Below are 114,965 nucleotides of genomic sequence, written 5' to 3'. Positions count from 1 at the left end.
TGAGCCGATGGAGTAGAGCACCACGGCGCTGATCAGGGTGGTGAGGTTGGCATCGAAGATGGTGCTAAACGCCGAGCGGTAACCGAAGTCGATGGCCCCGGCCAGGCTGCCCCCCTCCCGCAACCTGTCTTTCACCCGCTCGAAGATGAGCACATGGGTATCCACCGCCATGCCGACGGTGAGCACCAGACCGGCGATGCCGGGCAGGGTCAGCACGGCGCCCGGCAGCACCGCCAGCATGCCCACCTGCATCAGCAGGTTGGCGAGCAGGGCCGAGATGGCCACCCAGCCAAACTTGCGATACCAGGCCATCATGAACAGCATCATGCCCGCCATGCCAAACGCCAGGGCGGTGAAGCCCGCCTCTATGTTCTGCATCCCCAGGGTGGGGCCTATGCTGCGCTCCTCCAGGATCTTGAGCGGCGCGGTCAGCGCGCCGGCCCGCAGCAACATGGCGAGCTCCTGGGCCTCTGGCATGCTGCCAATCCCGGTGATGCGAAACTGGTTGCCAAGGGCGGTCTGTATGGTGGCGACGTTGATCACCTCGCTATGGGCCCTAAGCTTGCCCTTGCCGTCTGTCTTGTATTCGGTGAACAGGGTCGCCATGGCGCTGCCCACGTGCTGGCGGCTGAACTGGCTCATCTTGCTCCCCCCCAGGGCATCGAGCACGATGGCGACCTGGGGTTGACCCATCTCCCCCATGCTGGCCCTGGCATCGACGATGTGCTCGCCGGTCAGCACGGGTTTGCGATCCAGCCCCACGCTGCGCCCCTCTCTGTCGGTCATGACGAAGTGGCTCTCGGGTCTGGCCTGATAGAAGGCCAGGGACGCCGTGGCCCCGATCACCTCCTTGGCCTGCCTGGGGTTGTGTACCCCGGGCAGCTCGATGCGAATGCCGTCCTGGCCCTGGCGCTGGACCGAGGCCTCGACGATGCCAAGCTCGTTGATCCGTTTTTTCAGGATTGACAGGTTCTGGGTCACGGCGTTGTTGATGAGCAGGCTGCGCTCGGCCTCGCTCAGGGTCAGGGTCACCTCATTGCCGCTGCGAGACAGCAACCACTGCCCCTGACGCACGCCGCCGCTCTCCTTGATGAGGGTGAGCCAGGGGGTCTGCTGTGCGTCCTGGGGCAGCAGGATGCGCACCTCCCCCGTCGCGACCCGGCTCACGGTGCCGCCCCGCAGGTGGGCCTCACGCAGGCCGCTGCGCAGGTTGTCCACCAGGTTGCGGGTCTGGCTCTCCAGCACGAAGTCCAGATCCACGCCGATCAGCAGCTGGGAGCCACCCCGCAAATCCAGCCCCAGCTTGATGGGGCTGGCCCCAAGCCGGCTTATCCAGCCAGGGGCATTGGCATGAAACTCCAGGGTCAGGGCGGCGCTGTCATGGCCCTGCCCTTCCAGCAGCTGCTTGGCTCGCTGTTGATCCGCCTGATTGGCAAACACCAGCTCCAGCTTGTCCGCCGAGGCGATGGTCTGCTGCACCGCGATGCCCTGCCGGGCCAGCAGCTCGGCATCGCCGGCGCTCAGACTGGTCTGGCCGTGCAGGCCGAGGGAGGGCTGCTCACCGAAGAAGGTGGGCAGGGAGTAGAAGCCGAAGGTCAATAACATCAGCAGCAACAGGGCGTACTGCCAGGCGCTCGTGCGATTGTGCACGAGGCGCGATCTCTTTCTCACGCTGTTCATAGGGAAGATCCGGTTCGAAGGATACGGGGCGAGCACCCGCACGGCGGGCGTCATCGCGAACAATCAGTCGATATCGGGCAGGGATTGCCCGGGGAGCGGCCAGCAGGGATTGACCCGGCGGCGGCTCGGGATCAGCGCGAAACGGCGCTCTGGGAGAAGCGGTATTGCAGGTGGCGGCGGCAGAGCCAGTGGCGATGAATGGCCCTGAACTGGTCCCGAAAACTGTGTCTCTGGTAGAGCAGGGCGCGGCAGAGCAGCAGACCGCCGAGCAGCAGCTGGCAGAAGGCGGCGGACCAGTCGGCGATCAGCTGGTAATCGAGCGGCGGACGTTCGTCTTCCCTCAGCTGGCCATGTTCCAGGCGCAGCAGATGGCTCTGATGGGTGCCGATGAACTTGACCGCCCCCCCTTCGGGGACGCTGGCGCCATGGAAGACGCTCTCCTGACTGTGCTGATGCTGGGGAACGACCACCGCAGATCGCGCCACGCCAAGAGTGGCGAACAGCAGCATGAAGGCCATGAGCACGCTCATCAGCATCCATTTCACTGTATCTGGACGATTGGTCGACATATTACCCCGATAAAAGCCGTGGGCGGGCGCCCACAGCTGGCAAGCTATCACAGCCAAGGTGACGGGGGCAAGACCGCGCCTGCCCCGAACACACTCATCGGCTGCGGGTCATGGTCTCGAAATCCTCGGCATACTCCTTGAGCAGGGTATAGAGGTGGGCGCGCTGGGAGAGATCCATCGACTGGCTCAAGGCGCTGAGCCACTGGATGGTGCGCTGGCGGGACTGGTCGGTATAGCCGGTGAAGCGGCCATCCATCAGGCCGTCCCCCTGCTGCAGCAGGCGGGTCAGCTCCTTGCCAAAGTCAGGGCTCTGGCGCTGCTTCATCAACCTGTCCAGCTCCCGGGTCCAGGCCCCCTGAAACTCGAGCCAGGGGGGCATCATCTCGTATTGCCACTCGGCCCACTGGGCGATGAGCGGCTCCTGGGCCGGCTTCACCTTGCCTATCCAGAACACCAGCCGCTCCCTCAACTTGTCCTGAAACTCCTGCTGCATCCCAATCTTCGACTCCGTGAGGAAGTCATGCTGGCGCTCCTGCTGACGCTTTACCCTGTCGGCCATGAAGCGCGCCACCTGGGCATCGGTCAGGGTACGGGCCAGGCGTACCGTGCGGGGGATGGCGTTCTCCAGGGTGCGGGCCAGGCTCGCCTGTGTCCTGTCCAGATGGAGAGTGACCTGGGCCGGGGTCATGGGGCTGGCCACCGCCTTGGCCAGGGCATCGAGATCCCGGGCGTAGATGGGCAGCTCGTGCTGGCGATGCCAGGCCATCAGCCCCTTCACCTCGGTATCCAGCAGGGTCTTCTGGTCGCGGTCCAGGGAGAAGTAGTCGTCCAGCTGCCAGACGATGGCCGAATCGAGCCAGTAGTAGATCACCCGGGTCGCACAGCCGACCAGCAGCAGGCAGGCCAGACCCGCCAGCCAGACTCGTGTTTTCTTGCGCCAAAGGTGTGTCATCAAGATGGTTACTCCAGTCGTTGGCGATGATGGGCTATCAGGGTGCCATAGGCCGGATCCGGCGCCTGTTCGGCCATGAGCAGGGCCCACAGCAGGGCGATGTAGTCGACCCAGGGCAGAAAGGCCGCCCCCTGAAACACGGGGATCGGGGTGGCACAGGCGAGCCGTGCATGTTCTTCAAGATAGCAGGCTTCAAGCGCCGCCATCTCATCCAGGTCCCAGCCATGGGTTCGCACGATACTGGCCAGTTCGAATCCCGGGTGACCGGCGGCACCATACTCCCAATCGATGACCCAGGGCCGCTCCCCCAACAAGTTAGCCGGATTGAGATCGTGATGGCAAGGGAGCCAGCAGCCGTCCGGCTCCCGGCTGGCGAGCAGGGGCGCCTCCAGGGCGGCCAGCCAGGGCGGGGGCGCCCGCAGCCGGCTGCGATAGCCTTCGGCATGGGCCCGCACCGCCATCCTGACGGTCGGCACCGGCAGGCGATGCAGCCGCACCAGCAGCCGCGCCAGGGCGGGCAGCGCCAGATGGCGGGGAGGAGGCGATTGTGCCCAGCTCGGCGCCTCGCACCAGTCCAGCAGCAAGATGCCGCGCTCGGGATCCCCGTAGTGGCAAGGCAGCGCCAGCCCGGCCGCCATGGCCCCGCGATAGAGCTGCCACTCGGTGGCCCGATCGATGCCAAGGCGCACCGGATCCGGATGACCCAGCCGCAGAAAGTAACTGCGCCCCGAAGGGAGGCGCAGTCGATAGTTGCGGTTGGTCAGGCCGAGCCCCAGGGGGGCGAGCCGTCCCGTCCGCCAGGGGGCAGGCAGGCTCGCCAGCAGGGCCTGGTTACCAGCCAAAGGTCGAGGTCTTGGCCTGCTTGCGGATCTCCTTCTGATCCGCCCACTCCAGCTCGCCGCTCTGCAAGTCCATCAGGTTCATGGTCATCTGGTAGTAGACGTCCTTCACCTTGCCGTTGTCCTTGACGATGCTGCTGAGGTTGCCATAGACCATGTAGCGGGCGCCGGTCTGCTTGCCCAGACGCACCATGGCTGCAGGGTCCACCATGCCGCTGCCCTGCTGGTATTCGAGCTGCTGCCTGACCGCCGCCACCTTGCTCATGTCGACGAAGCGGAACTTGCCCGAGCGCAGCAGCCTGGTGCGCAGGGTGTCTGTGATGGCCTCGGTGTCGATGTGCTCCGAGGTCTTGTTGCGGATGCTGTCCATGAACATCACGGGACGCCCCCCCGCGGTGATCTCGGAGGCCGCCGGCGAGGCGAGCAGGGAGTCGGCCATCTTGTCGGCGATGGCCTGCAGATCGCTCGAGCCATAATCCACGGTGACCGTCTCGGTGGCGGTGGCATCGCCATAGCTCACCGTGGTGCTGGAGCAGCCCCCCAGCAGCAGGGCACCGGCCAGGATGAGCAGGGCATGATTCATCTTCATCGGTTCTTTCCTCAATCGTTCAATACGCAGGGACAAAAGCCCCCTTGCCGCCGCGCCGGGCGGCGCTCCCATCATGGGATCAATTGGATTCGGCTATCACTTCGCGCACCACCAGGCGATACCCCAGCACCTCTCGGGTCGGCGCCAGGGCCGACAGGGTGCGGCGCTGCTGGCCGTGCATCACCAGCGGGGTCCAGCCGCGGCCATCGGGGGCCACCTCCTGGCCGCTGGCATCATACCAGTAGAAGAGGTATTGCAGATGACTGTCGCTGCGCCGCTGGTTGGTCAGCGCCACATTGACTTGCAACAGGCCATTTTGCTGGCGCCGACCCAGCTCTGCCAGCTGCAGATCCAGGCTGCCGTTGTCGACCCGAAACTCGGCCGGGCCGCCGCCTGGGGCCGACAGGGCGACCCCGCTGGTGTTGCTGGCACAGGCCGACAGCAACAGGGCGAGGCCGCAGGCCAGGGCTAATCGTTTCATGTGTGCTCCTCGAATGAATGGCGTGTCTCGCCCCTGGGCTAGAGGGTCAGCACCCGGGTGGTCAGGGCGGCGCCCAGGCGGTTGGCCCAGATCAGGGTCGTGCGCCCGGCCCGCACCTCGATGGGCAGGGTCTGGCTCGCGCTCCCTGCCCCCAGGATCAGGCTCTGGCGACCCGCCGGCAAGCTGGCCTCCCAGCTCGATGCCTGGGCCGGCAGGGTCAGCCAGCTGCGGGTATCGGCCCGCTCGGAGAAGGTATTGAACAGGCCGACCACCAGGTTGCCCACATCTCCCCCCTCCTTGGCGGCGGTGCGCCTCAGCTGCTCCTTGGCCAGCAGCCGCAGGGCCTGACGGCTCAACATGGCGGGCAGGCGCTCTTGCAGATCCCTGGCGGCCAGGGCCTCGAGCCGCACCAGGGGCGCCGTGGTGCCGGCCTGGCCGGCCACCTCGACCCTGAGGGGGCCCACGTCCGCGCCGCGATTATCGTAGTAGGGGATGGCGACGGTAAAGGTACGAAAATCCCCGGCCGAGGTGAACAGGGGCAGCGGCAGGAAGAGTTCGCGCCGGGCCGGGATCAGGCCGTCTTCGAACAGGATCACCACCCTGCCCTCCCCCCGCGCCAGGGGCGGCGCCTTGCGACCGAGGCGCCGCTCTGTCTGCTCCAGCTCCTCGGGGGAGCCCCGCAGGCGCGCCAGCCGCAGCAGGGCCCCTTGCAAAGCCGGGTTGTCCGGCGCTATCTCCAGGGCGCGGCCATAGTCGACCCAGGCATCGTTGAGATCCCCGCTCGCCTCATAGAGCACCCCGGACAGATAGAAGGTGTAGGCATTCTGGAAGCCATTTTTGACCTGACCGACCAGGCGATCGAGATCCGGCGCCCGCGACAGGGCCTGGCGCACCCCGGCCTGCGCCTTGGCCTTGGCGAGCTCGCCATCCCGTTCCCGCAGGGCCCGCTCCTGCACCTGGTTGGCGCGGCGCACCTCCACCAGGGCCCCCTCCCGATCCCCTCGCGCCAGGTAATCGAGGGCCAGGTAGTGGTGCAGCATGGTGCGCTCATAGTCCGGGGTCTGATAGCCCAGGGTCTGATCGTTGGTCAGCAGGCTGCCCGCCTGGGCCAGCCCCTGACTCACCCGAAAGCGTGCCTGCTCATCCTGTGCCGTCAGGGCCCGATCCGCCGCCACCCAGGCCTGGCGGCTCGCAGGATCCTGCCGGGCCAGCTGGGCGATGCGGCCCAATTCCAGGCGGCTGAGCACATAGCCGTCATCGCCGGGGGCCAGCTCGCGCACCTCGGCCATGGCGTCCAGGGCCCTGCCCTGGAGCAGGGCGCTGCGCACCGGGGCCATCTGCACCGAATAGGAAACGAACAAATCCTGCCAGCTGGCACAGCCCCCCAGCAGCAGACCGGCCAACAGCAGGCCGGTCGATGCAAGGAGACGCATCACAGGCTGAGCAAGGGGCCCAGGGGTTGACCGCCGACCAGGTGCAGGTGGATGTGATACACCTCCTGCCCGCCGTGGCGGTTGCAGTTCATGATGAGGCGATAGCCATCCTCGGCGATGCCCGCCTCGGCCGCCAGCTTGCGGGCCACGGTAAACATGCGGCCCAGGGCCAGCTCATGTTCGGCTTCGACGTCGTTGACCGTGGGGATCAGCACATTGGGGATGATGAGAATATGGGTTGGCGCCTTGGGGAAGATGTCGCGAAAGGCGGTGACCAGATCATCTTGATAGAGGATCTCGGCCGGGATTTCCTTGCGGATGATTTTGCTGAAAATGGTTTCATCGGCCATGGGTAACTCCTTGCGTTAAAAAGAAAAATCAAAATAAAGCCTCTAACGAGGCTATTCCATCGCCGCCGGGGCCGCCAAGTGTGACACAGGCCGGTTTTTGCGACAGCCGTTGTCACAATGTCTTCAGTTATTGTTAAAAATACCGATAGCCAGAACGAGGGATCTCCGGTGCCGGGCGCGACGTCCGTAGGGTAGCAAAGGGACGGGGGATTCAGGCAAGGGACTTTTGCATTCAAAGCGGGACAATAATGAAACTAAGTATGTCGGACCTCTCCATCTTGCAGCGGGTCTATCTCGGGTTTGCCATCCTGGTGGCCGTGATGATAGCGAGTTCTGCCTTCACCTTTCACAGCCAGCGCGCCCTCGGTCAGGCCCTGCATCAGGTCACCCAGCAGTCCATGCCGCTGGTCCAGGCCAGCAGCCAGACCCAGATAAGCTTGCTCAGCGCCAACAAGCGGCTCAACGACGTGCTGACCGAGCAGGATGCCAGGATGCTGCCCGAAGAGATAGCCGCCCTGGAGGAGGCCGAGGGCGAGGTCGAGCGCCGGCTGCAGGCCCTGACGGCCCAGGCCGGCGATCAACCCCAGCTGCAGACGCCGCTCACGGCGCTCAAGGAGCAGGTCGCCAGCTATCAGGCCCTGACCCAGACCCTGCCCGCCGAACACCAGGCCCTGCTCAGCCAGTTGCACAAGGTAAACCAGGCCAAGGGCCAGTTTCAGGTCACCCTGCCCCAGTTCAAGAAGAACCTGGTCGACATGATGGCCGGCCAGGAGGACAGCTTCATCAAGATGCTCTCCGAGAAGCTCACCACCCAGCTCTCCACCATAGAGCTCTCCACCATGGATGCCCTGAACCAGTCCGTCACCGGCCCCATCGAGTCAGCCCTCAAGCGCAACAAGATGCAGATCGGCGGCTTCAACGGCACCATCGCGGATCTGGAGCGGGAGCTGCCGGACTTTGACAACGACGTCGGCCACAACGTGCGCGCCTTCGTGCGCGACACCACGGCCGCCGACGGCCTGCTCGGCCAGTATCTGGCCCTGATGAAACAGCAGGCCACCCTGCACGAGAAGAGCAAGCAGGCGAGCCAGCTCATCATCGCCATCCAGGGCCAGCTCGAGGCCATCACGGACCAGAGCCAGCAGCTGATGAACGCCAGCATTCAGGTCTCCGAGCAGGTACAGCAGCGCAGCAGCCTCTCCCAGGGCATCAGCATAGTGCTGGCCATCCTGGTCGCCATCCTGGTGGCCATCACCCTGGGCCGCGCCATCCGTCGCCCCCTCAAGGAGCTGCTGCGGGTGCTGACCCAGGTGACCCAGGGGGACATGACCCTGCGCATCGGCTTCAAGAGCCGCAACGAATTCGGCCAGCTCGGCAGCCAGGTCAACCTGCTGATCGCCCAGATGAGCGAGGTGCTCTCCCAGCTCTCCCAGGCTTCGACCCAGCTCAATGACGCCGCTCACGACAACCGCCACACCACGGAATCGGTGCGGGCGGATCTGGAGAAGCAGCGCCAGGAGACCGCCTCGGTCGCCGCCGCCATGACCCAGATGGAAGCCTCGGTGCGGGAGGTGGCCCAGGCCGCCAACCAGACCCTGGAGCGGGTGATGGACGTGGAGAAGGCCTCCGAGACCGGACGCCAGGTGATGGCGGGCAACATCAGCACCACCCACCAGCTGGCGGGCAAGTTGCAACAGACCGGCAAGGTGATTGGCGATGTGAGCGCCATGAGCGATCAGATTGGCAATATCCTCGACGTCATTCGCGCCATCGCCGAGCAGACCAACCTGCTGGCGCTCAACGCCGCCATCGAGGCGGCCCGGGCAGGCGAGCAGGGCCGCGGCTTCGCCGTGGTGGCCGACGAGGTGCGCAACCTGGCCGGTCGCACCGCCCACTCCACCAACGAGATCCAGACCATGATAGAGAACCTGCAGCAGGGGGTCGCCCGGGCGGTCAGCGTCATGCAGGAGTGCTCCCGCGAGATGGACAGCTGCATGAGCCAGAGCTCCCACGCCAACAACGCCATGGAGGAGGTGCAGGGCATAGTGGTGCTCATCAGCGACATGTCGAGCCAGATAGCCTCCGCCGCCGAGCAGCAGCAGGCCACCAGCGCCGACATCGCCACCAACCTCAATCGCATCTCGGACATCTCGGACCTCAACTATCAGGGGATAGAGCGGGTCGCCGAGACCAGCCAGCAGCTCGATGCCCTGGCCGAGCAGCAGGAGAGCCTGGTCAGGCGTTTTCGCCTCAGCGCCTGACGGCTGCCCCAAAGAACAAGGCCCCGCATCTGCGGGGCCTTGTTCATGATTGGGCAAACCGGGCCATCAGGCGTAGGCGATGGCGCCCTTGCCCACCCCTTCATAGGCCACCACCTTGACCAGCTTGTCTCCCACCATCCCCTTCACTTCCCGGGCGATGTAGCAGGCCAGCAGCTCTATGGTGGTGTCCGTGTCTATCATCTCCACCTCGGCGACCGGCATGGCAAGCTGGAACAGGCCCTGGGGCGCCACGTACTTGAAGCCGATGTGGCCGCTCCCCAGCAGGGGGGCGGCAACGGCACTCAGGGCCAGCTCGGTCAGGGGCACCTCATCGTCGGCGGTGCCGAGGTAGATATCGGCCCAGCGCTCGGCCCAGTCAAGCTCCAGCTCCTGGTCGCGCGCCCCGTCCACCTCGATCTCGATGGGGGAGCGGTGGCCGTGGGCGATGCGCTGGCAGTTGCCGTCGTGCTTCTTGAGGCCGTGGCTGTAGTGATAGAAGGCGCCAGCAATGGCTTCGTGACGCAGGGTCAGCGACAGATCCTTGATGTTGCCGGGCAGCTCCCTGGCCAGCACCCCCAGCAGATAGCGGGTCACCGACTCCTTGTCCACCTGGGTGCCGGGGATGAAGGCGAACGCCTGCTCCGGACAGCGCAGGTGGATGGATTTGTCCTGGCGCAGCAGATCGACACAGGTCTCGTCGCCGGACAAGGACTCGATACGTACCATGGCATTGTCCGTCGGCACCAGCAGCTTGTGATCCACCTCGCGGTCGATGATCGCCTTGATGAGCTTCTTCACCCGGCCAAAGTCCAGCAGCATGCTCATCTCGTTGAGCTCGCCACTCATTTCCACGTCCACCAGCCAGCTCTCCCCCACCATGCCACGGCGTTCGCACAGATAGCTGGAGTCGATCACGGTCAAATCTCTTACAAATAACTTCATCACTCAGGCCTTGCTACAGAGTAGGGACAGATTGCGCTATTATGACCCGCGATCACAGACAAAGGAACTGGACCCGCCATGAACACACTGCTTATCAAGAACGCTACCCTGGTCAACGAAGGGCGCATCTACGCCTCCGATGTGCTGATCGAAGGGGAGCGGATCAAACGGATCGCCCCCCACATAGAGGCGCCGGACGCCATGGTGATCGATGGCACCGGTCGCCACCTGATCCCGGGCATGATCGACGATCAGGTCCATTTTCGTGAACCGGGCCTGACCCACAAGGGCACCATCGCCAGCGAATCCCGGGCCGCCGTGGCCGGTGGCACCACCAGCTTCATGGAGATGCCCAACGTCAATCCCCAGACCACCACCATCGACGCCCTCGAAGCCAAATACCAGATCGCCGCCAACTCCGCCGCCGCCAACTACAGCTTCTATCTGGGTGCCACCAACGACAACCTGGAAGAGATCAAGAAGCTCGATCCCAAGCAGTCCTGCGGCATCAAGATCTTCATGGGGGCCTCGACCGGCAACATGCTGGTGGACAACCAGGAGACACTGGCGGCCATCTTCCGCGAGAGCCCGGTGATGATAGTCACCCACTGCGAGGACACCCCCTCCATCAAGGTGCTCGAAGACGAGGCCCGCGCCAAGTGGGGCGAGGATGTGCCCATGCGCGAGCACGGCCGCATCCGCAGCGCCGACGCCTGCTACAAATCCTCCAGCATGGCGGTCTCCCTGGCCAAGCAGTACGGCGCCAAGCTGCACGTGCTGCACCTGACCACGGCGAAAGAGCTCTCCTTGTTCACCGCCACCCCGGATCTGAAGGATCTCAAGGACAAGAACATCACCGCCGAGGTGTGCGTCCACCATCTGTTCTTCAACGAGGCGGACTACGACACCCTGGGCAGCCAGATCAAGTGCAACCCGGCGGTGAAGAGCGCCGCCGACCAGCACGCCCTGCTGGATGCGGTGCGCAACGACGTGCTCGACATCATCGCCACCGACCACGCCCCCCACACCTGGGAAGAGAAGCAGAACAGCTACTTCAAGGCGCCGTCCGGCGTGCCCCTGGTGCAGCACTCCCTGCAGGCGCTGCTGGAGCTCTATCACAACGGCATCTTCAGCCTGGAAACCATCGTCAAGAAGACCTCCCATGCGGTGGCCGAGCGCTTCCAGGTGCAGGATCGCGGCTACATCCGGGAAGGCTACTTCGCCGACCTGGTGCTGCTTGATCTGGGCAAGCCCTATGTGGTCAACGACGACAATCTGCTCTACCTGTGCGGCTGGTCCCCGTTCAACGGTTACCGCTTCCAGAGCACCATAGAAATGACCCTGGTCAATGGCCAGATCGCCTGGCAGAACGGTCAGGTCACCGACCAGGTATTGGGCAAGCGACTGACCTTCAACCGCTGAGACGGGCAACCGCAGCCAGAGCGCCATGATTGAGATGACCCTGGTCAATGGCCAGATAGCTTGGCAGAACGGTCAGGTCACCGATCAGGTATTGGGCAAGCGGCTTACCTTCAACCGCTGAGACAGGCAACCGCAGCCAGAGCGCCATGATTGAGATGACCCTGGTCAATGGCCAGATAGCCTGGCAGAACGGTCAGGTCACCGATCAGGTATTGGGCAAGCGACTGACCTTCAACCGCTGATCCTGTCATCGCGGATACCAGACGGCCACCCACAGGGTGGCCGTTTTTTGGCCGCAAGGCCCGAAAAATAGCGCCAATACGGGCATTTGCTCGCACTTTGATCCGAAGTTGCCCACAAAGCAGGCAAACGATCTCACGGTGTGATTTCCCCTGTTGACAGGATAGGGGCATCTCCATAAACTCAGCCCCCGTCAGCCAAGCTGACGCAGTCGGCGTGTAGCGCAGCCAGGTAGCGCACTGTCATGGGGTGTCAGGGGTCGGAGGTTCGAATCCTCTCACGCCGACCATCATTCCCCGAGAAAAGGCCCAGTCAGTGACTGGGCCTTTTCTTTATCCGTATTCCTGCCTCGTCGGTGCGGGCCGACGGCTCTCTGCCCGCCCATTCCCGGGTCATTCCCACGCCAGCCCGGTTGACCGTCAGACCCTGACTTGCCCATGGTCCTTCCCTGTGTTTTGATCGGCCTATCTCACCGCCCCGAGGCCAGATCCATGTTCGTCAGACTCCTGCTGCTCTGCGCCCTGCTGCTGGCGGGCTGCGCCACCCCCTATGACAGCAAACCCTCCCTCTGGGGCGGCCAGACCGGTTTTTCACAGAGCCAGATAGGCCCGGATCGCTGGCAGATAGAGTTTGTTGGCAACGATCTGGTGAGCCGGGAGACGGCGCGCAAGTATGTGCTCAAGCGCGCCGGGGAGCTGGCCCTGGCCCAGGGTTATGGCTGGGTCGAGGTGATGAGTCTGGACATAGTGCGCGATGCGGTGCGCGCCACCCCCCGTCGCCCCCAATTCGGGTTCGACCGCTATGAGCCCGACACCTTCATGGAGCAACTTCACGTGGAGCACCGCATCTCGGCCCTGCTGATCCTGCGCCTCGCCCATCGCCAGCAGGGGGACGAGGCACTGTCAGCCGCCTATCTCGCCAGGATCGCGACCGACTAGCATAAATCACTACCATATTAATAAATGGCATATCGAATACACCTAAGACCAGCGATAAAAGTGTGATATGGCGCTAGATTTCACCCCGTCCTTTGGGCATGCTGCGCCCATGGCTCGCCCTATCTGGCGATCCGGCCCGGCTGTCGTGGCACGCGCCACCCCATCCCGACTCCTTGCGCTGCGCGGATCTCTCCCCATGAAACTGAACAAGCTGACTCTCGCCATCCTGACTGCCATGCTGCTTGGCATCGCCACCGGTCAGGGCTACCGCCTCTTTGCCCCGGATCAGGCCCCTGCCTTTGCAGGCAACATCACCCTGCTCACCGACATCTTCCTGCGTCTCATCAAGATGATCATCGCCCCCCTGGTGTTCACCACCCTGGTGGTCGGCATCGCCAAGATGGGCGACACCCGCACCGTGGGCCGGATCGGCGCCAAGACCCTGGGCTGGTTCATGCTCGCCTCCCTGATGTCCCTCTCCCTTGGGCTGCTCATGGTTACCCTGATGCAGCCGGGCAGCGGTCTCTCCCTGCCCCTGCCTCCCGAGTCCGCCAGCAGCGGCCTCGCCACCACCAGCCTGGGCCTGCGCGACTTCATCGCCCACGCCATCCCGAAAAGCGTGGTCGAGGCCATGGCCAACAACGAGATCCTGCAGATAGTGGTGTTTTCCCTCTTCTTCGGGCTGGCCGCCGCCGCCCTGGGGGATGCCGCCAAGCCGGTGGTGATGCTGCTGGCAAGCAGTGCCGAGATCATGCTCAAAGTCACCGGCTACGTGATGAACTTCGCCCCCTTCGCCGTGTTCGCGGCCATCGCCGCCATGGTCGCCAGGGAGGGGCTCGCCATCCTCGCCACCTATGGCAGTTTCATGGCCCAGTTCTACCTGGCCCTCGGTTGCCTCTGGCTGCTGCTCATCGCCATGGGCAGCCTCTTCATCCGCCGCCGCACCCTGGCCCTGCTGGCCCTGATCCGCGAGCCCGTGCTGCTCGCCTTCTCCACCGCCAGCTCAGAGGCGGCCTATCCCAAGACCCTGGATAGGCTGGAGAAGTTCGGCTGCGACAAACGCATCGCCAGCTTCGTGCTGCCCATGGGCTACTCCTTCAACCTGGATGGCTCCATGATGTACTGCACCTTCGCGGTGATGTTCATCGCCCAGGCCTACGGCATAGATCTCTCCTTCGCACAGCAGATCACCATGCTGCTGCTGCTCATGGTCACCTCCAAGGGGATGGCCGGGGTGCCGCGCGCCTCCCTGGTGGTGATCGCCGCCACCCTCAACCAGTTCCATATCCCGGAGGCCGGTGTCTTGCTGCTGCTCGGCATAGACCACTTCCTCGACATGGGCCGCTCCGCCACCAATGTGCTGGGCAACGCCATCGCCGCCTGTGTGGTGGCCAGGACCGAAGAGAGCCTGGGTGACAGCGCGCCGCTGGGCGAGGTGGATACCGCCAAGGCGTGAGCCCGATATCCTCCAGGCAGAAGACACCAACAGAGCGGGCCGTGTTATTGTCTGCGAGTGGGTGGCAGCCTCAGCACCAGCGGCGCACCCGCCTGCAGTAGTCCAGATATGGCTCGCCAAAGCGCGCCCGCAGGGCCCGCTCCTCGGGCACGATTTGAAAGCGGGTGAGCCAGCCCCACAGCAGCAGGGGTCCGATCCAGACCCAGGCGCCCCCGAGATAACAGGCCAGCGCCATCATCCAGCAGAGCAGCCCCAGGTACATGGGATTGCGACTGAGCCCATAGAGCCCTGTGGTCACCAGGGCCGTGGCCCGCTCCGGGCGCATCGGGCTGACGCTGGTGCCATGGCGACGAAAGCGCAGCAGAGCGCCAAACCCGAACACGCAGCCGAGCAGCGTCAGCAACAGGGCCGCCACCGGCCACCCTTCCCCGCCGCCGCTCCCCAGCACCATCCCCAGTGCCACCACACCAGACAGCAGCACGGGCGGCACGCGACACTCCAACGATCTCATCTCTCATCTCCCAAGAGACGTGCCACAAAGGGCACCATACGGTACACTCCCATTCGGGTCGAGTTACCCACTAACTAGATATAAATCAATAAGAAGGCATCGATGGCCAGGCCACTGATGCCAGGAACGGATCTCGGGGGAACCCGTTGTTCCCCCAGCCTTGCCTCAACATAACAGGACACCCCATGAATCAGAAAACCCTGCTCGCTACCCTGATCTTTGGCCTGCTGGCCGGTCAGGCCACTGCCGCTCCCTACCTGCCCCAGGCCAGCGACCTGCGCAGTGGCGAGGTACAGACCGCCGCCAACGCCTGGCTGGAGGTAGATCTGGGTGCGTTTGAGCACAACCTCCAGACCCTCAAGACCCGCCTCGGCGACAAGGGGCCGCAGATCTGCGCCATCATGAAGGCGGACGCCTATGGTCACGGCATCGATCTGCTGGTCCCCTCCGTGGTCAAGGCGGGCATCCCCTGCATCGGCATCGCCAGCAATGAAGAGGCCCGCGTGGCCCGCGAGAAGGGCTTCACCGGCCGCCTGATGCGGGTGCGCGCCGCCACCCCGGATGAAGTCGAGCAGGCCCTGCCCTACCGGCTGGAAGAGCTGGTGGGCAGCCTGGTGAGCGCCCAGGGGATCTCCGACATCGCAGTGCGTCACAACACCCGGATCCCGGTGCACATCGGCCTCAACTCCGCCGGCATGAGCCGCAACGGCATCGACCTGAGAGCCGAGGACGCCAAGGGCGAGGCCCTCTCCATGCTGGCCCTCAAGGGGATCACCCCGGTCGGCATCATGACCCACTTCCCGGTGGAGGAGAAAGAGGACGTCAAGCTGGGGCTGGCCCAGTTCAAGCTGGACACCCAGTGGCTCATCGAGGCAGGCAAGCTGGATCGCAACAAGTTGACCATTCACGCCGCCAACTCCTTCGCCACCCTGGAAGTGCCGGAAGCCTACTTTGACATGGTGCGCCCGGGCGGCATCATCTATGGCGATACCATCCCCTCCTACACCGAATACAAGAAGGTGATGGCGTTCAAGACCCAGGTCGCCTCGGTGAACCACTACCCGGCGGGCAACACAGTCGGTTATGACCGCACCTTCACTCTCAAGCGCGATTCCCTGCTCGCCAACCTGCCCCTGGGGTACTCCGACGGCTATCGCCGGGCGCTGAGCAACAAGGCCTATGTGCTGATCCAGGGCCAGAAGGTGCCCGTGGTGGGCAAGACCTCCATGAACACCGTCATGGTGGACGTGACCGACATCAAGGGGGTCAAGCCCGGTGACGAGGTGGTGCTGTTCGGTCGCCAGGGAGAGGCCGAGGTGAAGCAATCTGATCTGGAAGAGTACAACGGCGCCCTGCTGGCGGACATGTACACCATCTGGGGCTACACCAATCCCAAGAAGATCAAGCACTAAACAAATTTCTGCGATGAAAAAGGGCTCCCGAGGGAGCCCTTGTTGTCTGTGTCTACACCGTCTTCTGGTCGATTACCTTCTTGCGGGTCACCCAGAGGCTGAGCCCCATGGAGCTGACCAGGGTCAACACCACCACGCCGAGGGTGATATACCACGCGGGATCTTGCGCCAATCCAGCCAAACGACCTTACGCCAGCTTCTTGCGGGTCACCCAGAGGCTGAGTCCCATGGAGCTGACCAGGATCAGGGCCACCACGCCAAGAGCGATGCCGGTCGGTATCTTGAAGATATCCAGCAGCAGCATCTTGACCCCGATGAACATCAGGATGCAGGCCAGGCCGTATTTGAGCAGGGCGAAACGCTCGGCCACGCCGGCCAGCAGGAAATACATGGCCCTCAGCCCCATGATGGCGAAGATGTTGGAGGTGAGCACGATGAAGGGATCCGTGGTCACCGCGAAGATGGCCGGGATGCTGTCCACCGCGAAGATGAGATCGCTCACCTCCACCAGCACCAGGATAAGCAGCAAGGGGGTGGCGTAGCGCACCCCGTCACGCCAGACGAAGAACTTCTCCCCTTCCAGGGTCTCGGTCACCTTGAAACGGCGCCGCATCCAGCCCAGCAGGGCGTTGTTCTCCAGATCCGGCTCCTGGTCCGCCGCCCACAGCATCTTGGCGCCGGTCAGCAGCAGGAAGGCACCGAACAGGTAGAGGATCCAGTGGAACTGCTCGATGAGCCAGCTGCCCGCGAACACCATGCCGGCCCGCATCACGATGGCCCCCAGCACCCCGTACAGCAGCACCCTGCGCTGCAGCTCGGCCGGGATGGCAAAGTAGCCAAACAGCATCAGCCAGACGAAGACGTTGTCCACCGCCAGCGCCTTCTCGATGAGGTAACCCGAGAGAAACTCCAACCCCTTCTGGTTCGCCATCTCCCGCCCCAGGTGCAGGTCGGCCCAGTACCAGATGGCCAGATTGAACAGCAGGGCCACGCTGACCCAGACGAGGGACCAGGCCCCCGCCTCCTTGAGGGAGACCTTGTGGGATCTGCCACCTCCCACGAACCGCAAATCGACCCAGAGCAGGGTCAATACCAGGGCGAAGAACCCCGACCACATCCACCATTCACCCATCTTCAGCTCTCCTTGAAACGACAAAACCCACGACCGGGAGGCGTGGGTTTGCGTTTGGAGCAGATACACCTTGCCTCTCGGCAAGGTCTCACTTACAGCCGATTGCCATCGACTGCCCGGGTGCCGGGTGGCTTGCTGTGCAAACACACCGTAATGACGACAGACCGGCGAGAAGTTACTCCCCTTGTGGGGCGGATGGTAACAGCCTCGAACGGCGGCGCCAAGGCGCATCTTCACTCAGCCACAAAAAAGAGGGGCGCCCGACGGGCGCCCCCTGGCAGAGCCCTGGCCTCAGAGCGGATCCACTTTCAGGCAGGAGACGGCGTGATCGAAGTTGCCCTCGAGCACGGGCCGGGTCTTGGCACATTCGGGGCCCGCCACCGGGCAGCGGGTGCGAAACACGCAGCCGGACGGCGGATTCATGGGGGACGGCAGATCCCCCTCCAGGATCTGAATGACCTTGCTACGCTCGAGATCCGGATCCGGGATGGGCACCGCCGACATCAGGGCCCGGGTGTAGGGATGCAGGGGATTGGCGTAGATCTCCTTGCCCTTGCCAAGCTCCACCGCATTGCCCAGATACATCACCAGCACCCGATCCGAGATGTGCTTGACCACAGACAGGTCGTGGGCGATGAAGATGAGGGACAGCCCCATCTCCTTCTGGATGGACTTGAGCAGGTTGACCACCTGGGCCTGGATGGAGACATCCAGCGCCGAGACCGGCTCGTCGCAGATGATCATCTTGGGCTCGAGGATCAGCGCCCTGGCGATGCCGATACGCTGGCACTGACCGCCCGAGAACTCATGGGGATAGCGGTTCACCAGGTTGGGCAAGAGGCCCACCTTGGTCATCATGGCCCGCACCCGGTTCTCCACCTCCGCCTTGGGGAGCCTGGGGTAGAAGGTGATCAGGGGCTCGGCGATGATGTCGCCTATGGTCATGCGCGGATTCAAGGAGGCCAGCGGGTCCTGGAAGATCATCTGGATCTCCTTGCGCTTTTCGCGCAGGGCGTTCTGTTCGAGCTTGGTCAGATCCTGGCCCAGCCACACCACCTTGCCGTCGGTGGCCGGCACCAGGCCTATCAGGGCCCGGGCGAAGGTGGACTTGCCGCAGCCGGACTCCCCCACCACACCGAGGGTCTCCCCCTCGTACAGGCGCAGGGTCACCCCGTCCACCGCCTTGAGGGTGGAGGGCTTGGCCCAGGGCCAGGCCTTGTCGCTCTTGATGCTGAAGTGGACCTTGAGGTCGGACACTTCCAGCAGCAGTTTCTTGTCGGTACCCATTTAGTTCACTCCCTTGACCATGGCATCGGACACCCAGTGGCACGCACGGGTGCGGCCGTCGTTGAAGGGCAGCAGGCGCGGCGACTCCTGGCCGCAGCGCTCGTGCGCGCGGTGGCATCGCTCCTGGAAGGGGCAGCCTTTGGGCAGACGCAGCAGGTTGGGCGGGTTGCCCGGGATGGTGGGCAATATCTCCCCCTCGGTATCGAGACGGGGAATGGCTCGCAGCAAGCCTTCGGTATAGGGGTGGCTCGGGCGATAGAAGATGTCGTTCACCCGGCCGTACTCCATGGTGCGCCCGGCATACATCACCAGCACCTTGTCGCAGATACCGGCCACCACGCCCAGATCATGGGTGATCATGATGATGGAGGTATTGAACTCGCGCTTGAGCTCGTTCATCAGGGTCATTATCTGGGCCTGCACCGTCACGTCCAGCGCCGTGGTCGGCTCGTCGGCGATGAGCAGCTGGGGTCGGCACAGCAGTGCCATGGCGATCATCACCCGCTGGCGCATGCCGCCGGAGAACTCGTGGGGGTACATGTTCATGCGCTGGCGCGACTCTGGGATCTTCACCGCGTCCAGCATGCGCACCGACTCCTCGAACGCCGCCGCCTTGGTCACCCCCTTGTGCAGCATCAGCACTTCCATCAGCTGATCCTTCACCTTCATGTAGGGGTTGAGCGAGGTCATGGGGTCCTGGAAGATCATGGCGATCTTCTCGGAGCGGATCTTGTTGAGCTTGGCTTCCGGGAGATTGAGTATCTCCTCCCCCTGAAACCTGGCCGAGCCGGTGATGATGCCGTTCTTGGCCAGCAGCCCCATGATGGCGAACGCGGTCTGGGACTTGCCCGAACCGGACTCGCCGACGATGCCGAGGGTCTCGCCTGCCGCCAGGGAGAAGTTGAGGTCGTTCACGGCCACCACGTTGCCGTCCGGGGTCTTGAACTCGACCCGCAGATCTTTTACATCCAGTAAATTCATCTAAAAATTCCTTATCGATCGCTCGTGATGCTTGCCTGACCAGTCCGCTGGCGCCGCGCGCTCAGCGGATGGGTCTTGTGGCGCCCTGGGGTCTTGTCGGGCCCTTGGCGCCTTACCGATCCTTTGCCGTCTTATCGATCCTTTGGATCGAGGGCATCACGCAGACCGTCCCCGAGGAAGTTGAAGCAAAACAGGGTCACCACCATGAAACCGGCGGGGAAGAGGAGTTGCCAGATGGCCACTTCCATCGACTTGGAGCCTTCATCCAGCAGGGCCCCCCAGCTGGTCATGGGCTCTTGTACCCCCAGACCCAGGAAGCTCAGGAAGGATTCGAACATGATCATCCCGGGCACCAGCAGGGTGGCGTAGACCGCCACGATGCCCAGCACGTTGGGCACGATATGACGGGTGATGATTTTCCACTTGGAGACACCGCACACATGGGCCGCCTCGATGAACTCCTTGCTCTTGAGGCTCAGGGTCTGGCCGCGGACGATCCGCGCCATGTCGAGCCAGCTCACCGCGCCGATGGCGATGAAGATGAGCGCCAGATTGCGACCGAAGAAGGTCACCAGCATGATGACGAAGAACATGAAGGGGAAGGCGTTGAGGATCTCCAGCACCCGCATCATCAGGCTGTCGACGCGACCGCCGATAAAGCCGGAGGCGGCGCCGTACAGGGTACCTATGATGACGGCCACCAGGGCCCCCATGATGCCGACCATCAGGGAGATGCGCCCGCCCAGCAGGGTTCGCACGAACAGGTCGCGCCCCAGGCTGTCGGTACCGAACCAGTGGCCCGTCTCCATGTCTGGGGCTGCCTGCATGGCGCCCCAGTCCGGATCGTCGAAGGTGTATTGGGACAGGTGCGGCCCGACGATCACCGCCAGCCCAATGAAGGTGAGAATGATGAGACTCACCAGTGCGGCCCTGTTGCGCAGGAAACGGCGGCGGGCATCCTTCCACAGGGAACGCCCCTCCACCACTTCCACTTGTTGCGCGAACGCCTCGACGGCTTCGCGTTTCTCAGTTGTGACAACCATGATGTACTCCCGGCTTAGTAACGGATCTTGGGATCGATGAAGGCATAGAGAATATCGACCACGGCGTTAAAGGTGATGGTCAAGGCGCCGACCAGAATGGTCAGGCCGAGCACCATGGAGTAATCACGGTTCAGCGCTCCGTTGACGAACAGCTGGCCAATCCCCGGCAGGCCGAAGATGGTCTCGATCACCACGGAACCTGTGATGATGCCGACAAAGGCCGGTCCCAGATAGGAGACCACCGGCAGCATGGCCGGGCGCAGGGCGTGCTTGAGGATGATGTGGCGCAGGGGCAGGCCCTTGGCACGGGCGGTGCGGATGAAGTTGGAGTTCATGGTCTCTATCATGCTGCCACGCATGATGCGGGAGATGGCGGAGATGTAGTACATCATCATGCCGAACACCGGCAGCACCATGAACTGCACCCCGCCCCCCTGCCAGCCACCGGCCGGGAACCAGCCCAGATAGATGCTGAAGAAGAGCACCAGCAAGGGCGCCAGCACGAAGCCGGGTATCACCACCCCGGCCATGGCCGACGACATCAGCAGATAGTCGATGAGGGTGTTCTGTTTCAAGGCCGCTATGGTGCCGAAGGTGACCCCCAGCAGGACCGCAAACAGGAAGGCGAAGGCCCCTATCTTGGCGGAGACCGGCAGGGCCTGGCTCACCAGATCATTGACCGAGAAATCCTTGTATTTGAACGAAGGCCCCAAGTCACCTTGAACCAGGTTGCCCAGGTAGGTGAGGTATTGGGTGCCGATGGGTTTGTCCAGGCCGTACTTGGCCTCTATGTTCGCCAGCACTTCCGGCGGCAATGCCCGTTCGCTGGTAAAGGGGTTACCGGGGGCGAAGCGCATCATGAAGAAGGAGACGGTGATCAGGACCAGCAGGGTCGGGATCGCTTCCAACAGACGTTTGAGGATGAATTTCAACATAGACATTTCCTGTCCTGTACTGCTTCCAAAGGGTCGCGGTTTTAATTTAGGCCCGCGCCGTGGCGGGCCTGCTTGTTATGCGACTTGTTTCTTTACTCAGTGAGCAACGACATACATGTCTTTGCTGTAGAGGTTGTCGAGCGGGTTGGCCGGGTAGCCGCCCACGTAGGGCTTGACCATGCGGGCCGTCACGTACTGATAGATGGGGGCGATGGGCATGTCCTTGGCCAGGATCTCTTCGGCCTGGGCATAGAGCTTGTTGCGGGACGCATCGTCGACCTGATCCCGCGACTCGTCCATCAGCTTGTCGAACGTCGGATTGGAGTATTTGCCGTCGTTGTTGCCGTGGGTGGTCTGCATCAGATCCAGCATGGAAGAGGCTTCGTTGTAGTCCGCAATCCAGCCGCGGCGGGCCACATCGAACTGCCCCTGCTTGAGGGTCTCAAGGTAGGTCTTCCACTCCTGGTTCACCAGGCTCACCTGCACGCCGAGTTTCTTCCACATGGAGGCGACGGCCACGGCCACCTTCTTGTGGTTGTCGTCGGTGTTGTAGAGCAGCTCGAACTTGAGCGGGTTGCCCGGGCCATAACCGGCCTCGGCCAGCAGGGCCTTGGCCTTGGCATCAAGCTCGGCCTGGCTCAGCTTGGACCACTCGGGCGCCACCGGTTTGAAGCCGTCCACGAAGTCAGGCACCAGGGCATAGCTCGGAGTCTGGCCCTGCCCCATCACCTTGTCGGCGATCACGTTGCGATCGATGGCGTAGGTGAGGGCGGTACGCACCCGGGCGTCGTCATAGGGTTTGCGCTTGGTGTTGAAGGTGTAGTAGTAGGTGCCCACATAACCGGTCACCTTCAGCTCATCGGGCTTCTCTTTCTTCATCTGCTTGAAGCGTTCGATGGGCATCTGATAGGTCATGTCCACTTCACCGGCCAGATAGCGGTTCAGCTCGGCGTTGGTGGACTGGATCGGCAGATAGGTCACCTTGTTGATGACGGTCTTGGCGTTGTTCCAGTAGTGGGGGTTGCGCTCCACATCGACCCGCTCGTTGACCACCCAGTCTTTCAGCTGGTAGGCACCGTTGGAGACCATGTTGCCGGGCTGGGTCCACTTGTCACCAAACTGCTCGATCACCTTCTTCGGAACCGGATAGGTGGTGGTGTGGGAGAGCATGCTGACGAAGTAAGGGATCGCTTTTTCCAGCTGCACCTCGAAGGTGTGATCATCGACCGCCTTCACCCCTAGGGTGTCGGCCGGCTTCTTGCCCGCGATGATCTCGCTGGCGTTGACTATGGTCGGGATCTCCATGTACCAGGAGTAGGGAGAACCCGTCTTGGGATCCACCGCCCGCTGGAAGGCGAAGACGAAGTCATGGGCGGTGACGGGATCCCCGTTGGACCACTTGGCATCCTTGCGCAGGTGGAACACGAAGTGTTTGTTGTCCTTGGTCTCCCAGGATTCGGCGACGCCGGGCAGCACTTCACCCTTGGGGCCCGAGCTGACCAGACCTTCGAACAGGTCACGTTGAATATTGGATTCGACCGTTCCTTCGGTCTTGTGCGGGTCCAGGGTGGCGGGCTCGGAGCCATTGCCTTTGACCAGGACCTGCTCGGGGGCAAGCTTGGTACCGGCGGGAACATCGGCGGCGTGGGCCTGGGAGGCTCCGCCGAATAGCGCGGCCAACAAAAGGGTATTAATCATTGTTTTTTTATGAGTCATTTCCATTACTCCAACAAGAACATTCCATGCGTTCGTTCGTAATGCGAGCCGAGGCACGCAGTCAGCATAATTCCCTGTCATTTCTGATAATGCAATAGATAGCTTCAGGGCAGACACGCGAGTTTGGTCAAATAAACAACTTTCAGCGAATTATTCAGCATTTAAATAGGCTGTAACGGTGCTTTTATATACAAAAGCCGCTCGATTCTAGGAAATGGTTCCAGAAAAAGAAACAACAAAAAGCCGGTCACAGGGACCGGCTACGACAAAACAGACTCACTTCACATCAAACTGGGAAAGACCCCCTTGATCCCCGCCACCATGATCTCGATGCCAAGGGACATCATGATGAGGCCCATGATCCGGGTCACCACGTTGATGCCGGTATTGCCCATCAGCTTGAACAGCAAGGGGGCCGCTCGGAAGATGAGCCAGGAGCAGAAAGAGAAGACCACCACCACCAGAGACATGCCGAGCAGCTGCTGCCAGTGGCTCTGGCTGGCATAGACGATGACCGAGGAGATGGCCCCTGGCCCCGCCATCAGCGGCAGTGCCAGGGGCACCACGGCAATGGATTCACGGGCCGCCAGTTCACCCTTCTCCTGCTTGTTGTGTTTCACCTCCCCCAGCTTGCCCTGCAGCATGGACCAGGCGATCAGGGTGATGAGCGAGCCCCCTGCGATGCGAAATGACGCGAGCGAGATGCCGAAACCGTCGAGGATCAGCTGCCCCATGTACATGGCCACCAGCAAGATCACCATGACGGCGATATTGGCCGTGGTATTGGTCTTCATTCGCTCGGACGGAGTCTGGTGATTGGTCAGGCTGACGAAGACCGGCAGCAGACCAAGGGGGTTGATGATGGCGATAAGACCAATGAAGAACTTCAGATACAGCGAGAAATCGATGTCAGCCACGGATGTCATCCACACAGGAGCGGCCACAAGGCCGGGGTAATAAATTGTGCGTAAATTTACCCCATTGCGAGTAGGGTCACCAATCAAATAATTTCAGGCTGAAGGGGGCTCTCCAGTTAGTTCCTCTAATGTGTTATCGAATTTCGACACGATCGTTTGTTAAAAAAACATTGTGGTGAATTAACATTTTGATAAACTCCTTTCGAGCTTTATCTCGCCATGGATCCTGGCGGCAATATTTCATCTCATGAAAAGAGGAGTTTGCAATGATAGATACGGACATCACGCTGGATTGGCAACTCGATACCCTGCCGGCGGAGCAGGTTGCCACCCTGACGCGGTTTTTCGGACAGCTCCCGGTCGATCCCTATATCGACGGCGATTTTCGCCGCCGCCGCTATGGCCGCTTCGAGAAACAGGGCCAGGGCTTTCACCGCCTCGACAATGGCGTCTTCTTCCAGGCCGCCGCCATCAACAAGTTCCTCGGAGATGTGCCGCGCACCTATGCCGATCTGGTGCCCGCCTTCGCCGAGCATGACGCCTTCCAGGCCATGCTGGCCGCCTTCGTGCGCCACACCGCCCTGGCGGATGGCCGCGAGATAGGGGTACACCAGATGCGGATCTGCGCCGCCTCCGGCAGCGAGACCCCACCCGCCCCCGAGGGGGTGCATCAGGACGGCTTCGACTTCATCGGTGTCTTCTTCTGTGGCAGCCAGGGGGTCAGTGGCGGAGAACTTCAGCTCTATCATGGATTAAGGCAACCACCTTTTTTCCAACAAGCATTAACAACCGGCGAGTATCTGGTGCTCGACGATCGCCGTTTCTACCATAATGCGGCCCCCATCCTGCCTACCGAACAACAGGGACATTGGGATGTCGTCGTTTTAACTGCTTGATTTTAATGGCGTGAATGACCTTCACGCCCCCTTTTCTCCCGACATACCCCCTTCCCACAAGCCCGTAACATGCTCAAAACATGTATTGTGAAATAAAATTTCTTTTGTTCTTTTGTTACACATGATCCAGATCAAGCTTCGTCGGCGGGAGACGACCCATAATCGATACCGAAAGCAGTTCAGTAAGACGTGTAAATACCCCATAGGGGTCAAGTCGAACTTGACACGGCGACTATAATTGCCGGGCATTGCCAAGGTCTTACTAAACAGTTTTCAAAATCATCAGGAGATAAACATGGCAGTAACCAATTTGGCTGAACTGGATGCACTGGTCGCCCGCGTCAAGGAAGCCCAGCGTGAATTCGCCAGCTTCTCGCAAGAACAGGTAGACAAGATCTTCCGCGCCGCCGCCCTGGCCGCCAGCAATGCCCGTATCCCCCTGGCCCAGATGGCCGTGGAAGAGTCCGGTATGGGCATCATCGAAGACAAGGTCATCAAGAACCACTTCGCCTCCGAATACATCTACAACAAGTACAAAGAAGAGAAGACCTGCGGCATCCTCAGTGAAGATGACGAGATGGGTACCATCACCATCGCCGAGCCGGTAGGCATCATCTGCGGTATCGTACCGACCACCAACCCGACCTCCACTGCGATCTTCAAGTCCTTGATCTCCCTGAAGACCCGCAACGCCATCATCTTCTCCCCGCACCCCCGTGCCAAGAACTCCACCAATACCGCTGCCAAGCTGGTTCTGGATGCAGCCATTGCCGCCGGTGCGCCGAAAGACATCATCGGCTGGATCGATCAACCGACCGTTGAACTGTCCAACGCCCTGATGAAGCACAACGACATCAACCTGATCCTGGCCACCGGTGGCCCGGGCATGGTGAAAGCCGCCTACTCCTCCGGCAAGCCCGCCATCGGTGTGGGTGCCGGCAACGTTCCCGTCGTCATCGACGAAACCGCCGATGTGAAGCGCGCCGTCGCCTCCATCCTGATGTCCAAGACCTTCGACAACGGCGTGGTCTGTGCCTCCGAGCAGGCCGTCATCGTGGTCGATTCCATCTATGACCAGGTGAAAGAGCGTTTCGCGACCCACAACGGTTACGTGCTGACCAAGGAAGAAGCCGACAAGGTGCGCAAGGTCATCCTGATCAACGGTGCCATGAACGCCAACATAGTGGGCCAGCCTGCCACCAAGATCGCCGAAATGTCCGGCGTGACCGTGCCCCCCACCACCAAGATCCTCATAGGTGAAGGTCTGGAAGTGTGTGAAGAGGAAGAGTTCGCTCACGAGAAGCTCTCTCCGACGCTGGGTATGTTCCGTGCCAAGAACTTCGAAGAAGCCGTCGAGATGGCCTGCACCATGGTCAACCTGGGTGGTATCGGCCACACCTCCGGTCTGTATACCGACCAGGATCGCAACGCCGACCGCATCAAGTACTTCGGCGACAAGATGAAGACCGCCCGTATCCTGATCAACACCCCGACCACCCAGGGTGGTATCGGTGACCTGTACAACTTCGCCATCGCCCCGTCCCTGACCCTGGGTTGCGGTTCCTGGGGTGGTAACTCCATCTCCGAAAACGTGGGTCCCAAGCACCTGATCAACAAGAAGACAGTCGCAAAACGGGCAGAAAATATGCTGTGGCACAAACTTCCTAAATCCATCTACTTCCGTCGCGGCTCCCTGCCGATCGCCCTGGGCGACCTGGAAGGCAAGAAGCGCGCCCTGGTGGTCACCGACCGCTTCCTGTTCAACAACGGCTACGCCGACGAAGTGGTTCGCCTGCTCAAGGGCCTGTCGATGGAAGTGGAAGTCTTCTACGAAGTGGAAGCCGACCCGACCTTGTCCGTGGTGCGCAAAGGCGCCGAGATGGCCAACTCCTTCAAGCCGGACGTCATCGTCGCCCTGGGTGGTGGTTCCCCCATGGATGCCGCCAAGATCATGTGGGTCATGTACGAGCACCCGGACACCGCGTTCGAAGATCTCGCCATGCGCTTCATGGACATCCGCAAGCGTATCTACAAGTTCCCGAAAATGGGCGTCAAGGCCGAACTGGTTTGTATCACCACCACATCCGGTACCGGTTCTGAAGTGACCCCGTTTGCGGTCGTGACCGACGACGCCACCGGCATGAAGTACCCGCTGGCCGACTACGAGCTGACCCCGAACATGGCCATCGTCGATGCCAACCTGGTGATGGGCATGCCCAAGTCCCTGTGCGCCTTCGGCGGTATCGATGCCGTGACCCACGCCATGGAAGCCTATGTCTCCGTGCTGGCCAACGAGTACTCCGACGGTCAGGCGCTGCAAGCCCTGAAACTGCTCAAAGAGTACCTGCCCTCCAGCTATCAGAACGGTGCCAACGACCCGGTTGCCCGCGAGAAGGTGCACAACGCCGCCACCATCGCCGGCATCGCGTTCGCCAACGCCTTCCTGGGTGTGTGTCACTCCATGGCCCACAAGCTGGGTGCCGAGTTCCACATCCCGCACGGTCTGGCCAACGCCCTGCTGATCAGCAACGTCATCCGCTACAACGCGAACGACAACCCGACCAAGCAGACCGCGTTCTCCCAGTACGACCGTCCGCAGGCTCGCCGCCGTTACGCCGAAGTGGCCGACCATCTGGGTCTGACCGCCGCCGGTGACCGTACCGCCGCCAAGATAGAGAAGCTGCTGGTATGGCTGGACGAGCTGAAGGCCACCCTGGGGATCCCGGCCTCCATTCGCGAGGCGGGCGTGACCGAAGCCGACTTCCTGGCCAAGGTGGACCAGCTGGCCATCGAAGCCTTCGATGACCAGTGCACCGGCGCCAACCCGCGCTACCCGCTGATCAGCGAGCTCAAAGCCATCCTGATGGACACCTACTACGGCCGTCCCTTCAGCGAGGAGGCCCAGGTGGTCGCCAAGGTCGAGACCAAGGTTGAAGGTGGCAAGAAGAAAGCCAAGGCCTGATAAGCCGCCGCAGTGACCCAAAAGCCCGCGCCCATGCGCGGGCTTTTTGTTTGTCTATCTCTCTAATTTTGCTAGCTTGTGGGTAGGGTTTTGGCGAGGGAGTGCGTCATATGGCGCTGGTAGAGGCATCCATAGAGCAGCTGCGGGTGGGTCACTATGTGCATCTGCCCGTGGGCTGGCAGCAGCACCCTTTTCTGTTCAATGCCTTCAAGATCAAGGATCAGCAGCAGCTCGACATCATCCGTCACCTGGATCTGGCCCTGCTCACCGTGGACACCGACAAGAGCGATCTGCCCCTGGCCCCCCTGCTGCACGGTGAGCCCGCCGTGGTCGCGGCGCCGGATGCCCCTCCCCCCGATCCCGAGCCCCTCACCGCTGACACCGGCTTTGACGAGAAACACTGGCGTCGCTCCCTTCGGGCGGCCGAGAAGGCCTATGGCCAATCGATGTCGGATCTGCGCGAGGCGCTTGGCGCCCTCAACCTGAAACCGGACGAGGGGCTGGCCAACACGGCCCAGCTGGTGCGTACCCTGGCCGCCCGCCTGGCACAGCACGAGGGTCCCCTCGGCCTGCACCTCATTCGCACGCCCCACAGCGACATACTGCTGCAACACAGCCTCAACGTCGCCTTCATCGCCATGCTGATGGCCCGCGAGCTGGAGATGAGCCCCCTGGCGGTCGAGGAGGTCGGCCTGGCCGGCCTCATTCACGATATCGGCGAGCTGAGGATCCCCTCCCAGATAAGCCAGAAGCGAGGCGAACTGACCCGGGCCGAGCAGAACTACCTCAACATGCACCCCCAGTACGGGCTGGAGATGCTCAATCAGCTGCAGGCATTCGAACCCAGGGTCCGCCAGGTGGCCCACCTGCATCACGAGCGGCTCGACGGCAGCGGTTTTCCGCTCGGGATCAAGGGGGGAGAGATACCGCCCCTGGTGCGACTCATCGGTCTGGTGGACTACTTCGACGAGCTGCTGCACCCCAGGGGAGCGAGCCAGCCGGTCACCCCCAATCAGGCCATCAGCCTGCTCTACAAGCTTTCCCAGAAGAAGTTCGAACAATCCATGGTCAAGCTGCTCATCAAGCTGCTCGGCGTCTATCCCCCGGGCACCCTGGTGCAGCTCTCGGACGGCGCCCTGGCCCTGGTGATCAGCACGGAGCCGACCCGCCCCCTCAGTCCCAAGATCCTCCCTTTTATCAAGGGCCAGCGAGCCGAGGGGGTCAGTCTCATCGATCTGCGCGAAGATGGGCGCACCATCACCGCCTCCCTCAAGCCGGAGGAGCTTGACGAGGCCCAACGCCACTTCTTCAATTTGGGGCGACGTTGCTGTTATTACTTTGCATTCTGAGTTATCCCCAGAAGCTGGGGATAACTCATTGGACAAACCTGAATAATTGCTCGAGCCCCTCCAGAATCGTCCGCCATTGGAGCTGGATAAAAAACGCCCAGCCAGAGGCCGGGCGGAGCATGCCACCTCCGTGTGGCGCGCCCGATGGACGCATTCATGCTCACCATCTGAATATCAATTGTTTCTCGTTTATACAAATATCAATTTAACGCACTGATTTTATATGTTTTTATTTTCACGCTCTGGCAAAATGCGCCCCAGCATCACAGTGGCACCACCACAGAACAAGATCCGGATCACAGTTATCGCACGATGGTAACCAGTTGGCTCTCTCACCATGGGGAACACTTTTCATGCAATTGATCCTCTCTCTGCTGCAACAGATGAGCGTCTTTCTGGTCATCGCCTACCTCTTCTCCAAGACACCGCTGTTTCGGCCCCTGACCCACTTCTCGGTGCGCCTGCCCCACAAGGTGCTCATCTATGTGCTCTTTTCCGGTTTCTGCATCCTGGGCACCTATGTGGGGCTGGACATAGACGATGCCATCGCCAACACCCGGGCGGTGGGCGCCGTGCTCGGCGGTTTGCTGGGGGGCCCATTGGTCGGCCTGCTGGTCGGTCTGACCGGCGGCCTGCACCGCTACAGCCTGGGGGGCTTTACCGATCTCGCCTGCGCCATCTCCACCACCTGCGAGGGGCTGCTGGGGGGCCTGGTCCACTGGCGCCTGATGCGGGCCGGGCGGATGGATGCCCTGTTCGAGCCCAGAACCGCCTTCTTCGTCACCCTGGTGGCCGAGGCGATGCAGATGGCCATCATACTGCTGGTGGCAGCCCCCTTCGACAAGGCGCTGCTGCTGGTGCGCACCATCGCCACCCCCATGATCTTGGCCAACTCCTGCGGAGCGGCGCTTTTCATCAGCATGATCCGTGACCAGCAGCAGATGTATGAGAAGTTCTCCCGGGTCTTTTCGGCCAAGGCCCTCACCATCGCCAACCGCACCGTCGGCATCATGAGCCGGGGTTTCACCAGCGATGCCAGCGAGAAAATCGCCCACATCATCAAGGAGGAGACCGGGGTCGGCGCCGTGGCCATCACGGATACCCGCCAGATCCTGGCCTTCATCGGCACAGGGGAAGATCACCACAAGCCCGGCACCCCCATTACCTCCCGTCTCACCCAGCAGGCCATCAGCGAGAACCGGGTGCTGTTTGCCGATGGCAACAGCCAGCCTTATCGTTGCAGCATCTCCCCCCAGTGCGAGCTCGGCTCGGTACTGGTGATCCCCCTGCAGGGAGACATGGGGGTGATAGGCACCATCAAGCTCTACGAGCCCAAGACCCGGCTGTTTCTCAAGATCAACCACACCCTGGGCGAGGGGATCGCCAACCTGCTCTCCCAGCAGCTGCTCAGCGGCCGGATAGAGCAGCAACAGCGGCTGCTGATGCAGTCCGAACTCAAGCTGGTGCAGGCCCAGATCAACCCCCATTTCCTGTTCAACACCCTCAATACCATCAGCGCCATCACCCGCAGCAACCCGGACAAGGCCCGGGAGCTACTGCTGCACCTGTCGCGCTTCTTTCGCAACAACCTCAAGCGCCAGAGCGGGCTCGCCACCCTGCAGGAGGAGCAGGAGCACTGCCAGTCCTATCTGGAGATAGAGCTGGCCCGCTTTGGCGACCGCCTGACCGTCATCAACGAGATCCCGCCCCATCTGGCCCAGCTGCGCCTGCCAAGCTTCACCCTGCAGCCCCTCATCGAGAACGCCATCAAGCACGGCATCTCCACCCTGCTCGGCGAGGGACGGCTGCGGCTGCTCGCCCAGGAGCATGAGGGGTGCGTGACCATCAGCGTCGAGGACAACGCCGGCTGCTGGCAACCGGGGGCAAACGGCGACGGGCTCGGTATCTCCATCGTCGACAAGCGGCTAAAGAGCGCCTTTGGCCCCCAATATGGCATCAACATTCGCTGCGAGCCCGACCACTGGACCCGGGTCTCCTTCACCCTGCCCAAGGAGAGCACATGACCCCTTTCCCCCAGCACAGAGACGGGCGCGCCCCTTGCGCCAGGGGGGCGGCATGATCCGTACCCTGATCGTCGACGATGAACCCTATGCCCGGGACGAACTGGCCCTGCTGCTCGGCCAGGATCCCGCCATCGAGATCCTGGGGCAGGCGGCCAATGCCCTGGAAGCACTCACCCTCATCAATGCCCTGAAACCGGATGTGGTGTTCCTCGACATCCAGATGCCCAAGCTCAGCGGCATGGAGCTGGTGGCCATGCTCGACCCTCTGCCCCGCATCGTGTTTGTCACCGCGTTTGATGACTACGCCGTCCAGGCCTTCGAGGAAAACGCCTTCGACTATCTGCTCAAGCCGGTGGAGCCTGCCCGCCTCGCCAAGACGCTGGCGCGCCTCAAGCAGGACATGCGCCCCCAGCCCGTGGCCACCCTGGCGCCGCCCATTCGCCACATTCCCGGCTATCTGCACAACCGGGTGCGGCTGCTGCCCATCGACCAGGTGGAGTACGCCTTCTCGGATCTCGGCGGCGTGCACGTGGCCTGCCAGGGAGAACTGCTTCACACCCAGCTCACCCTCAAGGCCCTGGAGGAGAAGAGCCCGCTGCTGCGCTGCCATCGCCAATACCTGATCCACCCCGCCGCCATCTTCGAGATAGCCCTGCTCGACAACCAGCTGGCCGAGATAGTCACCCCCAGCGGGGCCCGCGTACCGGTCAGTCGCCGCTACCTCAAGGAGCTCAAGGACAAGTTCGGCCTCAATTGAGCGTTACATCAAGCCTACACAGTGAGCGGGATCACACACGCCCGCCGCTCGGGTCGCCACATGACCGCTCAGGCTTTTTCACATGCGCTTTACACACCCGCCCCCTAGACTCCCGCTGCACACCACAATAACAAGCATTGGAGCGTAACAATGGTCTGGTTCTTCCTCTGTGTCGGCCTGCTGGTCGCCGGCTATTTCATATACGGCAAGTTCATCGAACGGATATTTGGCCCAAAACCCGAGCTCAAGACGCCGGCAGTCACCATGGCCGACGGGGTGGACTATGTGCCCATGTCCGACAAGAAGATCTACCTGGTACAACTGCTCAACATCGCCGGGGTCGGTCCCATCTTCGGTCCCATCCTGGGGGCCCTCTACGGCCCGGTGGCCATGCTGTGGATAGTGTTCGGCTGCATCTTCGCCGGCGCCGTCCATGACTACTTCTCCGGCATGCTGTCGGTGCGCGCCAAGGGTGCCTCCGTGCCGACCGTGGTCGGCGAGCACCTGGGCTCGGTCGCCAAGCACTTCATGAACCTGTTCGCCGTCATCCTGCTGATGCTGGTGGGCGTGGTGTTCGTGCTGAGCCCGGCAGGCCTGCTCTCCAGCCTGACTCACATCGAGATCGTCTACTGGATTGGCGCCATCTTCGCCTACTACATACTCGCGACCATAGTGCCCATCGACAAGATCATCGGTCGCTTCTACCCCATCTTCGGCGCCCTGCTGGTGTTCATGTCCGTGGGCCTGGTCATCGGTCTCATGGTCTCGGGCAAGGGGTTCTACAACACGGGGATGGATTTCTCCAACCTGCATCCGACCGATCTGCCGCTCTGGCCGCTGCTCTTCATCACCATCGCCTGTGGCGCCGTGTCCGGCTTCCATGCCACCCAGTCGCCGCTGATGGCCCGCTGCATGCAAAACGAGAAATCCGGCCGCTTCATTTTCTACGGCGCCATGATAGGTGAAGGGGTCATCGCCCTGATCTGGTGCACCCTGGGTCTCTCCTTCTACGAGAGCACAGATGCCCTGAACGCCACCCTGGCCAGCGGCGGCCCCTCCGCCGTGGTCCACGAGGTCTCCACCGGTCTGCTCGGCACCGTCGGCGGCATCCTGGCCATCCTCGGCGTGGTGATCCTGCCCATCACCTCTGGCGACACGGCATTTCGCAGTGCCCGCCTGATCGTGGCGGACTTCCTCAACATGACCCAGAAGCCCATCGTCAAGCGTCTGCTGATCGCCATCCCCATGTTCGTGGTGGGCTACCTCATCTCCAAGGCGGAATTCGGGGTGATCTGGCGCTACTTTGGCTGGGCCAACCAGACCACGGCCGTGATCATGCTGTGGGCCGGCGCCGCCTACCTGGCCAAGGAAGCCAAGCTGCACTGGGTCTGCACCATACCGGCCATGTTCATGACCGCCGTGGTCATCACCTACCTGGCCAACGCCCCCATCGGCTTTGGCATGGAGATGGGCATCTCCACCATCATTGGTCTGGCCTCCACCGCCGTCATAACGGTCGCCTTCCTGCTGAAGTACCGCCCGACCCTGGTGAGCCGTCCCAACGAGAGCTGACCCCCACCAACAAACAGGCAACGGCAAAAGGCCCGGCATCACTGCCGGGCCTTTCTCGTTGCGCCCCTGACGCCATCAACTGGCTCAGTTGCCGGCTCCCCCCTCCTCTTTGGGCGCTTCGGCCGGTGCCTGGTACCACTGCTCCCTGGCCACCAGCACCGCCTGCTCGGGCTGGGCAATGAAGTTGGGGGACATGATCTGCACGCCAAACTCGTTGAACACGTCCTGGATGTGGCCGTGGAGCTCGGTCTTGACCACGGCGGGCAGCAAACCCGGCTTCATCCGCACCTGCAACTCGTACTCCACGTACCAGTCCTGCAAATTGAGCTGGCGCACCAGGGGGGCCTGCTCCTGGTTGAGCCGCTCGCAACGCCGGGCCGCCAGCTCCAGCATGGCATGGACCTGGCGCCAGGGGGTGTCATAGCCGATGGTCACCTTGGTCAGCAAGGCCACCCCCTTCTCCCCCGCCAATCGAGTCAGGTTGGTCACCTTGCCCCCCACCACCACGGCGTTGGGCAGGGTCACCTCGTGATCCTGGCGGGTCACCAGCTTGGTGGAGAGGGCGCTGAGCTCGGTCACCATCCCCTCCACCTCGCCAATCTGCACCAGATCGCCGGGGCGCAGGGCGCGGGAGTAGATAAGCACCAGGCCGCTCATGGCATGGTTCATGATGCCGGCGGAGCCCAGGGTCACCATGAGGCCGAAGAAGACGCTCACCCCCTTGAAGGCATCGGAGTCGGCCCCCGGCAGATAGGGGTAGGCCACCGTCAGGGCAAACAGCCAGATCACCACGGAGAGCAGGCGCCGGGTCGCTCCCACCGTCTCGGCGTGCAACCCCTGTACCCGGAACTGGCCACGCTCGATACGGTCGAAGACGATGGCCAGCATGCGAATGAACAGGCGGGTGATGACGAAGATCAACAGCACTGTCACCAGCCCAGGCATGGCCGCCATGATCCCCTCCAGCATGTCGACGCACAGGTCGAAGAGGGAAGCCCCCAGTCGCTCGCTCCAGGCCCGGGTCTGGGGGAAGCGCGCCAGCACATAGGTGAGCCAGCCATAGGTGAGCATGAACAGCAGCAGCAGGGTGATGATCGCAAGCAGGCGGACCTCCACATTGCCCGCCACCTGACGCCATTGATGGGGGATCAGCCCCTTTTGCAGCAGGAGGCGATTGGCCAGCCACTTCCTGACCCGTCGATGACCCCATTGCAGTGACCAGACCAGGCCAAAGAAGATCAGGCTGGCCAGCAGCGCCATACCGCTAGCCTTGAGCAGATAGGGGGTGGAGTGCAGCTCCAGATACTTGAGCCGCACCTTGTCGAGCCGTGCCCGCACGCGCTCGCTCGCCTGATCCAGCGTCAACTCATCCAGGGCCTCGAGATCCCCCTCCACCAGCACCAGGATCCGCTTGCCATTGACCAGAAACTCCCGGGTATCCTGACCCAGGCGCATGGCGCTCACCAGGGTGATGGGGTGTTCAAGGTCGGACGCCTGCAACTGCTTGACTCGCTCCTTGACCAGACGCACCCGGGCCGCCCCGTCCAGGCGACCGAACTTGGCCTGCAGCAGGACGATGGGCTCATGAAGCAGGATCAGGGTCTGCGCCTTCTCCTGCTCGGTGGGATCCAGCCTGGGTTCGGCGCCAACGGCCTGCGTGACCAGGGACAGATTGACCAGCACCAGCAACAGCCCGGCCCACAATGCCTTCATTGCAGATATTTTTTTCATCTCGTCACTCCCGCCTCCCTGTCCATGGACCACCGGATCTGCCCGGTTCATCTCCTGATGACACATCAAATTCCCTATTGAAATACCGCCGTCATCCCTCACCATAATATGCCCCTGAATGAAGGCTGTACCGCCAAGATTCGCACGTAATTTCCTCTTTATGCAGGGAAAATATGCTGGCATCATGACAGCCGATATACTGTGGATGCTAGGCTAAATTTGGCCTTGCGACTGAGATGTAAACCGGAGAGATAAATGGCACTTGATTATATTGCCCTGGGAATATTGGTGTTCGTTGTCTTGGTCATGTTTTACGGAATCATCGTCATTCATGATATTCCCTATGAAATAGCCAAGCATCGCCAACACCCGCACCAGGATGCCATTCACGTGGCAGGCTGGGTCAGCCTGTTTACCCTGCATGTGCTCTGGCCCTTCCTCTGGATCTGGGCCACCCTCTATCGCCCAGAACGCGGTTGGGGCTTTAGCCAGCGCCTTGAAACAGACGAAGCCGACATCACCAAGCTCAAGAAAGAACTTGCCGCTTTGCAAGCACGCATGGCAACGCTCGAACAGACCGAAAACAGGTAATCACTCATGGATTTGCTACTTATTCTTACCTACACGGCCGTCTGCGTCGGGATTTTCAAGATATTCAAGATCCCGCTCAACAAATGGACGGTGCCGACCGCCGTGCTGGGTGGCGTCATCATCATCGGCACACTCATCATGCTGATGAACTACAACCACCCCTATTCGGAGCTGGCCCGTAATTATTATGTCTCCACCCCCATAGTGCCGCTGGTGAAAGGGCGGGTCACCGAGGTGGCGGTCAAAGCCAACCAGCCGGTCAAGCAGGGGGATGTGCTGTTTCGTCTCGATGCTGTGCCCTTCCAGGAGAAGGTTGCCAGCCTGACCGCACGGCTCGCCTCCAACACCGATTTCCTGAAAGCCCTCGACGCCAGACTGCGCTCCGCCACCCTGGACAGGGATCGCGCCCTGGAACTGGTGCGTCGCGGCATCGGCAAGCAGCGGGATCTCGACGTGACCCAGGCCAACGTGGACGACATCGTCGCCCAGATTGACCAGCAGAAGGCGTCGCTGGATGACTTGAACGCCCAGCTCAACATCGCCAAGTACAATCTGGAGCAGACCGTTGTCTATGCCCCGAGCAACGGCCATGTGGTGCAACTGGCGCTGCGCCCCGGCATGATTGCTGCCCCCTTCATGTATCGTCCCGTGATGACCTTCATTCACGAAGATGAAAGCACCTACGTCGGCTGGTTCTGGCAGAACAGCATGCAGCGCCTGAAGGCGGGCGATGAGGCCGAGGTAGTGCTGGACGGCATCCCGGGTCGCATCTTCAAGGCCAAGGTGCAGTCCGTGATCCCCGCCATGGCGCCGGGCAACATCCAGGCCCAGGCAGGTCTTATCGATCAGACCTCCGCCCAGGTACCGGGCCGTCTGCCCATCGTCCTCGAGATCACCGATCCCGAGTGGGCCAAGTATCAGGTGATCGCCGGTGCCAGCGGCCAGGCCGCCATCTACACCGAACATTTCCATCATGTGGCCATCATGCGCAAGATCCTGATGCGCATGGGCAGCTGGCTCAACTACCTGTTCCCCTTCCACTAAGGATCTCCTGGTGGTCATCACGGGCCGGCATCATGCCGGCCCGTTTTATTTGGTAGACGGCCATTTCCTTCCCGGGTTTCGCCACGCTGCATTTTGCCACCAAGATCCCTATAATGGCGCCACCTTGCGCCGACCCACGCCAACACGCCACACCCCATGTTCGTTCTCAGACCCTACCAGACCGACGCCGTCAACGCCGTCATCCGCCATTTTCGCAAACACCCGGATCCCGCCGTGGTGGTCTTGCCCACCGGGGCCGGCAAGAGCCTGGTGATTGCCGAGCTGGCCCGCAAGGCTCGCGGTCGGGTACTGGTGCTGGCCCACGTCAAGGAGCTGGTGGAGCAGAACCATGGCAAGTTCGAGGCCTGGGGGCTCAAGGCCGACATCTTCGCCGCCGGGCTGGAACGCAAGGAGGCGAGCGCCCAGGTGGTGTTTGGTTCGGTGCAGTCGGTGGCCCGCAATCTGGATGCCTTCGATGGCGCCTTCTCCCTGCTCATCATCGACGAGTGCCACCGGGTCTCGCTCGATGACGACAGCCAGTACCATCAGGTGATCGGGCATCTGAAAGCGGCCAACCCGGCCCTCAGGATCCTCGGCCTCACCGCCACCCCTTACCGGCTGGGGCTGGGCTGGATCTACCGGCGTCACTACCACGGCATGGTGAAAAGCCATGGTGAACGGCTGTTTGGCGATTGCGTGTTCGAGCTGCCCCTGCGCTTCATGGTGAAAAACGGCTACCTGACACCGCCGCGCATGATCGATGCCCCCATAGTCCACTACGACTTCAGCAAGCTGGTGCCGCGAGAAAACGGCCTGTTCAGCGAGGCCCAGCTCAACGGCGAGCTAAAACGCCAGGAGCGGGTCACCCCCCACATAGTGAGCCAGGTGCTGGAGTATGCGGCCGAGCGCCAAGGGGTGATGATCTTCGCCGCCACCGTCGAGCACGCCCGGGAAATTCAGGGGCTGCTCAGCGCCCAGTCCCAGCACGCGGCCCTCGTCACCGGCGAGACCCCGGGCCCGGAGCGCGATGCCCTGATCCATGCCTTCAAGGCCCGGGAGATCAAGTTTCTGGTCAACGTGGCTGTGCTCACCACCGGCTTCGATGCCCCCCATGTGGATCTCATCGTGATGCTCAGGCCCACGGAATCTGTCTCGCTCTACCAGCAGATAGTGGGCCGGGGCCTGCGTCTGTCGCCGGGCAAGACCGACTGCCTGGTGCTCGACTACGCCGGCAACAACTTCAACCTGTTCGCCCCCGAGGTGGGGGAACCCAGACCCCACGCTGGTACCGAACCGGTCCAGGTACCCTGCCCCGCCTGCGGCTTTGCCAACACCTTCTGGGGCAAGACCGACGAAGATGGCAAGGTGGTCGAGCACTACGGCCGCCGCTGCCAGGGGCTGTTTGAAGATGACGAGGGCCACCGCGAGGAGTGCGACTACCGCTTTCGCGCCAAGATCTGTCCCGGTTGCGGCAGCGAAAACGACATCGCCGCCCGTCGCTGCCAGAGCTGCGATCAGTTGCTGGTGGATCCGGACGACAAGCTCAAGGAGGCCCTCAATCTCAAGGACTGCATGGTGATCCGCTGCGCGGGGCTGACCCTGGCCGCCGGTCGCGGCAAACAGGGGGAGCGGCTGGAGGTGACCTATCACGATGAGGATGGCCTCACCCTGATGGAGTACTTTTCTTTCCACACCCAGGGAGCGCAACGCTTGTTTCAACAACGCTTTGTGCGTCATCATTGGCCCGCACCGGGACTGGAGCCCGAATTCACCACCCTGGCGAGCGTGCTGGCGGCAGAGCGCCAGTTTCGCCACCCGGACTTCGTCATCGCCCGCAAATCGGGACGTTTCTGGCAGGTGAAAGAGAAGATTTTTGATTACGACGGCCGCTACCGCACCGCCAACGCCCCTGGCTAGGGCGGTGTCTGGCCAAAACAGATGAATATCTTGGTTTTCAGGGTTGGCCTTCCCGCGCCAGCCCCTTCGTTACGTTAGAGGATGTTATGCAGCGGCTCTTGATAGGTGTGTGTGCTCTCGTTTCCCTGGCGGCCCAGGCCGCCCCGCTGACCCCGCCCCAGGGCGGCCAATATGCCGTGATAGTGCAAGGCAACAACGGGGTGGAGTTCGCCCGCCATGCCGACGACATGATAGCCCCCGCCTCCACCATGAAGGTGCTCACCGCCCTGGCGGCCCGCCTCGAACTCGGGGCCGATTTTCGTTTCAGTACCGAGATCCAGGCCAAACCCGGCGCCCGGCAGGGCAACGCCCTCAATGGCGATCTCTGGATCAACTTCGTCGGTGATCCCACCTTGTCGCGCATGGATCTGCTCGCCCTGTTCAAGCAGCTGGGCGTCTCCCGCATTCAGGGCAACGTCTACGTCAATACCGGCGCCTACAACGGCTACGAGCGCGGCAACGGCTGGTCCTGGGGTGATCAGACCCTTTGCTTCGCCGCTCCCGTCTCCTCGGTCATCATCGACAAGAACTGCGCCTATGGCACCATCACAGCCACCCAGATAGGCAGACCCGCCACCGGCAACGTGGCCACCGGCGTGCCCATCAGCATCAGCGCCGAGAACGTGGAGGTGATGAGCTATGGCGACATGGCACGCCAGTTCTGCGCCCTGGAGGTGGACATGGCCAAGGGCAACCATTACGAGCTCAAGGGCTGCATCACCCCGAACAAGGAGCCGCAGGGGCTGCGCTTTGCCATCCACGACGTGGAGGCCTGGGGCTGGGACAACATCCGCTGGGCCATGGACAGAGCCGGCATCCAGCATGATGGCCTGCTGCGGGTCACCCACAAGGCCCCCCAGGGCGCCGAGACCCTGGCGACCCACACCTCGGCCCCCCTGCCGGTGATGCTGGCCAGGATGCTGAAAAAGTCCGACAACACCTATGCCGATAGCTTTCTCAAGACAGTGGGCCGTCACTACTACAACAAGCCGGGCAGCTATCGCAGCGGCACCATGGCGGTGCGCGCCATCCTGACCAAGCACGGCATCAACCTGGGCAACGCCACCCTGGCCGACGGCTCCGGGCTCTCCGCCCACAATCTCATCAGTGCCCGCCAGATGCTGTCGGTGCTCAGCTTCATCCAGAAAAACGACGCCGAGCTCGACTTCATCAAGCTGCTGCCAAGCTCCCAGGTGGATGGCACCCTGGCCTGGCGGCGCAGCGTCACCGCCCCCATGATGAAGAACAAGGTCCATGCCAAGACCGGCACCATCACAGGCACCTCCAATCTGGCCGGTTTCATCGACACCGCCGGTGGCCAGCGCAAGGCGTTCGTGATGTTCCAGCGCGGCCTCTCCCAGGATCCGGCCACCCACGAGCGCTACCGTGCCAGCAAGGCGCCCTGGCCCTGGACCGTCTTCGAGAAGGGGGTGCTGGAGAGCATCTACCAGCAGCAGCCGATCCAGATCGCCGGGCAATGATGAGCAATATGGGCGGCCTTGCCAGCAAGGCGGCCCCATCCCCCGGACTCTGTTCGAAAAAGGAGTGCTGGAGAGCCTCTACCAGCAGCAGCCCATCCAGATCGCCGGGCAGTGATGAACAATATGGGCGGCCTTGCCAGCAAGGCGGCCCCATCCCCCGGACTCCGTTCGAAAAAGGAGTGCTGGAGAGCCTCTACCAGCAGCAGCCCATCCAGATCGCCGGGCAGTGATGAACAATACGGGCGGCCTTGCCAGCAAGGCGGCCCCATCCCCCGGACTCTGTTCGAAAAAGGAGTGCTGGAGAGGCTCTACCAGCAGCAGCCCATCCTGATCGCCGGGCAGTGATGAACAATACGGGCGGCCTTGCCAGCAAGGCGGCCCCATCCCCCGGACTCTGTTCGAAAAAGGGGTACTGGAGAGCCTCTACCAGCAGCAGCCCATCCAGATCGCCGGGCAGTGATGAACAATACGGGCGGCCTTGCCAGCAAGGCGGCCCCATCCCCCGGACTCTGTTCGAAAAAGGAGTGCTGGAGAGCCTCTACCAGCAGCAGCCCATCCAGATCGCCGGGCAGTAAGGCTGGCTTGAGCAAGCCCCCTCGCCGCCAATCCAGAATGCCGCGCCAGGTGCCGACCCCTGTGTCGGCACCTGGCCGGGGTGCAATCGAGCACCGCGAACAGGCGTATCGGAATTTTCAGCTTTGACTGGCCGAAAGCCGAGGCTATCCTGTCACCCGCCTCGTCTCAACGGCCTTACCTAACGGAGAGAAAAGATGTTTGTAGAGATTTTTGGTCGTCCCGGTTGCCCCTACTGCGTGCGCGCCAAGATGCTGGCCGAGCAACTGCGCGAAGCGCGCGACGATTTTGACTTCAACTACGTGGATATCAACGTCGCCGGGCTCACCAAGGACGACTTGGCCGCCAAGGCGGGCAAGCCCGTCACCACGGTGCCGCAGATCTTCCTGGACGAGCAGCACATCGGCGGCTGTACCGACTTCGAGGCCTATGCCAGCGCCCACCTCGGCCTGTAACCACCCAGCTGTCCATGTAAAAGGCGCCCTTGGCGCCTTTTCTTATGCCAGCGTCCGGGGTTACTCCACCCGGGTGAAGCGGCTCACCAGCTGCCCCCGATACTCAGTGCTCCCCATGAACATGGGCAGAGGGCGGGCGTAGATGGCGCCATCCTGCTCGGATTGGTAGACAACCAGGGACTCCCCGGTCTCGGTGTGCCGGGCCAGGGTCAGCACCCGATAAAATCCCCCCTTGCAGTGGCGATAACGCCCCGGGCCCGGCAAGGGCCCCCCCTGTTGCTGATCCATTCCCATCTCCCAGTCCATCATCCAGGCCCCGTGCCCGCCTGCACCTGCCCTTGAGCGACCATGCAAGGGCAAGCCGGGGGGCCAAACGACCGTTTTTCACGCAAGCCAATCGTGCCACAAGCACGGGCTAATTCAACACACTCGCTGTTGATATCTATCCCTTCCCTCATCTTTCACTGGTAATGTCGTCGCAGGGCAAACGATCATGCTGAATTTAACAAATCAGCAACCCTGTTTGAGGGCTAAAAATCAGGGAATTATTCTAAAAAGAAGATTGTTCTAGCATTCAATTCTGTGAAGAATAGAGGCAAAGAAATTTGATACTAAAAATCGCCTTTTTCGCCAACGCGCCCCAGGGGATCTCGTTCACTATGTTCACCATCGACAAGTCGCACAAGCTCGACGATGTCTGCTATGACATTCGCGGCCCTGTGCATAAAGAGGCTCGCCGTCTCGAAGACGAAGGCCATCGCATCATCAAGCTCAACATCGGCAACCCGGCCCCGTTCGGCTTCGAAGCGCCGGAGGAGATCATCAAGGATGTGATCCTCAACATGCCCCAGAGCCAGGGCTACTGCGACTCCAAGGGGCTCTTCTCCGCCCGCAAGGCGGTGATGCAGTACTACCAGCAAAAAGGGATGCGCAAGGTCGACATCGACGACATCTACATCGGCAATGGCGCGAGCGAGCTCATCGTGATGGCAATGCAGGCGCTGCTCAACAACGGCGACGAGATGCTGGTGCCCTCCCCCGACTATCCGCTCTGGACCGCCGCCGTCACCCTCTCCGGCGGCCACGCGGTGCACTACCGCTGCGATGAAGGGGCCGACTGGTATCCGGATCTCGACGACATCCGCGCCCGCATCACCCCGCGCACCCGCGGCCTGGTGCTGATCAACCCCAACAACCCGACCGGCGCCGTCTACGGCAGCGAGTTTTTGCTTGAAGTGATCGAGATCGCCCGCCAGCACAACCTCATCATCTTCGCCGACGAGATCTACGACAAGATCCTCTACGACGACATCTCCCACACCAGCGTCTGCACCCTGTGCGACGACGTCATGGTGGTGACCTTCAACGGCCTCTCCAAGGCCTACCGCGCCTGCGGCTTCCGTCAGGGCTGGATGGTCATCACCGGTCCCAAGGGCCGTGCCAAAGGCTACATCGAGGGGCTGGAGATGCTGGCCTCCATGCGCCTGTGTGCCAACGTGCCGATGCAGCACGCCATCCAGACCGCCCTTGGCGGCTATCAGAGCATCAACGAGCTGATCCTGCCGGGCGGGCGCCTGCGCCGCCAGCGTGACAAGGCCTGGGAGCTTTTGAACGAGATCCCCGGGGTCTCCTGCGTCAAGCCCAAGGGGGCGCTCTACATGTTCCCGCGCCTCGACCCCAAGGTGTATGACATTCGCGACGACCAGAAGATGGTGTTCGACCTGCTGCAGCAGGAGAAGCTCTTGTTGGTGCAGGGCACCGGCTTCAACTGGCCGGCGCCGGATCACTTCCGACTGGTGTTCCTGCCCCGGGAAGAGGAGCTGGAAGAGGCCATTGGCCGCCTTGCCCGCTTCCTGAAGGATTACAAGCAATAAGCCAAGGCTGTGTTGCAACCACCGGCATGGCAAAGAGAGGCTCCCCCGGGCGCCTCTCTGGCTGGCGGCCTCTTTCGGGAGGAGTACAGACCGGATAGCAAAGGGCCCCGTCTGCAGCAGACGGGGCCCTTTCTCATGACGCAGGCGAAAGCCTTACAGTTCGATCACGTCGAATTGCACGTCCGGGTTCACGTCCGCATCGTAATCCACCTCGTCCAGACCGAAACCGAACAGGCGCAGGAACTCCTGCTTGTAGCCGGCGTAGTCGGTGAGCTCACAGAGGTTCTCGGTGGTGATGGAGGGCCAGAGATCGCGGCAGGTCTGCTGCACGTCTTCCCGCAGCTCCCAGTCGTCCATGCGGATGCGGGCCTGCTCGTCCAGTGCCAGCGCCTCGCCATAGAGACGGGTGCGCAGCATGCGATCCACCTGCTCCATGCAGCCCTCGTGAATGCCCTTCTCCTTCATGATCTTGAAGGCCATGGAGATATAGAGCGGCATCACCGGAATGGCGCTTGATGCCTGGGTCACCACGGATTTGAGCACGGCCACGTGGGCGGTGCCCCCCTTGGCGGCCAGATCGCCACGGATGGCGGCGGCGGCGCGGTCCAGATCTTCCTTGGCGCGGCCCAGGGTGCCATGCCAGTAGATGGGCCAGGTCAGGTCGGTGCCGATGTAGGAGTAGGCCACGGACTTGGCGCCGTCGGCCAGCACGCCCGCATCACGCAGGGCAGCCATCCACAGCTCCCAGTCCTGGCCGCCCATGACGGTGATGGTGCTCTGGATCTCTTCCTCGTTCGCCGGCTCGACGGTGGCGGTGATGATCTGATCCTTGTTGGTATCGATGGCGGTGGAGGTGTAGACCTCGCCGATGGGTTTCAGCGCAGATCGCACCACTTCGCCGGTGTCCGGCAGCTTGCGCACCGGGGAGGCCAGGGAGTAGACCACCAGATCGATTTGACCCAGATCCTGCTTGATGAGCTCGATCACCTTGGCACGGCACTCGTGGGAGAAGGCATCGCCATTGATGCTCTTGGCGTAGAGGCCGGCCTCTTTGGCGGCCTTGTCGAAGGCGGCGGAGTTGTACCAGCCGGCGGAGCCCGTCTTGGTCTCGGAGCTCGGCTTTTCGAAGAAGACACCTATGGTCGCGGCGCCGGAGCCAAAGGCGGTGGCGATGCGGGAAGCCAGGCCGTAACCGGTAGAGGCGCCGATCACCAGCACCTTCTTGGGCCCATTCTCGATGGTGCCTTTGGCCTGGGTGTAGGCAATCTGACGGCGAACATTGGCTTCACAGCCGACCGGATGGGTGGTGGTGCAGATAAAGCCGCGAACCTTGGGTTTGATGATCATGTGTTTTCTCTTATCCGTTTGATGGATGAAATCGGGCATAAGATACCTCATCTTGCCGAGATAAGGTGCTCTGATGTGTTGAACGGCCGGGAAAATTGGTAAAAAAAGAGGACCCGGGCAGCGAGACTCAATCCCTCGGTCGCCTTGGCCTCCCCCGCGCGCTCTGCGGTACCACTTGCCGGGAAAGCGGACATAAACAGCATGAAAACAGCGCGTTACCCCAATTCTCTTCTGCTGTCGGCAAAGGAGTTGTACTAGTATTGAGCCGGTCGGTTATCGTCAGAACAAAGCATCACAGGGGTCTCACGGAGGAGCACCACATGTTTTGGAAACACACGGACAGCAATGAACAACGCGAAGAAACCGCAAGAGTCGCCGGGCTGGACGCCTTCGAGCAGGCGATCCAGTCCCAGGCGCCCTATATCCAGTTCACCCCGGACGGCATAGTCACCTTCGTCAACGATCGCTTCCTCGCCATCGTGGGATATGGGCGTGATGAGGTGCTGGGGCAACACCACAGCACCCTCTGCTTTCCCGATGACGTCAAGACCCGCGACTACGAGGCCCTGTGGCAGGATCTGTGCAAGGGCACCTTTCGCAGCGGCCGCTTCATCCGTCAGGCCAAATCGGGCCAGGCCGTCTGGCTGGAGGCCACCTATTTTCCCATCGTGGTCGAGGGCAAGGTGGTGCGGGTCGCCAAGGTCGCCTCGGACGTGACCCAGCAGCAATCGTCCCTGGAGCGAAGCCAGGCCTTGCTGGCCGCCCTGGACAAGTCCCTGGCCGTGATCGACTTCGAGCCGGACGGCACCGTCATCACCGCCAACCAGAATTTTCTCCACTGCTTTGGCTACCGGCTCGAAGAGGTGGCGGGCCAGCATCACCGACTGTTTTGCGATGACGACTTCTACCGCCAGCACCCCCACTTCTGGCGGGATCTGGGGGCAGGCACCATACAATCCGGTCTCTTCATGCGCCTGGGGCACCAGGGCCAGAAGATCTGGCTGGAGGCCACCTACAACCCCATCTTTAATCACGAAGGCAAGGTGGTGAAAATCATCAAGCTGGCCAGCGACATCACGGAGCGGGTCGAGCAGGCCCTCTCGGTGCGCGAGGCGGCCAAGAAGGCCTGCGCCATCGCCAGCGAGACGGTCGCCAGCGCCGACAAGGGACGAGAGGTGATCGACAAGGTGCTGGACACCTCCCGTCACATCAACAGCTCGGTCAGCGAGGTGACCCAGCAGATAGAGCGGCTCAACCAGCAGTCCAGGAGCATAGAGTCCATCATCTCCACCATCAGCGGCATCGCGGATCAGACCAATCTGCTGGCCCTCAATGCCGCCATCGAGGCGGCCCGAGCGGGGGAACAGGGGCGGGGCTTTGCCGTGGTCGCCGACGAGGTGAGGCAGCTGGCGGCCAGAACCTCCTCCTCCACCAACGAGATCGTCTCCGTCATCAAGCTCAATTCCCAGATCACTTCCACCATCACCCAGACCGTCAGCGTGGTGTCCGACAAGGCGATGGCCGGGCAGGAGCAGGCCAACATCGTCTCCGCCGTCATCAAGGAGATCATCGAAGACGCCAACTCCGTCTCCGACACGGTCAAAAATCTCTCCATATGAATCACTCCCGACGAGGTGCCCCCCTGGCGCCTCGTCGGGAGAGATGGGCACAAGGGACGCGTCCTCGCACCACAGGGCTGGATAATTCACTAATAACCCTGCGGGCTTGCGGTTGTTTCTGACCCCCTAACATCAGATAATACCGCCCGCCTTCACAGCGGATAATCCAAATTCTGATGACTGAGTACCTGCTTTTACTGATTGGCACCGTGCTGGTGAACAACTTCGTGCTGGTGAAATTCCTCGGCCTCTGCCCCTTCATGGGGGTCTCGGGCAAGCTGGAAACCGCCATCGGCATGGGGCTGGCGACCACCTTCGTGCTGACCCTGGCCAGCGCCTGCTCCTATCTGGTGGAACACTATATTCTGCTGCCGCTCTCGGTTGGCTACCTGCGCACCCTGGCCTTCATCCTGGTCATCGCCGTGGTGGTGCAGTTTACCGAGATGGTGGTACGCAAGAGCAGCCCGACCCTCTATCGCCTGCTCGGCATCTTCCTGCCCCTCATCACCACCAACTGCGCCGTGCTTGGGGTGGCGCTGCTCAACATCAACGAGCGCCACAACTTCATCCAGAGCATCATCTACGGCTTCGGTGCCGCTGCCGGTTTCGCCCTGGTGCTGGTGCTGTTTGCCGCCATGCGTGAGCGCCTGGTGGCCGCCGACATCCCGGCGCCGTTTCGTGGCGTGTCCATCGCCATGATCACCGCAGGCCTGATGTCCCTTGCCTTCATGGGCTTTACCGGCCTTATCAAGATATAGCGCTATGACTCACCTATTGTTTGCCATCCTGGTTCTGGCGCTGTTGGCCCTGGCCTTCGGCCTGATCCTGGGATTTGCCGCCATCAAGTTCAAGGTGGAGGCCGATCCCATCGTCGATCAGCTCGACGCCCTGCTGCCCCAGACCCAGTGCGGCCAGTGCGGCTATCCGGGCTGCAAGCCCTATGCCGAAGCCCTCGCCAATGGCGACGCCGTCAACAAGTGCGTCCCGGGCGGCGATGCCACCATGCGCAAGATTGCCGACCTCATGGGGGTGGAACCCCTGGCCATGGGGGACGGCCATGCCGCCGTGCCCATCAAGAAGGTCGCCTTCATCCATGAGGATCAGTGCATAGGTTGCACCAAGTGCATCCAGGCCTGTCCGGTCGACGCCATCGTCGGCGCCACCAAGGCGATGCATACGGTGATCAAGGATGAATGCACCGGGTGCGACCTCTGCGTCGACCCCTGCCCCACCGATTGCATCGAGATGATCCCGGTCCCCACTACGGTCGATAACTGGAAGTGGGATCTCAACAGTGTCGTTATCCCGGTCAAGATGGTGGAGTAGTCATGCAGTCTGTAATCGAACGCATCAAGGCCGGTGCCCTGTGGGATTTTCATGGCGGCATCCATCCCCCCGAGAACAAGCAGCAATCCAGCCTGAGCCCTGTGGTGCAGGCGGGACTGCCCCCCGAGCTCATCATACCGGTGCGCCAGCACGCGGGCCTGGCCGGCGAGCTGCTGGTCAAGGTGGGCGACAAGGTGAAGAAGGGCCAGCCCCTCACCGCCTTCGAGCGTGGCCGCTTCGTGCCGGTCCACGCCAGCAGTTCAGGGGTCATCAGCGCCATCGGCCAGCACACGGTCGCCCACCCCTCCGGCCTCTCCGACCTCTGCATCACCCTGATCCCCGACGGAGAGGACGCCTGGTGCGAGCGCCAGCCCCAGCCCGATTACTGGAACCTGGACCGGGTCAGTCTGCTCGAGCGCATTCAAGGGGCCGGCATAGCCGGACTCGGCGGCGCCGTCTTCCCCACCCACAGCAAGCTCGATGGCCATGGCCAGCTCACCGAGATCCTCATCATCAACGGCCTGGAGTGCGAGCCCTACATCACCACGGATGACCGCCTGATGCAGGAGTACGCGGACGAGATCCTGGAGGGTATCCGGGTGCTCAAGCACCTGCTCAAGCCCAAGCTCTGCCTGATCGGCATCGAGGACAACAAGCCCGCCGCGGCCAAGGCCCTGCGCCAGCAGATCAGCGAAGAGGACATACTGGTGCGGGAGGTCCCCACCAAATATCCCTCGGGCGGCGCCAAACAGACCATAGAGCTGCTGACCGGCCGTCAGGTACCCAAGGGGGGCCGGGCCGTCGATATCGGCATCATGGTGCTCAACGTCGCCACCGTGTTCGCCATCAAGCGCGCCATCGTCGATGGCGAGCCGCTCATCGAGCGCATCGTTACCCTCACCGGAGACGCCTTCAAGCAGCCGGGCAATGCCTGGGTGCGCCTTGGCACCCCGGTACGCTGGCTGCTGGGGCGCTTCGATCTGCAGCCGGAACCGGGCCAGCGGGTGATCATGGGGGGGCCCATGATGGGCTTCACCCTGCCCCACGCCATGGTGCCCGTGGTCAAGGCCACCAACTGCCTGCTCGCCCCGACCCAGGCCGAGCTGCCCCCTCCCGAGCCGGAGCAGTCCTGCATCCGCTGCAGCGCCTGCGCCGACGCCTGCCCCGCCACCCTGCTGCCCCAGGAGCTCTACTGGTACAGCCGGGCGAAGGAGTATGACAAGGCGGAGCAGCTCAACCTGTTCGACTGCATCGAGTGCGGCGCCTGTGCCTGGGTCTGCCCGAGCCAGATCCCCCTGGTGCAGTACTACAAGATTGCCAAGGACGATATCCGCGAGGCCCGCGAGGAAGCCGAGAAGGCCGAACGCGCCCGCTTGCGTTTCGAGGCCAAGCAGGCGCGCTTCGAGCGGGACAAGGCCGCCCGCGAGGCACGCCACGCCGAGGCCGCCGCCCAGCGCCGCCAGGCCATGACGGCCGCCACCGGGGAAGATCCCGTGGCCGCCGCCCTCGCCCGGCTCAAGGCAAAACAGGAAGCGACCCCAGGCGAAGGCGCCCCTGACAACGCAGCCATGGCCGCCGCTCGGGAGGCCCGCAAGCAGGAGGCCCTGGCGCGCCGCGCCGCCAAGGCGGCCGAACTCGAGGCCAGTGCCCCCATGACGGAGCCCGCCCCGTCCCAGGAGTCCGATCCCAAGAAGGCGGCCATTGCCGCCGCCCTGGCCCGCGCCAAGGCCAAGAAGGCCGCCCAGGCTGCCGGGGACCAGGGCGCAGACGACTCTGCCGCCGCGCCCATCCCCTCGAGCGAGGCACCCAGCGAGCCGATTGCCGAGTCCGCCCCCGAGGTTGACCCCAAGAAAGCGGCCATCGCCGCCGCCATCGCCCGCGCCAAGGCCAAGAAGGCCGACCAGGGTGCAGACGATTCAACAGCTGCGCCCATTGCCTCGAGCCAGGCACCGAGCGAGCCGATCGCAGAGTCCGCCCCCGAGGTTGACCCCAAGAAAGCGGCCATTGCCGCCGCCATCGCCCGCGCCAAGGCCAAGAAGGCCGCCCAGGCCTCTGGGGACCAGGGCGCAGACGATTCAACCGCCGCGCCCATCGCCTCGAGCCAGGCACCCAGCGAGTCGATCGCCGAGTCCTCCCCCGAGGTTGACCCCAAGAAAGCGGCCATCGCCGCCGCCATCGCCCGCGCCAAGGCCAAGAAGGCCGCCCAGGCTGCCGGGGAGCAGGGCGCAGACGATTCAACCGCAGCGCCCATCGCCTCGAGCGAGGCACCGAGCGAGCCGATCGCCGAGTCCACCCCCGAGGTTGACCCCAAGAAAGCGGCCATTGCCGCCGCCATCGCCCGCGCCAAGGCCAAGAAGGCCGCCCAGGCTGCCGGGGACCAGGGCGCAGACGACTCTGCCGCCGCGCCCATCGCCTCGAGCCTGGCACCCAGCGAGCCGATCGCCGAGTCCGCCCCCGAGGTTGACCCCAAGAAAGCGGCCATTGCCGCCGCCGTGGCAAAAGCCAAGGCCAGAAAGGCGGCCGAGGCCAAGGAGGCCCCCGCAGCACAGCTCTGCGCCGAAACGGCCCCTGGCGCCGAGACGTCTGCCCCCGAGCTCGATCCCAAGAAGGCAGCCATCGCCGCCGCCGTGGCAAAAGCCAAGGCCAGAAAGGCGGCGCTTGCGGGCGCCACCACAGACAACGAAACGGTCAGCCCGGCTGACAGCAAGAGGGATACCTGAGTCATGTTCACTATCGCGAGTGCCCCCTTCGCCCACAACCGCAAGCAGACCCAGACCCTGATGCTGCTGGTGATCCTGGCCTGTCTGCCCGGGCTCGCGGCCCAGATCTGGTTCTTCGGCTGGGGCTCCGTCATCCAGATAGCCCTGGCCGCGGTCACGGCCCTTGGCTGCGAGGCCCTGGTGCTGCGCCTGCGCGCCCGGCCGGTCAAACCCGCCCTGCTAGATGGCAGCGCCCTGCTCACCGCCGTGCTGATAGGGCTGGCCCTGCCGCCCCTGCTGCCCTGGTGGATGACCCTGGTCGCCACCGCCTTCGCCATCATCATCGCCAAGCACCTCTATGGCGGCCTGGGCCAGAACCTGTTCAACCCGGCCATGGTGGCCTATGTGCTGCTGCTGGTCTCCTTCCCGGTGCAGATGACCAGCTGGCTGCCTCCGTCCGACATCGCCGCCTACGGCATCGGCTTTGGCGATGCCGTCTCCACCATCTTCACCGGCTTTAGCCTGGACGGCTACAGCATGGCCCAGCTCAAGCAGGGGGTGGATGGCCTCACCATGGCCACGCCGCTGGATACCCTCAAGACGGGACTGGGCCAGGGGCTGACCGCGAGCGAGGTGATGACGCACTCCGTGTTCGAGGGTTGGGGCGGCATCGGCTGGAGCTGGGTCAACCTGGGCTACCTGCTGGGCGGCCTCTTCCTGCTGCAACAGAGGGTGATCGCCTGGCGCATCCCGGTAGCCATGCTGGCCAGCCTGTTTGGCGCCGCCACCCTGGGCTATCTCATCAGCCCGGATGCCACCGCCACCCCCATGTTCCACCTGTTTTCCGGCGCCACCATGCTGGGGGCCTTCTTCATCGCCACCGATCCGGTCAGCGCCTCAACCACGGCCCGGGGTCGTCTCATCTATGGCGCCCTCATCGGCGTGCTCATCTACATCATTCGCCGTTTCGGCGGCTATCCGGACGCCATCGCCTTCGCCGTGCTGCTGGCCAATCTCTGCGTCCCCATGATAGACAGCCTGACCCGTCCCAAATCCTACGGGGAGCGTCGCAAGTGACAACCGTGCCCCAGGCCCAGCGCCCACACAGTGCTGTCGGCCAATCTCTGCGTATCCCCGTGGAGATAGACAGCCTGACCCGTCCCAAATCCTACGGGGAGCGTCGCAAGTGACTCGTGTCTTCCCCCTCTTCCAAGGAGCGCCCCTATGCTGACCAGCATGCGCAACCATGGCCTCACCCTGGCGCTGTTTGCCCTCGTCTGCACCAGCGTCGTGGTGGCGACTCATCTGCTCACCCAGGACAAGATTGCCCACCAGCAGCAGCGGGAGAAGCTCAATACCCTGAGCGCCCTGCTGCCGGTGGGCAGTTATGACAATGATCTGGTGGCCAGCTGCAAGCGGGTCACCAGCCCGCTGCTCGGCACCAGCCAGCCCATGCCCCTCTACACCGCCACCCTGGCCGGCCAGGTGACCGGCTATGCCATGGAGACGGTGGCGCCCGATGGCTACAGCGGCGCCATCCGCCTCATCGTCGGCACCGATGCCGACGGCAGGGTCAAGGGAGTGCGGGTGCTGGCCCACAACGAGACCCCGGGCCTTGGCGACAAGATAGAGCTGAAGAAATCCCGCTGGATCGAGAGCTTCGTCGGCAAGTTCCTCACCCAGGACAACGAGGCCAGCTGGGCGGTGAAGAAAGATGGTGGTGACTTCGATGCCTTCACCGGCGCCACCATCACCCCCAGGGCCGTGGTCAAGGCGGTTGCCAACCTGCTGCGTTTGCAACAGACTCACCCTGCCTTGTTGCAAGATGCGCCCCCCTGCGACGGGGCAGGAGAAAACCCATGAATCACGAACCCAAAGCGGGCGAGATCAAGGAGCTGATGCTCCAGGGGCTGTGGAAGAACAACCCCTCCCTGGTACAGGTGCTGGGACTCTGCCCCACCCTAGCCGTCTCCTCCACCTTCACCAATGCCCTGGGGCTGGGACTGGCCACCATGGCGGTGCTGATAGGCTCCAACCTGGCGGTCTCCCTGGTGCGTCACTGGGTGCCGCGGGATATCCGCATCCCCATCTATGTGATGATCATCGCCTCCCTGGTGACCTGTGTGCAGCTGCTGATGAACGCCTACACCTATGGCCTCTATCAGGCCCTTGGCATCTTCATCGCCCTCATCGTCACCAACTGCGTCATCATAGGCCGGGCAGAGGCTTACGCCTCCAAGCAGCCTCCCCTGCTGGCAGCCCTCGACGGCCTGATGATGGGGCTGGGCTTCACCCTAGTGCTGCTGTTGCTGGGGGCCATGCGCGAGATCATCGGCATGGGCACCCTGTTTGACGGCGCCGAACTGCTGCTGGGTGACTGGGCCCGATCCCTGCGCATCGAGATCTTCCCCCACGACTCCGCCCTGCTGCTGGCCATACTGCCACCGGGGGGCTTTCTTGGCCTGGGGCTGCTCATCGCCGCCAAGAATGCCATCAACGACTGGCTGGGGCGCAAGCAGGCGACCGAACAGGCCCATTGCAGCGTGCCGGCGCCGGGTGCCCGCGCCACCGAACTATAAAAACGACAGAGTGTGAGCAAGAGATGAACAACGACAAGCGCCGCCAGATCCTGACCCGGCTGCGGGAAGACAATCCGGCGCCCAGGACAGAGCTCAACTACAGCACGCCGTTCGAGCTGCTGATCGCCGTGCTGCTGTCGGCCCAGGCCACGGACGTGGGGGTCAACAAGGCGACCGCCAGACTCTATCCGGTCGCCAATACCCCGGCCGCCATCCTGGCGCTCGGGGTCGATGGCCTCAAGGAGTACATCAAGACGATTGGCCTGTTCAACACCAAGGCCGAGAACGTCATCAAGACCTGCGCCATCCTGCTGGAGCGCCATGGCGGCGAGGTACCGGAAAACCGCGAGGCCCTGGAGGCCCTGCCCGGCGTCGGGCGCAAGACCGCCAACGTGGTGCTCAACACGGCGTTTGGCTGGCCCACCATTGCCGTCGATACCCACATCTTCCGGGTGTCGAACCGCACGGGCCTGGCGGTGGGCAAGAACGTGGATCAGGTGGAAGAGAAACTGCTCAAGGTGGTGCCAGCCGAGTTCAAGCTGGATGTGCACCACTGGCTGATCCTGCACGGGCGCTACACCTGTCTGGCACGCAAGCCGCGCTGTGGCTCCTGCATCATCGAAGATCTGTGCGAATACAAAGAGAAGGTCTATCCCGAGACTTGATCCGCAGGGCGCCTGGTTTACAGGCGTCGGCGAGTCTGGGCCTCGGGCCATGGATTCAAGGCAGTACCCATCACCAACCCGGAGAATTGAGCAATGAGAATTCTGCATACCATGCTGCGAGTGGGCGATCTGCAACGCTCCATCGACTTCTATACCCGCGTGCTGGGGATGACCCTGCTGCGCAAGAGCGAGAACAGCGAGTACAAGTACACCCTGGCCTTCGTCGGCTACGGTGACGAGAAGAGCGAGGCGGTGATCGAGCTGACCTACAACTGGGGCGTGAGCGAGTACGAGCTGGGCTCGGCCTATGGCCACATCGCCCTGGAAGCGGACGACATCTATGCCACCTGCGACGCCCTGCGCGCCGCCGGCGCCACGATCACCCGCGAGCCGGGCCCTGTCATGGGCGGCACCACCGTCATCGCCTTCGTGGAAGACCCGGACGGATACAAGATTGAGCTGATCGCCAAGAAAGACGCCGGCCACGGCCTGGGCGAGAGCGTCTGACGGGACCCTCGTCAACCATCCGCAAAAAAGGGGAGCCATTGGCTCCCCTTCTTACCTGCTTACCCCTCACAGCAGCCGAGGCTGACCGCCGAGAAACACCAGTCGTTTGCCGGCAGAGTCCGGGCCAACGAAGGGCAGCTCGTTGCTGTTGACCACGTAGACCCCATCCTTGAACTGGAAGATGGGAACCCTTGCCAGGGGACGGGGTATCAGCAGATCCCCGAGATCGCTTCGCACCGTCAGCACGGTATAGCGCCCCGGCGAGAGCCCGAGAATGGGGCCAAACTCGCTGCCATCGGCCTCACGCACCGCCTTGACATAGACGCTGAACTCCTCGAATCCGGGCACCAGGCACTCATGGGTATAGGCGCCGGTACTGACCGTGGTCACCAGCAATGGCGCCTGATAGTCACGGCAGACAAAACCGGCCAGATTGCGGGAACGCAGCAGGGGTTGCAGCCGGGCTTCCTCATGGGCGAGATCGGTCCGCGGTGCCCGCACCTCGTACTGCTCAAGCAGCACCCGGCGCACCACCTCGGCATCGTCATAGTCTTCCCCGTCATGGAGGGGAGCCGTGACCACGCTGGCCCGGGTCAGGGGATAGGCCTGCACCAGAGAGCCAGGCAGCATGATGCCTTTTCTCTCCTGGTCCTCCAGGCTGACCTGTTGCCGGTAGGGATTGTCGCGGATCAGATTGGGATAGCCAGCGTAGGCGGTGACGTTCCACGCCCAGCTCATGGTGGGCTCTTGTACGTAGGGGCCATGGGGATCGGGGGCAGTGGCGCAGCCGCTCAATGCCAGGGTACATGCCAGCCCGGCCAGGGCAATGGATCTCATCATCTTGGGTCATCCCTCGTCGCATCACGCCGGCATCCCTTGTCCGGCGTTCGTGGGAGTCAAACTAGCAAAAATCAGATGGCGCCGCTACGCCCCATGCTGATCACCACCCGCCGGTTCTTGGCGCGCCCCTCCTCCGTCTCGTTGGAGGCGACGTGCTGCTTCTCCCCGTGGCCTTCCACCGAGATCTTGCCCTCCTCCAGGCCCAGGTCGAGAAACACCTTCTTGATGGCGTCGGCCCGCTTCTCGGAGAGCTTCTGGTTGGGCCAGCGCCCGCCATAGCTGTCGCTGTAGGCGTCGATCACCACCACGTCTATGGTGCTGTCCGCCTTGATGAACTCCCCTATCATGGCGAGGCGGCGCCGCGAGGCGGCGGAGAGGCGATCGCTGTTCTTGTCATAGGTGAGCACGCTGAAGGCGATGTCGTTGAAGCTGTAGGGCAAAAGGCCGTTCAGACAATCCATGAAGGCCTGGTACTTGACCCTGAAGTTGACGCTGGAAAGGGAGACCCGCACCGCACGGTTCTGGCGATACCAGTCCCGGTACTGGAAGGTGGGCATGCGCCCGCTCTCCAGCTCGTCGAGCATGGTCCAGGCGGTCTGGCCGTCCACCAGGCCGTCGAACTGCTTGAAGAAGCGGATCTGGCTGATGTCGCGCCCGGCCAGACCCGGACGCCAGCTGGGGGGCATGCTGCCCAGGCTCACCGTCTGGGTCTGCGCCTGCTGGCGCAGGCCGCTCAGTTCGAAGTCGAGGTTGATCTTGCGCCCGGCACGGGTGACGAAGGCTCCGGTGCCCCACCCGGGGATGGGGTGCTCCAGGCGACACTCGATCTGGCTGTCGGCGGTCAGGCGCCAGACGGATTGATCCAGGCCGGCACCGAATTCGGTTACCCCCGCCTGCAACTGCATGCTCACCGACATGCCGACCAATCCCACAATCCAAGCGTTCAACTGCCTGCCCTCCATACCGTCTCGGATTATCTATCGGCAGAGGCAGGACAAGCTTTAGGGCAAAACCCTCAGTGGGGAGTCTCCATCAATTTGAAGCTGGCGATGCGCCCCGCCAGCTCGCGGGCCAGCTGATCCAGCTCGGCGCTGTTGCGCTGCAGCATGTCGGAGTGCTGACGATGGGCCTCGTACACCTCGCGAATGGTCATCACATTGTGCTGGATGTCATCCGTGACGTAGCGCTGCTGCTCGGTGGCGGTGGCCACCTGGGCGCTCATGTCGCTCACCTTGCTCACCTCGTTGACGATCTGGCCCAGCTCGCTCCCCGCCCGCCTGGCCTCGGTCACGCTCAGCCCCGCCTGCTCGCTGCCCAGGTGCATGGCCGTGACCGCCTGAAGGGCCCCCTGACGCAGGCGATCCAGCATCTGCGCTATGTCATCTGCCGCCTGCTGAGTGCGGGAGGCAAGGGCCCTCACCTCTTCGGCCACCACGGCAAAACCACGGCCGGACTCACCGGCGCGGGCCGCCTCTATGGCCGCGTTGAGGGCCAGCAGGTTGGTGCGATCCGAGATCTGCTTGATGAGGCTCAAGGCCTCGCCAACCGACTCCGTCTCTGCCTGCAGCCTATCCACCAGCTGCCGGGTATCGACCAGGGTGCCCGCCACCTGCTCGATGGCGTCTATGGTCTGCACCACCTCCTTGTCCCCCTGATGGGCCCGGCCGATGGCCTGCTGGGTCGCCAGGGAGGTCTGGGTGGCATTGCGCGCTATCTCCGCCACCGTGGAGGCCATCTCGGTGGCGGCGGTCGCCACCAGATCCACCTGGCCAAAGCCCTTGGCCACACCGGCGTTGACCTCCGCTATCACGCCGGCCGAAGCGGCGGCGCTGCGGGCCAGCACCTCGCAGGAGCGGCGCACCGCCAGCAGCAAGCCTTCGAGATGGGCGAGAAAGTGGTTCAGATCCCGCGCCAGTGCCCCCAGCTCGTCTCCGGAGTGCCAGTCGACCCGCACCGTCAGATCGTTATCCTGCACCAGACCCTTGAAGGTCTGGTGCAGTGCCATGAAGCCCAGATGCAGGTTTCGCACCACCCGCCAGCAGACCAGGGTGGTCAGCGCCACGCACAGCAGCACCCCGAAGGCGGCCCAGCCAAGATCCCTGGCGCTCTGGGCCCGCATCTGCTCGACCCTGTCAAACAGCTGTTGATAGAGGCGATCCTCGCTCTGTTTGAGCAGGGCTATCTTGTCTGTGCTCAGGGCAAACCAGGCCTCGGCATCGATGCCAAACCCGCCGCTGGCCGCCTTGTCCAGGGCCAGGGTCTCCATGGCCGCGACCTTGGCCACCACGGGTGAGGCCAGGCTGTCGGCCAGCAGCTGGCGCTGGGCCGGGCTCGCCACCGCCTGGAAACGTTCGAGATAGGTCTGCTGGGACGCCAGCAGGGAGATGAACTGCTGCAACAGCGCCGGGGTGAAATTGCCGCGGGCGAACACATTGCTCAGTGTGGCTCGCTCCAGCCCCATCCGCTCCTTGCTCTGCAAGAAGGCGGCATAGGCATTGGTCTGCAGCGCTATGGTGGCGTCCTGGCTCTTGAGGCTCACCCCGTCCACCACCGCCAGCAGCCGGCTGATGAGGCGGGTATAGATGCCGACCTGCTCCGCCACCTCCACCCCCAGGGCATCGACCCGCTCGCGGATGGCGGTCAGGCCCGCCAGCTCCTGCTGCACCTGTGTCAGCCCCAGCAGGGCCGGATCCTGGCGAAAACGTACCAGCAGGGTGTCGACCACCTGGCGCTGGGTCGGCAGGGCATCGCCAAACTTGCCCCCGCCAGAGCCGAGGAAACCGGCGGACATGCCGCGCTCCTTTTGCAGCTCATGGGCCAGCTGCGCCGCCTCCCGCACCACATGGAGCGAGGCCAGCGCCTGACTCATCTCCTGCTCGACCCGGTAACGCTCGTAGACGTATCGACCGGAAAAAAACAGCAGGGCCACCAGTGGCAGGCAGACCACCAGCACCATCTTGTGCGCCAATCCCAGCTTGTTCATCGTCTCTTCCCATCCTTAGGTTGCAGTGGCCAATTATAAGCACAGGCCCCCCCGGCGCATCCTTGATCCCGCGCATGGCGGTACGGGAGGGACAAGGGCCCGCTTTTTTGCCATAATGCCGCCTCATTTCAAGCCGACCGAGATCCCATGACCGACGCCGTTAACACTCTCAAAGGCCGTTTCCGAGGCTTTTACCCCGTCGTCATCGATGTTGAAACCGCCGGATTCAATGCCAAGACGGATGCCCTGCTCGAGATTGCCGCCTACACCCTCAAGATGGACGAGGCCGGCTGGCTGGTACCCGATCAGATCTTCCATTTCCACGTCGAGCCCTTCGAGGGCGCCAACCTGGAGAAGGCCGCACTGGAATTTACCGGCATCGACCCCTACAACCCGCTGCGCGGCGCCGTGGACGAGAAGGAAGCCCTCACCGAGATCTTCAAGGGCGTTCGCAAGGGCATGAAGGAGCAGGATTGCAGCCGCGCCATCGTCGTGGCCCACAATGCCCCCTTCGACCATGGCTTCGTCATGGCCGCCGCCGAACGCGCCGGGCTCAAGCGCAATCCGTTCCACCCCTTTGCCACCTTCGACACCGCCGCCCTCTCGGGCCTGGTGCTGGGCCAGACGGTGCTCGCCAAGGCGTGCCAGAGCGCCCGCATTCCCTTTGACAACAAGGAGGCGCACTCCGCCCTCTATGACACCGAGCGCACCACCGAGCTCTTCTGTCATATCGTCAATCGCTGGAAGGCGCTGGGGGGCTGGCCCCTGGCCGAGGTCGATGATGACGCCAATCTGGATGACGCGCCCCTGGACGAGGCGGCATCCGGCCCCTAGTCCAGCGCGGGCGCCAGGCCGAAGTCAAGGCCGCCCGGGGCGCGCCGCCGGCCGGCCAGTCGTCGCCCACCCCGCCATCCCATGAGGCTGCCACGGCAGCCTTTTTTGATATGGGTCAGCTGGCGTGACTAACCTGGGGATTTACGTGAATTTTTACTCGACTTTTGGTCCAGTTTTCGCAAACTAACGCCCTTTCACACGCCAGACAACAACGCATCATTATAAGGAAGTCACATGAATCCTGTTGTTATCGCAGTCTCGCTGATGCTGGTGCTCAGCCTGCTGCGGATCAATGTGGTCGTCTCACTGTCGGTCAGCGCCATCGTCGGCGGCCTGGTCGGCGGCCTCTCCCTCGAACAGACCCTGGGCACCTTCAGCAGCGGCCTGGGGGGCGGCGCCGAAATCGCCCTCGCCTATGCCATGCTCGGGGCCTTCGCGGTGGCCATCTCCCGCTCCGGCATCACGGATCTGCTGGCCCGCAAGGTGATAAGCCAGCTCGGCAAGGATGCGAGCCACTCCCGGGTGCTCTGGGTCAAGACCCTGCTGCTCACCTCTGTGCTGGCGGTCTCCGTCGCCTCCCAGAACCTGATCCCGGTCCACATCGCCTTCATCCCCATCCTGATCCCGCCACTGTTGCACGTGATGGCGCAGATGAAGATCGACCGGCGCCAGGTTGCCTGCGTCATCACCTTCGGTCTGACCGCCACCTACATGCTGCTGCCGGTCGGCTTTGGCGGCATCTTCCTCAACAACATCCTGGCCAAGAACCTCCTCGACAATGGTGTCACCCTGGTCAACAGCCAGATCCCCATGGCCATGGCGCTGCCGGTGTTTGGCATGTTCCTCGGCCTGCTGGTCGCCGTCTTCATCAGCTATCGCAAGCCGCGCCAGTATGATCTGACCAAGATCCTGGCCGCCGAACCGGAGACGGTCGCCCTCAACCTGACCCACATCTGGGTCGCCCTGGTCGCCATCGCCGTCGCCCTTGGCTTGCAGCTCTACACAGACAGCATCGTCCTGGGCGCCCTGGCCGGGTTCATCATCTTCACCTGCGGCGGCGTTATCAAGTTTCGCGAGAGTCAGGATGCCTTCACCCAGGGGGTGCGCATGATGTCCCTCATCGGCTTCATCATGATCTCCGCCGCCGGCTTCGCCGCCGTGATGAAGGAGACCCAGGGGGTCGAGAGCCTGGTACAGTCCGTCGCCGGCCTCATCGGCCACAACAAGGGGGTTGCCGCCTTCCTGATGCTGCTGGTGGGTCTGCTCATCACCATGGGGATCGGCTCTTCCTTCTCCACCGTGCCCATCATAGCGACCATCTATGTGCCGCTCTGCCTGCAATTTGGCTTCTCCCCCATGGCCACCATCGCCCTGATCGGCACCGCCGGCGCCCTGGGGGATGCGGGCTCCCCCGCCTCCGACTCCACCCTGGGTCCCACTTCGGGTCTCAACGCGGATGGCCAGCACGACCATATCTGGGACTCCGTCGTGCCCACCTTCGTCCACTACAACATCCCGCTGATCCTGTTTGGCTGGATCGCCGCCATGGTGCTCTGAGCCAGACCCAGGTTCACCGTCAAAACCCTCGCCCTGCGAGGGTTTTTCGTCTCCGGGCCAGCCACCAGAGCCGGGGCAGAAAAGCCCAGGGCCAGGGGCCTCTATACTTCCACTGACCCACAAGGAGAGAACGTCATGAAACCTGCGTACTGGTTGATCCCCCTGCTGTTTAGCGCCAATGCCCTGGCGTTTCACTGCCCGGCCGACATGAAACAGATAGACGATGCCCTGGCGACAGGGCCGGCAATCAGCGCCGAGCAGCTGGCCGAGGTGAAGACCCTGAGGGCCGAGGGCGAGGCCCTGCACCAGGCGGGCCGGCATCAGGAGTCCGTCGATACCCTGGCCAAGGCCAAGGCGCTGCTTGGCATCGACAAGACCTGATCCCGGGAGCCCCCCCTGAGCTGACAAGCAAAGCCCTCGCCGACCCCGGCGAGGGCTTTCTCATGGCGGGCTCTCCCGTTGACGCTCTGCGCCGCTCTCCCCTCATCTGGGAGGAGACAGTCCCTGGGTCAGTCGCTCTCGACCCGGCCGCTGTAGACCAGGGTGCTGTAGTGGAAGGCAATCTGGCCGTTCACCCCATGGCGGTCAAACTCGCGGCGGATGAGCGCCGTCATCTCGTCATGGGCCCGGGTGCCGGCGACGGGCGCATAGGAGGAGGAGTTGAATCGCCCCAGCACGCCGTCCAGATCGAACCACTGGCTATTGTCGAAGCAACTGAGCCGATACTCTCCCTCGAAGAAGGCCCGAAAATCCGCCTCCCCCAGGTTGCGGTGATTCACCTCCTCATAGTCTGCCGAGTAGGCCCTCAGCCCCGCCTCATAGGCCTGAAGGAAAGGGGTATTGCACAGCCTGTCGTTCCAGATGAGGGCCACCCGGCCCCCGGGTCTGAGCAGGCGCCGGCATTCGGCCTTGAAGGCGGCGCGATCGAACCAGTGAAACGCCTGGGCCACTGTGATGAGATCCACCGAGCCCGCCGCCAGACCGGTGGCCTCGGCGCTGCCGCGGGACCAGCCGACGTTGCCAGCGCCAGCCAGCAGCGCCTCGGCGGCGGCGCGCATCCCGTCATTGGGCTCCACCGCCCACACCTGTGCCACCCTGGGGGCGAGCAGGGCGGTCAAGATGCCGGTGCCCGCCCCTATGTCGGCCACCTGGGCCTTCGGCCCCATGGCAAGTTCCCGGGCCAGAAAGTCCAGCATGGCCGCCGGATAGCCGGGTCGATACTTCACATAGGCCTCGACCCGGCTCGAGAATCGTTCGCTGTTGTCCAATGGTCTGCTCCTGTTCGTTCACAAAAAGAGGGCGAAAGAGGGGGCGAGCGTTACTGCGCCAGCCAGTCGATGGCGGCGCCCTCCTCCTCGAAGGCCCGCACCTCCCCCGAGATAAACCAGCCGCCGACGCGGGCCGCCAACCCCAGCCAGCCCGGCTGGCCATAGAGGGCTATCTTGCCAAATTCGTGGCCATGCCTGAGGCCGAGCTTGAGATCGTCCCAGGCGGCGCGCAGCTCCCACCCCTCCAGCTCACGGGCATCGAGCAGCACCCTCACCCCCTGCCCCTCGACCCTCTCCAGGGCCGCCTCCAGCATGGGGGTGATGGCCAGGTAGTCCTCATGACTGAGTCTGCCGACCGCCTTGATCGAGATGAAGGAGACATCCCCCACCCGTGCCAGCCCCAGGGTCAAACCATGTTGTTGCATCTTCATCCCCCTGCCTCCATGAATGGCTGCCACCCGGCAGCCGCTGGCTTGAGTCTAACCCGGGGCGAAGGGACGGTCATGGCCCGGGGGAAAAAGCACAACCGGATACTGCCGCCAGTCGCACGTACGAGGCCAGGATGCCAATGAGAGAGACGGATATCGCCGCCATCGAAGCGGTTCGTCGCGGCGAAGCCGCCGTGTGCGGGCGCCACAAACGACAAGGCCACCCGCTGGGGTGGCCTTGAGCTTATTGGTTGTCAGCCCTTCACGGCGCCGCGATTACTCGACGTAATCCTCGGTCGGGATGCAGGAGCAGAACAGGTTGCGATCGCCGTAGACGTCATCGATGCGGTTGACCGAGGGCCACAGCTTGGCGGCGCGCACCGCGCTGGAGGGGAAGACCGCCTCGGCGCGGGTGTAGGCGCGGCCCCACTGCTCGTCCATCACATCGTCCTGGGTGTGGGGCGCATTGACCAATGGGTTGTCGGTCAGGCTCCAGTGCCCTTCTTGCACCTTGTCCATCTCGGCGCGGATGGCGGTCATGGCTTCGATGAAGCGGTCCAGCTCGGCCTTGGACTCGGACTCGGTCGGTTCGACCATCAGGGTGCCAGCCACCGGGAAGCTCATGGTCGGTGCGTGGAAACCGTAGTCCATCAGGCGCTTGGCCACGTCCATCTCGCTGATCCCCGAGACTTCCTTGAGCGGACGTATGTCCAGGATGCACTCGTGGGCGACGCGATGGTTGCGACCGGTGTAGAGCACGGGGAAGGCGCTTCCCAGCTTCTTGGCCAGGTAGTTGGCGTTGAGGATGGCCACCTGGGTCGATTTCTTGAGCCCCTCGTCACCCAGCATGGCGATATACATCCAACTGATGGGCAAGATGCTGGCCGAGCCGAACGGCGCGGCGGAGACGGCGCCATTGTCGCGGCTCTCCTTGCCGGTCTTGATGACGGCGTGGCCGGCCACGAACGGCGCCAGATGCTGCTTGACACCGATGGGGCCCATGCCGGGACCGCCGCCGCCATGGGGGATGGCGAAGGTCTTGTGCAGGTTGAGGTGGGAGACGTCCGCACCGATGAAGCCGGGGGCGGTGACACCCACCTGGGCGTTCATGTTGGCGCCGTCCAGGTAGACCTGGCCACCATACAGGTGAACGATGTCGCACACCTCCTTGATGGTCTCCTCGTACACCCCGTGGGTGGAGGGATAGGTGACCATGAGGCAGGAGAGCCTGTCCCCCACTTCCGCCGCCTTGGCCCGCAGATCATCGAGATCCACGTTGCCGGACTTGTCGCAGGCGGTGACGATGACTTTCAGGCCCGCCATCTGGGCGGAGGCCGGGTTGGTGCCGTGGGCCGAGGCCGGGATCAGGCAGACGTCGCGATGCCCTTCGCCGCGGGACTCGTGGTACTTCTTGATGGCGAGCAGGCCCGCGTATTCGCCCTGGGCGCCGGAGTTGGGCTGCATGCAGACGGCGTCATAGCCGGTGATCTTGACCAGCCACTCTTCCAGATCCGCCAGCAGCAGCTGGTAACCCTGGGCCTGGGCCAGGGGGGCGAAGGGGTGCAGCTTGCCAAACTCGGGCCAGGTCACCGGGATCATCTCGGCGGTGGCGTTGAGCTTCATGGTGCAGGAGCCGAGGGAAATCATGGCGTAGTTCAGGGCCAGATCCTTGGCTTCGAGACGGTGGATGTAGCGCAGCATCTCGGTCTCGGAGTGGTACTTGTTGAACACCTCGTGGGTCAGCACGGCGTCGGTGCGCAGCAGCTCGGCCGGGATGCCCTGATGGGTCTGGGCCTTGCCATCCAGGGTCTCGATATCCAGACCGTGACCCTGGCCCAGGAAGAGGTCGAACAGCTCGGCCACGTCCTCGCGGGTGCTGGTCTCGGACAGGGAAACGCCGACGGCGCCCGCCAGGTCGGCCCGCAGGTTGATGTTCATGGCATAGGCGCGGGCCAGCAGGTCGGCCTTGTCGGCAACCTGCACCGTGATGGTGTCGAACCAGCTGTCATGCTTGAGGGTCAGCCCCTTGGCGGTCAGCCCCAGGGCCAGGATGCTGGTCAGGCGGTGGACGCGGGAGGCGATGGTTTTGAGCCCCACCGGGCCGTGGTAGACGGCGTAGAAGCTTGCCATGTTGGCCAGCAGCACCTGGGCGGTACAGATGTTGGAGTTCGCCTTCTCGCGGCGGATATGCTGCTCGCGGGTCTGCATCGCCATGCGCAGGGCACTCTTGCCGCGGGCATCCTTGGAGACGCCTATGATGCGGCCCGGCATGGAACGCTTGTAGGCGTCGCGGGTGGCGAAAAACGCCGCGTGGGGGCCACCGTAGCCCATGGGCACGCCAAAGCGCTGGGCCGAGCCCAGCACCACGTCGGCGCCCAGCTCACCCGGGGACTTGAGCAGCAGCAGGGAGAGCAGGTCGGCACTGACGCAGGCCAGCCCCTTCTGGGCCTGGACCGCGGCGATCAAGGCACGCAGGTCGGTCACCTTGCCCGTGGTGCTCGGGTACTGGAACAGGGCACCGAACACCTCCTCGGCGCAGGCCTGCTCGGCCGGGGCCACCACCAGCTCGAAGCCGAAATGGACGGCGCGCTCGCGCACCACGTCGATCACCTGGGGGTGAACGTCGTCGGCGATGAAGAAGAGGTTGGACTTGGACTTGGCCATGCGCTTGGCCAGCGCCATGGCTTCGGCGGCGGCGGTGGCTTCATCGAGCAGGGAGGCACTGGCCAGATCCATGCCGGTCAAGTCCAGGGTGAGCTGCTGGAAGTTGAGCAGCGCCTCGAGACGGCCCTGGGCCAGCTCGGGCTGATAGGGGGTGTAGGCGGTGTACCAGCCCGGGTTTTCCAGCACGTTGCGCAGGATGACGTGGGGCACGTGGGTGTCGTGATAACCCATGCCGATGTAGCTCTTGGCGATCTGGTTCTGACCGGCGTAGCCCTTGAGCTTGGCCAGGGCCTCCACTTCGGTCATGGGGGCGCCTATGCCCAGGGGGCCATCGCGGCGAATGGCGGCGGGGACGGTCTGCTCAATCAGATCGTCCAGGCTCTCGGCCCCCACTTCGGCCAGCAGGGCGCGCAGTTCGCCCTCGCCCGGGCCTATGTGGCGGCGCAGAAAATTGGTTTTTTGCTCGAGTTCAAACAGTGACTGGGTCATTTCCCTATTTCCTAGTGGCTATGCCTGATAGCAGTTCTTGATGGTCGCGGCCGCCCGCGGGGAATGGGGCTGGCACGGCGCCGCCTCGCGCGATGGGAGGGGCCATAGCAAAGGGCCCCGCGCGATGCAGGGCCCGGGGCGACATTACTCTTCGTCAACCACGTTCTGGTAGCCGTCGGCATCCAGCAGGTTGGCGAGCTCGCCCTCGTCATCGAGCTTGATGCGGAACAGCCAGCCGGCGCCGTAGGGGTCGGAGTTGACCAGCTCTGGGCTGCCTTCCAGTTCTTCGTTGACGGCGATGATCTCGCCGCTCACCGGGCTGTAGATGTCGGAGGCGGCCTTGACGGACTCGGCCACGGCGCAGTCATCACCGGCACCGACCTGCTTGCCCACTTCCGGCAAGTCAACGAACACCATGTCCCCCAGCAGATCCTGGGCGTGCTCGGAGATGCCGACCACGGCCTCGCCGTTGGCTTCGACGCGGATCCACTCGTGGGAAGTGGCATATTTCAGTTCGCTCGGGATATGGCTCATTTGTGCTTCCTTTATTCACTTGAATCATTGAACAGAACGGCCCCGGGCAGGCCCCGGGCCCGAAACGCTAAACGTTACACCAATTTCTGACCGTTGCGTACAAAGGCCGGCTTGGTCACCTGCACGGTCACCAGCTTCTTGCGGATCTCGACCTGGGCCTGCTCGCCGATGTCGCGAGGCACCCGGGCCAGGGCGATGGAGAGGCCCAGTGTGGGCGAGAAGGAGCCTGAGGTGATCACCCCTTCCCGGGGCTCGCCGGACGCGCTGGTGAAGCTGACCGGCATGCCGGCACGCAGCACCCCTTTCTCTTCCATCAGCAGGCCCACCAGCTTGGGCTGATCCCCGGCGGCCTTCTGGGCTTCGAGGGCGGCACGGCCGATGAAATCGCGGCTGGCAGGCTCCCAGGCGATGGTCCAGGCCATGTTGGCGGCGAGCGGGCTGATCCCCTCGTCCATGTCCTGGCCATAGAGGTTCATGCCCGCCTCGAGGCGCAGGGTGTCGCGGGCACCCAGGCCGCACGGGGCCACGCCCGCGTCCAGCAGCGCCTGCCACAGATCGCAGGCCTGGTGCTCTGGCACCACGATTTCGTATCCCTCTTCACCTGTGTAACCCGTGGTGGCGATGAAGAGATCCCCGGCCTGCACCCCGAAGAAGGGCTTCATGCCGGCCACGGCGGCGTTCTGCTCGGGGGTGAAGACCTTGGCGGCCAGGGTCTTGGCCTCGGGGCCCTGCACGGCAATCATGGCAAGCTCGGGCTGTTCGGTCACCGTCACCGCGAAGGGCGCTGCGTGCCGGCGGATCCAGGCCAGATCCTTTTCACGGGTGGCGGAGTTGACCACCATGCGATAGAAGGTGTCGCCGAGGTAATAGGTGATGAGGTCATCGATGACGCCACCATCCTCGGCCAGCATGCCGCTGTAGAGCGCCTTGCCCGGGGTGGTGAGCTTGGCCACGTCGTTGGCCAGCAGATATTGCAGGAAGGCTTTCACCCGCTCGCCGGTCAAATCGACGATGGTCATGTGAGAGACGTCGAACATGCCCGCCTGGGTGCGCACCGCATGGTGTTCTTCCAGCTGGGAGCCGTAGTTGATGGGCATCTCCCAGCCGTGGAAATCGACCATCTTGGCGCCGGCTTCCAGGTGCTTGGGGTGCAATACGGTAGTCTGGGTCATCGCTGTTTTTTCCTTAAAACCTGGACCGGCTCAGCCCCACCTTGAGCGGCTTGGGCCGGCGGCCACTGGGCCTGGGCTCGCTCCCGGCCTCCCTGGGGGCGACGCGGGACTGGTTCCTTCGATGGCGCGGATTATAAGACAAGCACCGCGAAGCGCTGCTTAAAAAAAACTAATCCACAACATGCTGATAGCGGCCAAACACTATGACAAAAACAGCGGAAAAAACAGTATTGACCGGCATTTTACAGAGTTAAATTTTGATTTTTACCGTCTCGTCACAATTTAGAGGAAAACGTTTCGCCACCTTCCCATATTAAAGGCTGACGGCTCAGATGAGCACACCAGCCTCTCGGATTACTTTTCTTGTGAAATATGGCGACTAGGATTAGTTTTTTTCAGCCAAGGAGGCCCTGGCCCCCAGGGCCAGGGCCGGCAGCTCCCCCTCCAGCCCCATGGCGCTGCGGATCATGCTCTGCTTCAGCGGGGCCATGGCATCGACCCCGCTCAGCCCCAGGCCCCGCACCAGTTTCTTGAGGGGATGACTCCCCCCGAACAGCCGCTTGAGCCCCTCCATGGCCGCCAGCATGCGGGCGGCCTCCGTCTTGCGCCAGCGTTCATAGCCGCGCAGCTCCGCCAGGGCCCCTATGTCCTTGCCCCTGGCGACCGTGGCCAGCAGGCACTGCGCCAGGGCGGCGGCATCCTGCAACCCCAGGTTGACCCCCTGCCCCGCCAGGGGGTGTATGGTGTGGGCGGCATCCCCCACCAGCACCAGCCGCTCCCGGGCAAAGTCGCGGGCATAACGGGCGGTGAGGGGGATGGCACTGCGCGCCCCCTCCACCTTGCACAGGCCGAGCCTGGCATCGAACGCCGCCGTGAGCTGGCGGTTGAACGCCTCTTCATCCAGGGCACACAGCGCCTCGGCCCGCGCCGCGGGCACAGACCAGACGATGGAGCAGAGATCCGGCTGCCACAGGGGCAGGAAGGCAAGCGGGCCTTCGGGGGTGAAGATCTGGCGCGCCACGGCGCCGTGAGCTTCCCCCGTGCGCACCGTGGCTACCAGGGCGTGATGACCATAATCCCAGCTGGTGAGCGGAATGTCGGCCTGCTTGCGTACCCAGGAGTGGGCGCCATCGGCGGCCACCACCAGCCTGGCCGACAGCACGCGACCATCGCTCAGGGTCAGCAGGGCGCTCTCGGGCCCCAGGCTCAGGGCACTGGCGCTGACTGGGGCCAGCAGCTCGATATGGCGCTGGTGGGCGATGGCCTCTTGCAGCGCCAGTTGGATGACCCTGTTCTCGGCGATGTGGCCAAGGTGCGCCAGTCCGAGACTGGCGGCATCGAATTCGATGCGGGCGAAGCTGTCGCGCTCCCACACCTGCATCCGGCCGTATCCCTGCAGGCGACGGGAGCAGATGCCCTGCCAGGCACCGACCCCGCGCAGTATCTGCTGGCTGGCCAGGCTCAGGGCGCTGACCCTGTTGTCCGGCGCCTCCCCCAGCTGCGGGTCGGGCAGCTGCCCCTCGACGATGGCGACCCGCAAGCGGCTCTCTTTCAGGGCTGCGGCGAGGGCCAGCCCCACCATGCCGCCCCCCACAATGATCAGATCGTAATGGGCCATGGCTTACTCCTTGCGGGCAGGAAACGGGGGCTGGAATCCCAGGGTCTGGCGCGCCAGGGGCTCCTTGAGGCAGGGCAGCCGCGCCATCAGGGCGAGGGCCAGGTTGCGACCGGCCACCAGGGGGGCCAGGTCATTGGAGAAGAGCCGGGCCAGGGAGGAGGTGAGCCAGATGGTCGCCTCCTGATCGCCCTGGCGGCACTGCCAGTAGCGGGCGAGCACAGGGTAGCCGCCTATGTCCTCCCCCTGGGCCAGGGCATGGCAGAGGGCCGCGCACAGGGCATCGAGGTCGCGCATGCCGAGGTTGAAGCCCTGCCCCGCGATCGGGTGCAGCAGATGGGCGGCGTTGCCTACCAGCACGGTGCGCTGGCCCAGGGGATAGTCGGCGGCGGTGAGCGCCAGCGGGTAACAGTGGCGCACCCCGGTGCGCAGGAAGCGGCCGAGCCGCCAGCCGAAGGCTTGCTGCAACTGGTCGAGAAACCCCTGGTCATCGAGGGCCATGACGGCCTCGGCCTCGTCCCCCGGCAGGCTCCACACCAGGGAGCTGAGCCCTTGCTGCATCGGCAGCAGCGCCAGAGGCCCGCCCCGGGTGAAGCGCTCGAAGGCGCGACCGGCGGGATCCTCGGCGGTTTTCACCGTGGCAATCACGGCGCTCTGGCCATAGTCGTGGCGGCGCACCGGGATCTTGAGGGCCTGGCGCACGAAGGAGTGACCGCCGTCGGCTGCCACCAGCAGCCGGGTCGAGATCGACTGCTGCGATGCCAGGACCAGGTCGACGGCCTGCTCCCCCGGGATGACGGCGGTGAGCTGCACCGGACAGAGCATGCGAATGTTGGCCGTCTGGGCGATGGCCTCCTGCAGGGCCTGACCGGCGGCGCTGAGCTCGATCACCTGGCCCAGGGCGGGCAGTCCGTATTCCGCCGCCGTCAGCCGGGTCTGGCCAGGGTGGCCCCTGTCGGAGACATGGATCTGGGTGATGGGGCTCGCATGGGGAGCGAGCCGGGGCCAGATCCCGTGGCGGGCCAGGGCCTCGCAGCTGCCGGCAGCCAGGGCGATGGCACGGGCATCGAAACCGGGATGGGGGCCCTGCTCGGGGGCGCTTGCCTCCAGCAGCACTATCTGCAAGGGGGTGCCATCGGGGCGACGCAGGGCTGCGAGCGCCAGGGCCAGCACGGCGCCGCTCATGCCGCCGCCGACCAGGGTGACGTCGGCCTGCAACGAAGGAGGAACTGTCGGATCAATGTGAGACATGGGATGAAGAGAATCCGATAAAACGTGGGGTCATGCTATCACAGTTGCCCCAGGCGCAATGGGAGGCCACGGGCAAAAATGGCCACCGCCATCCACCCGGAGCCCGACGGGGCGCGGCGGCCCCGTCGGGCTCCGGGCGGGGGGTCAGTGCAGGGTGGGCGGTGCGACCGGGGCGTCCGGGCGCTTGCCAAACTCCTCGAAGCTCATCATGACCCCCAGCTTGACGTGTTCGTAGAGCACCAGGAAAGCCGCCTCGTTCTCGTCGTCCTCCTGATCGAACTCGTCCGACACCTGGGTGATGTTGGCGATGTCCTGGATCATCTCCTGCAGCTCCTCGGAGGCCCTGGAGAGCTCCTGCTGCACCACGCCAAACCCGGCCAGGAAGGCCTGGGACCAATCCACCAGGGCATCGATGCGCTCGTCGAGGGGGGCATCGTCGCCGGGCAGCAACAGCTCCACCCCCTTCTGGGCCATCAGGCTCTCGATGGCATTCTGGTAGAGCTCCGACATCGCCTGGCGCACCTGGGCCGGCAGGCCGAAACCATCGTTGACCAGGTCGTTGAACGGCGCCAGCCAGCTCTTGTCATCCAGGGTGACGCCGCCGCAGACGAGGCCGCAGATAACGCCATGGGCCTCGACCGCCGTGGCCATCAGCTCGTGCTGCTCCATCAGATCGGCCAGGGCCGCGTAATTGGGGGGGGTTGTCTTGCTCATCTGGGATCCGCTCAAAGTTCAGTCAAATAGCCGGAATTGATGGCGAAGATCCTAGCATTCTCACCCGGTCAGAGCCAGCAAGGCCTTGAAACTTCTGCATCTGCGCTATATAGTCCCGGCCAGTTGTCCACACGGATAAAGGCGGAAACAACCCCGCCGTATTGAGGAAGGCATGAGCACAGAGGCCGTAGAAATCGTCGTCTTGGGACGTCCCTACAAGGTATCTTGTCCCTTGGGACAGCAGGATGCCCTGCGCCAGGCCGCCGACCAGTTATCCAGCAAGCTTGTGGAGCTGCGTCAGCGCTCCAAGGTCTCCAGCAACGAGCAGCTGGCCATCATGGCGGCACTCAACTTTTGCCACGAGCTTTGCCTTGAAAAAGAGAAGAACCACCAATACTCTGAGACCATGGACAAGCGGATCAAGATGCTGCAACGCACCATAGAGGCGGCACTGATCGAGCATGGTCACTATGGCGACAGCAGTGAACCAAGTGGTGCTGTCCATGACGAAGAGGGCGAGCAGCCTTAATTCGCGACCCGTTTTAAAATTCCCTGGAGTGTTTGTCAGCCGGTTCAAGTCCCCGAGCCGATAATCATACCCAACAGGGGATCGGCCTTCTGGCTATTGCGCATGCTCGGCACGACCGAGAAGCCTGCGGTCAGATTCGATTCCCGCCTTGAACCAACGGTTCAAGGGCCCAAACCGGCAACGGCATCTCCGGGGTACCAACAGCAAAAAGCCCGTCACCTGCGTGACGGGCTTTTTCTTTTGGCCGGTGCTCCCGCACCGGCCTCCCCTTCTCTCAACGGCTTCGCAGCAGCGCCTCCTCGGCGCGGGAGGCAGTCACCAGCACGGGGATGGACTTGGAGGTAGGAGTAAAGGAGCCCGCCCCTATGCTGTCGATGGGCACCAGTGGGTTGGTCTCGGGATAGTAGGCGGCGATGTTGCCCTCCGGTATCTCGTAGATCACCACGCTAAAGCCGGTCACGATGCGCTCGCGGCCATCGTTGCAGATGGCGGCCATGTCGACCCTGTCCCCTTCGGCAAAACCGAGGCGGCGGGCATCTTCCCCGTTCATGAACACCACATTGCGCTGACCCTTGATGCCGCGATAGCGATCGTCCATGCCGTAGATGGTGGTGTTGTACTGATCGTGGGAGCGCAGGCTCTGCAGCAGCAGCACCGGTTGATCGCTCATCTGCTCGGCATGGCGGGTACACTCAGGCAGCACGGAGTGCGGCAGGGCACTGGCTCGAAACTCGGCGCTGCCGCTGGCGGTATTCCACACCAGCTGGGCGGCGGAGTTATCCAGATGAAAACCGCACGGCTGCTGGATGCGGGCGTTGAAATCGGCAAAGCCGGCAATGGTCTGCTCGATGAGGCTGCGGATACGGCCATAGTCATCGCGCAGGGCCAGCCAGTCGACCCGCTCGCTGCCCAGGGTGGTGTGAGCCATGCGCGCCACTATGTCGGTCTCTGAAAGGCAGAGCGGCGACACCGGCTCGGCCGCGCCGGTCGAGGCATGCACCATGCTGAAGGTGTCCTCCACCGTGATCTTCTGGTTGCCGGTGCGCTGGATGTCCAGCTCGGTGCGACCGAGGCAGGGCAGGATCAGCGCGGCCTTGCCCACCTGCAGGTGGCTACGGTTGAGCTTGGTGCTGATCTGCACGTTGAGCTCGGCCCGCTTCATCGCCCCATAGGTAAACTCGGTGTCGGGCGCCGCTGCCGCCAGGTTGCCCCCCAGGCAGATGAGCACCTTGCTCCTGCCCTCGTGCAGCGCCTTGAGCGCCTCATGAACGTTGTGGCCAGGGGCCTTGGGCAGGCTCACCTGCAGGTGGCACTCGAGCAGCTCGATAAAGGCCGCGGTCGGCTTTTCGTTGATCCCCATGGTGCGGTTGCCCTGCACGTTGCTGTGGCCCCGTACCGGGCAGAGCCCCGCCCCCGGCTTGCCAAGCTGGCCGCGCATCAGGTGCAGGTTGACCACCTCGCGGATGGTGTCGACCGAGTGCAGATGCTGGGTCAACCCCATGGCCCAGCAGCTGATGACGCGCGAGCTTGCGGCAAAGACCCTGGCCGCCTGCACTATCTCGTCGCGGGTCAGGCCGGACTGCTGCTCGATCGCCGTCCAGTCGGTGGCACGGACCTGCGCCTCGTACTGGTCGAAGTGGCGGGTGTGGCGAGCGATGAAGTCTCTGTCCACCGCCTGCGGAGCCTGTTCCAGCAGGTACTTGGCCATGCCGCGCATGGCGGCCATGTCGCCACCCAGTTTCGGCGTCAAGTATTGGTGGCTGATGGTGGTGGCCGCCGGGGTCAGCAATTCGATCGGGCTCTGGGGGCTGGCGAAACGCTCGAGGGCCACCTCTTTCAAGTTGTTGAAGCTGACGATCTTGCAGCCGTTTTTCGCCGCCTTGCGCAGGGCGTTCATCATGCGGGGATGGTTGGTTCCCGGGTTCTGGCCATAGACGAACACGGCGTCGGCCCGATCGAAATCATCCAGCACAACCGTGCCCTTGCCGATGCCGACCGACTGAGTCAGCGCCACCCCGCTCGCCTCGTGGCACATGTTGGAGCAGTCGGGGAAGTTGTTGGTGCCAAACAGGCGACCAAACAGCTGATAGAGATAGGAGGCCTCGTTGCTGGCCCGCCCCGAGGTGTAAAACTCCACCTCGTCCGGGCTGGCCAGCCCCTTGAGGGTGTCGGCGATGAGCGCAAAGGCGTCGTCCCAGCTTATCGGATCGTAGTGATCGGTCGCCGGGTTGTAGCGCAGGGGCTCGGCCAGGCGCCCCTGATACTCCAGCCAGTAGTCGCTCTGCCTGGCGAGCTGGCGCACCGAATGGGCGGCGAAGAAGTCGGCCCCCACCGTCTTGCCGGTGGACTCCCAGGCCACCGCCTTGGCGCCGTTCTCGCAGAACTGGAAGGCGCCGTGGTCGTTGTCACCCCAGGCGCAACCCGGGCAGTCGAAGCCATCCGTCTGGTTGACCCGCAGCAGGTTCTTGATGTTCTGCCGGGTTTTCTGGCTGCGCAGCACCTGCTTCATGGTGGATTGCAGGGAGGAAAAACCACCTGCTTTGGCAGGCTTTTCAATATGGCTCATGGCACTCTCCGATGGGATCTGCCGAGGAATAGCTGGAGTAGCTGACCGGGGCATCAAATTTGGGGATATGGACGACATTGAGGTGGTATTTGAGGGCCAGCCTGACCGCAAGCTGGCTGGGGGAAGCGAGACAGACCAGGTGGCGGGCACCGTACTGGGCAGCCTTTTGCACCAGCTCGCTGCCACAGCGACTGGTCACCACCAGGGTGTCGCAGGCAAGTTGCCGACGCAGCAAGAGGCCGATCAGCTTGTCGAGGGCATTGTGGCGCCCTATGTCCTCCCGGCAGTGCAGGACTCGCCCCTGCCCATCCAGCGCCAACGCCGCATGGAGGGCCCCGTGCCGCTGCCCCTTGAGCTGCCAGCGGGCGATCTGCGCTCGCAATCCGGCCAGCAGCTCGCCATCCAGGGGGGGAGCCGGGGGCAAGGGATTCACCTCGGGAAAGACCTGCCCGACGGCCTCCACCCCGCAGATGCCGCAGCCCGTCGCCCCGGTCAGCCTGCGCCGGCGCGACTGGAGCCGTGCCAGGCAGCGATTGGCGATGGTCACATCCAGCACCAGCCCCTGCTCTGCGTGGGAGACCCGGATATCATGCACCTCGTGATTGTGGGCAATGATGGACTCGCCAAACAGAAAGCCGATGGCAAAGTCGTCCAGATCGTCCGGGGTCGCCATCATCACGGCATGGTTGATGCCATTGATATTGATGGCAACCGCCACCTCCTCCACCAGATGATCCAGCGGGGGCCAGACCGGGGCGGTGACGGGACTGTATTCGGGCATAAGGGTTGACCTAAAAATGCAGATTGCATCCAAGTTTAGAGAGCCCGGCGGTGCAAAACCAATGAAATAAATCTATATCCCGATAGAGCAGTTCTATTGACCTGGCAATTTCAATTGATTAATTTTTAACACCATTCTCCGCTCATCCCCGCTCGCCATGAACATCAAGCAGCTGCACTATTTTCATGAACTGGCCAGGCACCGCCACTTTGCCAAGGCCGCCAAGGCCTGCCACATCACCCAGCCCACCCTGTCGGCCAGCATCACGGCCCTGGAGAAGAACGTCGGCACCGATCTGGTGGTGCGCACCAGCCAGTTCGTCGCCCTCACCGAGGCCGGCGAGCTGGTGCGCCGCTATGCCGAGCGGATGCTGCTGGAGCAGGAGGCACTCAAGCAGGAGCTGGCACTGTTTCACGGCGAGCTTTCGGGTACCCTGCGCATCGGCATAGTGCCCCAGTCCAACGTCGACATCATGCCGCTCATCGCCCGGTGCAGGCAGTGCTACCCAGATATCGTCATCCGCCTGTCGGTGCTGAGCAACGAGGCGCTCATCTCCCAGCTGGAGCTGCACCAGTGCGACATAGGGTTGGGATTTGACCACAGCGGCGGCAAGCGCGCCTTTCATCTTTACCCCCAGGGCGACAACCGGATGGCGGTGCTGATGAGCCGGGCCAGCGCCCTGCCCCAGACGACCCCCATGCCCCTGGCCAGCCTGCAACACCAGCCCCTGGTGCTGCCCAGTCGCACCATGCAGTTTCGCACCTACCTGGACCTCGCCGCCGAGCGGGCCGGGATCACGCTGGACCTGGTGCTCGAGACCGACTCCCTGTTCCATCTGGTGAGCGCCGTGCGCCACGGCCTGGGCTGGGCCGTCGTCAGCGCCGGCCTCGCCCGCTCCGCCAGCCAGCTCGCGGATCTCGTCTGCCACCCCCTCGAGCCCCTAGAGGCGGGTCGCACCGTCTTCATGACACGCCAGCACAGCATCACCCCCGCCATGCGGGCCTTTCTCGGCCTGGTGACCCAGGAGGCCCCCTCTTCCCCCGAGTCCCCAGGTGGCGAGCGCCCCTCGCGCTGATCCCGGAAAAAACCAAGCCCGCCAATGGCGGGCTCGGATGCGGGGCGGCAGCGCGGGCGTCAGGTGGCCATCTGCTCGTGAGGGGCGCCGTGGTGGCGCAGCCAGGCGAAGCTCAGGGCCACGATCAGCACCATCAGGGTCATGATGATCCCGAGTCCCAGCTGCCCCTGCATGGGGAAAGTCGCGGCCAGCAGGGTCACGACACCGGCCCCCAGGTTCTGCATGCCCCCCAGGATGGCACCGGCGGTCCCCGCCTGACCCGGGAAGGGCTCGATGGCGCAGGAGGTGGCGGTCGGGTAGAGGATGCCGCTGCCGATGAAGTAGACCGCCGCCCCACCCACCAGGGAGGCCGCATTCACCACCCCCAACAACCCGGGCACCAGAATGATGAGGGACCCCAGCGCCAGGAAGATGATGCCAAGGCGCATCAGCCTGCCCTGACTCAGGCGAAAGCTGAGGCGGGCCGAGAGCCAGGCGCCGAACAGGTAGCCCGGCAGCGGCAGCACGAACAGCACGCTGACGGTGCGGGCGCTCAGTTTGAGCACGTCGCCGAGCAGTACCCCGGCCGCCGCCTCGAATACCGCCAGCCCCGCGAAGGTGGCCATCAGGCAGAGCAGGTTGCCCTGAAAGCGCGGGTTGCCGAGCACATGGCGATAGGCCGCCCGCACCCGCAGCGGCTGGCGACGTTCCTTCGGCAGTGTCTCGACGAACCAGGCCAGCAGCGCCAGTGTGGTCAGGGCGCCAAAGCCGAACAGGAACCAATAGCCGGCGCGCCAGTCGAACAGCTCGGTCAACCAGCCCCCCAGCACGGGGGCAAGCAGGGGGGAGAAGATCACCCCCATGCTCACCAGGCTGTTGGCGCGGTTGAGCTCGGCGCCGCTGTAGCGATCCCGCATCAGGGTGCGGCTCATGGCGCCACCGGCCCCTGTGCCCAGTCCCTGGATGAAGCTGCCCACCAGCAAGGCCGTCGCCGTCGGGATCAGCTGTATGGTCAGGGTCCCCAGCAGAAACACCATCATGCCGACGAGCAGCACGGGGCGGCGCCCCCACTTGTCAGAGACGGGGCCATAGACGAACTGGGAGAGGCCGTAGGGGATGAGATAGCAGGCCATCACCGCCTGCAAGGAGGCGGAGCTCACCCCCAGATCCGCCGCCATCACAGGGATGGAGGGCACATAGAGGGTCTGGGTCATCTGGCCCACGGCGACCATGAGGATGGTCAGGCAAAACAGGGGATAAAAGCTGTGCCGATTCATTTGCGCTCCACGACATCAAAAGCAGTGCGCTCCTCACCGCGGGGGAGGAGTGATTGTCAGATCTGGATGAGTAGTGACAACCCGGAGAACCCGGGCTGGCAGGGAGCAGATCAGCTCCCTTTAATGGCCGCCATGTTAGTGATTCGGATCACGAAACACGAACGAATCTTTGTAATCGCCTTGCCTTAGTTTTTCTAATATGACGGGGCAGTTGCCCCGTCCGTCGTGGCGGGTACCACCTTATCCGACCCGCGCCAGCTGCGGGGCGGGAGCCGGTTCTCCCAGTCGCAGGCAGCGCCCGGCCACCTTGCCTGCCAGCGCCTCGTCATGGGTCACCAGCAGCAGGGCGCAACCTATCTCCGCCAGTTCCCCCAGCAGGCAGGCGATGGTCTGCTGCTGGCTCAGGGGATCGAGCCGGGAACTGGGCTCGTCGGCAAACAGCAGCACGGGGCGCAGCAACAGGGCCCGGATCAGGGACAGCCGTTGCAGCTCCCCCCCGGAGACCTGGCTCGGCAGCCGGCTCAGCAGGCTCTCGTCGAGGCCGAGCCTCGCCAGATAGTCGGTGAGGGGCTGGCGGGGCAGCCGGTGCAGGCGCAGCAGATCGTCAAACTGGGTGGCGAGACGCACCCGGCTGGCGAAGGCCTGCACCGGATCCTGATAGAGCTTCTGCCAGCGGTGGGGGGCTATGCCCCCCTGGCGCAGCACCCTTCCTCGCAGCGGACGCTGCAACCCCAGCAGCACATTGCCGAGGGTGCTCTTGCCCGCACCGCTCGGCGCCATGATGGCGAGCCGCTCCCCCCGGGCCAGTGGCAGATCGAGCCCCTCGAACAGGGTCTGATCCCCGTAGCCCATGGCGAGCCCCTCCCCCCTGAGCAGCCAGTCGCCGGTCGGGGGATGCACGGCCTCGGGCCAGGCCGAGGGCTCCGCCGCCAGCAGGGCGCGGGTGTAGGCATGGGAAGGCGCCTGCAGCACCTGCTCGGCGGGCCCCTGCTCCACTATCTCACCCCCCTTGACCACCAGCACCCAGCCCCCCAGCGCCCGGGCCAGGGAGAGATCATGGGTAATGGTCAGCAGGTGACGCCCCTCGGTCAGATAGCCCTGCAGCAATGTCTGCAACCTGGCACCGGCCCGGCGGTCGAGCCCCTTGGTGGGCTCGTCGGCGATGAGCAGGCGCGCCTGCCCCAGGGTGGCGGCGGCAAAGGCGGCCCGTTGGGCCATGCCCCCGGAGAGCTGGTGCGGGAAGTGGCGCTCCCGTCCGGCAAGCCCGAGCCGCTCGAGGGCGTCCCGCGCCCGTGAGCGCGCCTCCTTGCCGCCCGCCAGCCAGCCCTCCTCCACCTGGGGCAGCAGCCCCATGGTGGGATCCAGCGCCAGCACCGGCTCCTGGGGCAGCATGGCCAGCTCCCGCCCCCAGAGGGCGCGCAGGGCCTGGGGGTCCGCCAGGCTGTGGCACAGGCCGCCCATCGCCATCTCGCCTCGGCCGCGCAGGGGGTCAGGCAGGGTCCCCATCAGGGCATGGGCCAGCAGGGATTTGCCCGAGCCGCTCTCCCCTATCAGGGTCAAGGCGCTGCCGGGATAGAGGGTGAGATCCAGCGCCTGCAGCAGGGTCTGTCGGCCGTCATCCACCTGCAGGCCCTTGATATGAATGGTCGTCATGGGGTGACTCCTTGTGGGGATCCGGGATGAAGCGTGCCCTTCTGATTGAGCAGCACCAGGGCCAGCAGCATGACTCCCATCACCAGTATGGGGGCCAGCAGCAGGCGGGGCGCCTCCTGATAGTGGGGCAGCGCCTCCGTCATCATCAGGCCGAGCTCAGGGGTGGGTGGCTGGATGCCCACCCCGACGAAGCCCAGTGTGGAGAGGGTCAGGATGGCCCCCGCGAGGCCAAAGGCCATCATGGTCAGCAGCTGGGGAGCCAGCTCGGGCCAGAGGTGGCGCCGCAGGATGTGGGCGTTGCCAAAACCCAGCAGCCGGGACGCCTCCACCTGGGGCGAGGCAAGCAGCGCCCGGCTGCGGGCCCGCACCACCCGGTAGTACTCCACCCACTGGGCCATGGCCAACCCGAGATAGAGGATGGCGAAGCCCCCCTGGGCCATGGCGGAGAAGAGCAGCACCAGCAGCAGGCTCGGCAGGGCCAGCACGCCGTCGGCCAGGCTGCGCAGCAGGCCGTCGACCCAGCCGCCGCGCCAGGCCGAGAGCCAGCCCAGCAGCGACCCCAGCAGGGCCGCCGTCAGGACGCACAGCATCCCCAGCAGCAGGGAGAGCCGGGTTGCCGCCGCGAGGCGCGCCATCAGGCTGCGGCCCATCTGATCCCGCCCGAGCGGCTCCTGCCAGGAGGGATCGGCCAGGAACTGCACCAGATCCTGGGCGGCGGGATCGGGCCAGAGCACGGGGCCCAGCAGGGCGAACAGCACCACCAGCAGGAGCAGGCTTGCTCCCGCCTTGACAGAGAAAGACATGATCAGGACTCCTTGGGACCGCGGGGATCGATGGCGAGGCAGAGCAGATCCGTCAGGGTATTGAGCAGCACGAAGAGCGCCGCCAGCACCAGCACTGTGCCCTGCACCATGGGGATGTCGCGCCAGAAGATGGCGTGCACCAGGGCATGACCGATGCCAGGCCAGGCGAACAGGCTTTCGACCACCACGACCCCCTCGATGAGCAGCACCAGCTGCACCCCTGTGTAGGCGATGACGCTGACCCCGGTATTGCGCAGGCCGTGACGCCTGAAGACCCGGGCGGGCGAGAGCCCCTTGGTGAGGGCGAAGCGGTAATAACCGGACTGCACCACGGTGAGCACGCTCTCGCGCACCACCCGGGAGAGCACACCCGAAAGCCCCAGCCCCAGGGTGAGGGCGGGCAACAGCAGGTTGCTCCCCTCCCCGTGACCGGCGGCGCTGACCCAGCCCAGCTCCACCGAGAGCAGCACCATGAGCACCAGGCCGAGCAGGAAGGGAGGCAGCGCGCGCATCAGCACGCTCCAGCCCAGGGTCAGGCGATCGCACCATCCCCCCGGACGCAGGGCGCTCAGGCTGCCGAGCGGCAGCGCCAGCAACAGGGCCAGGGCCACGGCGGCCACCGCCAGGGACAGGGTGGCCCCCAGGTGGTGGCCCACCTCGCTGGCCACAGGTGCGCCCGTCACCAGGGAGCTGCCAAGATCCCCCTGCAGCAGGGCGCCCAGCCAGTCAGTGAAGCGGGAGAGGGCCGAGCCGGCCAGTCCCAGCTCGCTTCGCACCGCGTTGGCGGCCTCGGCGGTGACATAGTCATAGCCGTAGCGGCCCGCGGCGATGCGAAAGGCGATGTCCCCGGGCAAGGATTGCACCATCAGAAAGCAGAGCCCGGCCACCAGCAGCGCCACCATCAGCGCCTGCACCAGGCGCTGGCCCAGTATTCCCATGACGGCAGAGAAGGGCGCCGCTGTCATTGTGCACTCCATGTCAGCTTGTCCAGACGGTAGCTGCGCTCCTGGGGATCCAGCTCAAAGCCCTTCAGCCCACGGCTGACCGCCGCGCTCTGGCGATACCAGGCGATGGGCAGGAGGGGCAACTCCTGCTGCAGGGTGGTGGCGATGTCACGGCGCAGTGCCGCGGCCTCCCCCGCGGGCAGTGTTTCCTTGCCAAGGCGGGCCAGTGTTTGCGCCATGGCCGGGGATTGCCAGTTCATCACCCCCCAGTCGGCACCGGCGGGGGCCAGATCCCCCAGCAGGGTGACCAGGGGATCCGGTACCAGGGCATAGTTGCGGGCATAGAGGCCGAGCTGGAGCGAGCCATCCTGATGACCGGCCGGGATCTCGCTCGAGTTGCCCACCGCCACCTTGAGATCCACCCCCACCGCCTTCCACTGCGCCTGCAGTGCCGTGGCCAGCAGGGGCAATTCAGGGCGATCCGGGAAGGTGCGCAGGGTCAGGGCGAAACGCTCCTCCCCCTTGTGCAGCACGCCATCCGCCCCCGGCTGCCAGCCTGCCGCCGCCAAGGCCGCCTGAGCCGCCTTGACGTCATAGGCGAGCGGGGTCAGCCCGGGTTGATGCCACTCCCCCAGGGTGGGAGGGAAGAGCTGGGTCGCCGCCATCTCGGGATCCCGCAGCAGGGCCGCCGCCATGCCACGGCGATCGATGGCGAGGCTGAGGGCGCGGCGCACCGCCGGATCCTTCAGAAGAGGATCGGCCCCATTGAGCTTGAGCTGTATGGTGCGCGGCAGGGTAACGGAGACGATGGAGACCCGGGGCGCCTGCTGCAAGCGGCGGATGCTGACCGGATCCAGCCCCCAGGCGATGTCGGCCTGACCGCTCTCGGCCATCAAGGTGCGGCTCTCGGCGCGGCCCACCGTCAGGTAGCTCACCTGCGAGATGGCAGGCTGGGGACCCTGCCAGCCATCGAAGCGCTCGGTCTCGACTCGCTGGGGCTGCTGCAACCGGGTGATGCGATAGGGGCCTGAGCCGATGACCTGGGTCACCTCCCCCTTGGCATCATAGGCCCCCTTCGCCAGGATCTGGGTGCTGGGGTGAGCCAGCACGGCGGCCAGGGGGGCGAAGGGGCCGGTGAGGGTGACCAGCAGGGCCCCCTCATGGGCCTCGATGGACGCGATGGGGGCGCTGGTCATGACGCCGGGCTTGCGCCATGCCTGCTGCAGGGCAAAGGCGACCTGCTCGGCGCTCACCTCGCTGCCATCGTGAAAGCGGGCCCCGGGACGCAGGGTGAATCGCCATTGCAGGCCATCCTCGGAGTGAGACCACTGGCTGGCGAGCCCGGGTTGCAGATTGCCCAGGCTGTCGACCTCCACCAGGGTCTCCGCCACCTGCATGCGGGTAAAGAAGACCCCGTTGCTGGCAGGGTCGACACTGTGGATCTCCCAGGGCCCCACCATGGCCAGCGGCTTGCCGTGAGCAACATTCATCCCGGCCATCAACACCAGGGCGCACCATCCCCAACGGGCGTGTATTTTTGTCATCCTTTCCATCCAAACGATAATGATTAGCAACCAAAGTGGTGCGTTATAACATAACAATTAATCGGAATGAATGACTTTTCATTTTTGATAGATGGCTTATTTGCAGCGGCAAAGGCGGAGCAGGTGAGCGGTCCAGCAGGCGTGAAGGGCGGGCAATGGGGCGGCAATCATAAAAAGCGATGGCCCGTCATAGGGCCATCGTCATCATCCTAGCGGGTCACCATCTGCTGCGCCCGCTTGACCTGATCCTCGGGGCTTTCGTTGCGCGGCGGAATGGTGATGCCCTTCTGGCAGGCGGGTCTGGCTTCCATGCGCGCCATCCAGGCCTGCAAATGCACCAAGCCCTCGATGGATACGCCGCTCCAGTCGTGAATGCGCACCCAGGGCCAGGTGGCGATGTCGGCGATGCTGTATTCGTCGGCCAGGTACTCATGGTGCACCAGGTGACCGTCGAGCACCTCGAACAGACGGCGCCCCTCCTTCTGGTAGCGCTCGATGGCCGCCGGGATCTTCTCGGGGAAGTAGCGATAGAAGACGTTGGCCTGCCCCATCATGGGGCCGACGCCGCCCATCTGGAACATCAGCCACTGGATGGCCTGGGAGCGGCGCTTGGGATCTTGCGGCAGCAGCTTGCCGGTTTTTTCCGCCAGATAGAGCAGGATGGCGCCGGATTCGAACACGGCGAAATCACCGTTGTCCCGATCGACGATGGCCGGGATGCGACCATTGGGGTTGATGGCCAGAAACTCGGGCTGCTTCTGCTCCATGGTCGAGAAATCCAGCGGGATCACCTGGTAAGGCAAGCCCAGCTCCTCGAGGGCGATCGACACCTTGAACCCGTTGGGGGTGGCGGCCGTGTAAAAATCGATCATCATCTTCTCCTTGGTTGTCTGGCACGGCGAGGGTGCCAGCAGGCTCATGGCAGGGTCGCGACTCAGGCCTGAGCACTGGGTCTGCTTGAGACCGCATCATACCAGCGTTTGAGGGCAGTCTGCTCATCGGCGATGTGCAGTTCCAGCGTTCTGGCGGCAAAATCTATGGCGCAGATGGCGAGGATGTCGGCGATGGTGAAGCGATCCCCCGCAATATAGGCGGATACTTGCAGTCTCTCTTCCAGCTTGGCAAACCACTGGCTCGCCAGCTGTTTGCACTCCTGGCCCCACTCGGGGAAGCAATTCTCACGGTCTTTGTAGAAGCCGGTGATGTGACGAAACGCCATGCCGGCTGGCAGCCAGAGATTGAACTCGATGAAGCGGCTCCACATCTCTATCTGGGCCCGCTCCAGCGCCGTGGTACCAAACAGGTTGTTTTCCGGATACAGCTCCTCGAAGTATCGACAGATGGCGACCGACTCGCTCAGATAGCTGCCATCGTCGAGGGCCAGCACGGGAATGCGCCCGACCGGGTTCTTGGCCAGGAACGCCGGGCTCAGGTTCTCGCCCCCGCCGAGATCGACCTGCTCATAGACCATGTCGACTCCTTTCTCCGCCAAGAACATCCGTACCCGGCGCGCATTGGGGGCACGCCGCAATTCATAGACTTTCATCCTGCTCTCCATTTCTAAACGAACAGTTAGAAATTAGTCTTATCTAAACGAGCGGTCAAGAATTTGTTATAGTCACGGCAGGAGGAAACATGGCACGCAAAACCGCATTCGATCCAGCCGAAAAGCTGGAACAAGCCATGACACTGTTCTGGCAAAAAGGCTATGAGGCGACCTCGATCCAGGATCTGGTGGATGCCTTGGGCATCAACCGTTTCAGCCTCTACAACAGCTTCGGTGACAAGCAGGCTCTGTTTCAGCTGGCACTCGATCACTATCTGGAGCAGGTCTCGCGCAAACGCATGGCGCCCTTGCTGTGCGACAAGGGCGGCCTGGCGGCGCTGTACGGCTGGCTCGATGCCCTGGCGCTGCGCCTGAGCCAACCCGACAATCCCGGCTGCTTCTTGCAAAATACCCAGCTGGGAGGCGCCATGGATCAACCCAGGGTGCGGGAGCGCATCCTGGATATGCATAGAGAGTTGCAGCAGGCCCTGGCCCATGCGTGTCAGGTGGCAATGCAAGAGGGAGACCTGGCCCCCAAGACAGATGTCGAGGCCCTGGCGCGCTTTCTGTTCGTCCATGTGCAGGGCTGGGTCCTGCTCGGGAAAGGGGGGGGCCATGACGACACCTTGCGCGCCGACATGACCACCCTCAGGCAACAGCTCGCCCTGTGGCAGCGTCACCCCATCACTGGGGAGCGAGAGCGCTAATTGAGGGAGCCCAGGGGGCTGCGTTGACGAAGCAGGCTCAGACGGGACAACAACGGGAAGTAGGATGCCAGTTTATCCACCAGCAGCCGACTGCTGGCCGGATCTTCCCACTCGTGGCCATCCATGACGATGCCGTTGGAGACGAAGTAATAGCGGGGATCGCGCACATCCGGTCCTCGCCGGGAACTGGCCCCGCCCGGACCTTGGCCCTCGCACACCAGCAGGGGCAGCACGGGCAGGCCGATGGCCTCCCCTGCCTCCCCCAGCACAGGCGCAGGCCAACCGGCCTCGTCGTCGAGCTGCAAGATGGCGGCCTCGTCGCGAGTCGGCTTCCATTGACTCGGGCTTGTCACCACGATGCGATTGAAATAGGGTTCGACATCGACGGACTCTTGCAATGCCCGCAGCAACCCGTTGACCGCCACTGACGACGGTTTTTGACTGACTAATGACAAGTTCATACGACACATCCCTATGAGTGATGGAGCTTGTTATTACACGTGCCAGTGGTCTGGCGAGACAAGATTAGACCAAATGGTCATCTAAAGTCAGCTCTCGCCGCGCACTATCCTTATCTCCCCCCGCCTCGGCAATATGAGTTGCTATCCTGGGACGGGCTGCTATAATTTCGCGTCCTTTTATCCCCGTTCTTTAACATCCAGTGGTGAACCTATGCATCCGATGCTGAATATCGCCGTGCGCGCTGCGCGCAACGCCGGTCAAGTAGTAGTAAAAGCCTTCTCCCAGCCTGAGAACATCGAGGCTATCCAGAAAGGCAGCAATGACTTCGTGACCAACGTTGACCGTGACGCCGAAGCGGCCATCATTCACACCATCAAAAAATCGTACCCGGAACACAGCATCGTCGCTGAAGAGTCTGGTGAGATTGCCGGTACCAATCCGGACTACCAATGGATCATCGACCCACTGGATGGCACGACCAACTTCGTCAAGGGCATTCCGCACTTTGCCGTCTCCATCGCCCTGCGCGTCAAGGGCAAGACCGAACAGGCCGTCGTCTACGATCCCATCCGTGACGAGCTCTTTACCGCGACCCGTGGTAACGGCGCCCAGCTAAACGGTTACCGCATCCGCGTCGGCAAGGCAAAAGACCTTTCCGGCACTGTGTTGGCCACCGGCTTCCCGTTCAAGCAGAAGCACCACATCGAGCCTTACCTCAAGATGTTCCAGAGCATGTTCGTGGAGTGTGCCGACATCCGCCGTGCCGGCTCCGCCGCCCTGGATCTGGCCTATGTGGCCGCCGGTCGTATCGACGGTTTCTGGGAAATCGGTCTCAAGCCCTGGGACACTGCCGCCGGTGAGCTGCTGGCCAAAGAGTCCGGCGCCATCGTCACCGACTTCGTCGGTGGTCACAACTACGAAAACTCCGGCAACATCGTCGTTGCCAACCCGCGCGTCCTCAAAGAGATGCTCGGCAAGATCCGTGAAAACCTGCCGGAGTCCCTGGCCAAGTAAGCCAGCCCACTCCCCAAAAACCCGGCCCAGGCCGGGTTTTTTTTATTTCTCTCTCCTCGTCTCATTTTTCCAACCAGGCGAGCCGCCATGGTAGGGCCGAGGGACAAGTTGGGCTATGATGGGCGCCCACCCTGCCCCCTCTTGCAATTGCATGTCGTTACAAGGAGCAACCCCATGATCAGACTCGCGGTGATCGGCACCAACTGGATCACAGAAAAATTCATCGAAGCGGCGCTGCTGAGCAAGGCCTTTCAGCTGACCGCCGTCTATTCGCGGCAGCGGACCAGCGCGGAGACCTTCGCCGCCCAGTATGATGATCCGGTCTGTTTCGACGATCTCGCCGAGTTCGCCGCCAGCCCCTGCTTCGATGCCGTCTACATCGCCAGTCCCAACTCCCTGCACTGCCCCCATACCCTGCAACTGCTCAAGGCGGGCAAGCACGTGATCTGCGAGAAGCCGCTCGGCTCCAACCTGAGCGAGGTCGAGGCCATGTACCGCTGCGCCCGGGAGCAGGGTGTGGTGCTGTTCGAGGCGTTCAAGACCGCCTACCTGCCTAATTTCCGCCTGCTGGCCGAACAGCTGCCCCGGCTCGGTCAGGCGCGCCGTGCCAGCTTCAGCTATTGCCAATACTCTTCCCGCTGGCCCAAATACCTCGCCGGCGAGCACCCCAACACCTTCAATCCCGCCTTCTCGAACGGCTCCATTATGGATATCGGCTACTACTGCGTGGCGAGCGCCGTCGCCCTGTTCGGTGCCCCCGAGCGGGTCACGGCCAGCGGCGAACTGCTGGAAACCGGGGTGGACATCCATGGCACTGTGCTGCTGCACTACCCGGCCTTCGAGCTGGTGATCAGCCACTCCAAGGTGTCCGACTCCTTCATCCCGAGCGAGATCCAGGGCAGCGAGGGGGCCTTCATCATAGAGCACCTCTCCGAGAGCACCGGCCTTACCTGGGTCGGCCGGGATGGCCAGCGTGAAGATCTGGGCCAGCCCCAGTCCGCCAACAGCATGATCTATGAGGCCAGCGCCTTCGCCGCCCAGATAGCCGCAGGCCAGATGGACGAGGCCGCCGTGGCGCGCTCCATCGAGACCGCCAGGATCATCACCCTGGTGCGGCAACAGGTCGGGGTACGCTTCCCGGCCGATCAAGCCTGACTGGATGCTCGGCGACAACAAGAGGCCCCGCACTGCGGGGCCTCTTTTTTTTTGCCTCTGACCTGTCTCCGGGCTCCTAGAGGGTCGCCGCCAGCTCGGCCAGCTGATCGGTGCACAGGCCCCAGCCGCTGTGAAACCCCATGGCCTCATGCTCCTGGCGATCCGCCTCGCTCCAGTGGCGTACCCATGCCCGGTAGCGGGTGCCCTCCCCCTCGGGAGTGAAGCTCAGGATCAGGGTCATGAAGGGGCGGGCCGACGGCAACCAGGGGCGCACATAGGCATCGGTGGAGACGATGCGCCGCCCCGGCTCCAGGGCCAGATAGACGCCGGGACAGGGGATCTTCTCCCCATTGGGGCCCCCCATCACCACCAGGCTGGCGCCCCCCACCCGCAGATCCAGCTCGGCGCTCAGGGTACGCCATGGCATGGGGGCAAACCAGCGCACCAACAGTGCGGGCTCGGTCCAGCAACGATAAAGCGCCTCCGGCGAGGCCGCGATCAGCCGCTCCAGCAGCAGATCCCGCTGCTGGTCAAACTCTTCATCCATCATGGCAGTGCTCCCTTGTGGCCCGGGCCGGGTCGGTAAAAAGGGGCGCCAAACAGGGCGCCGTCAGCTGACTCGCAGGGACAGGGGATGAACAGACTGGCCCCAGAGCCAGCACAGAGTATAAGCAAGGGGGTCAAGCGCGTCGGCCTGGAAGAGTCGGCTGGGCACGCGCCCTGGGCTCAGGCCAAGAAAGAGAGCTATTTCGCTACGGGACGTCAGCCCGGCACAGCCGCTCGGGGCCATGCCGGACCAATGAAGCAAGGCCCTGCGTCACTGCACCGGCTCCTCGCTCGCGGGCAGGGCCAGCCGCTCGAAGCGCACAGGGGGACACCTGGGGCTCAGCTCCTGATCATCTTGCACCGGCATGGAACGGTAACTGAGACGGTAGTGCCCTGGGCGGCTCAGATCATAGACCTGGGTCAGTTCGGCCTCGGCCTTGATCCGCTGCCTCGGGCCTATGATCAGCCGGTCATCGGCGCCAGGGGCGCCCCGCTTGGCCAGCGGTCCCTGGTAGGGGATGACCTGCTCATCCAGGGTCAGATCGATGGCGTCGGCAAACCAGCCTTCGAAGGGGGTAAACCAGCTCAGCACCTCCAGGGTATCTTCTCCCTGATTGCTGAGCGCCATGACCAGGGCCAGGGGCTCATCGACCCGGCTCTGGGCCCTGACGTCTAACTCGCACTGCAAGGCGCCCAGGCCAAGGGCGCTGCCGAGCAGGAGTGCCATCATGTTGCCTCCATCAAAAAGGGGGCCGAGGCCCCCTGTCGATTCACTGTTCGTTCGGGGTATTCTCGGCAAAATATTCATGGCTGTCGGCGTTGTTGAGCGCCGCGACCGGGTCCGTGCTCGCCAGGTTGCGGGCATTGGCTTGACCGTAACCCAGATCATCCGTGCCTGCCACCACATTGAAGTGGGTCAGCTCGTGGATGATGGTGCCGGCGCGGGAATCCGTGCCGGTATTGGCCGCACTCCAGAAACTCTTGCACAGATAGACCTTGTAGGGCTGATCCGGGTAGACGTAGGCAAAGTAGCTCTGCTTGCAGCCACAGTCGAAGGTGAGCGGTTTGTCCGCGATGGCTTCCCTCACCTTGTCGAAGTGACCCTCGGCCTGGCTCCAGCGGCTGGCGTCATAGGCGCCGAACCAGCTGCGATAACGCTGGCCATCGGGCTTGTCCACCGCCAGATAGGCGAGGGAGTCCGCTGTCATGGTGCCGGCGGCATCCAGGGCGGAAACGATCTGGCTCTTCTGGCTGTTGGTGCAGCGGCCGGTGAAACTCACCGAGCCCCCGGCGGCGGCCGGTTCGGCGATCTGGGCCTTGGCCAGTACCCGTTCGTCGCTCGCGACCCCGTCCAGCCAGAGGCTAACGGCGTTGGACTCCCCGGCATCGGCGGCCGCCTTGGCGCTACGCCCCCCCTTGGTGCTCCCCTCCCCCGGCAGCCGGGGCAGGCGATAGCGGATGCTGTACTCCCCCTGGGCGCTCATGTCGTAGAGGCCGGACACTTCCGCCTCCAGCACCAGGCTCTCGCCGGCGGCCAGGCGCTGGTAGTCCTGCGCCCCCGGCTGGGCACGCTTGATCAGGGCCCCCTGATAAGCCACGGGCTGACCATCGCGCTCCACCACAAACAGGGGGGCATCGTCCCCGCCCGGCAGCTGCCATTTGAGCAGCCGCACCGGCTTGCTGCCCTGGTTGGTCAGGGTCACCCGTACCCTCACATCCTCCCCTGCTCCCTCTTGCAGCGTCAGGTTGGCATCCAGATTCGCGGCGCAGAGGGGGGAACCCAGCAGGCCCGCCAGCAGCAGGGCTATCGGTGTCGCTTTCATCTTCTCTCCTTGAAATGATTGGTTTGCTTCCGGCCCTCTTTGGGGCCAAACCACCCTAAGTCAGATGCCCCCTGGCCCCCGCCCTCCATATGGGGGAAGCCCCTCCGTACGGGGGGCTCGGCAGAGGCCCCCCAGATGGCGGGGCCAAGGGGCCAGAAGACGGGGATGCGGCAGAGAGCGACGCCAGGCTGGCAAAAGCGAGCCACAAAAAACCCCGATGCGGGATCGGGGTTGGCTGAGTCAGAGGAAGGGCAGGCCTGGCGGGTTCAGATGCGACGTTCTTGCGCCAGCAGGGCCAGGGCAGGCAGGGCGTTGGCGGGCATCAGCAGATGTCCCTTGTGATGCTTCACCCGGGTCTGTTTTTTGTTGCCCTGGCCGATGAGCAGGCCGTGGCACTGCGCGAACCGGGCCAGCTGCTGCTCGTCGCCGCGCACATAGAGAGTGAGCGGCGCCACCAGTTCATCCCCCGCCAGGGCGCTGGCCAGCTCGGCGGCGCAGATGACGATGGAGGCCTGTCCCTGGCTTGCGAGCCTGGCCTTGCCATCGAGCGCGTACTCGGTGATCCGCTGCCAGCCCGCCTGCTCGCAGTCGTCCAGCAGCGCCATCAGACGGGCTCCCAGCCCCTCCCTCGCCGCCTGGCTGTAGTGACGCACGATGCGCGACAGCAATCCCTTGAGATCGGCCCCCGCCCCCTGGGTGCGCGCCTGCTGCACCCAGCCCTTGAGATCCTCCATCACCAGGCGGGAGAAGCGCTTCTCCTTGAGGGAATCGGCGAGCCAGAGGCTCAGAAAGTGGCTCTCCTGAGCCTGGGTGCGGGGGGCGCGCCCTGCCCCGGTGCGGGCCAGTTCGGCCAGACTGGCGTTGGCCATCTCCAGCAGGGCCTGGTTATAGGTTTGCACTCTCACATCGCTCATCACGACTCCTGGGCAGATCCGGGGAGGCTCACAAGCCTCGTCATCAAAAAGGCGCCGAGGCGCCTTTGAACAGGGTAGACACCGGCCGGGGGATCCCCCGGCGGCCCTCGACTTACTTGGCCTTGCGGGCCGTCTTGCGCAGACGGGCACGCTGGCTCTGCAGCTTGGCCTCGGCCATCACCTGGGCGGCGGCGTTGTCAGCACGCTGGGGCTTCTTGCCAAAGCGGCGACGCTCCTGCAGCTGCTTGATGAGCTCGTCCCGGCTGCTCACCTCGTAGCCCGGCACCATGATGCGGCGGATCTTCTGACCGATCAGTGCCTCTATCTCCAGCAGGGTACGCTCTTCCTCGCGGCTGACGAAGGAGATGGCCATGCCGCTCTTGCCGGCGCGGCCGGTGCGGCCGATGCGGTGGACGTAATCCTCGGCCAGGAAGGGCAGGTCATAGTTGACCACGTATTCCAGGTTCGGGATATCCAGGCCCCGGGCCGCCACCTCGGTGGAGACCAGCACCCGCACCTTGCCTTCCATGAACTCGCGCAGGGCGCGGCGACGGCTGCCCTGGGCCTTCTCGCCGTGGACCACGGCGGCCTTGATGCCATCGAGGTTGAGCTCTGCCACCAGTTCGTCACAGCTGTCGCGGGTGCTGGCAAACACCAGCACCTGCTGCCAGTTCTTGGTACCGACCAGCTCGGAGAGCAGCTCGCGCTTGCGCTTTTGCTCCACCGGATAGACGGTGTGGCTCACGGTGTCGGCGGTGGAATTCTGCTTGTTGACGCTGACGATCTGCGGCTTGTCCAGCATCACCTTGGCCAGCTTCTTGACGCCATCGGAGAAGGTGGCGGAGAAGAGCAGGCTCTGGCGCGCCTTGTTGACCGCTTGCAGGATCTGCTGCACATCGGCGCTGAACCCCATGTCGAGGATACGGTCCGCTTCGTCCAGCACCAGGGTCTCGACCCCGGAGAGGCTGAGGTTGCAGGCGGTGAGGTGCTCGAGCAGCCGCCCCGGGGTCGCCACTATGATGTGGGCACCGGCCTTGAGGCGACGGGCCTGCACGTCCTGCTTGCCGCCGCCGACGATGGTCAGCACGCCGAGATCCAGGTACTTGGCAAAATCCTTGATGTTGCTCGCCACCTGGGCCGCCAGCTCGCGGGTCGGGGTCAGGATCAGCACCCGGGTGTTGGACGGCTGCACCGGCGCGGGGTTGTCTACCAGGCGCTGCAGTATGGGCAGGGCGAAGGCGGCCGTCTTGCCGGTCCCGGTCTGGGCGCTGGCCAGCACATCCTGACCACGGCGTATGGACGGGATCGCCTGTTGCTGCACAGGGGTCATCTCCTGATAACCACACTCCGAGACGGCGCGCAAAATCTCGGGGGCAAAATCGAATGATTCAAATTTCATCATGGGTTTCCTGTGTTCCAGCAAAGCTGTCGTTGTCTGCGGCCCGGCGGGCCACTGGGGATGCCAGGGATCGGCCTGGCCTGACAGGGTCTGCAGGCGAGCCGGAAAATGGCGGGCGCGGAGTGTAACAAATTTTCGGCGCCAATGCGTGGCAAATAATCGCCCCGGCAAGCCCCCGGCCCCATCTGGCGGGCGAGGACGCGGCGCGGCAGGCCCGGGATCCCTTTTCTGGCCCAACCAGGGCGGCGCGGCGATGAACGCCGCCGGTTCCTGAGGTAGACTCGAACCATCCTCGCCCGGACCGGGCGCCATCACAGGGAAGAGGTATGGGATCGACGCCATTTGACCACAGACGCACGCCGCGCCATGGGGCCGCCGGGCGCATCTCGCTGCTGGCCATCAGCTGCTGGGCCCTGCCCGCCCTGGCCGCAGACGGCGCCGTCGATGCCCGCTTGCAGGAGCGTGCCAATGCCGTGGTCTCCCTGATGACCTTCAACGTGATCCCCGACATCACCTCCAGCAATCTGGATATCTCGGGGGGCAGCGGTCAACAGGCGGCATTGACCATGAGCCAGCTGGGTGGGGGGGCCACCATGAGCAAGGAGGTCCCCATCTATCTGGAAGGCAACCTGGGCTACAGCCGCTACGACCCCAAGTTCGTCATCAGCCAGGGGGCAGAGAGCCGCTTTATCCCGGCCAAATGGAACAGCCTGACCGCCACCGGCGGCATCGGCTGGGACTTCACCATAGCCCCCAACTGGGTACTGCGCCCCATCGCCAATTTTTCCCTTGGCACTGTGGCGAGCGACATCCAGATAGGCAACTGGTACCTCAATCGCAAGACGGGGCGCGGCCTCGATTTTCTCGATAACGGCCGACTCAACGTCTATGGTCTCGGCGGCTCCCTCATGCTCGACTACGAGCTGTTTTCCGACAGCCAGGATATCGACGCCGAGTTTCGCTACTCCTTCCTTCATCTGCAAAGCACCTTTGGCACCAGCCCGAGTGTCAGGGGCGAGGCGAACGCCGAGAACATCGGCATCTATCTGCGCCGCCGAGCCCCCCTGTTTGAGTGGACCCTGCTCGATCGGCCGCTGCGCTATGTGCTGGAGGGAGCCCGCACCGAATACCTGGGGGATCAGCGGGGCCTGCTCGGCTTCAACGCCCTCAACTCCATCGGGGTCGGTTTCGAGCTCGACTCCAGCAAATACCAGGTGCTGGTCACCCGCACCCGCCTCATGTACCGCTTCATGTTCGGCAACAACACCAGCGGCTACGCCATCGGTCTGGCGATGAGTTTCTGACGGCGAAAACCCCAACGAGAACGAGGTAGCATGATGAAAGTGACCAAGACGCAGATTGATGAGCTGCTCGCCACCTTGCAGGCCCGCTTCGAGCGGCACCAGCATCGCCACCAGGGGATCACCTGGTCACAGGTGCGCGCCAGACTCGATGCCAGCCCCCAGTCGCTGCGCTCGCTCCACGAGATGGAGAGCAGCGGCGGTGAGCCCGATGTCATCGGCCAGGATCGCCAGAGCGGGCAGTTTCTCTTCTGTGACTGCAGCGCCGAGAGTCCAAGTGGACGCAGGAGCCTCTGTTATGACGGCGCGGCACTGGCGTCGAGAAAGGAGAACAAGCCCGCAGGCTGCGCGACCGAGCTGGCCGCCAAGATGGGCATCTCACTGCTGACGGAGGCCGAATATCGGGCGCTGCAGACCCTGGGCTGCTTCGATGCCAAGACATCGAGCTGGATACAGACCCCGGAGGCGATCAGGACGCTCGGCGGCGCCCTGTTCTGCGATCGCCGCTACGACAGCGTGTTCCTGTACCACAACGGCCCCCAGTCCTACTATGCCGCCAGAGGCTTTCGCGGCCTGCTGCGGGTCTAGTACGCCGAGCGACAGAGACAGGCAACCGGTCAAGGCGCAAGTTCCCCAGATGCAGCAAGCTGCGCCCTCTCGAGGCTGGCCCCTTCAACAAGACACCATGGAGACTCGGTGAAATGGACTTCACTGCCGTTATTGCTCCTTTGCTATCCTCCCTCGGCTATCTGCTCCCCCTGCTGCTGATTGCCGTTCTGATCAAGACCCCCTGGTTCAAGGGGATGGTCGGGGAGTGGGTGATCAATCTCGGCCTCCGTCTCTTGCTCGACCAGCGGGAATATCACCTGCTCAAGGACGTGACCCTGCCCATCCCCCAGGGCAGCACCCAGATAGACCATGTCATTGTGTCGCGCTTCGGGATCTTCGTGATCGAGACCAAGAACATGAAGGGCTGGATCGTCGGCAACCCGGCCCATAAACGCTGGACCCAGCAGATCTATCGCCGCAGGCACAGCTTTCAGAACCCCCTGCACCAGAATCACCTGCACATGATGACCCTCAAATCCCTGCTGGGGTTGGCGGACCATCAGCTTCATTCTGTCATCTGCTTTATTGGCGATTGCACCTTCAAGACCCCCATGCCGGACAACGTCATGCACCGTGGATTGATTCGCCATATCAAAGGGAAGACCACACCTGTCTTGACCCCGGCCGAGGTCATCCGGGTGGTCGAGACCATACAGCAGGAACGACTGGCTCCCAACTGGCAGACCCACAGACAGCATGTGGCCCAGCTGAAGGCGCGCCACGGCGAGGCGCCACGCAAGCCGTTGTTCGCAGCCGCACAACCTGAGGAGAAGGGGAAGGTGCCCTCCCCTGTCACCCGCCAACCGCTCGATGATCCGGGTCCGTCTTGCCCAAGATGTGGCAATGCCATGGTCTTGCGTACCGCCAGCCGGGGAGAAAACAGAGGCAATCAGTTCTGGGGATGCAGCGGCTACCCGACATGCAGGGGGATGCTGACCCTGGCGAAGACGCGCCATGGCGCGGCGACACAGGACACCAGGGCCTGAGCCCTGAACATGCGGTTGGAACTGAAACAAGGGCGGCCCATGGGCCGCCCTTGTTACTTTCGGCGATCAGCGAATGGTCGCCATCTTTCTGACGCAGGCCTGCTCCCTGTCATCCACCCGCTTGGCGAACCAGGCGGTGGTGAGGTTACGGGTGATCTTGGGGCTCTTTAGCTGGATGCCGGGCAAGATGGCGCGAGGCTGGCGCTTGCCCGCCTGCTGGTCGGCCAGGGCGAAGACCCTGTGGTAGAGGTCGGTCTTGGCAAACTCGCTGCTGTCTCCCAGCTTCAGGCTCTGGTGGATGGCCTGCTTGCTCATGTTGACGCGGCTGGCGATGCTGTGGACCGCCAGCTCCGTCTTGCCGGGCAGATCCGAGTCGTAGCGGACGAGATCCCCGTCCAGGGCCAGGGGCTTGCCGCTGACCCGGCTCACCGCGGCCTGGAAGGCGGCGTTGCGGCTCGCGTACCAGCCTGCATTGAAGTCGGCGAAACGGTAGAGGGTGTCCGGGTAGTCGGCGGGATAGCCGAAGATGTGCCTGGTGCCAAACCAGATGCCGCCACGGCGGGTGAACACCTCGTGGCGGATGGACTCCTTGACGGGATAGGGGTAGCCCCGGGCGTTGGCCTCGGCAAAGGCCACGCTCACCTGCATGGGGCCGCCGGTGCGCACCGGATTGAGGTCGCCAAAGAGCCGTCTGCCCATGGGCAGCATGCCTATCATGTCCTCGAAGATCTCGCTCATCTCCCGCTCGGTGCGAAGCTTGTCGATGCGTTCGGCATAGCTCTTGCCAGTGGGGGAATTGATGGAGAGGGCCGTGCGCACCACGAACTCGGGGATGAGCAGCTTGGCAGCCCGGGCGTTGATCTCCTTCCAGGCAATCTTGTTGAGGTTGGGCACCACGGGATCCGCCTGATAGGTGGCCTCCTGCTCCGCCACCGCCAGCACGCTGCAGACATTGTGATCGCTCACCGTCAACCCCTGCGTCGAGAGCGCAGTCACCACGTCGTTGGCCCAGCCCGCCTTGTCTGGCACCTGGCGCGGCAGGAAGCGCACGATGCGGCTCTTCATGTCGGCCGGTTTTTGCGGCTGCATCGCCTTGGGCAGCTTGGCGATGGCCGCCGCATCCTGTACCGGGGCAAGGGGTTCGCTGGCGCAGCCCGCCAGCACGGCGGCAGCCAGCAGTGCGCCGAGGCGCCAGAGAGCGAAGGAATAACGGTGAGAGGGGATCATGAAGGCTTCCTAGGGTGCGGGCCCCTCATCCCGGATGGGGGCCCCGAACGCAAACAGGGGGCCATTGTAGTGGATGGGGCGGGCAATCTGAAGGGCGCAGGCCTGCCTGGCATCATCACGCCAGCTCGACCCGGTTGCGCCCCCGCGCCTTGGCCTGGTAGAGAGCCAGATCGGTGCGCCGGATCCACTCCCCCACCTCTTCCCCGGCGCGGCAGGTGCCGACCGCCAGACTGACGGTAAAGGGAATGCCTTCCCCTGCCCCCAGCGCCTCGGTCTCGCTGCGGATCCGTTCGGCCAGATCCCGGGCCTGGCTGCCCGAAAACCCGGGCAGCAGCATGGCAAACTCTTCGCCCCCCAGGCGCGCCGCCACCCCGTCCGGTGGGCAGAGGCGGCGCAGCAGGGTGCTGAAATCCCGCAGCACATCGTCACCCGTGTCATGGCCGTGACGATCGTTGATCTGCTTGAAGTGATCGAGGTCCAGCAACAGGAGCGGCGTGCCCTCCTCGGCGTGGGACGCCAGCACGACGCGAAACGCGCGGCGATTGGAGAGCCCGGTCAGCTCGTCGGACATGGCCAGAGACGAAAGCCGCACCTGGGTGCCATACATCTGTTGCACCATCAGCAGTCCGCCCCAGGCCGTGGCGACCATGCCGAGACTGCGCAGGCTGTCCTCCACGGTAGAGAGCCACCAGGGCTGGAAGTAGGCCTCGTCCATCAGATCTATGGTGCCCGACACCAGCCAGCCCCCGAGACCCAGGGTGAGGAAAAGATAGGTTCGCGGAGATAGAGCGGCACACTGCACCACCCAGAACATGAACAGCAGGGTCAGCACATTGATGATCTCGGCCAGGGCGCCGATGGTGTAGAGGTTATGCTCTGGCAGGCGCGCGAAGCTGGCGGCATCCAGGCCCGCCGTCAGCAACAACAGGCATAGCAGGCAGAGCAGAGCGAGACGGCGGCCCGGGGGCAGCGAAAAGAGTCTGGCGGGGTGCACGGACAATCTGAGAGGGGACTTCATCATAACGCTGTCTCCAAAGGGCATGTCCTCCATCACCAGCGGCCACTCGGCCACCCGATCAGCCTGATGTCCCAGGGCGCCGCCCAGGATTGCATGACCGTCCGTATTGTGAGCCAGTTTTTCCATAAAAAACAATCCCCTCACCATATGGTCAGGGGATGCTTCATGCAGTTGCGCCGCCATCCTATGGCTCAGGGGCCATGTCGCCGCCTCAGGCGCTCTGGCGCAGGGCCTCGACCTGGGCGGCGCCGTTGATCACCGCCTGCAAGGAAGCACTGACCACGTCGCGGCCGATGGCGACCCCGCACTGGCGCTTGCCATCGACGCTCAGCAGCACATAGGCAGCAGCCCGGGACTCGGTGCCGGCGCTGAGGGCATGTTCGGAGTAGTCCAGCACGTCTATGTGCATGCCGGTCTGGCGCTGCCAGCCGTTGACCAGGGCCGTGATGGCCCCTTCCCCCTCGCCATCGAGTTGCAAGCTGCCGCCCGGGGTCTGCAGCTCGAGACGCAGACTCTCCTGGCTGTCGCGACCAAGCTGGAAGCGGCCGATGCGATAGCCGTGAGCGGGCTCCAGATAGTGCTGCTCGAACAGGGCGCGGATCTGCTCCGGGCTCACCTCGCTGCTGCTGGCCTCGGCCTGGGCCTGTACCCGGCGGCTGAAGTCGATTTGCAGCCAGCGCGGCAGTTGCAGGCCGAGATCGCGCTCCAGCAGATAGGTGACCCCTCCCTTGCCGGACTGGCTGTTGATGCGGATCACCGCCTCGTAGCTGCGGCCCAAATCTGCGGGGTCTATGGGCAGGTAGGCCACGTCCCAGTAGTGATCCGGTTTTTCCGCCGCCAGGGACTTGCGGATGGCGTCCTGGTGGCTGCCGGAAAAGGCCGTGTAGACCAGCTCGCCGGCATAGGGGTGGCGCGGGTGCAGGGCAATCTGGGTGCAGGCCCCCACGGTGGCGACGATGGCATCCATGTCGGACAGGTCCAGCTCGGGATCGATCCCCTGGCTGTAGAGGTTCATGGCCATGGTGACGATATCCATGTTGCCGGTGCGCTCGCCGTTGCCAAGCAGGGTGCCCTCGATGCGATCCGCCCCCGCCAGCACCGCCAGCTCGGCGGCGGCCACGCCGCAACCCCGATCGTTATGGGTGTGGATGGAGATGCTCACCTCGGGGCGCGCCTTGAGGTGTCGGCAGAACCACTCCACCTGATCCGCAAACACGTTGGGGGTGCTCACCTCGACCGTGGCGGGCAGGTTCAGGATCATGGGGCGGGAGGCCGAACGCCACTGGTCGATGACGGCGTCACACACCTCCACCGCAAACTCCACCTCTGTGCTGCTGAAGCTCTCCGGCGAGTACTGGAAACTCCACTCTGTGCCCGGATTGCGCTCCGCGTATTCCCGCACCCAGCGTGCTCCCTGCACGGCAATGGCCTTGACCCCGTCGCGGCCTGTGTTGAACACATAGTTGCGCTGGGTCGGGTTGACCGAGTTGTAGACGTGGACGATGGCCCGTTTCGCCCCCTTGAGCGCCTCGAAGGTACGGGCGATGAGATCTTCTCTGGCCTGCACCAGCACCTGGATGGTGACGTCATCGGGAATGAGATTGCGCTCGATGAGTTCGCGCACAAAGTCGAAGTCGGGCTGGGAAGCCGCCGGGAAGCCCACTTCTATGTGCTTGAAGCCGATGTGGGTCATCAGGGCCCACATTTGCAGCTTCTGGGCCACCGTCATGGGCTCGACCAGCGCCTGGTTGCCGTCCCGCAGATCCACGGCACACCAGGTCGGGGCCCGCTCAAGCACCCGGTTGGGCCACTGCCTGTCCGCCAGAGCGATGACGGGGGCCGGGCGGTATTTGCGATGATCGAAGCTCATATTCTGATTCCCTTGGCTGATGTCCTTGAGGCGCGGCGCCGTTGCGGGCGATGAGGGGCAGCAACGACACGACTGGGCTGGCAAGCAGACGGGGTAAGGAGAGGGAAGCAGGCTGGCGCGGTAACGTCGGCCCTGACGGTTGCGCTGGCGGTAACCCCACAACCGGTTTCCTGTGACCCCGGTGGATGACCGGGGCCGGCCTGGGTTGCCGGATAAGCAACTGGCCCTGATCCTCGCACCCCGCTCTTGCAGGCGCAGACGACCTTGTGTGATGAGAAACCAGTATAGGGAAGTAACCCGGGTGAGAGATTGCAAAAATTGCAGCAAAAGGCACCAATTGCGCAATCATTGTCTACCAAATGGCTATTTAAGGGATAGTGAAACCTTTTTATAGCGTTCACCGCTCAGCTTGTCCCTGACGACACGGGCACAAAACAAAAACCCCGCCAGTGCTGGCGGGGTTTTTCATGGCTCGCAACCTGCGTGCAAGAGCGGGAGCACATCTCCCGCGCTGCCCTTAGCGGTTATTGACCTTCTGATGCAGCTCCTGCACCGAGTTCACATTGGCGGTGGCATCGACGCTGATGGCCATGCAGGTGGCAAAGGCCGCGTGCAACGTGGTGGTGTAGGCCACCTTGTGCTGCAGGGCACCGCGGCGCAGCTGCTTGGAGTCCTCGATGGCCTGACGACCCTCGGCGGTGTTGACGATGTAGGTGTACTCGCCATTCTTGATGCGATCCAGAATGTGCGGACGACCTTCGTGCACCTTGTTCACCAGGCGCGGGTTGATGCTCGCTTCACCTAAGGTCACGGCGGTGCCGTGGGTGGCGTCCAGCTCATAGCCGAGCTCCAGCAGCTTGGCGGCCAGGTTGACCACCCGCTCCTTGTCGCCGTGGCGCACGGAGAGCAGGGCGCGGCCTTCGCTCGGCACCTGGTGACCGGCACCCAGCTGGGCCTTGGCGTACGCCTCGGCGAAGCTGCTGCCCACCCCCATGACTTCGCCGGTGGAGCGCATTTCCGGCCCCAGCAGCGGGTCGACACCCGGGAACTTGGCAAAGGGCAGCACCACTTCTTTCACCGAGTAGTAGGGCGGGATGATCTCTGTGGTGAAGCCCTGTTCTTTCAGGCTCTGACCGGCCATGACCCGGGCGGCGATCTTGGCGAGCGGCGCACCTGTGGCCTTGGAGACGAAGGGCACGGTACGGGCAGCGCGCGGGTTCACCTCGATGAGGTAAATCACGTTCTCTTTCACCGCGAACTGCACGTTCATCAGGCCCACTACGCCGAGCTCCAGCGCCAGCTTGCGTACCTGCTCGCGCATCTCGTCCTGGATGGCCTTGGACAGGGTGTAGGGCGGCAGGGAGCAGGCGGAGTCACCGGAGTGGATACCGGCCTGCTCGATGTGCTCCATGATGCCGCCGATGACCACGTCCACGCCGTCACAGATGGCGTCCACGTCCACCTCGGTGGCGTCGTCCAGGAAGCGGTCCAGCAGCACCGGCGACTCGTTGGAGACGCTCACGGCTTCCGCGAAGTAGCGGCGCAGGTCCTGCTCGTCATAGACGATTTCCATGGCGCGGCCACCCAGCACGTAGGAGGGGCGAACCACCAGGGGATAGGTGATGCGCTCGGCCAGCAGGACTGCCTGCTCCAGGGCGGTGACGGTGCCGTTTTCCGGCTGCTTGAGGCCAAGGCGCTCGACGGCAGTCTGGAAACGCTCGCGATCTTCCGCGCGGTCGATGGCGTCCGGGCTGGTGCCAATGACAGGCACGCCGTTCGCTTCCAATGCTCGCGCAAGCTTCAGCGGGGTCTGGCCACCGTACTGGACGATGACGCCCTTGGGCTGCTCGACCCGCACGATTTCCAGCACGTCTTCCAGGGTCACCGGCTCGAAGTAGAGGCGGTCGGAGGTGTCGTAGTCGGTGGAGACGGTTTCCGGGTTGCAGTTGACCATGATGGTCTCGTAACCGTCTTCGCGCAGGGCCAGGGCCGCGTGCACGCAGCAGTAGTCGAACTCGATGCCCTGGCCGATGCGGTTCGGGCCGCCGCCGATGATCATGATCTTGTCGCGGCCTGTGGGTGCAGCCTCGCACTCCTCGTCATAGCTCGAATACATGTAGGCGGTGTTGGTGGCGAACTCGGCCGCGCAGGTATCGACTCGCTTGTAGACCGGGAAGATCTCGTGGCGGGCGCGCAGCTTGCGTACCTCGGTCTCGGCCACGCCCAGCACCTTGGCCAGGCGAGCATCGGCGAAGCCCTTGCGCTTCAAGGCGCGCAGGAAGTCGGCATCCAGGCCCGCCATGCCGCGCTCTTTCACCTGCTCTTCGAGTTTCACCAGCTCTTCAATCTGCACCAGGAACCAGGGGTCAATCTTGGTCAGCTTGAACACGCCGTCCATGGAGAGACCGGCACGGAAGGCATCGGCGATGTACCAGATCCGGTCGCTGCCGGCATCCTGCAGCTCATGGCGGATGCGGGTCAGGGAATCGGGGGCGTTGAGATCCACCATGGGGTCGAAGCCGGTCTTGCCGGTCTCGAGGCTGCGCAGGGCCTTGTGCAGGGACTCCTGGAAGTTGCGGCCAATGGCCATCACTTCGCCGACGGACTTCATCTGGGTAGTGAGACGGTCGTTGGCACCGGCGAACTTCTCGAAGTTGAAGCGCGGGATCTTGGTGACCACGTAGTCAATCGCCGGCTCGAAGGAGGCCGGGGTGCGGCCGCCTGTGATGTCGTTCATCAACTCGTCCAGGGTGTAACCGATGGCGAGCTTGGCGGCGATCTTGGCGATGGGGAAACCGGTCGCCTTGGAGGCGAGCGCGGAGGAGCGGGACACCCGCGGGTTCATCTCTATGATGACCATGCGGCCATCTTTGGGGTTGATGCCGAACTGGACGTTGGAGCCGCCGGTCTCGACGCCGATCTCGCGCAGCACCGCCATGGAGGCGTTGCGCATCAGCTGGTACTCCTTGTCGGTCAGCGTCTGGGCTGGCGCCACCGTGATGGAGTCACCTGTGTGGATCCCCATGGGGTCGAAGTTTTCGATGGCGCAGACGATGATGCAGTTGTCGTTGCGATCCCGCACCACCTCCATCTCGTACTCTTTCCAGCCAATCAGCGACTCATCGATGAGCAGCTCCTTGGTCGGGGAGAGATCCAGACCGCGCTCGCAGATCTCGACGAACTCTTCGGTGTTGTAGGCGATGCCGCCGCCTGAGCCACCCATGGTGAAGGAGGGACGTATGATGCAGGGGAAGCCCACTTCGGCTTGAACCTTCCACGCCTCTTCCATGTTGTGGGCGATGCCGGCCCGCGGGCACTCCAGGCCGATGCTGCGCATGGCCTTGTCAAAGCGGGAACGATCCTCGGCCTTGTCGATGGCATCGGCGGTGGCGCCTATCATCTCGACACCGAACTCGGCCAGCACGCCGTGCTTCTCCAGATCCAGGGCGCAGTTGAGCGCGGTCTGGCCACCCATGGTGGGCAGCACGGCATCCGGACGCTCTTTCTTGATGATCTCGCGCACCACTTCCCAGGTGATGGGCTCGATGTAGGTGGCGTCAGCCATCTCGGGGTCGGTCATGATGGTGGCCGGGTTGGAGTTCACCAGGATGACGCGGTAGCCCTCCTCGCGCAGGGCTTTGCAGGCCTGGGCGCCGGAGTAGTCAAATTCGCAGGCCTGACCGATGACGATGGGGCCGGCGCCGAGGATCAGAATGCTCTGTAGGTCGTTACGTTTTGGCATGGCTCTCTTTATCCTCTTAGGCGCGATACTGCTTAATCAATTCAATAAAGTGGTCGAACAGACCGGCACAATCGTGCGGGCCCGGGCTCGCTTCGGGGTGCCCCTGGAAGCTGAAGGCCGGACGGTCGGTGCGATGGATACCCTGCAGGGAGCCATCGAACAGGGAGACGTGGGTGGCGCGCAGGCACTCGGGCAGGGTGCTCTCGTCTACCGCAAAGCCGTGGTTCTGGGCGGTGATCATGACGGTGCCATTGTCGAGATCCTTGACCGGGTGGTTGGCGCCGTGGTGACCGAATTTCATCTTCACCGTCTTGGCGCCGGAGGCCAGCCCCAGCAGCTGGTGACCCAGGCAGATGCCGAACACAGGGGTGTTGGTGCCGAGGAAGGTCTTGATGGCTTCGATGGCGTAGTCGCACGGCTCGGGGTCACCTGGGCCGTTGGAGAGGAAGATGCCATCGGGGTTCATCGCCAGCACCTCGGCAGCCGGGGTCTGGGCCGGCACCACGGTCAGGCGGCAGCCACGGTCGACCAGCATGCGCAATATGTTGCGCTTGACGCCGAAGTCGTAGGCCACCACATGGTATTTGACGTCGCTCGGGGTGACATGCCCCTTGCCGAGCTGCCAGCTACCTTCAGTCCAGCGGTAGGATTCGCTCACGGTCACTTCCTTGGCGAGATCCATCCCCTTCAAACCGGGGAAGGCGCGGGCCTGGCTCAGGGCGTGGGCCTCGTCCAGATCTTTGCCAGCCAGGATGCAGCCGTTCTGGGCGCCTTTCTCCCGCAGGATACGGGTCAGCTTGCGGGTATCGATGTCGGCGATGCCAACGATGTTGTGGGACTTGAGGTAATCGGAGAGAGATTGCTGATTGCGGAAATTGGAGGCAAGTATCGGAAGGTCACGGATGATCAGGCCCTGGGCATGGATCTGACTGGACTCTTCATCTTCGCTGTTGGTGCCGGTGTTGCCTATATGGGGGTAAGTGAGGGTGACTATCTGACGGGAATAAGAGGGATCGGTGAGAATTTCCTGGTAACCCGTCATCGACGTGTTGAAAACCACTTCACCAACGGAACATCCCTCGGCGCCTATCGACACGCCTTTGAACACAGTTCCATCTTCCAGCACTAGCAATGCAGTGTGATTCAAGACAACCTCCAGTTATTTAGCTTTAAATTCAGCAATTTACCTGGGTGTTGCGGCTCGTTCCCCTCGTCGAAACAGGGGGTCGAACCGGCAGATTTCTGGCAAATTGGGCGCATTCTACTCAAAAATGATGTCATTTCAACGTCTTTCCACAAAAGAAATGCATCTAAATTCAATAAAAAGGCAACATTACCCATTATCTATGCAGTTGACTGCAATGCAACCCCCAGCAACAAAAGAAAATATCACCCTGGTCACCAGGGTGACACCATGCGCCAACCAAACTACAAAAACCAAATAAAAATCAAGCAATAACAACAGCATATGAAATCAATAAAAAAATCAATTCACTGATAAAGCCCTGTTTCAAGCCAGTAGATTTCTAAAACCCAATGGAAAACGTTTTTCTTGATTTGAATTTTTACGCTAACTGACATCATGTAAAAAAGCCGTGTGACAAGGGGATGGAGCGGCCTTTCTGTTCACCCTTTTCTGACAACTCGGGTGCCTGCGCACGCAACCAGATCCGATGAGTGTGATTTATGGCGCTTTGAGATAAAAATCTGAACATCAGCCCTGTTTAATACATAAAAAAAACCCCGGCGGCCCGGGGTTCTCTTCGTCACTTCAGGTTCAGCACGTCCTGCATGTCATACAGGCCCGCCGGCTGCTGTCGCAACCAGGCGGCGGCTCGCACCGCCCCGTTGGCGAAGGTGAGCCGGCTCGAGGCCTTGTGGCTGATCTCCACCCGCTCGCCGATGTCGGCAAACATGACGGTGTGCTCCCCCACCAGATCCCCGGCGCGGATGGTGGCAAAGCCGATGGTGTTGCGATCCCGCTCGCCTGTGATCCCCTCGCGGCCGTAGACGGCGCACTCTTTCAAGTCACGTCCGAGCGTCCTGGCCACCACTTCCCCCATGGAGAGGGCGGTGCCGGACGGTGCATCCACCTTGTGTCTGTGGTGCCCCTCGATGATCTCGATGTCGGTGTACTCCCCCATCACGCGAGCGGCCTGCTCCAGCAGCTTGAACACCAGGTTGACGCCGACCGAGTAGTTGGAGGCGAAGACGATGCCTATCTCGCCGGCCGCGTCGTGCAGGGCCTGCTTGCCCGCCTCATCGAAACCTGTGGTGCCGATCACCATGGCCTTGCCATGGGCACGGGCGAACGCCAGGTTGGTCAGGGTCACCTCGGGGCGGGTGAAGTCGATGATGAGATCAAACTCATCGCGCACCTTGTCCAGATTGTCGCTGATGGTCACGCCCAGCCGGCCCAGGCCATTGAGTTCCCCGACATCCAGCCCGATGAGCGCAGAGCCGGGGCGCTCCAGCGCCGCACCGACCACCACGCCCTCGGTGTTGGTGATAGCCTCAATCAACACCTTACCCATACGACCATTACAGCCCATCACGGCCACACGGATCGGATTGTCCATCTCCACCCTCTCATCTGTTGTCATGCTTTTTGGAAAGAGACAGTTCTACCAGCCCTGAGCGCCTTTGAAAAGCCATGATGCCACCACAGCTTGCTGTGGGCGCCAAAGGCGCCGCCAACCGGGCAGGCCATAGCCTCATTTTTGGTCGCAGGCCGCTTTTCGTCGTATCACTCAACCATTTGGCAGACCGGGTACCAGCTGATAGGTTCGAATGAGTGGGCCCAGAGCGACGCCCATGTCGATATCAAGCGAGGTGAAAGGATGAGTGCTGGATTGCTGTTTGCAGTGGGTCTGGTGTCACTGGCTCTGGTCGCCCTGGTTGCGGCACTGTGGTTTGGCGGTCCGGGCCCGGCACCGGCGATGGCCAGCATCAACGACCCTTTCAAAGGGAGTGACTGGAGCGGCATGCCGCCCCTCTCAAGATACCCGGCGCGTGACGGTGCGCAGTTGGCCTATCGGTACTATGGCGCAGAGGACAACAAGGTTCGAGGCAGCGTGGTACTGGTTCACGGCTCTTCTGCCAGCAGCCAGAGCATGCACAAGATGGCAAGCGCCTTCTCGCAAGCAGGATACGATGCCTACGCCCTCGATATTCGCGGCCATGGCGCATCCGGCAGCAAAGGCACCATTGCCTACATAGGTCAGCTCGAAGACGATCTGGACGATTTCATCAAGGTGGTGGCCCCCAGCAAGCCTGCCACACTCGTCGGTTTCTCCTCAGGAGGTGGCTTTGTCCTGCGTTTTGCCGGCAGCTCGCGACAAACCCTGTTCGACAACTATCTGCTTCTCTCCCCCTATCTCGGCCCCACGGCCCCCAACTACCGGCCCAACAGCGGTGGCTGGGTGCGTGTCGGCATTCCCCGCCTCATTGCACTGAGCATCCTCAACAGCGTCCATATTTCCGTGCTCAACCATCTGACCGTGCTGAATTTTGCCCTCAATGAAGAGGCGACATCCCTGCTGACTCCCTCCTACTCCTTCAACCTTGCCTCGAACTTTCAGCCAGAGCGCAACTACCAGCAAAACATGCGCAATGTGCACGGCCCCTGCGCCGTGATCGCCGGTGCAAATGACGAAGCCTTTCAAACCGATCAACTTGAACCTGAATTGAGGCGCCTCGGCATCCGGTGGCCTGTCACCATACTGCCCGGTATTGGCCACATTCCGCTGACGCTGGAACAGGGTGCCATCGCGGCAGCCGTTCAGGCGGTGCATGAACTGGCGCAGTGACCGCGCAGCCCCAGCCTGTATCCATTCGCTCCGGAAATACCCGCACCATGCTCAGCGTCAAGAGGAGCGGCTGACGCTGGGCCACAAGAGCAGGCCCCCAGATAGCCTGCCCCCTCCTATGCTTTTTCGCTCTCACCTCATTGAAGGCACGCAATACCGCTAGAGACTCACTCGCTGACCCGCACAACGCCGAATAATAAACACATAAATATTGTTTTACCGAATATTGTCTGGACATTTAAATGGAAACAGAATGTGCAAATAAAAACACCTATCCGTCTGGACGTCTATCTTGACCGAGCGGGGTTGACTCACTACTGTGGGCCCCCCAATGCGGCAGGATGCCCGCCCTGTTTTCCCCTATCCCTATCCGATAAAGGCACAAAGCAGTGCATGACAGGAGGTCATTGTTCAATTTCAGAGGAACACATGATCCAGACCCAACCCAGTGCCAGGGCTTTGCTGCCACTTCTGGTTTTTCTCGCACTCTTTATCGGTACCGGTACCTGGCTGACCCTGCAGGGGGTGGAGTTCGCCTTCTATCAGTTGCCTGCCCCCGTGGCGGCGCTGCCGGCTGTGGTTCTGGCCCTGTTGCTGGGCAAGGATGGCTTCAACCAAAACCTTGAAACCTTCTTCAAGGGGGTGGGCGACAGCAATATCATGGCCATGTGCCTCATCTATCTGCTGGCGGGGGCCTTCGCCGCCGTGGCCAAGGCCACAGGCGGCGTCGATGCCACAGTGGCGCTCGGTCTGTCGCTCATCCCCGGCTGGTGCCTGCTGCCGGGTCTGTTCCTCATCTCTGCCTTTATTGCCACCGCCATGGGGACTTCCATGGGCACCATAGGTGCCGTGGCCCCGGTCGCCCTCGGGGTGGCCCAGGCCGCCGGCATAGACCCCGTGCTGATGGCGGGCACCATCCTCTCCGGCGCCATGTTTGGCGACAACCTCTCCATCATCTCGGACACCACCATAGCCGCGACCCGCAGCCAGGGCTGCGAGATGAAGGACAAGTTTCGCGAGAACATCAAGATTGCCGCCCCCGCCGCCGTGCTGGTGATCCTGCTCTACCTCACCCTCGGCAACGTGGGCGACGCACCGGCGCCCCAGGGGGATATCGACCTGCTCAAGGTGATGCCTTATCTGCTGATCCTGGGGCTGGCCCTGGCGGGGGTGAACGTGTTCGTGGTGCTCGGCCTTGGCATCCTCTGCGCCGGCCTGGTGGGCATGGCGGCGGGTTACCCCCTCGGCCAGTTCAGCAAGGACATCTATCAGGGCTTTACCGGCATGCAGGAGATCTTCCTGCTCTCCATGCTGATCGGCGGCCTCGGCGCCCTGATGGAGCGCCAGGGTGGACTGGCCTGGATCAGCGAGCGCATCAGCGTCCTGATTGCCCGCTTCACTCGCCAGCACGATGGCGAACAGAACGAAAAGGCGGCCGAACTCGGCATTGCCGGGGTGGTGGGGTTCACCAATGTCTGCACCGCCAACAACACGGTTGCCATCATAGTGGCCGCCAAGGTCTCCCGGGAGCTGGCCGAGCGCCACGGGGTCACCCCGCGCCGTGCCGCCTCCATGCTCGACATCTTCTCCTGCGTGGTGCAGGGATTGATCCCCTGGGGGGCTCAGGCGCTGCTGCTGGGCTCCATCTTCGCTCTCTCTCCCCTGGCCGTGGTGAGCATGAGCATCTACCCCATGGCGCTGGCGCTTTCGGCCCTGGCCGCCATTTTCATCAAGCATCAGTGGCGCCAAACTGCGTGACCCGACCTGGCCCTGCCGGGCTGATCCATGATGGGTCGTTTGCCAGGGCTCCACTCCTTGCTATGGTAGGGCCAGCCATCATCTTCATGGAGTCGCCATGTCAGACAGACAATCCCTGCGTCAGCTTGTGCGCGAGCGCAGGCGCGCCCTCACCCCGGCCGAACAACAGGTCGCAGCCCGGCAGCTGCTGGCCCAGTGTCAGCAGCATCCCCGGATAGGGGCGGCCCGTCACATTGCCCTCTACCTGGCCAACGATGGCGAGCTCGACACCCGCCCCCTGATCGACTGGCTCTGGAGCCAGGATAAACGGGTCTACCTGCCGGTGTTGCACCCCTTCAATCCGGGTCATCTATTGTTCTTGCACTACACGGCGACCAGCCCCATGACCCGCAACCGTTTCGGCATCCCTGAGCCCGAATTCGATGAGTTGCGCCTGCGGCCCCACACCAGCCTGGATATCCTCTGCACCCCGCTGGTCGCCTTCGATGCCACGGGCAACCGGCTCGGCATGGGGGGCGGCTATTACGATCGCACCCTGACTCGCTGGCAGAGCCACCAGGAGGGCCCCCTGCCCCTGGGGATCGCCCACGACTGCCAGCAGGTGGAGACCATTCCCTGCGAGAGCTGGGATGTGCCGCTGCCCGAGATCATCACGCCGAGCAGGCGCTGGTGTTTCGAGGCCCGCTGACGCCCCTCTCCCCGCTTCCCCCCGGTTGCACCGCCCGGGGGAAGCGGGGCGATCGACCAACAAACAGGCAAACGATTTACATCTTGCGCTTTTTCTCCCCATAACGTGAGCGCAGTGGTCGCCCCCGGGATCACTCTTGGCTATAATGCGCCCGCTTTTTCCCTAAGGACTTACCATGACCCAAGATGAAATGAAGAAGGCGGCCGGCTGGGCTGCGCTCAAATACGTGGTACCCGGCACCATCGTCGGGGTGGGCACAGGCTCTACCGTCAATCACTTTATTGACGCCCTTGCCACCATGAAGGATGAGATAAAAGGAGCCGTCTCCAGCTCCATCGCCTCCACCGAACGCCTCAAGGGCTATGGCATCCAGGTGTTCGACCTCAACGAGATCGACGCCCTCTCCATCTACGTGGATGGCGCCGACGAGATCAACGCCAGCCGCGACATGATCAAGGGGGGCGGCGCCGCCCTGACCCGGGAGAAGATTGTCGCCGCCGTGGCCGATCAGTTCATCTGCATCATAGACAACACCAAGACGGTGGACGTGCTCGGCACCTTCCCGCTGCCGGTCGAGGTGATCCCCATGGCCCGCGAATACGTGGCCCGCGAGATCCGCAAACTCGGCGGCAACCCGGTCTGGCGTGAAGGGGTGGTGACCGACAACGGCAACGTCATCCTCGACGTCAAGGGCATGGCCATCGAAGACGCCAAGGGACTGGAACAACAGCTCAACGGCATCGTCGGCGTGGTCACCAACGGCCTGTTCGCCCACCGTGGCGCCGATGTGGTGCTGATGGGCACACCAGACGGGGTGATCACCCAATAAGTCCATGCCAAGCAACCGCTGGCTGGCTGAGACAGATCGCCCAATGTGCCCACTCAAGTAGCCGCATCCGGGTTGATGCACGACCCGCTCGCCCTGATGCGGATGTAGTGCTGATTGGCTTACGGGCGATCTTCCGGTCAAGCCATGGGACAGAGGGCGCCGGCCACCTCGCCCCGTTGCGATGTCGCCGGCGCGTTTTGCCGTTATCGGCGCGCCGCCTGGCTGATGGCGCCATTATGATGACGCTTCTGGACACTGACGCCGATTGACATCAATTTGATTTAACTGTCAGTGACTTACGGCTCCCCGCTTACAACTATCGTTGAAAACTTAAAAGAATTTGACTTTGGTCACAAATATTCCCTCTGCCGGTTGTTTTTGCTACTTTACTGTTTTCTTCACACACCATACCTGCACTGATTTAGAGGGACCGTCATGACCGTCAAGTTCTCGCTCGACAAGGATAAGATCAAGGTACTGCTGCTGGAGGGGGTTCACCCCAACACGGTAGAGACATTTCGCGCCGCCGGTTATACCAATGTGGATTACCTGAAGACCTCCCTGAGCGAAGAGGATCTGATCGAGCGGATCCGCGACGTCCACTTCGTCGGTCTGCGCTCCCGCACCCAGCTCACCGAGAAGGTGCTGGACGCCGCCCAGAAACTGTTTGCCATCGGCTGTTTCTGCATCGGTACTAACCAGGTTGACCTCAAAGCGGCCGAACTGCGCGGCATCCCCGTCTTCAACGCTCCCTTCTCCAACACTCGCTCCGTCGCCGAACTGGTGCTGGGGGAGATACTGCTGCTGATGCGCGGCATTCCCGAGAAGAACGCCAAGTGCCATCGTGGTGTCTGGGAAAAGCTCGCCAACCGCTCGGTAGAAGCCCGTGGCAAGAAGCTCGGCATCATAGGTTACGGCCACATCGGCACCCAGCTGGGGATCATCGCCGAGAGCATCGGCATGAAGGTCTACTTCTACGACATCGAGAACAAATTGTCGCTGGGCAACGCCATCCAGGTGCCAAGCCTGGTGGAGCTGCTCAACATGTCTGATGTCATCAGCCTGCACGTACCCGAGACCGCCTCCACTCAGGATCTGATCGGTGCCGAGCAGCTGCGCATGATGAAACCGGGCTCCATCCTGATCAACGCCTCCCGCGGTACCGTGGTGGACATCGATGCCCTGGCCGACGTCATCAAGAGCGGCCACTTGAGTGGCGCCGCCATCGACGTCTTCCCAAGCGAGCCCAAGTCCAACGACGAGGAGTTCGTCACTCCCCTGCGCGGCCTGGACAATGTGCTGCTCACCCCCCATATCGGTGGCTCGACCCAGGAAGCTCAGGAGAACATCGGCCTGGAAGTGGCCAGCAAGCTGGTCAAGTACTCCGACAATGGCTCCACCCTGTCGGCAGTCAACTTCCCCGAGGTCTCCCTGCCCGGCCACAAGGGTTCCAGCCGCCTGCTGCACATTCACCGCAACCAGCCCGGCGTCATGAACCAGATCAACCAGATCTTCGCCGAAGAGGGGATCAACATCGCCGGCCAATACCTGCAGACCAGCAGCGAGATTGGCTACGTGGTGATCGACGTGGAGACAGAGCACAGCGAGAAGGCGCTGGCCAAGCTCAAGGAGATCTCCGGTACCCTGCGGGCCCGTATCCTGCACTGATCACACAGGCACCATGAAAAAAGGCTCCTCTAGAGGAGCCCTTTTTGTCGGTCGTGTCTTGCTCAGTCGAGCAGGAACACGGCCTCCACATTGTCGCTGATGCTGATCTCGTGCTGTTCGTAGCTGGCATCGGCCGCCTCGGGCGCCGCCGCCATGGCCCCCATCTTGAGACCGCGGGCATACACAGGGGTAGGCGTCGCACTGCGGTACTCTATGCTGTACACCTTGCCCAGGGTCACACCGAATGCCTTGGCAAGAGACTGCGCTTTGGCACGAGCATCTTCCACCGCACTGATCCTGGCCTGCTCGCGGGCAGCCAGAGGATCCTTGAGACCAAACTCAATCTGGGACACGGACTCCAGTCCGGACTTGAGGGCGGTATCCATCAGCTGGCTCAGCTTGTCCAGCTGATAGAGCTTGACCGCCAGCTGGCGCTGGGCGCGGTAACCGACCAGCTCCGCCTTGCGATTTTGCGGATACTGGTATTCCGGCGAGATCACCAGATTGCCGGCCTCCACGTCGCTGCGTTTGATCCCCAACCCCTCGAGCTGGCCGAAGAAAGCGGCCACCCGGCTGTCGACCTGCTGCTTGGCATCTATGCCCTTCTTCTCCAGCGCCGTGACGGCGACCCGCAGGGTCAGCATGTCGGGCTCCACCTTCTGCTCGGCATAGCCGCTCACCAGCAGATGCGGGGCCTCGGGGAGCGCAACCGCCCAAGCGGTGGCACTGCTGCAAAACAGACACAGGGAGAAAACTGAACGCCACATAGCGAATACCTCAATCAGGATGATGGCGGCATTATGCCCGTGGCAGGCACGGATTCATACATCATGGTAGGGGGGCAACATATCCAGTACCTGATTGCTCATGTCCAGGCTGATGCTGATCTCGTTCACAGCAGGGGCCATCGGCGAGGCCTGCTCGGGCGCACCGGCCAGCTCCGGCAACGATGTCTCCTCATCGAAGTGAAATGAGTCCCACGACAGAATGTGTCCTTCGCTCGGGGAAGCCACCTCTATCGCCGCCCCCGACTCCCCCCAGGATGACCAGTCAAGGGGATCGGCACTGGCCAGCAGATCATGGGGCAAGGCGGTCAGGCTCTGCAGGGAAGACTCCTGCTGACCCAGCCCATCACCAAAGAGCAGCACCAGGTGAGGTGGCTCCACTCCCACATAGGGGACGAAAGAGAGACTCATGGCGGCGAAGTCCACGTTCAATACCCCCGCGACCTCACCATCCTCGTTCTCTATCTCGAGTCCGGTCAGGCTGCTGCCATCGAGCTGGGTCTGATAGGCAAAGCGACCGAAACAGCTGATGCTGCCCTGCCCGTCCCAGCTATAGCGAATGCCATCGATGTCAACCCAGTTAAATGGCTCCATACCGTCCTCACCGCATCAGAGTCGCCTATCTTAACGCCCTTATCCCTCAAGCGACAGGGGGCAGGCATCCCTGCCCCCTCTCCCCCAATCAAGGATTGGGGTCCACCTTGAGGTTACCATCCTCGAGCAACTGCCGGATGATGTCCTGATTGCTACTCAGAGCGCCGCCCTGGTTCAGATCGGGGGCATTCTGGAAGCTGAGGGTCAGCTGATCTCCTCCCGCCGCGCTGCCGTTGACATCTATGGTCAGGGTATGGTTGTTGGTGTCAAACGTCAGATAGTTGTTGAGTGTGTTGGCCAACACGTTGTTGTCGGCACTGAGCGGCACATCGACCAGCAGCTGGGAGAGATCCAGCACGTCACCATTGATACCCAGGGTGAGGTCGGTGAGGATATCGGTACTGCCATCCCCGTCACCGGCAACCCACTTGAAGGTATCCTCGCCAGCGCCCCCGGTCAGGGTATCGGCCCCCAGGCCTCCTATCAGGGTGTCGTCACCTATGCCACCATCCAGCACATCGACACCCTCCCCTCCCAGCAACACATCATTGCCTGCGTCGCCGAACAGATTGTCGTTGCCAGCCCCCCCTTCGATATGGTCACTACCTCCATTGCCATGAAGGGTGTCATTGCCGTCATGGCCGAGCAGCACATCATTGCCCGCCGTCCCGTTGAGCGCATCGTTGCCACTGGTGCCCTCGATGGGAACCAGAGCGGCCGCAGCCGTGGAGCCGATGTTGATGGTGAGCTGGGCCGTATCCTGATCCCCGTCGTTTTGCATCACCTGATAGGTGAACACATCGGACTGGCCGACACCGCTGAGGTTTGAGTTCGGGGTGTAGGTATAGTCTCCATCGCTGTGGATCTCGAGGGTGCCGTAGAGCCCGGCCACCGTCTGACTGGTGGTCACAGTGCTGTAACTGCTGCCATTCCAGATCTTGAGCACAGAGACTTCGCTGCCCAGTGCATCGACTGCTCCCCAGGGATCGCTGCTGTTCGGGTTATGGTTGGGGTCCGTCAGTACATTGCCCTGGGCGGCCATGATGGCAATGGCCGTCGTGGCAGCGGCCGTGACGTTGAGCCTGATGTTGTCCAGCTCCAGGCGAGAGTCATTGCTGCTGCCACTCCCCCCTCCATCGAGCACAGAGAAGTGGATGCGATAACGGGTGCCCGCCTCGAGCTCGCCCGTGGTGAGGCTGGTGGTAGATCCCGGATCCGCCGACAGGAAACCGCTGTAACCCGTGCCGGTCTGTTGCACCCAACTGGTACCGTCAAACTTGTACAGGCTCCAGGTCACCACATCGTTGCTGTTCACGTTGGCCCTGTCGTAATCGAAGCTGAGGGTGGTGGTACCGCTTGCGCTGGTCACGAACTCCGGCGTCAGCATCTCGACGCCCCCCGACGAGGCGCCATTGTTATCGACCAGGCGCAATTCATCACTGCTGGTGTTGACGGTGGCATCCAGGTAGGAAAGACCTGTCCCGCCCTGGGTACTTACTATCCACTTGTCACCATTGTTCACAATGGCGCTGGCTATCGTGTTCCCCCCCAGATCGATCACGCTGATACCAGTCCCTGAGGTGTCATAAATCCAGGGGTTATAACCACTCCCGCTATTGGATGAGTTGGTAATGTCTTCGAAATCCGCCAGCATAGTGGTCGTCGTTGCCCCCGGCACAGAGATCTCGTACACCAGCGCCTCATTGCTGTTGTCATAGACGATAACGTCGCTCGAATCCGTGGTGATCAGGTTCAGCACCCCTGTCTTCACATCCCCATCGGCGTCGCTGATGGTGTAATGGAAGGTCTCGGTGTAGTCATCTGCCACATCCAGCGACAGGCTGTAGCTGTAAGCCCCTGTCAACAAGTTGACCGAGAGGGTGCCCCCGCCATGGGTAGGAATGGTCAGCACATGGGTCACGGGGTTATAGCCGGAGTATGCCGTGGTGTAGACGACATCCGGCGTCGCCGGATTGCCATCGGCATCGTGGGAGATGCTGGTGATGGGCAAGGCGGCAGGACCATCGGCACCAAAGACCACCCCCGCATCGACCAGCAGATTGCCCGTGGTCGGCACCTGCACAGTCCCCGAGAGGGTGCTGGCCAGCTGGCTCAGATCCGTCACTATGATGGCCGGCTGGTCTGCTCCGGTGGCGCCGTTATAGGAGATTGGCTCCAATGCTGTCGCCGACGCACCGCCCCCCATACCAAGGGCGTAGGCCTTGATCTCATTGTCGGTCAGGAAGGTTTGCCAGGCAGCCTGCTCGGCTCCATTGATACCGTCACTGCCAGAACCAACCACATCGGGCCAGCTGGTGCTCTCGGTCGGATCCCCATCGGAAAGGAAGTAGAGCACGTTTTCTCCTCCGATGATCCTTCCTGCCGAATCATAGGCAGACATGGCCTTGATCAGAGCATCGTCATAGTCTGTCCCACCGTTGCCCAAGGTATCGGTAATGGTGTTGATGACATTCAGTGCCTGGGTGGCCGTCAACCAGATGTCCCCTGAGCCCAGGAAATTGGTGGTCGCCGTGCTGGCAAATCCCACCAGTCTGACCATGACGTTGCCCAGATCGTCATAGTCGTTGATCAGTTGCAGAATGGAGGCCTTGGCCACGGCCATACGGGTAGCAAACCCAGTCGCCTCTGCATCGAAGTCCATGCTGCCCGAGGTATCCAGTATGATCATCAGGTTGACACCTGGGTTGGAAAACTCCTCTACCCGGGTATTGAGTTCCTCTGGCTGCACCGGCACGTCGTCCACTATCTGCACGCTCAGGGTGTTGTTGGCGGTGTCGCCGTCGCTGTCCACCAGGGTCACCGCGAAGTCTTCAAACAGGCTGTTGTTGCCATTGCCATTGGCGTGCGCTTCGTTGTCCAGCAGGCTGTAGCTGTAGCTCACCAGCCCGGTCGCCGCATCGT

The 114,965-nt window shown here is 63.2% G+C and carries 97 protein-coding genes, 1 tRNA gene and 1 other RNA gene (1 of these 99 running past the window's edge); 44 read left to right on the top strand and 55 right to left on the bottom strand.

Translation table 11 applies throughout. The annotated features are described in order from the left end of the window. The 8 genes from secD to hinT all read right to left on the bottom strand — a co-directional run. Positions 1–1,680 carry the 5' portion of a protein translocase subunit SecD gene (secD, locus tag ACEUCR_RS14795; RefSeq protein WP_392444931.1) on the bottom strand. The gene continues 132 nt to the left of window position 1, outside the view, so only the first 1,680 of its 1,812 coding nucleotides appear in the window; it begins with the start codon at positions 1,678–1,680; its stop codon lies beyond the left edge, outside the window. Positions 1,681–1,811: 131 nt separating this feature from the next. Then, complete coding sequence (locus ACEUCR_RS14790; RefSeq protein WP_408791090.1) at positions 1,812–2,210, bottom strand: hypothetical protein; 399 nt, start codon at positions 2,208–2,210, stop codon at positions 1,812–1,814. Between the two features lie 133 nt (positions 2,211–2,343). After that, positions 2,344–3,201, bottom strand: a complete 858-nt coding sequence (locus ACEUCR_RS14785; RefSeq protein WP_408791219.1) for a DUF6279 family lipoprotein — start codon at positions 3,199–3,201, stop codon at positions 2,344–2,346. An 8-nt stretch (positions 3,202–3,209) separates the two neighbouring features. Continuing rightward, positions 3,210–4,043: a phosphotransferase gene (locus ACEUCR_RS14780; protein WP_392444925.1), complete on the bottom strand. Its 834-nt coding sequence runs from the start codon at positions 4,041–4,043 to the stop codon at positions 3,210–3,212. Continuing rightward, complete coding sequence (gene lpoB / locus ACEUCR_RS14775; RefSeq protein ID WP_408791087.1) at positions 4,033–4,629, bottom strand: penicillin-binding protein activator LpoB; 597 nt, start codon at positions 4,627–4,629, stop codon at positions 4,033–4,035. The genes ACEUCR_RS14780 and lpoB overlap by 11 nt, the downstream gene beginning before the upstream one ends. Before the next feature lie 79 nt (positions 4,630–4,708). After that, positions 4,709–5,110: a YcfL family protein gene (locus tag ACEUCR_RS14770; RefSeq protein WP_408791085.1), complete on the bottom strand. Its 402-nt coding sequence runs from the start codon at positions 5,108–5,110 to the stop codon at positions 4,709–4,711. Positions 5,111–5,148: 38 nt separating this feature from the next. Further along, positions 5,149–6,543 carry a COG3014 family protein gene (locus ACEUCR_RS14765; RefSeq protein WP_408791083.1) on the bottom strand — a complete coding sequence of 465 codons (1,395 nt, stop codon included), beginning with the start codon at positions 6,541–6,543 and terminating at the stop codon, positions 5,149–5,151. After that, positions 6,543–6,893, bottom strand: coding sequence for a purine nucleoside phosphoramidase (hinT, locus tag ACEUCR_RS14760; RefSeq protein WP_111874492.1), 351 nt, complete (start codon positions 6,891–6,893; stop codon positions 6,543–6,545). Before hinT ends, ACEUCR_RS14765 begins: the two co-directional genes overlap by 1 nt. A 248-nt stretch (positions 6,894–7,141) precedes the next feature. Here hinT and ACEUCR_RS14755 point away from each other — a divergent pair, with 248 nt between their 5' ends. Beyond that, positions 7,142–9,154, top strand: coding sequence for a methyl-accepting chemotaxis protein (locus tag ACEUCR_RS14755; RefSeq protein ID WP_408791080.1), 2,013 nt, complete (start codon positions 7,142–7,144; stop codon positions 9,152–9,154). A 66-nt stretch (positions 9,155–9,220) separates the two neighbouring features. On the opposite strand, the gene ACEUCR_RS14750 is transcribed toward ACEUCR_RS14755, so the two are convergent. After that, complete coding sequence (locus ACEUCR_RS14750) at positions 9,221–10,096, bottom strand: 6-pyruvoyl trahydropterin synthase family protein (RefSeq protein WP_041994916.1); 876 nt, start codon at positions 10,094–10,096, stop codon at positions 9,221–9,223. A 78-nt stretch (positions 10,097–10,174) separates the two neighbouring features. Between ACEUCR_RS14750 and ACEUCR_RS14745 the strand changes: the two genes are divergently transcribed. The 4 genes from ACEUCR_RS14745 to ACEUCR_RS14730 all read left to right on the top strand — a co-directional run bounded on the left by ACEUCR_RS14745 (position 10,175) and on the right by ACEUCR_RS14730 (position 14,152). Beyond that, positions 10,175–11,518 carry a dihydroorotase gene (locus ACEUCR_RS14745; RefSeq protein WP_408791077.1) on the top strand — a complete coding sequence of 448 codons (1,344 nt, stop codon included), beginning with the start codon at positions 10,175–10,177 and terminating at the stop codon, positions 11,516–11,518. Positions 11,519–11,970: 452 nt separating this feature from the next. Beyond that, positions 11,971–12,047: transfer RNA gene (locus tag ACEUCR_RS14740), tRNA-Pro, on the top strand. A gap of 202 nt (positions 12,048–12,249) precedes the next feature. Next, the gene (locus tag ACEUCR_RS14735) at positions 12,250–12,696 is read left to right on the top strand and encodes a CC0125/CC1285 family lipoprotein (RefSeq protein ID WP_408791074.1); all 447 of its coding nucleotides are present in this window, start codon (positions 12,250–12,252) and stop codon (positions 12,694–12,696) included. 196 nt (positions 12,697–12,892) lie between these two features. After that, positions 12,893–14,152 (top strand): dicarboxylate/amino acid:cation symporter, encoded by a 1,260-nt coding sequence (locus ACEUCR_RS14730; protein WP_408791071.1) that lies wholly within the window; start codon positions 12,893–12,895, stop codon positions 14,150–14,152. 70 nt (positions 14,153–14,222) lie between these two features. On the opposite strand, the gene ACEUCR_RS14725 is transcribed toward ACEUCR_RS14730, so the two are convergent. After that, a complete protein-coding gene (locus ACEUCR_RS14725; protein ID WP_111874496.1) occupies positions 14,223–14,663 on the bottom strand; it encodes a methyltransferase family protein in 441 nt (146 codons plus the stop codon). A gap of 185 nt (positions 14,664–14,848) precedes the next feature. On the opposite strand from ACEUCR_RS14725, the gene alr reads away from it, so the two are divergent. Further along, positions 14,849–16,075: an alanine racemase gene (gene alr / locus ACEUCR_RS14720; protein ID WP_408791068.1), complete on the top strand. Its 1,227-nt coding sequence runs from the start codon at positions 14,849–14,851 to the stop codon at positions 16,073–16,075. A gap of 187 nt (positions 16,076–16,262) precedes the next feature. Here alr and ACEUCR_RS14715 read toward each other — a convergent pair whose 3' ends face one another. The 7 genes from ACEUCR_RS14715 to ACEUCR_RS14685 all read right to left on the bottom strand — a co-directional run bounded on the left by ACEUCR_RS14715 (position 16,263) and on the right by ACEUCR_RS14685 (position 24,086). Further along, positions 16,263–17,207 (bottom strand): TerC family protein, encoded by a 945-nt coding sequence (locus tag ACEUCR_RS14715; protein WP_408747209.1) that lies wholly within the window; start codon positions 17,205–17,207, stop codon positions 16,263–16,265. Positions 17,208–17,498: 291 nt separating this feature from the next. Then, positions 17,499–18,494 carry a murein tripeptide/oligopeptide ABC transporter ATP binding protein OppF gene (gene oppF / locus ACEUCR_RS14710; RefSeq protein WP_041994931.1) on the bottom strand — a complete coding sequence of 332 codons (996 nt, stop codon included), beginning with the start codon at positions 18,492–18,494 and terminating at the stop codon, positions 17,499–17,501. After that, entirely contained in the window at positions 18,495–19,475 is a 981-nt protein-coding gene (gene oppD / locus ACEUCR_RS14705; RefSeq protein ID WP_041994933.1) for an ABC transporter ATP-binding protein, read from the bottom strand. It abuts the gene before it with no gap. 131 nt (positions 19,476–19,606) lie between these two features. Further along, the gene (oppC, locus tag ACEUCR_RS14700) at positions 19,607–20,518 is read right to left on the bottom strand and encodes an oligopeptide ABC transporter permease OppC (protein WP_041994935.1); all 912 of its coding nucleotides are present in this window, start codon (positions 20,516–20,518) and stop codon (positions 19,607–19,609) included. A 14-nt stretch (positions 20,519–20,532) separates the two neighbouring features. Further along, the gene (gene oppB, locus ACEUCR_RS14695; protein WP_041994937.1) at positions 20,533–21,453 is read right to left on the bottom strand and encodes an oligopeptide ABC transporter permease OppB; all 921 of its coding nucleotides are present in this window, start codon (positions 21,451–21,453) and stop codon (positions 20,533–20,535) included. Between the two features lie 96 nt (positions 21,454–21,549). After that, complete coding sequence (locus ACEUCR_RS14690) at positions 21,550–23,169, bottom strand: ABC transporter substrate-binding protein (protein WP_111874499.1); 1,620 nt, start codon at positions 23,167–23,169, stop codon at positions 21,550–21,552. A 281-nt stretch (positions 23,170–23,450) separates the two neighbouring features. Next, entirely contained in the window at positions 23,451–24,086 is a 636-nt protein-coding gene (locus ACEUCR_RS14685) for a YchE family NAAT transporter (protein WP_041994941.1), read from the bottom strand. A 266-nt stretch (positions 24,087–24,352) separates the two neighbouring features. Here ACEUCR_RS14685 and ACEUCR_RS14680 point away from each other — a divergent pair, with 266 nt between their 5' ends. From ACEUCR_RS14680 to ACEUCR_RS14655, 6 genes are all read left to right on the top strand, one after another. Then, complete coding sequence (locus ACEUCR_RS14680; RefSeq protein ID WP_041994943.1) at positions 24,353–24,982, top strand: 2OG-Fe dioxygenase family protein; 630 nt, start codon at positions 24,353–24,355, stop codon at positions 24,980–24,982. A gap of 295 nt (positions 24,983–25,277) precedes the next feature. After that, positions 25,278–27,944: a bifunctional acetaldehyde-CoA/alcohol dehydrogenase gene (adhE, locus tag ACEUCR_RS14675; protein WP_041994945.1), complete on the top strand. Its 2,667-nt coding sequence runs from the start codon at positions 25,278–25,280 to the stop codon at positions 27,942–27,944. Positions 27,945–28,054: 110 nt separating this feature from the next. Further along, positions 28,055–29,293, top strand: a complete 1,239-nt coding sequence (locus ACEUCR_RS14670; protein ID WP_408791065.1) for an HD-GYP domain-containing protein — start codon at positions 28,055–28,057, stop codon at positions 29,291–29,293. Between the two features lie 353 nt (positions 29,294–29,646). Further along, on the top strand, positions 29,647–31,317 hold the full coding sequence (locus ACEUCR_RS14665) for a sensor histidine kinase (protein WP_041994949.1): 1,671 nt from the start codon (positions 29,647–29,649) through the stop codon (positions 31,315–31,317). A 52-nt stretch (positions 31,318–31,369) separates the two neighbouring features. Beyond that, a complete protein-coding gene (btsR, locus tag ACEUCR_RS14660; RefSeq protein ID WP_041994952.1) occupies positions 31,370–32,074 on the top strand; it encodes a two-component system response regulator BtsR in 705 nt (234 codons plus the stop codon). Between the two features lie 150 nt (positions 32,075–32,224). Next, positions 32,225–33,646 carry a carbon starvation CstA family protein gene (locus ACEUCR_RS14655; protein ID WP_408791063.1) on the top strand — a complete coding sequence of 474 codons (1,422 nt, stop codon included), beginning with the start codon at positions 32,225–32,227 and terminating at the stop codon, positions 33,644–33,646. Positions 33,647–33,730: 84 nt separating this feature from the next. On the opposite strand, the gene ACEUCR_RS14650 is transcribed toward ACEUCR_RS14655, so the two are convergent. Continuing rightward, positions 33,731–35,377 carry a mechanosensitive ion channel family protein gene (locus tag ACEUCR_RS14650; protein ID WP_408791060.1) on the bottom strand — a complete coding sequence of 549 codons (1,647 nt, stop codon included), beginning with the start codon at positions 35,375–35,377 and terminating at the stop codon, positions 33,731–33,733. Positions 35,378–35,632: 255 nt separating this feature from the next. On the opposite strand from ACEUCR_RS14650, the gene ACEUCR_RS14645 reads away from it, so the two are divergent. From ACEUCR_RS14645 to ACEUCR_RS14625, 5 genes are all read left to right on the top strand, one after another. Next, on the top strand, positions 35,633–35,968 hold the full coding sequence (locus ACEUCR_RS14645) for a DUF3302 domain-containing protein (RefSeq protein ID WP_041994956.1): 336 nt from the start codon (positions 35,633–35,635) through the stop codon (positions 35,966–35,968). A gap of 6 nt (positions 35,969–35,974) precedes the next feature. Further along, the gene (locus ACEUCR_RS14640; RefSeq protein WP_408791057.1) at positions 35,975–37,012 is read left to right on the top strand and encodes an HlyD family secretion protein; all 1,038 of its coding nucleotides are present in this window, start codon (positions 35,975–35,977) and stop codon (positions 37,010–37,012) included. Between the two features lie 156 nt (positions 37,013–37,168). Continuing rightward, complete coding sequence (locus tag ACEUCR_RS14635) at positions 37,169–38,929, top strand: DEAD/DEAH box helicase (RefSeq protein WP_408791054.1); 1,761 nt, start codon at positions 37,169–37,171, stop codon at positions 38,927–38,929. Positions 38,930–39,015: 86 nt separating this feature from the next. Then, positions 39,016–40,449 (top strand): D-alanyl-D-alanine carboxypeptidase/D-alanyl-D-alanine endopeptidase, encoded by a 1,434-nt coding sequence (dacB, locus tag ACEUCR_RS14630; protein WP_111874508.1) that lies wholly within the window; start codon positions 39,016–39,018, stop codon positions 40,447–40,449. 770 nt (positions 40,450–41,219) lie between these two features. After that, the gene (locus tag ACEUCR_RS14625) at positions 41,220–41,477 is read left to right on the top strand and encodes a GrxA family glutaredoxin (protein WP_041994964.1); all 258 of its coding nucleotides are present in this window, start codon (positions 41,220–41,222) and stop codon (positions 41,475–41,477) included. A gap of 60 nt (positions 41,478–41,537) precedes the next feature. Here ACEUCR_RS14625 and ACEUCR_RS14620 read toward each other — a convergent pair whose 3' ends face one another. Beyond that, on the bottom strand, positions 41,538–41,765 hold the full coding sequence (locus tag ACEUCR_RS14620; RefSeq protein ID WP_111874509.1) for a DUF1653 domain-containing protein: 228 nt from the start codon (positions 41,763–41,765) through the stop codon (positions 41,538–41,540). A 371-nt stretch (positions 41,766–42,136) separates the two neighbouring features. Here ACEUCR_RS14620 and ACEUCR_RS14615 point away from each other — a divergent pair, with 371 nt between their 5' ends. Then, positions 42,137–43,351, top strand: coding sequence for a pyridoxal phosphate-dependent aminotransferase (locus ACEUCR_RS14615; RefSeq protein WP_041994966.1), 1,215 nt, complete (start codon positions 42,137–42,139; stop codon positions 43,349–43,351). Positions 43,352–43,504: 153 nt separating this feature from the next. Here ACEUCR_RS14615 and fabV read toward each other — a convergent pair whose 3' ends face one another. Beyond that, entirely contained in the window at positions 43,505–44,698 is a 1,194-nt protein-coding gene (gene fabV / locus ACEUCR_RS14610; RefSeq protein ID WP_041994968.1) for an enoyl-ACP reductase FabV, read from the bottom strand. Between the two features lie 320 nt (positions 44,699–45,018). Between fabV and ACEUCR_RS14605 the strand changes: the two genes are divergently transcribed. From ACEUCR_RS14605 to gloA, 9 genes are all read left to right on the top strand, one after another. Continuing rightward, positions 45,019–46,317, top strand: a complete 1,299-nt coding sequence (locus ACEUCR_RS14605) for a methyl-accepting chemotaxis protein (RefSeq protein WP_408791051.1) — start codon at positions 45,019–45,021, stop codon at positions 46,315–46,317. Between the two features lie 176 nt (positions 46,318–46,493). Continuing rightward, on the top strand, positions 46,494–47,075 hold the full coding sequence (gene rsxA / locus ACEUCR_RS14600) for an electron transport complex subunit RsxA (protein ID WP_005909250.1): 582 nt from the start codon (positions 46,494–46,496) through the stop codon (positions 47,073–47,075). A gap of 4 nt (positions 47,076–47,079) precedes the next feature. Then, the gene (gene rsxB / locus ACEUCR_RS14595; protein ID WP_041994971.1) at positions 47,080–47,643 is read left to right on the top strand and encodes an electron transport complex subunit RsxB; all 564 of its coding nucleotides are present in this window, start codon (positions 47,080–47,082) and stop codon (positions 47,641–47,643) included. Between the two features lie 2 nt (positions 47,644–47,645). Next, positions 47,646–50,363, top strand: coding sequence for an electron transport complex subunit RsxC (rsxC, locus tag ACEUCR_RS14590; protein ID WP_408791048.1), 2,718 nt, complete (start codon positions 47,646–47,648; stop codon positions 50,361–50,363). A 3-nt stretch (positions 50,364–50,366) separates the two neighbouring features. Further along, positions 50,367–51,419, top strand: a complete 1,053-nt coding sequence (gene rsxD / locus ACEUCR_RS14585; protein WP_111874512.1) for an electron transport complex subunit RsxD — start codon at positions 50,367–50,369, stop codon at positions 51,417–51,419. 147 nt (positions 51,420–51,566) lie between these two features. Continuing rightward, positions 51,567–52,205 carry an electron transport complex subunit RsxG gene (gene rsxG, locus ACEUCR_RS14580; protein WP_041999509.1) on the top strand — a complete coding sequence of 213 codons (639 nt, stop codon included), beginning with the start codon at positions 51,567–51,569 and terminating at the stop codon, positions 52,203–52,205. Continuing rightward, positions 52,202–52,921, top strand: a complete 720-nt coding sequence (locus ACEUCR_RS14575) for an electron transport complex subunit E (protein ID WP_111874513.1) — start codon at positions 52,202–52,204, stop codon at positions 52,919–52,921. The genes rsxG and ACEUCR_RS14575 overlap by 4 nt, the downstream gene beginning before the upstream one ends. A 23-nt stretch (positions 52,922–52,944) precedes the next feature. Next, complete coding sequence (nth, locus tag ACEUCR_RS14570; RefSeq protein WP_041999514.1) at positions 52,945–53,586, top strand: endonuclease III; 642 nt, start codon at positions 52,945–52,947, stop codon at positions 53,584–53,586. A 93-nt stretch (positions 53,587–53,679) separates the two neighbouring features. Next, the gene (gloA, locus tag ACEUCR_RS14565; RefSeq protein ID WP_408791046.1) at positions 53,680–54,093 is read left to right on the top strand and encodes a lactoylglutathione lyase; all 414 of its coding nucleotides are present in this window, start codon (positions 53,680–53,682) and stop codon (positions 54,091–54,093) included. A 66-nt stretch (positions 54,094–54,159) separates the two neighbouring features. On the opposite strand, the gene ACEUCR_RS14560 is transcribed toward gloA, so the two are convergent. From ACEUCR_RS14560 to ACEUCR_RS14550, 3 genes are all read right to left on the bottom strand, one after another. Further along, positions 54,160–54,933, bottom strand: coding sequence for a hypothetical protein (locus tag ACEUCR_RS14560; protein WP_408747200.1), 774 nt, complete (start codon positions 54,931–54,933; stop codon positions 54,160–54,162). A 71-nt stretch (positions 54,934–55,004) separates the two neighbouring features. Then, on the bottom strand, positions 55,005–55,880 hold the full coding sequence (locus ACEUCR_RS14555) for a flagellar protein MotY (protein WP_209434923.1): 876 nt from the start codon (positions 55,878–55,880) through the stop codon (positions 55,005–55,007). Between the two features lie 68 nt (positions 55,881–55,948). After that, positions 55,949–57,916 carry a methyl-accepting chemotaxis protein gene (locus ACEUCR_RS14550; protein WP_408791043.1) on the bottom strand — a complete coding sequence of 656 codons (1,968 nt, stop codon included), beginning with the start codon at positions 57,914–57,916 and terminating at the stop codon, positions 55,949–55,951. A gap of 147 nt (positions 57,917–58,063) precedes the next feature. Between ACEUCR_RS14550 and rnt the strand changes: the two genes are divergently transcribed. The 3 genes from rnt to ACEUCR_RS14535 all read left to right on the top strand — a co-directional run bounded on the left by rnt (position 58,064) and on the right by ACEUCR_RS14535 (position 60,688). After that, on the top strand, positions 58,064–58,750 hold the full coding sequence (rnt, locus tag ACEUCR_RS14545) for a ribonuclease T (protein WP_111874515.1): 687 nt from the start codon (positions 58,064–58,066) through the stop codon (positions 58,748–58,750). A gap of 234 nt (positions 58,751–58,984) precedes the next feature. Next, positions 58,985–60,307, top strand: a complete 1,323-nt coding sequence (locus ACEUCR_RS14540) for a Na+/H+ antiporter family protein (RefSeq protein ID WP_041999529.1) — start codon at positions 58,985–58,987, stop codon at positions 60,305–60,307. A gap of 135 nt (positions 60,308–60,442) precedes the next feature. After that, the gene (locus ACEUCR_RS14535) at positions 60,443–60,688 is read left to right on the top strand and encodes a hypothetical protein (RefSeq protein ID WP_041999532.1); all 246 of its coding nucleotides are present in this window, start codon (positions 60,443–60,445) and stop codon (positions 60,686–60,688) included. A 128-nt stretch (positions 60,689–60,816) separates the two neighbouring features. On the opposite strand, the gene ACEUCR_RS14530 is transcribed toward ACEUCR_RS14535, so the two are convergent. The 8 genes from ACEUCR_RS14530 to ACEUCR_RS14495 all read right to left on the bottom strand — a co-directional run bounded on the left by ACEUCR_RS14530 (position 60,817) and on the right by ACEUCR_RS14495 (position 70,442). After that, entirely contained in the window at positions 60,817–61,575 is a 759-nt protein-coding gene (locus ACEUCR_RS14530) for a class I SAM-dependent methyltransferase (RefSeq protein ID WP_408791040.1), read from the bottom strand. Between the two features lie 50 nt (positions 61,576–61,625). Then, complete coding sequence (locus ACEUCR_RS14525; RefSeq protein WP_408791037.1) at positions 61,626–62,006, bottom strand: SpoIIAA family protein; 381 nt, start codon at positions 62,004–62,006, stop codon at positions 61,626–61,628. Positions 62,007–62,279: 273 nt separating this feature from the next. Further along, a complete protein-coding gene (gene gcvP / locus ACEUCR_RS14520; RefSeq protein ID WP_408791035.1) occupies positions 62,280–65,156 on the bottom strand; it encodes an aminomethyl-transferring glycine dehydrogenase in 2,877 nt (958 codons plus the stop codon). Positions 65,157–65,300: 144 nt separating this feature from the next. Then, positions 65,301–65,690, bottom strand: a complete 390-nt coding sequence (gene gcvH / locus ACEUCR_RS14515) for a glycine cleavage system protein GcvH (protein ID WP_041999414.1) — start codon at positions 65,688–65,690, stop codon at positions 65,301–65,303. 74 nt (positions 65,691–65,764) lie between these two features. Further along, positions 65,765–66,862, bottom strand: a complete 1,098-nt coding sequence (gene gcvT / locus ACEUCR_RS14510) for a glycine cleavage system aminomethyltransferase GcvT (protein WP_041999411.1) — start codon at positions 66,860–66,862, stop codon at positions 65,765–65,767. A 385-nt stretch (positions 66,863–67,247) separates the two neighbouring features. Beyond that, entirely contained in the window at positions 67,248–68,480 is a 1,233-nt protein-coding gene (locus ACEUCR_RS14505; protein ID WP_408791032.1) for an FAD-dependent 2-octaprenylphenol hydroxylase, read from the bottom strand. Positions 68,481–68,483: 3 nt separating this feature from the next. Beyond that, positions 68,484–69,728: a 2-octaprenyl-6-methoxyphenyl hydroxylase gene (ubiH, locus tag ACEUCR_RS14500; RefSeq protein ID WP_111873049.1), complete on the bottom strand. Its 1,245-nt coding sequence runs from the start codon at positions 69,726–69,728 to the stop codon at positions 68,484–68,486. Between the two features lie 144 nt (positions 69,729–69,872). Next, positions 69,873–70,442 (bottom strand): UPF0149 family protein, encoded by a 570-nt coding sequence (locus ACEUCR_RS14495; protein WP_111873048.1) that lies wholly within the window; start codon positions 70,440–70,442, stop codon positions 69,873–69,875. A 172-nt stretch (positions 70,443–70,614) separates the two neighbouring features. On the opposite strand from ACEUCR_RS14495, the gene zapA reads away from it, so the two are divergent. Both zapA and ssrS read left to right on the top strand, forming a co-directional pair. Beyond that, positions 70,615–70,971: a cell division protein ZapA gene (gene zapA, locus ACEUCR_RS14490; protein WP_111873047.1), complete on the top strand. Its 357-nt coding sequence runs from the start codon at positions 70,615–70,617 to the stop codon at positions 70,969–70,971. 17 nt (positions 70,972–70,988) lie between these two features. Next, a non-coding RNA gene (gene ssrS / locus ACEUCR_RS14485) (6S RNA) lies at positions 70,989–71,171 on the top strand. Between the two features lie 74 nt (positions 71,172–71,245). Here ssrS and ACEUCR_RS14480 read toward each other — a convergent pair. Together ACEUCR_RS14480 and ACEUCR_RS14475 are read right to left on the bottom strand one after the other, a co-directional pair. Next, positions 71,246–73,537 (bottom strand): FdhF/YdeP family oxidoreductase, encoded by a 2,292-nt coding sequence (locus ACEUCR_RS14480; protein ID WP_408791030.1) that lies wholly within the window; start codon positions 73,535–73,537, stop codon positions 71,246–71,248. After that, the gene (locus tag ACEUCR_RS14475) at positions 73,524–74,318 is read right to left on the bottom strand and encodes a formate dehydrogenase accessory sulfurtransferase FdhD (RefSeq protein WP_408747189.1); all 795 of its coding nucleotides are present in this window, start codon (positions 74,316–74,318) and stop codon (positions 73,524–73,526) included. Before ACEUCR_RS14475 ends, ACEUCR_RS14480 begins: the two co-directional genes overlap by 14 nt. Before the next feature lie 157 nt (positions 74,319–74,475). Between ACEUCR_RS14475 and ACEUCR_RS14470 the strand changes: the two genes are divergently transcribed. Beyond that, positions 74,476–75,393 (top strand): LysR family transcriptional regulator, encoded by a 918-nt coding sequence (locus ACEUCR_RS14470; RefSeq protein WP_111873045.1) that lies wholly within the window; start codon positions 74,476–74,478, stop codon positions 75,391–75,393. 59 nt (positions 75,394–75,452) lie between these two features. Here the strand turns inward: ACEUCR_RS14470 and emrD are convergent, their stop codons facing one another. The 7 genes from emrD to ACEUCR_RS14435 all read right to left on the bottom strand — a co-directional run bounded on the left by emrD (position 75,453) and on the right by ACEUCR_RS14435 (position 83,139). Further along, positions 75,453–76,649 carry a multidrug efflux MFS transporter EmrD gene (emrD, locus tag ACEUCR_RS14465; protein ID WP_392444834.1) on the bottom strand — a complete coding sequence of 399 codons (1,197 nt, stop codon included), beginning with the start codon at positions 76,647–76,649 and terminating at the stop codon, positions 75,453–75,455. A 240-nt stretch (positions 76,650–76,889) separates the two neighbouring features. Then, a complete protein-coding gene (locus ACEUCR_RS14460) occupies positions 76,890–78,302 on the bottom strand; it encodes an ABC transporter ATP-binding protein (protein WP_408791027.1) in 1,413 nt (470 codons plus the stop codon). Continuing rightward, positions 78,299–79,105, bottom strand: coding sequence for an ABC transporter permease (locus tag ACEUCR_RS14455; protein WP_042649305.1), 807 nt, complete (start codon positions 79,103–79,105; stop codon positions 78,299–78,301). The genes ACEUCR_RS14460 and ACEUCR_RS14455 overlap by 4 nt, the downstream gene beginning before the upstream one ends. A gap of 2 nt (positions 79,106–79,107) precedes the next feature. Continuing rightward, positions 79,108–80,070 carry an ABC transporter permease gene (locus tag ACEUCR_RS14450; protein ID WP_408791023.1) on the bottom strand — a complete coding sequence of 321 codons (963 nt, stop codon included), beginning with the start codon at positions 80,068–80,070 and terminating at the stop codon, positions 79,108–79,110. Then, a complete protein-coding gene (locus tag ACEUCR_RS14445) occupies positions 80,067–81,593 on the bottom strand; it encodes an ABC transporter substrate-binding protein (protein WP_408791020.1) in 1,527 nt (508 codons plus the stop codon). Before ACEUCR_RS14445 ends, ACEUCR_RS14450 begins: the two co-directional genes overlap by 4 nt. 209 nt (positions 81,594–81,802) lie before the next feature. After that, positions 81,803–82,465, bottom strand: a complete 663-nt coding sequence (locus tag ACEUCR_RS14440) for a glutathione S-transferase family protein (RefSeq protein ID WP_408791216.1) — start codon at positions 82,463–82,465, stop codon at positions 81,803–81,805. Between the two features lie 62 nt (positions 82,466–82,527). After that, complete coding sequence (locus ACEUCR_RS14435) at positions 82,528–83,139, bottom strand: glutathione S-transferase family protein (protein WP_041999370.1); 612 nt, start codon at positions 83,137–83,139, stop codon at positions 82,528–82,530. A gap of 89 nt (positions 83,140–83,228) precedes the next feature. Between ACEUCR_RS14435 and ACEUCR_RS14430 the strand changes: the two genes are divergently transcribed. Further along, positions 83,229–83,846: a TetR/AcrR family transcriptional regulator gene (locus ACEUCR_RS14430; RefSeq protein ID WP_408791017.1), complete on the top strand. Its 618-nt coding sequence runs from the start codon at positions 83,229–83,231 to the stop codon at positions 83,844–83,846. Here the strand turns inward: ACEUCR_RS14430 and ACEUCR_RS14425 are convergent. Continuing rightward, positions 83,843–84,307 carry a hypothetical protein gene (locus ACEUCR_RS14425; RefSeq protein ID WP_408791014.1) on the bottom strand — a complete coding sequence of 155 codons (465 nt, stop codon included), beginning with the start codon at positions 84,305–84,307 and terminating at the stop codon, positions 83,843–83,845. The genes ACEUCR_RS14430 and ACEUCR_RS14425 overlap by 4 nt on opposite strands. A 211-nt stretch (positions 84,308–84,518) precedes the next feature. Here ACEUCR_RS14425 and suhB point away from each other — a divergent pair, with 211 nt between their 5' ends. Beyond that, on the top strand, positions 84,519–85,322 hold the full coding sequence (gene suhB, locus ACEUCR_RS14420; protein ID WP_041999362.1) for an inositol-1-monophosphatase: 804 nt from the start codon (positions 84,519–84,521) through the stop codon (positions 85,320–85,322). A gap of 174 nt (positions 85,323–85,496) precedes the next feature. Then, positions 85,497–86,477, top strand: a complete 981-nt coding sequence (locus ACEUCR_RS14415; protein WP_408791011.1) for a Gfo/Idh/MocA family protein — start codon at positions 85,497–85,499, stop codon at positions 86,475–86,477. A 76-nt stretch (positions 86,478–86,553) separates the two neighbouring features. On the opposite strand, the gene ACEUCR_RS14410 is transcribed toward ACEUCR_RS14415, so the two are convergent. The 5 genes from ACEUCR_RS14410 to ACEUCR_RS14390 all read right to left on the bottom strand — a co-directional run bounded on the left by ACEUCR_RS14410 (position 86,554) and on the right by ACEUCR_RS14390 (position 91,159). Next, entirely contained in the window at positions 86,554–87,027 is a 474-nt protein-coding gene (locus tag ACEUCR_RS14410) for an SRPBCC family protein (RefSeq protein WP_041999353.1), read from the bottom strand. A 267-nt stretch (positions 87,028–87,294) separates the two neighbouring features. Continuing rightward, entirely contained in the window at positions 87,295–87,753 is a 459-nt protein-coding gene (locus ACEUCR_RS14405; RefSeq protein WP_408791009.1) for a protease, read from the bottom strand. Between the two features lie 40 nt (positions 87,754–87,793). Then, a complete protein-coding gene (locus ACEUCR_RS14400; protein ID WP_408791006.1) occupies positions 87,794–88,846 on the bottom strand; it encodes a M35 family metallo-endopeptidase in 1,053 nt (350 codons plus the stop codon). A 266-nt stretch (positions 88,847–89,112) separates the two neighbouring features. After that, positions 89,113–89,751 (bottom strand): DUF2913 family protein, encoded by a 639-nt coding sequence (locus tag ACEUCR_RS14395; protein WP_408791213.1) that lies wholly within the window; start codon positions 89,749–89,751, stop codon positions 89,113–89,115. Between the two features lie 121 nt (positions 89,752–89,872). Next, on the bottom strand, positions 89,873–91,159 hold the full coding sequence (locus ACEUCR_RS14390; RefSeq protein ID WP_162625796.1) for a DEAD/DEAH box helicase: 1,287 nt from the start codon (positions 91,157–91,159) through the stop codon (positions 89,873–89,875). Positions 91,160–91,485: 326 nt separating this feature from the next. Between ACEUCR_RS14390 and ACEUCR_RS14385 the strand changes: the two genes are divergently transcribed. The 3 genes from ACEUCR_RS14385 (at position 91,486) to ACEUCR_RS14375 (ending at position 94,055) form a co-directional block, all read left to right on the top strand. Then, a complete protein-coding gene (locus ACEUCR_RS14385; protein ID WP_408791003.1) occupies positions 91,486–92,463 on the top strand; it encodes a hypothetical protein in 978 nt (325 codons plus the stop codon). 30 nt (positions 92,464–92,493) lie between these two features. After that, a complete protein-coding gene (locus tag ACEUCR_RS14380) occupies positions 92,494–93,048 on the top strand; it encodes a DUF4256 domain-containing protein (RefSeq protein ID WP_408747174.1) in 555 nt (184 codons plus the stop codon). 113 nt (positions 93,049–93,161) lie between these two features. After that, the gene (locus ACEUCR_RS14375; protein WP_408791001.1) at positions 93,162–94,055 is read left to right on the top strand and encodes a nuclease-related domain-containing protein; all 894 of its coding nucleotides are present in this window, start codon (positions 93,162–93,164) and stop codon (positions 94,053–94,055) included. 66 nt (positions 94,056–94,121) lie between these two features. Here ACEUCR_RS14375 and ACEUCR_RS14370 read toward each other — a convergent pair whose 3' ends face one another. From ACEUCR_RS14370 to dapB, 6 genes are all read right to left on the bottom strand, one after another. Then, positions 94,122–95,282, bottom strand: coding sequence for a DUF1615 domain-containing protein (locus ACEUCR_RS14370; RefSeq protein ID WP_408760446.1), 1,161 nt, complete (start codon positions 95,280–95,282; stop codon positions 94,122–94,124). A 115-nt stretch (positions 95,283–95,397) separates the two neighbouring features. Next, positions 95,398–96,303 (bottom strand): GGDEF domain-containing protein, encoded by a 906-nt coding sequence (locus tag ACEUCR_RS14365; RefSeq protein WP_392444804.1) that lies wholly within the window; start codon positions 96,301–96,303, stop codon positions 95,398–95,400. A gap of 208 nt (positions 96,304–96,511) precedes the next feature. Further along, complete coding sequence (gene leuA, locus ACEUCR_RS14360) at positions 96,512–98,170, bottom strand: 2-isopropylmalate synthase (protein ID WP_408790998.1); 1,659 nt, start codon at positions 98,168–98,170, stop codon at positions 96,512–96,514. 517 nt (positions 98,171–98,687) lie between these two features. Further along, on the bottom strand, positions 98,688–101,912 hold the full coding sequence (carB, locus tag ACEUCR_RS14355; RefSeq protein ID WP_408790995.1) for a carbamoyl-phosphate synthase large subunit: 3,225 nt from the start codon (positions 101,910–101,912) through the stop codon (positions 98,688–98,690). Between the two features lie 16 nt (positions 101,913–101,928). Further along, the gene (gene carA / locus ACEUCR_RS14350) at positions 101,929–103,059 is read right to left on the bottom strand and encodes a glutamine-hydrolyzing carbamoyl-phosphate synthase small subunit (protein ID WP_408760448.1); all 1,131 of its coding nucleotides are present in this window, start codon (positions 103,057–103,059) and stop codon (positions 101,929–101,931) included. Positions 103,060–103,678: 619 nt separating this feature from the next. Then, positions 103,679–104,491 (bottom strand): 4-hydroxy-tetrahydrodipicolinate reductase, encoded by an 813-nt coding sequence (dapB, locus tag ACEUCR_RS14345; RefSeq protein ID WP_041999325.1) that lies wholly within the window; start codon positions 104,489–104,491, stop codon positions 103,679–103,681. A 261-nt stretch (positions 104,492–104,752) separates the two neighbouring features. Here dapB and ACEUCR_RS14340 point away from each other — a divergent pair, with 261 nt between their 5' ends. From ACEUCR_RS14340 to serA, 5 genes are all read left to right on the top strand, one after another. After that, positions 104,753–105,721 carry an alpha/beta hydrolase gene (locus ACEUCR_RS14340; protein ID WP_408790992.1) on the top strand — a complete coding sequence of 323 codons (969 nt, stop codon included), beginning with the start codon at positions 104,753–104,755 and terminating at the stop codon, positions 105,719–105,721. Positions 105,722–106,150: 429 nt separating this feature from the next. Beyond that, on the top strand, positions 106,151–107,479 hold the full coding sequence (locus tag ACEUCR_RS14335) for a Na+/H+ antiporter NhaC family protein (RefSeq protein ID WP_408790989.1): 1,329 nt from the start codon (positions 106,151–106,153) through the stop codon (positions 107,477–107,479). Between the two features lie 97 nt (positions 107,480–107,576). Then, complete coding sequence (locus ACEUCR_RS14330; RefSeq protein WP_041999316.1) at positions 107,577–108,167, top strand: 5-formyltetrahydrofolate cyclo-ligase; 591 nt, start codon at positions 107,577–107,579, stop codon at positions 108,165–108,167. A 175-nt stretch (positions 108,168–108,342) separates the two neighbouring features. Next, positions 108,343–108,996 (top strand): ribose-5-phosphate isomerase RpiA, encoded by a 654-nt coding sequence (rpiA, locus tag ACEUCR_RS14325; RefSeq protein ID WP_041999313.1) that lies wholly within the window; start codon positions 108,343–108,345, stop codon positions 108,994–108,996. 435 nt (positions 108,997–109,431) lie between these two features. Continuing rightward, positions 109,432–110,664, top strand: a complete 1,233-nt coding sequence (serA, locus tag ACEUCR_RS14320; RefSeq protein WP_111873025.1) for a phosphoglycerate dehydrogenase — start codon at positions 109,432–109,434, stop codon at positions 110,662–110,664. A gap of 62 nt (positions 110,665–110,726) precedes the next feature. On the opposite strand, the gene ACEUCR_RS14315 is transcribed toward serA, so the two are convergent. From ACEUCR_RS14315 to ACEUCR_RS14305, 3 genes are all read right to left on the bottom strand, one after another. Next, entirely contained in the window at positions 110,727–111,431 is a 705-nt protein-coding gene (locus tag ACEUCR_RS14315) for an SIMPL domain-containing protein (RefSeq protein ID WP_041999307.1), read from the bottom strand. A 54-nt stretch (positions 111,432–111,485) separates the two neighbouring features. Then, on the bottom strand, positions 111,486–112,043 hold the full coding sequence (locus tag ACEUCR_RS14310) for a hypothetical protein (RefSeq protein WP_111873023.1): 558 nt from the start codon (positions 112,041–112,043) through the stop codon (positions 111,486–111,488). 88 nt (positions 112,044–112,131) lie between these two features. Then, the coding region (locus ACEUCR_RS14305; RefSeq protein WP_408790988.1) for a VWA domain-containing protein at positions 112,132–114,965 on the bottom strand (2,834 nt) is incomplete at its 5' end.

It is taken from the genome of Aeromonas bivalvium, assembly GCF_046078285.1.
Lineage (GTDB): Bacteria > Pseudomonadota > Gammaproteobacteria > Enterobacterales > Aeromonadaceae > Aeromonas > Aeromonas bivalvium.
This window is presented reverse-complemented; position numbering and strand designations above follow the sequence as displayed.

Bases quoted from the DNA above. Each gene is read 5' to 3' on its own strand.
- ACEUCR_RS14470 (WP_111873045.1), top strand. From the start codon at position 74,476: ATGAACATCAAGCAGCTGCACTATTTTCATGAACTGGCCAGGCACCGC.
- ACEUCR_RS14735 (WP_408791074.1), top strand. From the start codon at position 12,250: ATGTTCGTCAGACTCCTGCTGCTCTGCGCCCTGCTGCTGGCGGGCTGC.
- ACEUCR_RS14645 (WP_041994956.1), top strand. From the start codon at position 35,633: ATGGCACTTGATTATATTGCCCTGGGAATATTGGTGTTCGTTGTCTTG.
- ACEUCR_RS14615 (WP_041994966.1), top strand. From the start codon at position 42,137: ATGTTCACCATCGACAAGTCGCACAAGCTCGACGATGTCTGCTATGAC.
- ACEUCR_RS14335 (WP_408790989.1), top strand. From the start codon at position 106,151: ATGATCCAGACCCAACCCAGTGCCAGGGCTTTGCTGCCACTTCTGGTT.
- ACEUCR_RS14535 (WP_041999532.1), top strand. From the start codon at position 60,443: ATGAAACCTGCGTACTGGTTGATCCCCCTGCTGTTTAGCGCCAATGCC.
- ACEUCR_RS14755 (WP_408791080.1), top strand. From the start codon at position 7,142: ATGAAACTAAGTATGTCGGACCTCTCCATCTTGCAGCGGGTCTATCTC.
- ACEUCR_RS14525 (WP_408791037.1), bottom strand. From the start codon at position 62,006: ATGAAGATGCAACAACATGGTTTGACCCTGGGGCTGGCACGGGTGGGG.
- ACEUCR_RS14730 (WP_408791071.1), top strand. From the start codon at position 12,893: ATGAAACTGAACAAGCTGACTCTCGCCATCCTGACTGCCATGCTGCTT.
- ACEUCR_RS14390 (WP_162625796.1), bottom strand. From the start codon at position 91,159: ATGAAATTTGAATCATTCGATTTTGCCCCCGAGATTTTGCGCGCCGTC.
- fabV (WP_041994968.1), bottom strand. From the start codon at position 44,698: ATGATCATCAAACCCAAGGTTCGCGGCTTTATCTGCACCACCACCCAT.
- rsxD (WP_111874512.1), top strand. From the start codon at position 50,367: ATGTTCACTATCGCGAGTGCCCCCTTCGCCCACAACCGCAAGCAGACC.
- ACEUCR_RS14750 (WP_041994916.1), bottom strand. From the start codon at position 10,096: ATGAAGTTATTTGTAAGAGATTTGACCGTGATCGACTCCAGCTATCTG.
- ACEUCR_RS14330 (WP_041999316.1), top strand. From the start codon at position 107,577: ATGTCAGACAGACAATCCCTGCGTCAGCTTGTGCGCGAGCGCAGGCGC.
- ACEUCR_RS14560 (WP_408747200.1), bottom strand. From the start codon at position 54,933: ATGATGAGATCCATTGCCCTGGCCGGGCTGGCATGTACCCTGGCATTG.
- ACEUCR_RS14450 (WP_408791023.1), bottom strand. From the start codon at position 80,070: ATGACAGCGGCGCCCTTCTCTGCCGTCATGGGAATACTGGGCCAGCGC.
- zapA (WP_111873047.1), top strand. From the start codon at position 70,615: ATGAGCACAGAGGCCGTAGAAATCGTCGTCTTGGGACGTCCCTACAAG.
- ACEUCR_RS14430 (WP_408791017.1), top strand. From the start codon at position 83,229: ATGGCACGCAAAACCGCATTCGATCCAGCCGAAAAGCTGGAACAAGCC.
- rnt (WP_111874515.1), top strand. From the start codon at position 58,064: ATGACCGACGCCGTTAACACTCTCAAAGGCCGTTTCCGAGGCTTTTAC.
- adhE (WP_041994945.1), top strand. From the start codon at position 25,278: ATGGCAGTAACCAATTTGGCTGAACTGGATGCACTGGTCGCCCGCGTC.
- ACEUCR_RS14670 (WP_408791065.1), top strand. From the start codon at position 28,055: ATGGCGCTGGTAGAGGCATCCATAGAGCAGCTGCGGGTGGGTCACTAT.
- leuA (WP_408790998.1), bottom strand. From the start codon at position 98,170: ATGAGCTTCGATCATCGCAAATACCGCCCGGCCCCCGTCATCGCTCTG.
- alr (WP_408791068.1), top strand. From the start codon at position 14,849: ATGAATCAGAAAACCCTGCTCGCTACCCTGATCTTTGGCCTGCTGGCC.
- ACEUCR_RS14505 (WP_408791032.1), bottom strand. From the start codon at position 68,480: ATGGCCCATTACGATCTGATCATTGTGGGGGGCGGCATGGTGGGGCTG.
- oppC (WP_041994935.1), bottom strand. From the start codon at position 20,518: ATGGTTGTCACAACTGAGAAACGCGAAGCCGTCGAGGCGTTCGCGCAA.
- gcvH (WP_041999414.1), bottom strand. From the start codon at position 65,690: ATGAGCCATATCCCGAGCGAACTGAAATATGCCACTTCCCACGAGTGG.
- ACEUCR_RS14495 (WP_111873048.1), bottom strand. From the start codon at position 70,442: ATGAGCAAGACAACCCCCCCCAATTACGCGGCCCTGGCCGATCTGATG.
- serA (WP_111873025.1), top strand. From the start codon at position 109,432: ATGACCGTCAAGTTCTCGCTCGACAAGGATAAGATCAAGGTACTGCTG.
- ACEUCR_RS14455 (WP_042649305.1), bottom strand. From the start codon at position 79,105: ATGTCTTTCTCTGTCAAGGCGGGAGCAAGCCTGCTCCTGCTGGTGGTG.
- suhB (WP_041999362.1), top strand. From the start codon at position 84,519: ATGCATCCGATGCTGAATATCGCCGTGCGCGCTGCGCGCAACGCCGGT.
- rsxG (WP_041999509.1), top strand. From the start codon at position 51,567: ATGCTGACCAGCATGCGCAACCATGGCCTCACCCTGGCGCTGTTTGCC.
- ACEUCR_RS14475 (WP_408747189.1), bottom strand. From the start codon at position 74,318: ATGCCCGAATACAGTCCCGTCACCGCCCCGGTCTGGCCCCCGCTGGAT.
- ACEUCR_RS14785 (WP_408791219.1), bottom strand. From the start codon at position 3,201: ATGACACACCTTTGGCGCAAGAAAACACGAGTCTGGCTGGCGGGTCTG.
- ACEUCR_RS14790 (WP_408791090.1), bottom strand. From the start codon at position 2,210: ATGAGCGTGCTCATGGCCTTCATGCTGCTGTTCGCCACTCTTGGCGTG.
- ACEUCR_RS14575 (WP_111874513.1), top strand. From the start codon at position 52,202: ATGAATCACGAACCCAAAGCGGGCGAGATCAAGGAGCTGATGCTCCAG.
- ACEUCR_RS14635 (WP_408791054.1), top strand. From the start codon at position 37,169: ATGTTCGTTCTCAGACCCTACCAGACCGACGCCGTCAACGCCGTCATC.
- ACEUCR_RS14460 (WP_408791027.1), bottom strand. From the start codon at position 78,302: ATGACGACCATTCATATCAAGGGCCTGCAGGTGGATGACGGCCGACAG.
- rsxA (WP_005909250.1), top strand. From the start codon at position 46,494: ATGACTGAGTACCTGCTTTTACTGATTGGCACCGTGCTGGTGAACAAC.
- ACEUCR_RS14425 (WP_408791014.1), bottom strand. From the start codon at position 84,307: ATGAACTTGTCATTAGTCAGTCAAAAACCGTCGTCAGTGGCGGTCAAC.
- gloA (WP_408791046.1), top strand. From the start codon at position 53,680: ATGAGAATTCTGCATACCATGCTGCGAGTGGGCGATCTGCAACGCTCC.
- dacB (WP_111874508.1), top strand. From the start codon at position 39,016: ATGCAGCGGCTCTTGATAGGTGTGTGTGCTCTCGTTTCCCTGGCGGCC.
- ACEUCR_RS14370 (WP_408760446.1), bottom strand. From the start codon at position 95,282: ATGATCCCCTCTCACCGTTATTCCTTCGCTCTCTGGCGCCTCGGCGCA.
- ACEUCR_RS14315 (WP_041999307.1), bottom strand. From the start codon at position 111,431: ATGTGGCGTTCAGTTTTCTCCCTGTGTCTGTTTTGCAGCAGTGCCACC.
- nth (WP_041999514.1), top strand. From the start codon at position 52,945: ATGAACAACGACAAGCGCCGCCAGATCCTGACCCGGCTGCGGGAAGAC.
- ACEUCR_RS14680 (WP_041994943.1), top strand. From the start codon at position 24,353: ATGATAGATACGGACATCACGCTGGATTGGCAACTCGATACCCTGCCG.
- hinT (WP_111874492.1), bottom strand. From the start codon at position 6,893: ATGGCCGATGAAACCATTTTCAGCAAAATCATCCGCAAGGAAATCCCG.
- dapB (WP_041999325.1), bottom strand. From the start codon at position 104,491: ATGGACAATCCGATCCGTGTGGCCGTGATGGGCTGTAATGGTCGTATG.
- rpiA (WP_041999313.1), top strand. From the start codon at position 108,343: ATGACCCAAGATGAAATGAAGAAGGCGGCCGGCTGGGCTGCGCTCAAA.
- ACEUCR_RS14440 (WP_408791216.1), bottom strand. From the start codon at position 82,465: ATGATCGATTTTTACACGGCCGCCACCCCCAACGGGTTCAAGGTGTCG.
- gcvP (WP_408791035.1), bottom strand. From the start codon at position 65,156: ATGACCCAGTCACTGTTTGAACTCGAGCAAAAAACCAATTTTCTGCGC.
- ACEUCR_RS14435 (WP_041999370.1), bottom strand. From the start codon at position 83,139: ATGAAAGTCTATGAATTGCGGCGTGCCCCCAATGCGCGCCGGGTACGG.
- ACEUCR_RS14310 (WP_111873023.1), bottom strand. From the start codon at position 112,043: ATGGAGCCATTTAACTGGGTTGACATCGATGGCATTCGCTATAGCTGG.
- oppD (WP_041994933.1), bottom strand. From the start codon at position 19,475: ATGAATTTACTGGATGTAAAAGATCTGCGGGTCGAGTTCAAGACCCCG.
- ACEUCR_RS14765 (WP_408791083.1), bottom strand. From the start codon at position 6,543: ATGCGTCTCCTTGCATCGACCGGCCTGCTGTTGGCCGGTCTGCTGCTG.
- ACEUCR_RS14445 (WP_408791020.1), bottom strand. From the start codon at position 81,593: ATGACAAAAATACACGCCCGTTGGGGATGGTGCGCCCTGGTGTTGATG.
- oppB (WP_041994937.1), bottom strand. From the start codon at position 21,453: ATGTTGAAATTCATCCTCAAACGTCTGTTGGAAGCGATCCCGACCCTG.
- rsxB (WP_041994971.1), top strand. From the start codon at position 47,080: ATGACTCACCTATTGTTTGCCATCCTGGTTCTGGCGCTGTTGGCCCTG.
- ACEUCR_RS14655 (WP_408791063.1), top strand. From the start codon at position 32,225: ATGGTCTGGTTCTTCCTCTGTGTCGGCCTGCTGGTCGCCGGCTATTTC.
- ACEUCR_RS14385 (WP_408791003.1), top strand. From the start codon at position 91,486: ATGGGATCGACGCCATTTGACCACAGACGCACGCCGCGCCATGGGGCC.
- ACEUCR_RS14410 (WP_041999353.1), bottom strand. From the start codon at position 87,027: ATGATGGATGAAGAGTTTGACCAGCAGCGGGATCTGCTGCTGGAGCGG.
- ACEUCR_RS14725 (WP_111874496.1), bottom strand. From the start codon at position 14,663: ATGAGATCGTTGGAGTGTCGCGTGCCGCCCGTGCTGCTGTCTGGTGTG.
- ACEUCR_RS14605 (WP_408791051.1), top strand. From the start codon at position 45,019: ATGTTTTGGAAACACACGGACAGCAATGAACAACGCGAAGAAACCGCA.
- ACEUCR_RS14625 (WP_041994964.1), top strand. From the start codon at position 41,220: ATGTTTGTAGAGATTTTTGGTCGTCCCGGTTGCCCCTACTGCGTGCGC.
- ACEUCR_RS14640 (WP_408791057.1), top strand. From the start codon at position 35,975: ATGGATTTGCTACTTATTCTTACCTACACGGCCGTCTGCGTCGGGATT.
- ACEUCR_RS14620 (WP_111874509.1), bottom strand. From the start codon at position 41,765: ATGGATCAGCAACAGGGGGGGCCCTTGCCGGGCCCGGGGCGTTATCGC.
- ACEUCR_RS14415 (WP_408791011.1), top strand. From the start codon at position 85,497: ATGATCAGACTCGCGGTGATCGGCACCAACTGGATCACAGAAAAATTC.
- ACEUCR_RS14365 (WP_392444804.1), bottom strand. From the start codon at position 96,303: ATGATGAAGTCCCCTCTCAGATTGTCCGTGCACCCCGCCAGACTCTTT.
- carB (WP_408790995.1), bottom strand. From the start codon at position 101,912: ATGCCAAAACGTAACGACCTACAGAGCATTCTGATCCTCGGCGCCGGC.
- rsxC (WP_408791048.1), top strand. From the start codon at position 47,646: ATGCAGTCTGTAATCGAACGCATCAAGGCCGGTGCCCTGTGGGATTTT.
- oppF (WP_041994931.1), bottom strand. From the start codon at position 18,494: ATGGGTACCGACAAGAAACTGCTGCTGGAAGTGTCCGACCTCAAGGTC.
- ACEUCR_RS14650 (WP_408791060.1), bottom strand. From the start codon at position 35,377: ATGAAAAAAATATCTGCAATGAAGGCATTGTGGGCCGGGCTGTTGCTG.
- ACEUCR_RS14405 (WP_408791009.1), bottom strand. From the start codon at position 87,753: ATGATGGCACTCCTGCTCGGCAGCGCCCTTGGCCTGGGCGCCTTGCAG.
- ACEUCR_RS14550 (WP_408791043.1), bottom strand. From the start codon at position 57,916: ATGAACAAGCTGGGATTGGCGCACAAGATGGTGCTGGTGGTCTGCCTG.
- lpoB (WP_408791087.1), bottom strand. From the start codon at position 4,629: ATGAAGATGAATCATGCCCTGCTCATCCTGGCCGGTGCCCTGCTGCTG.
- ACEUCR_RS14400 (WP_408791006.1), bottom strand. From the start codon at position 88,846: ATGAAAGCGACACCGATAGCCCTGCTGCTGGCGGGCCTGCTGGGTTCC.
- ACEUCR_RS14380 (WP_408747174.1), top strand. From the start codon at position 92,494: ATGATGAAAGTGACCAAGACGCAGATTGATGAGCTGCTCGCCACCTTG.
- ACEUCR_RS14715 (WP_408747209.1), bottom strand. From the start codon at position 17,207: ATGGGTGAATGGTGGATGTGGTCGGGGTTCTTCGCCCTGGTATTGACC.
- ACEUCR_RS14745 (WP_408791077.1), top strand. From the start codon at position 10,175: ATGAACACACTGCTTATCAAGAACGCTACCCTGGTCAACGAAGGGCGC.
- ubiH (WP_111873049.1), bottom strand. From the start codon at position 69,728: ATGTCTCACATTGATCCGACAGTTCCTCCTTCGTTGCAGGCCGACGTC.
- ACEUCR_RS14375 (WP_408791001.1), top strand. From the start codon at position 93,162: ATGGACTTCACTGCCGTTATTGCTCCTTTGCTATCCTCCCTCGGCTAT.
- ACEUCR_RS14340 (WP_408790992.1), top strand. From the start codon at position 104,753: ATGAGTGCTGGATTGCTGTTTGCAGTGGGTCTGGTGTCACTGGCTCTG.
- gcvT (WP_041999411.1), bottom strand. From the start codon at position 66,862: ATGACCCAGACTACCGTATTGCACCCCAAGCACCTGGAAGCCGGCGCC.
- ACEUCR_RS14665 (WP_041994949.1), top strand. From the start codon at position 29,647: ATGCAATTGATCCTCTCTCTGCTGCAACAGATGAGCGTCTTTCTGGTC.
- ACEUCR_RS14770 (WP_408791085.1), bottom strand. From the start codon at position 5,110: ATGAAACGATTAGCCCTGGCCTGCGGCCTCGCCCTGTTGCTGTCGGCC.
- btsR (WP_041994952.1), top strand. From the start codon at position 31,370: ATGATCCGTACCCTGATCGTCGACGATGAACCCTATGCCCGGGACGAA.
- emrD (WP_392444834.1), bottom strand. From the start codon at position 76,649: ATGAATCGGCACAGCTTTTATCCCCTGTTTTGCCTGACCATCCTCATG.
- ACEUCR_RS14540 (WP_041999529.1), top strand. From the start codon at position 58,985: ATGAATCCTGTTGTTATCGCAGTCTCGCTGATGCTGGTGCTCAGCCTG.
- ACEUCR_RS14480 (WP_408791030.1), bottom strand. From the start codon at position 73,537: ATGAGCCATATTGAAAAGCCTGCCAAAGCAGGTGGTTTTTCCTCCCTG.
- ACEUCR_RS14690 (WP_111874499.1), bottom strand. From the start codon at position 23,169: ATGACTCATAAAAAAACAATGATTAATACCCTTTTGTTGGCCGCGCTA.